The 113,207-nt window shown below is 68.9% G+C and carries 109 protein-coding genes and 1 pseudogene (2 of these 110 only partly in view); 49 read left to right on the top strand and 61 right to left on the bottom strand.

Features of this window, described 5'->3' with window-relative positions:
• Together NY1_RS05790 and NY1_RS05785 are read right to left on the bottom strand one after the other, a co-directional pair.
• Positions 1–206: the 5' portion of a hypothetical protein gene (locus NY1_RS05790; protein WP_067709172.1), read on the bottom strand. Its footprint begins 874 nt before the window's first position; 206 of the gene's 1,080 nt are visible here — the first part of the coding sequence; its start codon is at positions 204–206; its stop codon lies off the left edge, out of view.
• 172 nt (positions 207–378) lie between these two features.
• Entirely contained in the window at positions 379–1,062 is a 684-nt protein-coding gene (locus NY1_RS05785) for a M23 family metallopeptidase (protein WP_067709170.1), read from the bottom strand.
• A gap of 183 nt (positions 1,063–1,245) precedes the next feature.
• On the opposite strand from NY1_RS05785, the gene NY1_RS05780 reads away from it, so the two are divergent.
• A complete protein-coding gene (locus NY1_RS05780; RefSeq protein ID WP_067709168.1) occupies positions 1,246–1,572 on the top strand; it encodes an ArsR/SmtB family transcription factor in 327 nt (108 codons plus the stop codon).
• A 134-nt stretch (positions 1,573–1,706) separates the two neighbouring features.
• Entirely contained in the window at positions 1,707–2,606 is a 900-nt protein-coding gene (locus NY1_RS05775) for an EamA family transporter (protein ID WP_067709167.1), read from the top strand.
• 12 nt (positions 2,607–2,618) lie between these two features.
• Here the strand turns inward: NY1_RS05775 and NY1_RS05770 are convergent, their stop codons facing one another.
• Positions 2,619–3,437: an MBL fold metallo-hydrolase gene (locus NY1_RS05770; RefSeq protein ID WP_067709242.1), complete on the bottom strand. Its 819-nt coding sequence runs from the start codon at positions 3,435–3,437 to the stop codon at positions 2,619–2,621.
• Positions 3,438–3,550: 113 nt separating this feature from the next.
• Between NY1_RS05770 and NY1_RS05765 the strand changes: the two genes are divergently transcribed.
• Positions 3,551–4,153 carry a helix-turn-helix domain-containing protein gene (locus tag NY1_RS05765; RefSeq protein WP_084534690.1) on the top strand — a complete coding sequence of 201 codons (603 nt, stop codon included), beginning with the start codon at positions 3,551–3,553 and terminating at the stop codon, positions 4,151–4,153.
• Positions 4,154–4,177: 24 nt separating this feature from the next.
• Here the strand turns inward: NY1_RS05765 and NY1_RS05760 are convergent, their stop codons facing one another.
• The gene (locus NY1_RS05760) at positions 4,178–5,167 is read right to left on the bottom strand and encodes a glycosyltransferase family 9 protein (protein ID WP_067709165.1); all 990 of its coding nucleotides are present in this window, start codon (positions 5,165–5,167) and stop codon (positions 4,178–4,180) included.
• A 177-nt stretch (positions 5,168–5,344) separates the two neighbouring features.
• Here NY1_RS05760 and NY1_RS05755 point away from each other — a divergent pair, with 177 nt between their 5' ends.
• On the top strand, positions 5,345–5,695 hold the full coding sequence (locus tag NY1_RS05755) for a hypothetical protein (protein WP_067709163.1): 351 nt from the start codon (positions 5,345–5,347) through the stop codon (positions 5,693–5,695).
• Positions 5,696–5,707: 12 nt separating this feature from the next.
• Here NY1_RS05755 and NY1_RS05750 read toward each other — a convergent pair whose 3' ends face one another.
• The 5 genes from NY1_RS05750 to NY1_RS05730 form a co-directional block, all read right to left on the bottom strand.
• Entirely contained in the window at positions 5,708–8,122 is a 2,415-nt protein-coding gene (locus tag NY1_RS05750; protein WP_067709162.1) for a phosphocholine-specific phospholipase C, read from the bottom strand.
• 7 nt (positions 8,123–8,129) lie between these two features.
• On the bottom strand, positions 8,130–8,573 hold the full coding sequence (locus NY1_RS05745; protein ID WP_067709160.1) for a hypothetical protein: 444 nt from the start codon (positions 8,571–8,573) through the stop codon (positions 8,130–8,132).
• A 210-nt stretch (positions 8,574–8,783) separates the two neighbouring features.
• Positions 8,784–9,758 (bottom strand): quinone oxidoreductase family protein, encoded by a 975-nt coding sequence (locus NY1_RS05740; RefSeq protein WP_067709158.1) that lies wholly within the window; start codon positions 9,756–9,758, stop codon positions 8,784–8,786.
• A gap of 260 nt (positions 9,759–10,018) precedes the next feature.
• Positions 10,019–10,774, bottom strand: a complete 756-nt coding sequence (locus NY1_RS05735; RefSeq protein WP_233434217.1) for an SGNH/GDSL hydrolase family protein — start codon at positions 10,772–10,774, stop codon at positions 10,019–10,021.
• Positions 10,771–12,273 (bottom strand): MFS transporter, encoded by a 1,503-nt coding sequence (locus tag NY1_RS05730; RefSeq protein ID WP_233434216.1) that lies wholly within the window; start codon positions 12,271–12,273, stop codon positions 10,771–10,773. Before NY1_RS05730 ends, NY1_RS05735 begins: the two co-directional genes overlap by 4 nt.
• 107 nt (positions 12,274–12,380) lie before the next feature.
• Here NY1_RS05730 and NY1_RS05725 point away from each other — a divergent pair, with 107 nt between their 5' ends.
• On the top strand, positions 12,381–13,010 hold the full coding sequence (locus NY1_RS05725; protein ID WP_067709155.1) for a TetR/AcrR family transcriptional regulator: 630 nt from the start codon (positions 12,381–12,383) through the stop codon (positions 13,008–13,010).
• 96 nt (positions 13,011–13,106) lie between these two features.
• Here NY1_RS05725 and NY1_RS05720 read toward each other — a convergent pair whose 3' ends face one another.
• The 4 genes from NY1_RS05720 to NY1_RS05705 all read right to left on the bottom strand — a co-directional run bounded on the left by NY1_RS05720 (position 13,107) and on the right by NY1_RS05705 (position 16,134).
• Positions 13,107–13,442: a YnfA family protein gene (locus tag NY1_RS05720; protein ID WP_067709153.1), complete on the bottom strand. Its 336-nt coding sequence runs from the start codon at positions 13,440–13,442 to the stop codon at positions 13,107–13,109.
• Positions 13,443–13,545: 103 nt separating this feature from the next.
• The gene (locus NY1_RS05715) at positions 13,546–14,763 is read right to left on the bottom strand and encodes a Dyp-type peroxidase (RefSeq protein WP_084534681.1); all 1,218 of its coding nucleotides are present in this window, start codon (positions 14,761–14,763) and stop codon (positions 13,546–13,548) included.
• Positions 14,756–15,328: a copper chaperone PCu(A)C gene (locus NY1_RS05710; protein WP_233434215.1), complete on the bottom strand. Its 573-nt coding sequence runs from the start codon at positions 15,326–15,328 to the stop codon at positions 14,756–14,758. The genes NY1_RS05715 and NY1_RS05710 overlap by 8 nt, the downstream gene beginning before the upstream one ends.
• 251 nt (positions 15,329–15,579) lie before the next feature.
• Positions 15,580–16,134, bottom strand: a complete 555-nt coding sequence (locus tag NY1_RS05705) for a hypothetical protein (RefSeq protein ID WP_084534680.1) — start codon at positions 16,132–16,134, stop codon at positions 15,580–15,582.
• Positions 16,135–16,253: 119 nt separating this feature from the next.
• On the opposite strand from NY1_RS05705, the gene NY1_RS05700 reads away from it, so the two are divergent.
• From NY1_RS05700 to NY1_RS05685, 3 genes are all read left to right on the top strand, one after another.
• Positions 16,254–16,940: a response regulator gene (locus tag NY1_RS05700; RefSeq protein ID WP_157762050.1), complete on the top strand. Its 687-nt coding sequence runs from the start codon at positions 16,254–16,256 to the stop codon at positions 16,938–16,940.
• Positions 16,941–16,951: 11 nt separating this feature from the next.
• The gene (locus NY1_RS05695; RefSeq protein WP_067709230.1) at positions 16,952–17,983 is read left to right on the top strand and encodes a HAMP domain-containing sensor histidine kinase; all 1,032 of its coding nucleotides are present in this window, start codon (positions 16,952–16,954) and stop codon (positions 17,981–17,983) included.
• 1,313 nt (positions 17,984–19,296) lie between these two features.
• Positions 19,297–20,622: a DUF4153 domain-containing protein gene (locus tag NY1_RS05685; protein ID WP_233434214.1), complete on the top strand. Its 1,326-nt coding sequence runs from the start codon at positions 19,297–19,299 to the stop codon at positions 20,620–20,622.
• A 4-nt stretch (positions 20,623–20,626) separates the two neighbouring features.
• Here NY1_RS05685 and NY1_RS05680 read toward each other — a convergent pair whose 3' ends face one another.
• Positions 20,627–20,971 (bottom strand): iron chaperone, encoded by a 345-nt coding sequence (locus NY1_RS05680; RefSeq protein WP_067709150.1) that lies wholly within the window; start codon positions 20,969–20,971, stop codon positions 20,627–20,629.
• A gap of 96 nt (positions 20,972–21,067) precedes the next feature.
• Positions 21,068–21,964 (bottom strand): TIGR03619 family F420-dependent LLM class oxidoreductase, encoded by an 897-nt coding sequence (locus NY1_RS05675; RefSeq protein ID WP_067709148.1) that lies wholly within the window; start codon positions 21,962–21,964, stop codon positions 21,068–21,070.
• Positions 21,965–22,018: 54 nt separating this feature from the next.
• Here NY1_RS05675 and NY1_RS05670 point away from each other — a divergent pair, with 54 nt between their 5' ends.
• The 3 genes from NY1_RS05670 (at position 22,019) to NY1_RS05660 (ending at position 25,741) form a co-directional block, all read left to right on the top strand.
• The gene (locus NY1_RS05670) at positions 22,019–22,585 is read left to right on the top strand and encodes a sugar O-acetyltransferase (protein ID WP_439955996.1); all 567 of its coding nucleotides are present in this window, start codon (positions 22,019–22,021) and stop codon (positions 22,583–22,585) included.
• A 204-nt stretch (positions 22,586–22,789) separates the two neighbouring features.
• Positions 22,790–24,742: a CocE/NonD family hydrolase gene (locus tag NY1_RS05665; RefSeq protein ID WP_067709144.1), complete on the top strand. Its 1,953-nt coding sequence runs from the start codon at positions 22,790–22,792 to the stop codon at positions 24,740–24,742.
• 132 nt (positions 24,743–24,874) lie between these two features.
• A complete protein-coding gene (locus tag NY1_RS05660) occupies positions 24,875–25,741 on the top strand; it encodes an NAD(P)H-binding protein (RefSeq protein WP_084534679.1) in 867 nt (288 codons plus the stop codon).
• A gap of 63 nt (positions 25,742–25,804) precedes the next feature.
• On the opposite strand, the gene msrA is transcribed toward NY1_RS05660, so the two are convergent.
• Both msrA and msrB read right to left on the bottom strand, forming a co-directional pair.
• Complete coding sequence (gene msrA, locus NY1_RS05655; protein WP_067709141.1) at positions 25,805–26,320, bottom strand: peptide-methionine (S)-S-oxide reductase MsrA; 516 nt, start codon at positions 26,318–26,320, stop codon at positions 25,805–25,807.
• Positions 26,317–26,772, bottom strand: a complete 456-nt coding sequence (msrB, locus tag NY1_RS05650; protein WP_067709139.1) for a peptide-methionine (R)-S-oxide reductase MsrB — start codon at positions 26,770–26,772, stop codon at positions 26,317–26,319. Before msrB ends, msrA begins: the two co-directional genes overlap by 4 nt.
• 144 nt (positions 26,773–26,916) lie before the next feature.
• Here msrB and NY1_RS05645 point away from each other — a divergent pair, with 144 nt between their 5' ends.
• The 3 genes from NY1_RS05645 (at position 26,917) to gloA2 (ending at position 29,194) form a co-directional block, all read left to right on the top strand.
• A complete protein-coding gene (locus NY1_RS05645) occupies positions 26,917–27,708 on the top strand; it encodes a helix-turn-helix domain-containing protein (protein ID WP_067709137.1) in 792 nt (263 codons plus the stop codon).
• A 46-nt stretch (positions 27,709–27,754) separates the two neighbouring features.
• Positions 27,755–28,606, top strand: a complete 852-nt coding sequence (locus tag NY1_RS05640) for a fructosamine kinase family protein (protein WP_067709136.1) — start codon at positions 27,755–27,757, stop codon at positions 28,604–28,606.
• Between the two features lie 201 nt (positions 28,607–28,807).
• Positions 28,808–29,194, top strand: a complete 387-nt coding sequence (gene gloA2, locus NY1_RS05635; RefSeq protein WP_067709134.1) for an SMU1112c/YaeR family gloxylase I-like metalloprotein — start codon at positions 28,808–28,810, stop codon at positions 29,192–29,194.
• 173 nt (positions 29,195–29,367) lie between these two features.
• Here gloA2 and NY1_RS05630 read toward each other — a convergent pair whose 3' ends face one another.
• Positions 29,368–30,636, bottom strand: a complete 1,269-nt coding sequence (locus NY1_RS05630; protein WP_067709133.1) for a cytochrome P450 — start codon at positions 30,634–30,636, stop codon at positions 29,368–29,370.
• A gap of 179 nt (positions 30,637–30,815) precedes the next feature.
• On the opposite strand from NY1_RS05630, the gene NY1_RS05625 reads away from it, so the two are divergent.
• A complete protein-coding gene (locus NY1_RS05625; protein ID WP_067709132.1) occupies positions 30,816–31,307 on the top strand; it encodes a peptidylprolyl isomerase in 492 nt (163 codons plus the stop codon).
• Between the two features lie 69 nt (positions 31,308–31,376).
• On the opposite strand, the gene NY1_RS05620 is transcribed toward NY1_RS05625, so the two are convergent.
• Complete coding sequence (locus NY1_RS05620) at positions 31,377–31,871, bottom strand: phosphoribosyltransferase (protein ID WP_067709131.1); 495 nt, start codon at positions 31,869–31,871, stop codon at positions 31,377–31,379.
• Positions 31,872–31,942: 71 nt separating this feature from the next.
• Positions 31,943–32,653: a metal-dependent hydrolase gene (locus NY1_RS05615; RefSeq protein ID WP_067709129.1), complete on the bottom strand. Its 711-nt coding sequence runs from the start codon at positions 32,651–32,653 to the stop codon at positions 31,943–31,945.
• Positions 32,654–32,942: 289 nt separating this feature from the next.
• Between NY1_RS05615 and NY1_RS05610 the strand changes: the two genes are divergently transcribed.
• Positions 32,943–33,689, top strand: a complete 747-nt coding sequence (locus NY1_RS05610; RefSeq protein WP_067709127.1) for an SCO6745 family protein — start codon at positions 32,943–32,945, stop codon at positions 33,687–33,689.
• Positions 33,690–33,728: 39 nt separating this feature from the next.
• Here NY1_RS05610 and NY1_RS05605 read toward each other — a convergent pair whose 3' ends face one another.
• Entirely contained in the window at positions 33,729–34,580 is an 852-nt protein-coding gene (locus tag NY1_RS05605) for an alpha/beta fold hydrolase (RefSeq protein WP_067709126.1), read from the bottom strand.
• A gap of 140 nt (positions 34,581–34,720) precedes the next feature.
• Between NY1_RS05605 and NY1_RS05600 the strand changes: the two genes are divergently transcribed.
• Positions 34,721–35,602, top strand: a complete 882-nt coding sequence (locus NY1_RS05600) for an endonuclease/exonuclease/phosphatase family protein (RefSeq protein WP_067709124.1) — start codon at positions 34,721–34,723, stop codon at positions 35,600–35,602.
• 54 nt (positions 35,603–35,656) lie between these two features.
• Here NY1_RS05600 and katG read toward each other — a convergent pair whose 3' ends face one another.
• The 3 genes from katG to NY1_RS05585 all read right to left on the bottom strand — a co-directional run bounded on the left by katG (position 35,657) and on the right by NY1_RS05585 (position 39,793).
• Complete coding sequence (gene katG / locus NY1_RS05595; protein WP_067709123.1) at positions 35,657–37,882, bottom strand: catalase/peroxidase HPI; 2,226 nt, start codon at positions 37,880–37,882, stop codon at positions 35,657–35,659.
• Between the two features lie 39 nt (positions 37,883–37,921).
• On the bottom strand, positions 37,922–38,359 hold the full coding sequence (locus NY1_RS05590) for a Fur family transcriptional regulator (RefSeq protein WP_067709121.1): 438 nt from the start codon (positions 38,357–38,359) through the stop codon (positions 37,922–37,924).
• 75 nt (positions 38,360–38,434) lie between these two features.
• A complete protein-coding gene (locus NY1_RS05585; RefSeq protein WP_169815309.1) occupies positions 38,435–39,793 on the bottom strand; it encodes an MFS transporter in 1,359 nt (452 codons plus the stop codon).
• Here NY1_RS05585 and NY1_RS05580 point away from each other — a divergent pair.
• Positions 39,759–40,721: a helix-turn-helix domain-containing protein gene (locus tag NY1_RS05580; RefSeq protein ID WP_233434213.1), complete on the top strand. Its 963-nt coding sequence runs from the start codon at positions 39,759–39,761 to the stop codon at positions 40,719–40,721. The genes NY1_RS05585 and NY1_RS05580 overlap by 35 nt on opposite strands.
• Positions 40,722–40,745: 24 nt before the next feature.
• On the opposite strand, the gene NY1_RS05575 is transcribed toward NY1_RS05580, so the two are convergent.
• The 5 genes from NY1_RS05575 to NY1_RS05555 all read right to left on the bottom strand — a co-directional run bounded on the left by NY1_RS05575 (position 40,746) and on the right by NY1_RS05555 (position 46,625).
• Positions 40,746–41,114 carry an endonuclease VII domain-containing protein gene (locus tag NY1_RS05575; protein WP_067709119.1) on the bottom strand — a complete coding sequence of 123 codons (369 nt, stop codon included), beginning with the start codon at positions 41,112–41,114 and terminating at the stop codon, positions 40,746–40,748.
• 629 nt (positions 41,115–41,743) lie between these two features.
• Positions 41,744–42,736 (bottom strand): TAXI family TRAP transporter solute-binding subunit, encoded by a 993-nt coding sequence (locus NY1_RS05570; RefSeq protein ID WP_439955995.1) that lies wholly within the window; start codon positions 42,734–42,736, stop codon positions 41,744–41,746.
• Positions 42,733–44,373 (bottom strand): ATP-binding protein, encoded by a 1,641-nt coding sequence (locus NY1_RS05565; RefSeq protein WP_067709117.1) that lies wholly within the window; start codon positions 44,371–44,373, stop codon positions 42,733–42,735. The genes NY1_RS05570 and NY1_RS05565 overlap by 4 nt, the downstream gene beginning before the upstream one ends.
• A gap of 3 nt (positions 44,374–44,376) precedes the next feature.
• Positions 44,377–45,039 carry a response regulator transcription factor gene (locus tag NY1_RS05560; protein WP_067709116.1) on the bottom strand — a complete coding sequence of 221 codons (663 nt, stop codon included), beginning with the start codon at positions 45,037–45,039 and terminating at the stop codon, positions 44,377–44,379.
• A 209-nt stretch (positions 45,040–45,248) separates the two neighbouring features.
• Positions 45,249–46,625, bottom strand: coding sequence for an MFS transporter (locus NY1_RS05555; RefSeq protein WP_067709114.1), 1,377 nt, complete (start codon positions 46,623–46,625; stop codon positions 45,249–45,251).
• Between the two features lie 255 nt (positions 46,626–46,880).
• Here NY1_RS05555 and NY1_RS05550 point away from each other — a divergent pair, with 255 nt between their 5' ends.
• The 4 genes from NY1_RS05550 to NY1_RS05535 all read left to right on the top strand — a co-directional run bounded on the left by NY1_RS05550 (position 46,881) and on the right by NY1_RS05535 (position 51,647).
• Positions 46,881–48,221: an SPFH domain-containing protein gene (locus tag NY1_RS05550; protein ID WP_067709220.1), complete on the top strand. Its 1,341-nt coding sequence runs from the start codon at positions 46,881–46,883 to the stop codon at positions 48,219–48,221.
• 98 nt (positions 48,222–48,319) lie between these two features.
• Positions 48,320–50,134, top strand: a complete 1,815-nt coding sequence (gene fadD11, locus NY1_RS05545; RefSeq protein ID WP_067709110.1) for a fatty acid--CoA ligase FadD11 — start codon at positions 48,320–48,322, stop codon at positions 50,132–50,134.
• Between the two features lie 191 nt (positions 50,135–50,325).
• Positions 50,326–50,946, top strand: coding sequence for a TetR family transcriptional regulator (locus tag NY1_RS05540; protein WP_067709108.1), 621 nt, complete (start codon positions 50,326–50,328; stop codon positions 50,944–50,946).
• 44 nt (positions 50,947–50,990) lie between these two features.
• Positions 50,991–51,647, top strand: a complete 657-nt coding sequence (locus NY1_RS05535) for an enoyl-CoA hydratase-related protein (protein WP_067709106.1) — start codon at positions 50,991–50,993, stop codon at positions 51,645–51,647.
• 67 nt (positions 51,648–51,714) lie between these two features.
• Here the strand turns inward: NY1_RS05535 and NY1_RS05530 are convergent, their stop codons facing one another.
• Positions 51,715–52,347: a response regulator gene (locus tag NY1_RS05530; protein ID WP_067709105.1), complete on the bottom strand. Its 633-nt coding sequence runs from the start codon at positions 52,345–52,347 to the stop codon at positions 51,715–51,717.
• Positions 52,344–53,585 (bottom strand): sensor histidine kinase, encoded by a 1,242-nt coding sequence (locus NY1_RS05525; RefSeq protein WP_084534688.1) that lies wholly within the window; start codon positions 53,583–53,585, stop codon positions 52,344–52,346. The genes NY1_RS05530 and NY1_RS05525 overlap by 4 nt, the downstream gene beginning before the upstream one ends.
• A gap of 298 nt (positions 53,586–53,883) precedes the next feature.
• Here NY1_RS05525 and NY1_RS05520 point away from each other — a divergent pair, with 298 nt between their 5' ends.
• The gene (locus tag NY1_RS05520) at positions 53,884–55,398 is read left to right on the top strand and encodes a multicopper oxidase family protein (RefSeq protein ID WP_067709102.1); all 1,515 of its coding nucleotides are present in this window, start codon (positions 53,884–53,886) and stop codon (positions 55,396–55,398) included.
• 49 nt (positions 55,399–55,447) lie between these two features.
• Here the strand turns inward: NY1_RS05520 and NY1_RS05515 are convergent, their stop codons facing one another.
• From NY1_RS05515 to NY1_RS05485, 7 genes are all read right to left on the bottom strand, one after another.
• A complete protein-coding gene (locus NY1_RS05515; protein WP_067709100.1) occupies positions 55,448–56,356 on the bottom strand; it encodes an alpha/beta fold hydrolase in 909 nt (302 codons plus the stop codon).
• 133 nt (positions 56,357–56,489) lie between these two features.
• A complete protein-coding gene (locus NY1_RS05510; protein WP_067709098.1) occupies positions 56,490–59,717 on the bottom strand; it encodes a crotonase/enoyl-CoA hydratase family protein in 3,228 nt (1,075 codons plus the stop codon).
• 268 nt (positions 59,718–59,985) lie between these two features.
• Entirely contained in the window at positions 59,986–61,224 is a 1,239-nt protein-coding gene (gene mshC / locus NY1_RS05505; protein WP_067709096.1) for a cysteine--1-D-myo-inosityl 2-amino-2-deoxy-alpha-D-glucopyranoside ligase, read from the bottom strand.
• Between the two features lie 199 nt (positions 61,225–61,423).
• Positions 61,424–62,200 (bottom strand): SCO1664 family protein, encoded by a 777-nt coding sequence (locus tag NY1_RS05500; protein WP_067709094.1) that lies wholly within the window; start codon positions 62,198–62,200, stop codon positions 61,424–61,426.
• A 3-nt stretch (positions 62,201–62,203) separates the two neighbouring features.
• On the bottom strand, positions 62,204–62,788 hold the full coding sequence (locus NY1_RS05495; RefSeq protein WP_067709093.1) for a DUF3090 domain-containing protein: 585 nt from the start codon (positions 62,786–62,788) through the stop codon (positions 62,204–62,206).
• Between the two features lie 25 nt (positions 62,789–62,813).
• Positions 62,814–63,548, bottom strand: coding sequence for a histidine phosphatase family protein (locus NY1_RS05490; protein ID WP_067709091.1), 735 nt, complete (start codon positions 63,546–63,548; stop codon positions 62,814–62,816).
• A gap of 16 nt (positions 63,549–63,564) precedes the next feature.
• Positions 63,565–64,503 (bottom strand): undecaprenyl-diphosphate phosphatase, encoded by a 939-nt coding sequence (locus NY1_RS05485; protein ID WP_174567159.1) that lies wholly within the window; start codon positions 64,501–64,503, stop codon positions 63,565–63,567.
• Positions 64,504–64,747: 244 nt separating this feature from the next.
• Here NY1_RS05485 and NY1_RS05480 point away from each other — a divergent pair, with 244 nt between their 5' ends.
• The 5 genes from NY1_RS05480 (at position 64,748) to NY1_RS05460 (ending at position 69,736) form a co-directional block, all read left to right on the top strand.
• The gene (locus tag NY1_RS05480; protein WP_067709087.1) at positions 64,748–65,710 is read left to right on the top strand and encodes an aldo/keto reductase; all 963 of its coding nucleotides are present in this window, start codon (positions 64,748–64,750) and stop codon (positions 65,708–65,710) included.
• Between the two features lie 70 nt (positions 65,711–65,780).
• Positions 65,781–66,818, top strand: coding sequence for a heme/hemin ABC transporter substrate-binding protein (locus NY1_RS05475; RefSeq protein WP_067709085.1), 1,038 nt, complete (start codon positions 65,781–65,783; stop codon positions 66,816–66,818).
• 161 nt (positions 66,819–66,979) lie between these two features.
• Positions 66,980–68,038, top strand: coding sequence for a FecCD family ABC transporter permease (locus NY1_RS05470; protein ID WP_067709218.1), 1,059 nt, complete (start codon positions 66,980–66,982; stop codon positions 68,036–68,038).
• The gene (locus NY1_RS05465; protein WP_067709083.1) at positions 68,035–68,883 is read left to right on the top strand and encodes a heme ABC transporter ATP-binding protein; all 849 of its coding nucleotides are present in this window, start codon (positions 68,035–68,037) and stop codon (positions 68,881–68,883) included. Before NY1_RS05470 ends, NY1_RS05465 begins: the two co-directional genes overlap by 4 nt.
• A gap of 343 nt (positions 68,884–69,226) precedes the next feature.
• On the top strand, positions 69,227–69,736 hold the full coding sequence (locus tag NY1_RS05460) for a GNAT family N-acetyltransferase (RefSeq protein ID WP_067709081.1): 510 nt from the start codon (positions 69,227–69,229) through the stop codon (positions 69,734–69,736).
• A gap of 110 nt (positions 69,737–69,846) precedes the next feature.
• On the opposite strand, the gene NY1_RS05455 is transcribed toward NY1_RS05460, so the two are convergent.
• The 4 genes from NY1_RS05455 to NY1_RS05440 all read right to left on the bottom strand — a co-directional run bounded on the left by NY1_RS05455 (position 69,847) and on the right by NY1_RS05440 (position 73,234).
• Complete coding sequence (locus tag NY1_RS05455; RefSeq protein ID WP_067709079.1) at positions 69,847–70,209, bottom strand: DUF2568 domain-containing protein; 363 nt, start codon at positions 70,207–70,209, stop codon at positions 69,847–69,849.
• Positions 70,206–72,308, bottom strand: a complete 2,103-nt coding sequence (locus tag NY1_RS05450; RefSeq protein WP_067709078.1) for an MMPL family transporter — start codon at positions 72,306–72,308, stop codon at positions 70,206–70,208. Before NY1_RS05450 ends, NY1_RS05455 begins: the two co-directional genes overlap by 4 nt.
• Positions 72,308–72,841 (bottom strand): WKL family lipoprotein, encoded by a 534-nt coding sequence (locus tag NY1_RS05445; protein ID WP_067709076.1) that lies wholly within the window; start codon positions 72,839–72,841, stop codon positions 72,308–72,310. The genes NY1_RS05450 and NY1_RS05445 overlap by 1 nt, the downstream gene beginning before the upstream one ends.
• Positions 72,842–72,916: 75 nt before the next feature.
• A complete protein-coding gene (locus tag NY1_RS05440; RefSeq protein ID WP_233039934.1) occupies positions 72,917–73,234 on the bottom strand; it encodes a hypothetical protein in 318 nt (105 codons plus the stop codon).
• 271 nt (positions 73,235–73,505) lie between these two features.
• On the opposite strand from NY1_RS05440, the gene NY1_RS05435 reads away from it, so the two are divergent.
• Genes NY1_RS05435 through NY1_RS05425 form a run of 3 tightly spaced genes read left to right on the top strand, consistent with a single transcriptional unit; the run spans position 73,506 to position 75,873 of the window.
• Positions 73,506–74,513, top strand: a complete 1,008-nt coding sequence (locus NY1_RS05435; RefSeq protein WP_067709074.1) for a YncE family protein — start codon at positions 73,506–73,508, stop codon at positions 74,511–74,513.
• Complete coding sequence (locus tag NY1_RS05430; RefSeq protein WP_067709072.1) at positions 74,513–74,776, top strand: DUF5703 family protein; 264 nt, start codon at positions 74,513–74,515, stop codon at positions 74,774–74,776. The genes NY1_RS05435 and NY1_RS05430 overlap by 1 nt, the downstream gene beginning before the upstream one ends.
• Before the next feature lie 17 nt (positions 74,777–74,793).
• Positions 74,794–75,873, top strand: a complete 1,080-nt coding sequence (locus NY1_RS05425) for a quinone-dependent dihydroorotate dehydrogenase (protein ID WP_067709214.1) — start codon at positions 74,794–74,796, stop codon at positions 75,871–75,873.
• 82 nt (positions 75,874–75,955) lie between these two features.
• On the opposite strand, the gene NY1_RS05420 is transcribed toward NY1_RS05425, so the two are convergent.
• The 3 genes from NY1_RS05420 to NY1_RS05410 all read right to left on the bottom strand — a co-directional run bounded on the left by NY1_RS05420 (position 75,956) and on the right by NY1_RS05410 (position 77,113).
• The gene (locus NY1_RS05420; RefSeq protein WP_067709070.1) at positions 75,956–76,348 is read right to left on the bottom strand and encodes a hypothetical protein; all 393 of its coding nucleotides are present in this window, start codon (positions 76,346–76,348) and stop codon (positions 75,956–75,958) included.
• 169 nt (positions 76,349–76,517) lie between these two features.
• Positions 76,518–76,805, bottom strand: coding sequence for a hypothetical protein (locus tag NY1_RS05415; protein ID WP_067709068.1), 288 nt, complete (start codon positions 76,803–76,805; stop codon positions 76,518–76,520).
• Positions 76,802–77,113, bottom strand: coding sequence for a hypothetical protein (locus tag NY1_RS05410; RefSeq protein WP_067709066.1), 312 nt, complete (start codon positions 77,111–77,113; stop codon positions 76,802–76,804). The genes NY1_RS05415 and NY1_RS05410 overlap by 4 nt, the downstream gene beginning before the upstream one ends.
• 379 nt (positions 77,114–77,492) lie before the next feature.
• Between NY1_RS05410 and NY1_RS05405 the strand changes: the two genes are divergently transcribed.
• From NY1_RS05405 to NY1_RS05390, 4 genes are all read left to right on the top strand, one after another.
• A complete protein-coding gene (locus NY1_RS05405) occupies positions 77,493–79,010 on the top strand; it encodes a carbohydrate kinase family protein (RefSeq protein WP_067709064.1) in 1,518 nt (505 codons plus the stop codon).
• Between the two features lie 133 nt (positions 79,011–79,143).
• Positions 79,144–80,076 (top strand): GTP cyclohydrolase II, encoded by a 933-nt coding sequence (locus NY1_RS05400; RefSeq protein ID WP_233434212.1) that lies wholly within the window; start codon positions 79,144–79,146, stop codon positions 80,074–80,076.
• Between the two features lie 67 nt (positions 80,077–80,143).
• Entirely contained in the window at positions 80,144–80,863 is a 720-nt protein-coding gene (gene ribA / locus NY1_RS05395) for a GTP cyclohydrolase II RibA (protein ID WP_067709060.1), read from the top strand.
• A 167-nt stretch (positions 80,864–81,030) separates the two neighbouring features.
• The gene (locus NY1_RS05390; protein WP_067709058.1) at positions 81,031–82,860 is read left to right on the top strand and encodes an AMP-dependent synthetase/ligase; all 1,830 of its coding nucleotides are present in this window, start codon (positions 81,031–81,033) and stop codon (positions 82,858–82,860) included.
• A 62-nt stretch (positions 82,861–82,922) separates the two neighbouring features.
• On the opposite strand, the gene NY1_RS05385 is transcribed toward NY1_RS05390, so the two are convergent.
• Entirely contained in the window at positions 82,923–84,233 is a 1,311-nt protein-coding gene (locus NY1_RS05385) for a phthiocerol/phthiodiolone dimycocerosyl transferase family protein (RefSeq protein ID WP_067709057.1), read from the bottom strand.
• A 128-nt stretch (positions 84,234–84,361) separates the two neighbouring features.
• Between NY1_RS05385 and NY1_RS05380 the strand changes: the two genes are divergently transcribed.
• Positions 84,362–84,916, top strand: coding sequence for a TetR/AcrR family transcriptional regulator (locus tag NY1_RS05380; protein WP_067709055.1), 555 nt, complete (start codon positions 84,362–84,364; stop codon positions 84,914–84,916).
• A gap of 57 nt (positions 84,917–84,973) precedes the next feature.
• On the opposite strand, the gene NY1_RS05375 is transcribed toward NY1_RS05380, so the two are convergent.
• The 3 genes from NY1_RS05375 to NY1_RS05365 form a co-directional block, all read right to left on the bottom strand.
• A complete protein-coding gene (locus NY1_RS05375) occupies positions 84,974–85,510 on the bottom strand; it encodes a YbhB/YbcL family Raf kinase inhibitor-like protein (RefSeq protein WP_067709053.1) in 537 nt (178 codons plus the stop codon).
• 16 nt (positions 85,511–85,526) lie between these two features.
• Entirely contained in the window at positions 85,527–86,876 is a 1,350-nt protein-coding gene (locus NY1_RS05370; RefSeq protein ID WP_067709051.1) for a M20/M25/M40 family metallo-hydrolase, read from the bottom strand.
• Positions 86,877–87,020: 144 nt separating this feature from the next.
• On the bottom strand, positions 87,021–88,238 hold the full coding sequence (locus NY1_RS05365) for a hypothetical protein (protein WP_067709049.1): 1,218 nt from the start codon (positions 88,236–88,238) through the stop codon (positions 87,021–87,023).
• Between the two features lie 178 nt (positions 88,239–88,416).
• Between NY1_RS05365 and NY1_RS05360 the strand changes: the two genes are divergently transcribed.
• Together NY1_RS05360 and NY1_RS05355 are read left to right on the top strand one after the other, a co-directional pair.
• The gene (locus tag NY1_RS05360) at positions 88,417–89,388 is read left to right on the top strand and encodes an LURP-one-related family protein (RefSeq protein WP_067709047.1); all 972 of its coding nucleotides are present in this window, start codon (positions 88,417–88,419) and stop codon (positions 89,386–89,388) included.
• An 88-nt stretch (positions 89,389–89,476) separates the two neighbouring features.
• Positions 89,477–89,722, top strand: coding sequence for a hypothetical protein (locus tag NY1_RS05355; RefSeq protein ID WP_157762048.1), 246 nt, complete (start codon positions 89,477–89,479; stop codon positions 89,720–89,722).
• A 13-nt stretch (positions 89,723–89,735) separates the two neighbouring features.
• Here the strand turns inward: NY1_RS05355 and NY1_RS05350 are convergent, their stop codons facing one another.
• Entirely contained in the window at positions 89,736–90,560 is an 825-nt protein-coding gene (locus NY1_RS05350; protein ID WP_067709043.1) for an SAM-dependent methyltransferase, read from the bottom strand.
• A 162-nt stretch (positions 90,561–90,722) separates the two neighbouring features.
• Between NY1_RS05350 and NY1_RS05345 the strand changes: the two genes are divergently transcribed.
• On the top strand, positions 90,723–92,243 hold the full coding sequence (locus NY1_RS05345) for an FAD-dependent monooxygenase (RefSeq protein ID WP_157762047.1): 1,521 nt from the start codon (positions 90,723–90,725) through the stop codon (positions 92,241–92,243).
• 9 nt (positions 92,244–92,252) lie between these two features.
• Here the strand turns inward: NY1_RS05345 and NY1_RS05340 are convergent, their stop codons facing one another.
• Positions 92,253–92,624 (bottom strand): winged helix-turn-helix transcriptional regulator, encoded by a 372-nt coding sequence (locus NY1_RS05340; protein WP_067709041.1) that lies wholly within the window; start codon positions 92,622–92,624, stop codon positions 92,253–92,255.
• Between the two features lie 188 nt (positions 92,625–92,812).
• Here NY1_RS05340 and NY1_RS05335 point away from each other — a divergent pair, with 188 nt between their 5' ends.
• Complete coding sequence (locus NY1_RS05335; protein ID WP_067709039.1) at positions 92,813–93,715, top strand: NAD(P)-dependent oxidoreductase; 903 nt, start codon at positions 92,813–92,815, stop codon at positions 93,713–93,715.
• A 58-nt stretch (positions 93,716–93,773) separates the two neighbouring features.
• Here the strand turns inward: NY1_RS05335 and NY1_RS05330 are convergent, their stop codons facing one another.
• From NY1_RS05330 to NY1_RS05305, 6 genes are all read right to left on the bottom strand, one after another.
• Positions 93,774–94,997: a hypothetical protein gene (locus tag NY1_RS05330; protein WP_067709037.1), complete on the bottom strand. Its 1,224-nt coding sequence runs from the start codon at positions 94,995–94,997 to the stop codon at positions 93,774–93,776.
• A 3-nt stretch (positions 94,998–95,000) separates the two neighbouring features.
• Complete coding sequence (locus tag NY1_RS05325; RefSeq protein ID WP_067709035.1) at positions 95,001–95,222, bottom strand: hypothetical protein; 222 nt, start codon at positions 95,220–95,222, stop codon at positions 95,001–95,003.
• A 110-nt stretch (positions 95,223–95,332) separates the two neighbouring features.
• Positions 95,333–97,885, bottom strand: a complete 2,553-nt coding sequence (locus tag NY1_RS05320; protein WP_067709034.1) for a GMC family oxidoreductase N-terminal domain-containing protein — start codon at positions 97,883–97,885, stop codon at positions 95,333–95,335.
• A gap of 16 nt (positions 97,886–97,901) precedes the next feature.
• Positions 97,902–98,915 carry a hypothetical protein gene (locus NY1_RS05315; protein ID WP_067709031.1) on the bottom strand — a complete coding sequence of 338 codons (1,014 nt, stop codon included), beginning with the start codon at positions 98,913–98,915 and terminating at the stop codon, positions 97,902–97,904.
• 227 nt (positions 98,916–99,142) lie between these two features.
• The gene (locus NY1_RS05310; RefSeq protein ID WP_067709029.1) at positions 99,143–100,633 is read right to left on the bottom strand and encodes an aldehyde dehydrogenase family protein; all 1,491 of its coding nucleotides are present in this window, start codon (positions 100,631–100,633) and stop codon (positions 99,143–99,145) included.
• A 409-nt stretch (positions 100,634–101,042) separates the two neighbouring features.
• The gene (locus NY1_RS05305; protein WP_067709027.1) at positions 101,043–101,768 is read right to left on the bottom strand and encodes a FadR/GntR family transcriptional regulator; all 726 of its coding nucleotides are present in this window, start codon (positions 101,766–101,768) and stop codon (positions 101,043–101,045) included.
• 141 nt (positions 101,769–101,909) lie between these two features.
• On the opposite strand from NY1_RS05305, the pseudogene NY1_RS05300 reads away from it, so the two are divergent.
• Positions 101,910–103,039 (top strand): annotated as a pseudogene (locus NY1_RS05300) (glycosyltransferase).
• A 63-nt stretch (positions 103,040–103,102) separates the two neighbouring features.
• Here NY1_RS05300 and NY1_RS05295 read toward each other — a convergent pair.
• On the bottom strand, positions 103,103–104,218 hold the full coding sequence (locus NY1_RS05295; protein WP_067709025.1) for a hypothetical protein: 1,116 nt from the start codon (positions 104,216–104,218) through the stop codon (positions 103,103–103,105).
• A 113-nt stretch (positions 104,219–104,331) separates the two neighbouring features.
• Here NY1_RS05295 and NY1_RS05290 point away from each other — a divergent pair, with 113 nt between their 5' ends.
• The 6 genes from NY1_RS05290 to ald all read left to right on the top strand — a co-directional run bounded on the left by NY1_RS05290 (position 104,332) and on the right by ald (position 108,726).
• A complete protein-coding gene (locus tag NY1_RS05290) occupies positions 104,332–105,270 on the top strand; it encodes an extracellular catalytic domain type 1 short-chain-length polyhydroxyalkanoate depolymerase (protein ID WP_067709023.1) in 939 nt (312 codons plus the stop codon).
• An 81-nt stretch (positions 105,271–105,351) separates the two neighbouring features.
• A complete protein-coding gene (locus NY1_RS05285) occupies positions 105,352–106,539 on the top strand; it encodes an inorganic phosphate transporter (RefSeq protein ID WP_067709020.1) in 1,188 nt (395 codons plus the stop codon).
• Positions 106,540–106,550: 11 nt separating this feature from the next.
• The gene (locus NY1_RS05280) at positions 106,551–106,844 is read left to right on the top strand and encodes a hypothetical protein (protein ID WP_067709019.1); all 294 of its coding nucleotides are present in this window, start codon (positions 106,551–106,553) and stop codon (positions 106,842–106,844) included.
• A gap of 3 nt (positions 106,845–106,847) precedes the next feature.
• Positions 106,848–107,156 (top strand): DUF3349 domain-containing protein, encoded by a 309-nt coding sequence (locus NY1_RS44010; protein ID WP_067709017.1) that lies wholly within the window; start codon positions 106,848–106,850, stop codon positions 107,154–107,156.
• 21 nt (positions 107,157–107,177) lie between these two features.
• Positions 107,178–107,486, top strand: a complete 309-nt coding sequence (locus NY1_RS44005) for a DUF3349 domain-containing protein (protein WP_067709015.1) — start codon at positions 107,178–107,180, stop codon at positions 107,484–107,486.
• Between the two features lie 133 nt (positions 107,487–107,619).
• Positions 107,620–108,726 carry an alanine dehydrogenase gene (gene ald, locus NY1_RS05265; protein ID WP_067709013.1) on the top strand — a complete coding sequence of 369 codons (1,107 nt, stop codon included), beginning with the start codon at positions 107,620–107,622 and terminating at the stop codon, positions 108,724–108,726.
• Between the two features lie 21 nt (positions 108,727–108,747).
• On the opposite strand, the gene NY1_RS05260 is transcribed toward ald, so the two are convergent.
• Positions 108,748–109,326, bottom strand: a complete 579-nt coding sequence (locus NY1_RS05260) for an Lrp/AsnC family transcriptional regulator (RefSeq protein WP_439955997.1) — start codon at positions 109,324–109,326, stop codon at positions 108,748–108,750.
• A gap of 344 nt (positions 109,327–109,670) precedes the next feature.
• On the opposite strand from NY1_RS05260, the gene NY1_RS05255 reads away from it, so the two are divergent.
• Entirely contained in the window at positions 109,671–110,606 is a 936-nt protein-coding gene (locus tag NY1_RS05255) for a DMT family transporter (RefSeq protein WP_218028311.1), read from the top strand.
• Between the two features lie 4 nt (positions 110,607–110,610).
• On the opposite strand, the gene NY1_RS05250 is transcribed toward NY1_RS05255, so the two are convergent.
• Positions 110,611–112,038: a carotenoid oxygenase family protein gene (locus NY1_RS05250; protein ID WP_067709009.1), complete on the bottom strand. Its 1,428-nt coding sequence runs from the start codon at positions 112,036–112,038 to the stop codon at positions 110,611–110,613.
• Positions 112,039–112,106: 68 nt separating this feature from the next.
• Between NY1_RS05250 and NY1_RS05245 the strand changes: the two genes are divergently transcribed.
• Positions 112,107–112,790, top strand: a complete 684-nt coding sequence (locus NY1_RS05245) for a TetR/AcrR family transcriptional regulator (RefSeq protein ID WP_067709007.1) — start codon at positions 112,107–112,109, stop codon at positions 112,788–112,790.
• Here the strand turns inward: NY1_RS05245 and NY1_RS05240 are convergent.
• Positions 112,787–113,207, bottom strand: partial view of an amino acid permease gene (locus tag NY1_RS05240; protein ID WP_067709005.1) — the 3' portion only. It continues 1,013 nt past the right edge of the window; the window shows 421 of its 1,434 coding nt (coding positions 1,014–1,434); its start codon lies beyond the right edge, outside the window — the gene reads right to left on this strand; its stop codon occupies positions 112,787–112,789. The genes NY1_RS05245 and NY1_RS05240 overlap by 4 nt on opposite strands.

Below are 113,207 nucleotides of genomic sequence, written 5' to 3'. Positions count from 1 at the left end.
GCCAGGGTGCCGGTGTAGAGGACGAACGCGACGGCGAACTTGAGCGGTTTCACCCACACCGATTCGCCCAGCAGCATGCGGTCGTCGACGGTCATGGCGAGGAGGCAGAAGACGGCGAGGGCGGCCATGACGGCGGTGCAGAACAACAGCGGGCGATGCGGGTGGCGGGACCGGTCGGTGCCGGGGGTGAGAGGCGCGGTGCTCATGTCGGTGACGTTATGGTCGCCGATCCGCGCGGCGCCTCACCCGGCGGTGCGGTTCGCCCGTAGTACCCGGGTATGAGAACGGCCCCGGCGGGGTGCGCCGGGGCCGTGCTGGAAACGCTTGTGCGGGAGGCGGTTCCGGGAACCCCTCATTCAGTTCCCGGAGGCCGGGGTATCAGTCGACGGGGGCGCCGACGTCCATGCCGCGGCCGGCCAGCCACGGGATCGGGTCGACGGGCGCGCCGGGGGCGGTGTGCACCTCGTAGTGCAGGTGCGGGCCGGTGGAGTAGCCGCGGCTGCCGACGGTGGCGATCTCGTCACCGGCGCGGACCTGCTGGCCGACCTGCACCAGGATGTCCTGCATGTGGCCGTAGACGCCGATGGTGCCGTCGTCCTGCTGCACGCGCACCCACAGGCCGAAGCCCGAGGCCGGGCCGGCTTCGATGACGGTACCGTCGGTGACGGCGCGGATCGGCGCGCCGAAGCCGTCGCCGAAGTCGATGCCGTTGTGCGCGGCGCCCCAGCGCTGGCCGAAGCCGGAGGTGAGCGGACCGGCCACCGGGCGCACGGTCTTGGGGCGGGCCTGCTCGACGTGCAGGTTGTTCAGGAAGTCCAGGACTTCCTGCGGGACGATCTGGGGCATCTGCGCTTCCACCGGGGTGAAGGCGAGGGGAGCGGCAACGGTGGTCGCGGTGTTCGCTACTTGATCGCTGACGGGTTCGCCCGCGGCGCTCGGGTCGGCGGCCGCCAGCACTCCGAGGGAGGAGGCGACGACTGCGGAAACGGCCACTGCACGAGTTGCGGCCGTCCGGTACTTGCCGGCCTTGCGGCTGAGAGATAACGGAACGGTTACGGGCATGCATCGAAGGTATGCCAACTCAGCTGCTGTTCAGAAACCCTGTGACGACCACCACATCGGTACAAAAGCCCAGTTGATATGTCACGACACGATAACGACACGCCGGTGATTCTGGAATGACGTAGGGAAATGCCCGGGCGTGCTGTATTGACCCCGGCGGGGGTCCGCGGGCACTCTGTTTAAGTGCCGACTAACGGAGTGAAAGTGTTGAGCGCGCTCGCCGACCCCACTCGGCGGGCCGTGTTCGAGGCTTTGCCACAGGGAAACAGGTCGGTGGGGGAGCTCGCCGAAGCACTGGGGGTGACCAGTTCGGCTATCTCTCAGCATTTGAAGGTGCTGCGGGATGCGCGCCTGGTGATGGTGCGGCCCTCGGGTAATCGCCGCCTGTACTCACTGGACCCGCGCGGGCTGGCCGATGCCCGCGACTACCTCGAGCAGTTCTGGCCCAGTGCCATCGCCGCCTACTCCGCCGCGCTGTCGACCGCCCGCACCGACGCCCCGGAGCCGTGAGCCCGCCGGGGTCGTTCCGCGCCCGGCGCGGCCCTGGCCGCGATCTCCTGAACGCGGGGCGGTGTGCACTGCCCCGCGAGTTCCTTTGCGCTCGGACCGATTCCGGCGTCGGGGGCGGCCGTTAGGGTGGCGGCATGAGTGCGACCGTCGACACCGCAGTGCCCCGCCGCAGGCAATTGCCCGGGTGGTCGGTGCCGCTGGTGTTCGTGGTCGGCGCGGTGTCGATGTACGCGGGCGCGGCGCTGGGGGTGTTCCTGTTCGATACCGTCGAGCCCGCCACCGTGGCCTGGCTGCGCGCGGCCGCGGCGGGTCTGGCGCTGCTGGCCTGGCGGCGGCCGTGGCGGCAACCGTGGACGCGCCGGGCGGTCGCGGTGGCGGCCGGATTCGGCGTTGTCACGGTCGCCATGAATATCGCCTTCTATGAAGCGATCGCGCGGATCCCGCTCGGCACGGCGGTGGCCATCGAATTCCTGGGGCCGATCGCGGTGGCCACCCTCGGCTCGCGGCGCGCCCGCGACGGGCTGGCTGTACTGCTGGTGGCGATCGGCGTGATCCTGCTGGCCGGGGTCACATTGAGCGCGGACGCGGCCGGCGCCGCCTTCGCCCTCGGCGCGGCGGCCATGTGGGCGGGCTACATCCTGCTGGGCAAGCGGGTGGCCGATGCCGGTGCGGGCATGGATTCCCTGGCCGTCGGCATGACCATCGCCGCCGCCGTGCTCGCCCCGATCCTGCTCACCCGCCAAACCCGCATCGACGCAAGCGTTTTCGCCGACCCACGCATCTGGCTCCTCGGGGCGGGTGTGGGCATTCTCTCCAGTGCCGTCCCCTACGGTCTCGATCAGCTGGTGCTGGAGCGGGTCGGTCGCGCCCGCTTCGCCCTGCTGCTGGCGCTGCTCCCGGCGACCGCGACCGTGGTCGGCGCGATCGCCCTGGGGCAGTGGCCCACGTTCACCGAAGTCTTGGGCATCGCCTTGGTGATGCTCGCGCTCACCGTCAACGCCTGGCCCGCCGACCGGACGCCGACTCCCGGGTAGCGGCCGGGCTGATCAGCCGATCGGTGGGGCGAGGTACTGCAGTGTGTACCCGTCCCCGGCCGGGGTGACGCGGGCGATGCCGGGGGAGTCCAGGTGCGCGCCGGCGACGAAATGGTCCGGGCGGCTGAGCTGTTCGAGCAATCCTGCCCGCGCCGCCCGGGCCTGCGCCTGGTCGCCGTCGTACTCCCACGTCACCCGCGGGCGATCGAACTGCAGGGTGGGAACGTGCACGGTGTCGCCCCACACCAGCAGGCGTCCGGCGCTGCCGCGGATCTCGAAGACGGTGTGCCCGGGAGTGTGGCCGGGTGTCGGGATCGCGGTGGCCCAGTCGTGGATCGGCATCGGTGCCGAGACGGCGACGACCCGCTCGCGCAGTGGTTCGAGCCGGCCGTCGAATACGGAGATGTCGCCCGCGCCCATCCAGATCCGCTCGAGTTTCCCGAATGCCTGCGTACCGTCCGGGGCGATCAGCCCGCTCACGTGATCCTCGTGCCGGTGCGTGATGCCGACATCGGTGATCGTCGCCGGGTCGATGCCCGCTTCCTCGAGCGCGTCGTAGATCAATCCTATGGTGGGGTCGTGCCAGACGTTCGACCCGCCGGTGTCGATCAGCAGTGAGCGCACGCCGTCATCGATATAGAAGGCGTTGACCGCCAGCCGCAGATTGTCCTCGACCAGCGGCACCGCGGCCGGGAGTTGGTAGAACGTGCGCCCGTCCTCGTCGCGCAGTCGGGTCGGCGGCATGTCGATGTACCCGTCCCGCAGCGAAATCACCTGCAGCTCACCGAATTCGAAGCGGGCATGGTGCCGGCCGCTCGAGACGAAACGCATGGGAACCTCCATCGGGTTGAGCACATACCGCATGTCTTCGATAGAAGACGTGATCTACTTTAGGAGAAACATACACTGTGGGCGGCGACGCATCCATCGATCGAGGAGCACGATTGGCCGAGCACGGCGCGGACGAGGCACCGCAGAGTGATGATCTGGCGGGCGCTTTCGGTATCAATGTGCGGCGCCGCCGCGAGGAGGCGGGCTTGACCCTCGAGCAGCTGTCGATCCAGTCATCGGTGAGCCGGGCGATGCTGTCGAAGGTCGAGCGCGGTGAGAAGAGCCCGACCATCGGCGTCGCCTCGCGGATCGCGCACGCACTCGGCGCCTCGCTCTCGGATCTGGTCGGCGGTCCGGCCGGTGCCGCGTCGAATGTGGCCGTGGTGCTGCGCAAGAACGAGCGCCCGGTATTCCGTGATCCGGATACCGGGTTCGAACGGTATATCGTCTCGCCGGTGCCGGGTGCGGGGGCGGGCGAGCTGGTCGTGCACTATCTGCCCGCGCAGGTCTCCACCGGTCTGCTGCCGGCGTATCCGCCGGGCACCGAGAAGCAGCTGGTGGTCCTGTCCGGCACTCTCACGGTCGCGATCGGCGGCATCAGCGAAACCCTGCACGCGGGCGATTCGGTGTATTTCCAGGCCGACGCCGACCACGGCTTCGCCAACCGCACCGACGCGCCGTGCGAATACCTCATGGTCATCTCACGCCGGACCTGACACGCGCCGCATGCCGGTGGGTGCTCAGCCCACCCGCCGATACGCCTGCTGCCCGCGCCGATCCAATCCCGTTCCGGGCCAGGGCCTTTTGCGCAGTTGCTTGTCCACCGCGTTGAGCACCTCGGGCACCCCGATCTTGAGCAGTCCCGCATCCACCTCGTGCCCGTCGGGATCGCCGGTCTGCCCGGCCCACAGCACGGCGTGCCGGCCGAGCAGATGCGGCGGTGGGCCGTTGCGGCTGGGCGGGGTGGGCCCGAACAGCAGCACGGTGCGGGTGCCGAAAGCCGTGGCCAGATGCGCGACCCCGGTGTCCCCGCACACCACGAGCGCCGATTCGGCGACGGTGGCCGCGAGTTCGATGAGGTTCTGCTGCCCGGCCGCCACCCGCGCGGGCGCGAGCCCGGCGCGATGGGCGACTTCGAGGGCGATATCGCGTTCGGAATCGTCGCCGGTGAGGATGACCTCGCGCCCCTGCACCAGCAGATGCCGGATGACGGCGGCGAAGCGGTCGGCCGGCCAGCGCCGGGCGGCGGCGCTCGCCCCGATGTGCACCACCACCGCATCGCGATGGCTGGTGGTGGCGACCGGCGGGACCAGGCCGAGATTGCGGCGGTCGGCGGTGATCCCGTCGGATTCGAGCAGATGGCACCAGCGGTCCACATCGTGCATATCGGGCTGCCAGTCCGGTCCGGCCAACTCCGGGAAGGCCGGATTACGGTAGGTGAGAATGCGTGCGGGCCGGGTGCGCACCAGCTCGACGATCCCCTCGGCCCCGGCGCCGTGCAGGTTCACCGCCAGCGCGGGCGGCGCGCCGTCCCAGCGCATGCCGGTGGCTTCGCCGACGGGCACCATCTCATCGACGGAGGCGATCAGATCGACGATGGGTTTGAGCCGGTGCGGCGCGGCGAGCGCGATGTGATCGTCGGGCCTGGCCCGGCGCAGTGCGCGCAGCGCGGGGACCGCGGTGAGCAGATCACCCAGTCCGCGTGCTCGCAGCACGAGTACAACCGCCACCTGAGTTCTCCTAGCCGACTGACCGCCCACGAACCGTTGACCCTCCAACATCGAAGAGCCCTGGGTGTGGACTACCCGAAGGCTTTCCCGGTGAAACCCGGCGGTCGGCCCGATCAGCTGCCGGTTTCCTTACTACCGGCTGTCGTTGCACCGTGGTGATCAACTACCGTGTGCGGTATGGACTTCGTCTACAACCTGGTGGTAGTCGCTCATCTGCTGGGTATGGCGGCCGTGGTCGGCGGATACGCCGCCGCCCAGCCGCGCGTGTCCGAGCTGATGGTCTGGGGCGCGCGGGCCCAGCTGCTGACCGGCATCATCCTGGTCGGCCTGGCCGAGTCGATCGATTCGCTCGGCAAGGACCCCAATATGACCAAGATCGTTGTGAAGCTGGTGATCTCGGTCGCGGTCGCCGGCCTCGCCGAAGTCGGGCGCGCGGATGCCAAGCGCGGCAAGGCCGTGCCGTGGATGACGCACGCCGCGGGCGGACTGGCGATCGTGAACGTGTTCGTCGCGGCCCTCTGGCACTGACCTCCGTCTGGCTCACAGCACCAGGAAGCGGATCGGTTGTGCCAGCGCGGTATCGGTGTCGCCGAGGTGGTGCAGCAGGTAGCTGCCGGAGGGCGGGAGCTCGACGGCGACCTCGTCGCGGGTGCGCCCCGGCGGCAAAATGACCTGGCGTACGGGTGTCGAGGGGGGAACGGTGTGCGTCGTCGCGCCGGAATCGGGGTAGACGGCCAGGCGATGCCGGTTGATCGGGTGTTTCGTGCTGTAGTGCACGATCAGATCGCGACCGGGTTCGTAGACGGATCGATCCAGCAGCAGCCGATCGAAGGGCGCAGCGTCGGCGGCGGTCAGACCGGGCGTGCCGTTCTCGGCGTAGCCGCGCATCCGGCGCAGGAACGCGGGGTCGGCCGGGGCGGTGACCGTGAAGTCGTACCAGCCCGCTCCGGCCGCTTCGGTGTCGAGGGTGAAGAGTCGATCCACGCACCGGCCGGCGGGAACCTCGACCGGCCACGGGCCGTCGTCGCGATAGGCGTTGGCGTGCAGCACGAATGCCGCTGCGGTCGATCCCTCGTTGCGGAAGGTCACGGTGAGCTGCCGGTCTGCTGTCGCAGCGGTGGTGGCCGTGACTTCCCACGCACCCGAAATCCGGTGCAGGCCACCGGCGAAGCGCCGCTGGAATCCGTCCGCACCGTAGACCGTGTAATCGTAGTAGCCGGAAGGGGCGCGCAATTCCCGGATGACGGTGCCGCCCGGGCCGACGTCGAACAGCTGCGGCGTACTCGAGGCGGTGAACGCGTTCGGATGGATCGCGTAGTGCGTCGCGGCGGTGCCCTCGTTGCCCAGGACGATGGTCACCGTGCCCGCGGCGGGGTGCTGGCGGGCGGTGACGCGCGGCCGATACGGCAGCGGGATGCGGGACCTGCGGCCGGGATCCTGTTCGGGCAGCCGCTGCGGGGTGGGAACCCGCTGTGGCACGCCGTTTTCCGGTTGGGGCGCCGCCGCGCGTGCCGCGGGCAGGGTGGGCGCGGCGGTGCGGCCGAAGTCCAGCAGCGCGGTGAGGTCGCCGCACATGGCGCGCCGCCACGGGCTGATATTGGGTTCGGCGACGCCGGTCACCCGTTCGAGGAAGCGCAGCACCGAGGTGTGGTCGAACAGTTCGGAACAGACCGCCTGTTTGCTCCAGGGGGACACCGCGAGCAGCGGAACACGGCTGCCCAGACCGATAGGCACCGAACCGAAGTACTCCTCGGGCGTGCCCGGCGGCGGCACCGGAGGCGGGATGTGATCGAAGTAGCCGTCGTTCTCGTCGTAGTTCAGCAGAAAGACGGTGCTGTTCCATACCTCTGGGTCGCTGCAGATGCTGTCGAGCAACTCGTGCACGATCGCCTGTCCGTTGCGCGGTCCCATACTCGGGTGTTCGGAGAACCGGTAGGGCAGCACGATCCAGGAGACCTTCGGCAACCGGCCGGCCGCCACATCGGCGCGAAACCGGTCGACGACGGTGCCCTCGGGTTCCCGCAACAGCCCGCGCAGCACCAATTGCCTTTCGTAGTCGGGCAATTCGTCGATTCCACGGCGCAGGGCGGCCTCGAGCTGCGGCCGGCGTTCCGGGCGCTGCCGCAGCACGTCGTAGTAATAGGGGAAGTTCTCGAACGCCACCCCACGTCCGGCATCGGTGTATTGCAGCGCGGCCCGTGCCGCCGCCCGGAACGGGGCGAAGTATTCCAGGGAGTTGTCGCCGTAGTTGTCCCACTCCTGATACACCTGCCAGCTCACGCCCGCGCGTTCGAGCCGTTCGGGGTAGGTGGTCCAGGACAGCCCGAAGATCGCTTCGCGCACATGCGGTGAGTACAGGTCCAGCAGCCGGGGCGGCAACCGGCGCATCCAGCGGATGCGGCGGGCGCTGCCGAACAGTTTCGGCTGCCAGTCGAAGGCGAAGTTCTCCAGCGCCAGTGGATTGCGCACGGTGCCGGTGAACAGATACATGCGATTGGGGTCGGTCGGGCCGTTCACCGAACAGTGGTAGAGGTCGCAGATGGTGAACGCCTCGGCGAGCTGGTGATAGAACTCGAGCGAGTCGCGGTCGTAGCGGACCATCGTGCCCGGGCCTTTGGCGGGAACCCATTGGTCGTAGCGGCCTTGGGCATAGGCGTGGTGCCCGGTGCGCGCCGAATGATCGGTGCCGTCGATATTCTCCAGCGCGGTGGGGTAGGGCAGTACGAAACCGTCGCCATCGGGTTGATGGAAAACCGAACGGCCACTGGATAATTGCAGCGCGTTCAGATCCCCGTAGCCGCGCACTCCGGCGAGCCCGCCGAAATAGTGATCGAACGACCGATTCTCCTGCATGAGGATCACGACGTGTTCCACCGCGCCGAGCCCGCCCGGCGGCGCGGTTTCGGCCCAGGCTCGGCTCAGGCTCTGCGGTAGCAGCGAGTGCGCTTCTGCCATCCGCGCCTCAGTTGTGCAGGGCGTAGGCGAGCTCGGCGAGTTGTCCCAGGGTGCAATCCAATTGGTCGTATCCGACGGCTTCGAGCGCGGTCGAGACGCTCGGGGTGATCAACGGTCCCGAGAACACGATGCTCGCGGTGACGGTGGTACCGGTGTCGCACGGCTGCAGCCAGTAGCTGAAGTCGCACCGGACGCCGTCATGCCCATGGCCGCGCAACGAAATCTGGTTGGGCGCCGCGATTTTGGTCACCGTCCACTCCACCTCCTCGCTCATTCCGTGCAGCAGCACCTCGGAGACGAAGGTCGAACCCTGGACCAGCCGCCGCGGCGGGGTGCCCACGAAATCGCGGTGAATACCGAACCAGTGCTCCCACGTGCCCGGGGAAACAATGGTCTCATACAGGGATCCCAGGGTTCCCGGGACATCTTTGCTCAAGAGAATGGCGCCCATCGCGCTCCTTACGGTGTACCGAACAGTCGAAAAGTGCTGCGCCGATGCAGTATTTCGGCCGCCTCACACCGCTTCCCCCGCGCCGATGCGGTCGATCTTGGCATACGGCAAACGAGAGCACAATACGAGAAAATCACAGGTCAACCGTGCTATTGCAAATGCAATCGCAGCGTGGCCTCCGGGTCCGGGGTGAATCGGCTGCGCAGGGTTTCAGAGCACGAAGACCGAGGTGCCGATGCTGCGACCGGACTCCAGGTCACGGTGGGCCTGGCGCGCTTCCGAGAGCGGGAAGCGCTGATTGATATCGACGCGAATGCGGCCCGCGGCGACATGGGAAAACAGCTCATCTGCGAGTTCGGCTCGTTCGGCGGGGTCGGCGATGTAGTCGGCGAGCGCGGGGCGCGTCACGAACAGCGAACCCCGCACCGCCAGCTGCATGGCGTCGATCGGGGGGACCGGGCCCGACGAGGTGCCGAAGCAGACGAGCAGCCCGCGCCGTGCCAAGCATTCCAGTGAGGACTGATAGGTGGTTTTCCCGATGCTGTCGTAGACCACGGGCACGCCCCGGCCGCCGGTGATCTCGCGGACTCGTTCGGCGAGGTTCTCCCGGGTGTAGACCACGACGTGATCGCAGCCGTTGGCCCGGGCGATCTCGGCCTTGTCCGCACTCGACACCGTCCCGATCACGTTGACGCCCAGCAGTTTCGCCCACTGGGTGAACAGTGAGCCGACGCCGCCGGCGGCCGCGTGCAGCAGCACGGTGTCTCCGGCGCGCAACGGGTGGATGCGCCGCAGCAGGTATGCGGTGGTGAGGCCGCGCATGGTCATCGAGGCGGCGGTGTCGAAGGCGATCTCCCCGGGCAACCGGATCAGGTGCTCGGCAGGCAGGACGCGTTCGGTGCTGTAGGCGCCGAGGGGGCTGCCGGTGTAGGTCACGCGGTCACCCGCCCGGAATTGGCTGCTGCCCGGGCCGACCGCCTCGATCACGCCGGCTGCTTCGACGCCGATACCGGCCGGCAGCGCCGCCGGGTAGAGGCCGCTGCGGAAATAGGTGTCGGCGAAGTTCAAGCCGACCGCTTCGTGCCGAATCCGCACCTCGCCCGGCCCCGGCTCGCCGACTTCGGCGCTCTCCCAGCGCAATACCTCGGGCCCACCGGTCTCGTAGAAGCGGACGGCCTGTGCCACGGTGCATCTCCTTCCGGACGCCACCGCGGCCGGTCGGCGATCGGCGCCATGGGGTCCGGCGGATGCGCTCACCCGACCGCGACGCCCTGCTCTTGCGCTGGTCGAATCGTTGTGTCGCACGAGAGTAGGGCCGGCCCCGGCCCCAGGCCAGCGTCCCGCTCACCGTGATTCGTCCACCGCGCCGCAGTGCGCCGAGGCAACGGTGCGGGCCGAGCGGGAACCGCCGCACCGCGCACCGTCCCAGGAGCAGAGGCGATCGCTCAGTGTGCCGAGTTCGCCCGGTACGCCAGCGATTTGGTGATCTCGGTGGCCACCACCGCGTGCCCGGCCATGGTCAGATGGATCTGGTCGGCGCTGAGCCAGTCCGGGCGTTGCCCGGCCGGGTGCGCCCAGAACTCGGTGAGGATCGCGTCGTGGTCCGCGGCCACGCGCCGCACCAGCTCGGCGAAGCCCTCGAACAGCGGGCGGAACGCGATGAACTTGCCGCGCAGCGCATCGGCGAGGGTGAACATCGACAGCCGCGCCCCGGTGCTCGCCGCGAGGGTGCACAGTTCGTCGAGTTCGCGTTCCACCTGTGCCAGATCCGCGTCGCGCCGGAACAGGTCGTTGCCGCCGCAGCTGATGTGCACCAGATCCGGTGCGAAATCGCGGAGCGCGTCGAGTTGTCCGGCACGGACTTCGGCGATGAGCGCGCCGACCTTGCCGGTATTGAGGTAGGCGCTGCCGGGATGGGCGGTCGCGAGCGCGTTGGCGACCCGATCGGCCCACGGGATGTCGCGGTAGCCGGGCCAGGAGTCCCCGGTGCCCGCGGCGGTGGAATCGCCGATGACCGCGAAGCGCCGCCACGGCACGTACTGCAGGAGAGCGGCGGCGGTGAGGTCGTCGAGCAGCATGGGGTCATCGGCCTCGGTGAGCGCGCCCGCTGCGGCGGGTGCGTCGATGCGGGCGGGGGTCAGCTTCGTGTTCTCGGTTGCCGGCGCGGTGGTGCCGGTGGCGGCGATGGCGGTGTGGCTCACAGGTTCTCCTCGGATCGGGCGGGCAGCGCGGCGAGCACGGCGGCGGCGAGGGCGATGCCGGCGCAGACCGCGAACAGGGTGTGGAACGCGGCCAGGGGGTCGGTGGGCGAGGCGGCGAAGACCGCGGCCAGGACGGCCACGCCGAGTGCGCCACCGGCTTGGCGGGCGGTGAGGTTCATGCCGACCCCGGCGGCGAAGCGTTGCGGGGGCAGCGATCTGGCGGCGATGGTGCCCAGCACGGTGACGATCAGGCCGATGCCGCCGCCGCCGAGAATCCCGGCGGGAATCCAGCCCTTCCACAGTTCGGGGGTGGTGTCGAACATGCCGGTGCTCATATAGAGGGTGGAGGTGGCGAACATGAGCGCGCCCAGCACGCCGAGCCAGCGCTGTGCCGCCTCGGGTGCGCGCCCGGCGGCCACGGCGGTCACCATCGAGGCGAGCGCGCCGACGGTCATGGCCGCCGCCGACTCCAGCACCGAGTAGTGCCAGATCGCGTCCAGCCACAGCGGTCCGGCCAGCAGCCACGCGAACATGGTGGCGCCGAAGACGAATGCGGTGGCATTGACCAGCGCGTAGCGGTGACTGCGCCACAATCCGACCGCGATGGCCGGGCGCGGATGGCGCCGGGAACGCCACAGCGCGAACACGATCAGCGCCAGGCCGCCGAATCCGCAAGCGAGCGTGCGCGGATCGGTCCATCCCCACGGCTGTCCCTGGGTGACGGCCGCGACCACGCCGCCGATGCCGAGCGCGGTGGCGGCGGTGCCCAGCAGATCGGGCAGGCCGTCACCGTGACGAACCTCCCCACGGGTGAGGCTCAGCCCGAATCCGAGGAGCAGGGCCACGATCGGCACATTGATGAGGAAAACCGAACGCCAGCCGAACCAATCGACGAGCGCGCCGCCCGCGGCCGGGCCGACGGTCGCGGCGAACCCGCCCGCCGCCGTCCACGCCGCCATGGCGACGCCGATGCGTTCGGGCGCGGTGGTGCTGAGCACGACCCCGAGCCCGGCCGGAATCAGGAACGCGGCACTCGCGCCTTGCAGGAAGCGGCCCGCGATGAGCCATTCTGCACCGGGTGCAAATGCGCACAGCAGTGACGTGAGCGCGAAAGCGGCCAGGGCGTAGAGGAATACGCGCCCGCGCCCGAGCGCGTCGGCGAGCCGCCCGGCCGGGGTGAGCAGTGCGGCGAACGCGACGGCGTACCCGCTGACCACCCAGGTGAGGCTGGTGGCCGCGGTGCCGGGGAAGTCGCGGCTGATGGCGGGGAAGGCGATGTTCACCACCGACAGGTCGAGGAAAGCGACGAACGCGGCCCCGCAGGCGACGAGCAGAGCCCGGCGTGCCGAGCGGGCGGAAGCGTCCGCACCGGTTGCGCCCGCGCCTGCCCCGTCCGGAGTCGGCGCGGACGGGGCCGGGGCCATCGGAGCCGCGGCGGCGTTTCGGGGCGGGTGGGCGGTGGATGGCGCGGGGGTGTGCCGCGCGGATGTCTCTGTCATGGGGGAACTTTCGAAGCGAAGCCAGAAGTGTACGAACGATCGTGCGTATTGTTGAAAAGTACGACCGATCGTTCGTATTTGCAAGGCCGCGGTGTCATGATGGTGGGGTGGCCGATCCGATCCAGACCTCCGAACAGCAGATTTCCGATCAGAGATTGCTGAAGGGCGCGCGTGCCCGCGCCACCATCGCCCGCCGCGCGGCCGAGGTCGCCTCCGTGGAAGGGCTCAACGGGCTCAGCCTCGGGCGGCTGGCCACGGATCTGGGGGTCAGCAAGAGCGGGGTGGCCACGCTCTTCGGCAGCAAGGAGAACCTGCAACTGGCCGCGGTGGAATCGGCGCGCGAGGTGTTCATCGACGTGGTGTGGCGCCCGGCGGTCTCGCAACCGCGCGGCATCGAGCGGCTACGGGCCTACATGGAGCACTGGTTCGTCTACATCGGTGAGCCGGCCATGCCGGGCGGTTGCTTCCGGGTTGCGGGCATGGCCGAGTTCGACAGCCGTCCCGGCCCGGTGCGCGATGCCCTGGCCGCCGATCACCACGACTGGCTGGCGGTGCTGGAGAAGGAGATTCGCCGCGCCCAGGAGCAGGGACTGCTCACCGGGCAGCAACCGCACGCGCTGGCATTCCAGCTCGATGCCCTGGTTTCGGCGGCCAATACCGCCTCGCAGATGGGTGACGAGTCCGCGATCCCGACCGCACGCGGGATTGTCGACGCGCTACTGGGCGACGGCGCGTAATCGGGCGGCGCACTGCGAGTTTGCATCGACTGCACCACGGCATCGGACCGGACGGTTTGCAGTGGATGCGTGAATGCAGTTCGCCCCCAGTTGGTTTCACGTAGAACGAGGCGCGTACATGATGAGCGCGACACCCGCCAGGCAGACCAGCGCGCCGATCACATCCCAGCGGTCGGGCCGGAAACCGTCGAGGGCCATGCCCCACAGCAGTGAGCCCGCTACGAACACCCCGCCGTAGGCCGCGAGGATCCGCCCGAAGTTGGCATCGGGCTGCAAGGTGGCCACGAACCCGTACAGTCCGAGCGCGAGCACCCCCGCGCCCATCCACGCCCAGCCCCGATGCTCGCGCACGCCCTGCCAGATCAGCCACGCCCCGCCGATCTCGGCGACGGCGGCGAGCGCGAACAGCGGAATCGAGCGCAGCACGGTCATGCGGTCACCCTAACGGCGATCCCCGGGAAACCGGCCGGAGCGCCCGGGCGTCGCAGGGCTACCGGCCGGACCGCCTCCTCATACGCGGTCCGGCCGGCCCCGGTCAGCTCTCGAACAGCTGCTGCCCCAGGTATCCACCGGGCGCGGGCACCCCGGGCGGAATTGCGAAGACCGCCGAACCGACCGGTGTGGTCCACCGGTTGAGTGCGTCGAACTCGGCCAGGCGCGCCTGCACCGGCAGGAACTGGGCATCGATATCGCGCTGACAGGACACGAACAGCAACCCCGAATTCGACACCTGCCCGGGGGCGGGCGCGTCGTCGTAGTTGTAGCCGCGCCGCAGGAACCGCTCACCATCGTGCTGATGGTGCGCCCGCGCGATATGCGAGGACGGCGGGATCACCGAGATGCCGTACTGGTCGACGGCGGTGAAATCCGGGTCGTCGAATTCGCTGCTGCCCCCGAGCGGGGCGCCGTTGGAATCGGTGCGGCCCAGGGTGATCGCCCGCCCGTCGGCATCGAGCTCGTCCCAGCTGTCCAGATCCATGGCGATGCGCCGCAACACCATCGAGGTGCCGCCCGCCAGCCACGGCCGCGCGCTGCCGTCGCACCACACCAGGCGATCGAAATCCGGTGTGCCCGCGGCGATATTGACCGTCCCGTCGACCTGGCCCATGAGATTGCGCATGGTCGCGCCCTTGGGTGCGTTACGGAAGCCGCGCTGCACCCAGCGCACGCCCACCAGCGATTTCACGTGCTTGCACAGCACCCGCACCGCGTGCGAGACCGTGGTCGCCTCATCGGAGCAGATCTGCAACAGCACATCGGCGCCGGTGTAGGCCGGGTCGAGCTTGTCGATCCGGAACGGCGGCAAGGGTTTCAGCCAGGACGGACGCTGCGCCTCGAGCCCCGCCACGGTGAACAGTCCCGGCCCGAACCCGGCGGTCACCGTCAGCCCGGCCGGGCGCGCGGCCAGTTCCGGTTCGGTGTCGGCGAGCGCGGGCCGCCCCTGGGTCAGGCGCGCGGCATCGTCGGTCCAGATCTTCAGCAGCCCGATGACGTCGTCGCGATCGAGGCCCGGCAGCAGATCGAACCCGACGAACGCCACATACCCGGCCGGTTCGGTGTCGATGCCGGCCTGATGCGCCCCGTAGAACGGCACGGTGTGCAGCCCGGTATCCCGATCGTGCTCGCGATGGGTGAGAGTGGCCGCACCCCAGCCGATTCCGGCCGCCCCGGCGACCCCGGCGACGGCCGCGCCGCCGCCGAGCAGCCGCCGCCGCGACACCCGCCCGGGATGCGTATCGACCGGCTCAGCCACCGTGCGCGGCGGTGCCGGTGGTGGGCGCGTAATTCTCCTTACCGCCCGCGAAGTCGCGCACCTGCGCGCTGACGGTCATGGTGGACCCGTCGGAGAAGGTCAGCGTGATCGGCGTTTCCGCACCGGTCCGCAACGGGCCCTTCAGATCCATGAACATCAGATGCTCGGCGCCCGGCTTGAGGGTGGCGGTGCCGTGCGCGGGAATGGTGAGCCCGCCTTCCTTGGGGCGCATGGTCTTGTCGCCGCCGGGCGCATCGGCGACCACCTCGTGGATCTCCACGCGCGCCGACACCGGGCTCGAGGCCGCCACCAGCTGCACCGGCCGGTCGCTCTTGTTGGCGAGCTGCCCGAACGCCGCCGACATACCGCTGTCGGCGGCCTTGATCCACTGATCGCTCATGGTGACTTGATCGGCGGCCTTGGCATCGGTGGTCGAGGCCGAGTCGGTGGACGAGCACGCGACGGGCAGCAGCGCCAGGGTGGACACGGCCGCGGCCATCCCCAGTCGGCGGGCGAAACCGCCGGTGCGCAGGCGGAAGCTGTGGCAGTGCGGGAATTGGGACATGACGGAACTCCGATTCGTCAGAAAGACAGGGGAATCCACCTCGAGGCAGCGGCCGTCCGCGCGAGCGACCACCGTGGCGTCGGCCCCGAGCGAGGGATCGTGACGGCACGGACATGACCGCGCGCTGGACGGGACGAACCGGGGCGGGCCGGTGACGGGACGACGCCGCCGACCGAGCGGTGCCCGAGATCCGGTCAGGGATCGGGCTCGTGCCGGTGCCGTGCGTGCGGTCCCGTTATCGGTTCGTCCGGTCAGGCCGGAACGAGGTGAAGGAACGAAGCGGTCCGCGCGGGCGGTCCCCGGCGCGCGATGGCGGGACTGACGAGCAGATGCCGGATCCGCGCGCGCTCGTCGTGCCGGACGCGACGGGCCCGCTGCACGACCGGGCGCGGGGCCCGGAACAGGATCAGGATGAACCGCCGCACACTGGTCAGCGCACGGCGCAGCCCGGCCTCGGCGGCGCGAATCACGCACGCGCCGAGCGGGATGGCCAGCGCGTGCGCGGTGAGCATGATCGGGGTGAGGCCGTGATGCTGGGCGTGGCCCGGTGCCATCGTCAAGGCGAAGTGCCCGACGGTCTGGCCCCCGGCGAGCATGCCCATCACCGCGAGCAGCGGATGACGGAGCCGGATCGAGGCGACCACGACGCCGATGACCGTGCAGGCCGCGAACAACAGGGTCAGTGCCGGACCGTCCGGGAACGCGGTCCCGCCGCCGAGGGCGTGGGCGAGAATCGCGACCGCTCCGGACGCGGCGCCGACGGCAGCGCCGCGCAGGGGCGCGGTGTGATCCGTCGGTGAGCGCACCCGGACATGTTACGGCGATGCGTTTCGGATCCGCGGTGCAGGTGCCGTGAGCGGCGTCTCCACAGGATCTTCACACGCGATGCCGACCATCTCCACGCCGACCTCCTAGGGTCACCTGCATGGAACACAGTCAGCGCACCGGCCGGCGCATCCTCGTGGTGGAGGACGAGCCGACCATCGCCGAGTCGATCGCGGCTCGATTGCGTGCCGAGGGTTTCACCGTGGATCTGGCCCACGACGGGCCGGCGGGGGTGGCGGCGTTCGAACAGGTCGACCCGGATCTGGTGGTGCTGGATGTGATGCTGCCGGGTTTCGACGGGCTCGAGGTGTGCCGGCGGATCCAATCGCGGCGGCCGGTGCCGGTGCTGATGCTCACCGCGCGCACCGACGAGACCGATGTACTGGTCGGGCTCGGCGTCGGCGCGGACGACTATCTGACCAAACCGTTCTCGCTGCGGGTGCTGACCGCGCGGATTCACGCGCTGCTGCGGCGCGTGGAGCGCACCGCCGTGCCCGCGGCGACCATCGTGGCGGGGGATCTGCGGATCGATCTGGATCAGCGGCGGGTATGGCGGGCCGAGACCGAAACCCAGCTGACGCCGCTGGAATTCGAGCTGCTGGTGCATCTGGCGAAACGGCCGCGCACCGTGCTGGCACGCGAGCGGCTGCTCAGCGAGGTGTGGGGGTGGGCGGATGCGTCGGGGACGCGCGCGGTCGACAGTCATATCAAGGCGCTGCGCCGCAAGCTCGGCGCGGACCTGATCCGGACCGTGCACGGGGTCGGTTACGCCCTGGAGTCGCGATGAGGATCGTCGCGATGGTGCGGGCGGCCGCGGGGGCGATCGCGGACTGGATCCGCGGCTGGCTGCCCAGGCCCCTCGACCGAGTGCGCTCGATCAAGGTCAAGCTCGCCATCCTCATGGTCGGCGCGGGCGCGGTCGCGTTCGGTTTCTTCGCACTGCGCATCGGCTGGCTGCCGCCCAAGACCACCCTGGCCGCCATGCTGCTGGCCCTGGTGACCTCGCAGCTGCTCGCCCACGGCATGACCCGCCCGCTGCGGGAGATGACCGCCGCGGCCAAACACATGGCGCAGGGCGACTATTCGCGCCGGGTGCGCGCCACCTCCCAGGACGAGGTCGGCCAGCTCGCGGAGGCGTTCAATCACATGGCCGCCGACCTGGCCGCCGCCGATCAGCAGCGCCGCGACTTCATCGCCAACGTCTCGCACGAACTGCGCACCCCCATCACGGCTTTGGGCGCGGTCCTCGAGAACCTGGTCGACGGCGTCGCCGAACCCGATCCGGCCACCCTGCGCACCGCCCTCGCCCAGACCGAACGCCTGAGCCTGCTGGTCACCGAACTGCTCGCGCTCTCGAGCATCGAAGCCGGCGCCGTCCATCTCGACCGCGAACCCGTCCCGCTGCAACCGCTGCTGAAAGAGGTTGTCGCCGAAGCCGAAGTGATGGCCGCCGCCGTGGACCGCGCCGTCCGCTTCTCCATCCACCTCGGCGATCCGGGCCTGCTCGTGCACGCCGACCGCGCCCGCCTGCACCAGGTCCTGCTCAATCTCCTGGACAACGCGACTCGCCACGGCCCCGCCCACGGCGAAGTCCGCATCCACGCCCACGCCGCCCGCACCGGCACGGTCATCGAAGTCCAGGACGACGGCCCCGGCATCCCCCCGGCCGAACGCGCCCGCGTCTTCGAACGCTTCACCCGCGGCGGTCACACCAACGGCGGCACCGGCCTGGGCCTGGCCATCGCCCGCTGGATCGTGCACCTGCACGACGGCACCATCGCCGTAGCCGACCCCGGCTCCCGCATCCGCATCACCCTCCCGGCCCCGTAACCCCTTCCCACCCAACCCTTCCCGTCCCGCCGAGTGGCCACGGGCCGCTCCCGCATACCTACCGAAGGATGTCACCCATGCCGGATACTCCGGAACCTGCCGATCCCAGTCCCACACCCGAGTCCGCCGAGCGGATCCCACCGGACCCAGAGATGGGCTCGCCGAGGCCGGACAGCCCGGCCTCCGCGCCAGATACTGCGGCACCAGATACTGCGGCGGCCCGCACACAGAATGGCGATGCCACGGAAGCGCTGCCCGGCCACCCACACGGCGGCGGACGCGCCCCGAATCCCGAACCCCGCGTGGACGACTCCCCGGCGCGATCCAACGGAGCCGGCGATTCCACCCCGACAGGTCTGCCCGCTGACACCGCAGCCGCCCATGCGGTACTCGCGGCCGCTCACGGTCCGGCAGCGGCGGAGCCGAGCGTGGTCGCGACCGTCGCTCCGGGCAGCACCCCGGGCACCGATCACTCGGCGTGGCCGGCGGCCTGGACAGCGGGCACCGGGCAGCCCTCGGTGCCGATCGAGTCGCTGCCGGTCGCCGCGCCGCATTGGCGTATGCCGGTAGCAGCCGGCCCCGCAGCCCAGGGAGCTGGCACGAAAGGCCCCGGCGTCGGGGCGTTGCCGTGGCCCGTCGTCACAGCTCACCAGGTACCGCCGCGTTCGGTACGAGTCCCGATGCCGCGCGGCACCCTGCCCGCGATCGCGCTCACGGGTGTGTCCGCGGCCGTGCTCGTTCCGCTGGATCGCCCGGGGATCGGGTGGCTGCTGGCCGGATCGGTCGCGGCGGGTGCGGTTTTCGCGGTGGATCGTGCGGCCCGGCGGCCAGGTGCGAAGCCGAGCCCGGACGCGAACGAGCCGAAACCCGATGCGCCCGAGAACGATCCAGCTCCGACCGACGCCACGGGACCGGAATCGGCCGGGCCGATTGTCGTCGACGATTCCAGAGCGGACGCGGCGATTCCTGCCGACGCTCCGGAAGTAACTGGTTCGAGCATCGCTGGTGACAGGAGTGTGGCTAGGCCGTCCGTCGCCGATGATCCGGGAACAGCTGGTTCGAGCGTCGCCGATGACTCGAGCGTAGCGAGGCGGTACGGCGCCGATGAGTCGGAAGCAGCTCGATCGAGTGTTGCAGATGACGGGAGCTCAGCCGGGTCGTGCGTGGCTGATGATCCGGGAACAGCTGGATCGAATGCCGCCGAGGACAGGGGTGTAGCGGGTCCTGATGCCGTCGGTGGCGGGGGAGTAGCCGGTGCTGAAGCGGTCGGTAGCGAGGGAGCGGCTAGGCCGGGCGATGCCGATGAGTCGGGAGTGGACGGGGCGAACATCACGGGCGGGTCGAGGGCTGCGGGCGTGATCGGTTCCGGTCCGGAGTCCGGTCATCCGGACGATGCGGTCCTGGTAAGTCCTGCTGCGGTGCGGCGGGAGCGGATCGTGTGGACGGCGCTGGCGTTGATGTTGCTGGCGGTAGGGGTGTTCCGCGATGCGACTTGGCTTTTCGTGGTGTGTGCCGTGGGGGCGGCGGTGGCCGGGTCGCTGGCGGTGCTGGGGCGGCGGTCGGTGTACGGGATCGTGTTCGAGGTGCTCGCGGTGCCGATCTCGGCGCTGCTGGCGTTGCCGTGGGTGGCGCGCGGGGTGGAGCGGGTGCGCTGGCGGCGGCGGGAGGCGGCAGCGGTCGCGTCGGGGCGGATCGTGTGGTCGGTGCTGGGGACCGTGGCGTTGCTGATCGTGGTGGTGCCGCTGCTGGCGGGGGCGGACGCGGTGTTCGCCGAACTGGTCGCGGGTTTGATGCCGCGGTTCGAGGGCGAGGCGGTGGCGCGCTGGGTGATCGTGTTCGTGCTGGGTGCGATGGGTGCGGCGGGCGCGTTGTATCTGCTGGCCGGTCCGCCTCCGGGGCCGCGCGCCGAGGACGGTGGGCGGACGTTCGCGCGGCTGGAATGGGCGATCCCGGTGGGTGCGCTGTGTGTGGTGTTCGCGGTGTTCGTGGCCACGCAGGTGGTGGTGTTGTTCGGCGGGGACGGGTATGTGCAGCGGACGGCGGGGCTGACCTACGCCGAGTACGCGCGCAGCGGGTTCTGGCAGCTGTCGATGGTGACCATCGTGACGCTGCTTTTGATCGCGGCCGTATGGCGTTGGGCGGCACGGGAATCGGCGGCGGACCGGGTCTGGCTGCGCGGGCTGCTCGGTCTGGTCGGCGGGCTGTCGCTGGTGATCGTGGCCTCGGCGGCGCATCGGATGTGGACCTATCAGCAGGCGTACGGGTTCACGGTGCTGCGGCTGCTGGTGATCGGGTTCGAATTCTGGATCGGTGTGGTCTATCTGCTGGTGCTGGCGGGGCTGGTGTCCCTGCGGCGCGGCTGGATGACCCGTGCCGCGGCGGGGACGGCACTGGGTCTGCTGGTCGGGTTGGCGGTGCTGAATCCGGAACGGTTCATCGCCGACCGCAATATCGACCGGCGCGAGGCGGGCAAGTCCATCGATGCGCACTATCTGAGTGAACTGTCGGCCGATGCGCTGCCGGCCATCGATCGGCTGCCCGAGCCGCTGCGCTCGGATCTGGCACGCGCGATCCGCGACCGGCTCTCCCCGGACAGCTGGCAGGGGTTCAACCTCTCGCGCTACTCGGCCCGTAACTGAGGAGTCAGTGGCCGCGCCGCCGTGCCAGGCGCGCGGCCACGTCACCGATCAGCGCGTAGGGAATCGGCTTGTCCAGCGGGAACTTCAGCGTCCCTTTACCCGCGCGATACGGTGCGATGGCCGCCTCGAACGCGGCATCCCCGTCCGGCACCGGATACACGCTGAGGTGCTTCTTCCACCCGGCGAAATACACCACCGAATGCCCGTCGATCTGTACGGCGGGCACGTCGTAGCTGATGGTCTCGGTAGCCCCGGGCACCGCCTGGTGAATGGTGGTGCGCACCTGCTCGAGCAGCGCCCGCACCTCGCCGGGAAACCCTTGCAGGTACTCCTGGACCGTCTCGGCCATGACTGCCACCTTCCGTATCCGGCCGGGCTACAGCGCTTCCGGGGCTCGACGCTACCGCCGCCACGCCGGCACCCGGCCGCAGCCGGGCCGGGCGTGTCAGCGCAGCCGGTCCAGCAGCCCGGTCGCCAGCCCCAGCATCCCGTCCACCGAATCTGTCACGTACATCAGATCGATGAAGAAATCGTCGAATCCGGTCTCGGCGGCGACCTGTTCGATCGTGTCCGCGATCGCCTCCGCGGTGGCCCCCGCCGCCACGTTCACCCGCACGATGGTCCCGATCGCCCCCGGATCCCGCCCGGCCGCCTCCGCCGCCTGATCCACCACGGCGCGCAGTTTCAGCAACTGCTTACCCCACCCCGGCGGCCCCGGCACCGGCGCCACCGGCAACCATCCGTCCGCGCGCCGCCCGACCCGCGCCAAACCGGCGGGCGTGAACGACCCGAGCCAGATCGGCGGCCGCGGCCGCTGCACCGTCGCCAAGGCGCTGCGATGCTCCGGCACCGTCACGAACCGCCCCCGATACCCGGCGGGATCGGTGGTCCAGATCGCTTCCAGCGCATCGAGAGTCTCCTCCAGGCGCGCCCCGCGCCGCGCGAACGGCACCCCCGCCGCCTCGTACTCCTCCGGCGACCACCCGATCCCGAACCCCGGCACCAGCCGCCCACCGCTGACCACGTCCAGGGTGGTCAGCGACCGCGCCAGGAACGCCGCCCGATGCAGCGGCGCGATCAGCACATTCGTGCCCAGGCGCACCCGCTCGGTGACCGCGGCCGCGATCCCGAGCAGCACGAAAGGATCCAGCACGGAATCGAATTCCTCGGGAATGGTGTCCTTGCCCGCGTACCCCACGCTCGGTGCGGTCGCCGCCAGCACCCGTTCCCCGACCCAGAGACTGTCGGCCCCGGCGGCTTCCAGCGCGGCGGCGAATCGTGCCGCCTGCGCCCCCTGCCGGGCCTGCGAACCGTGCTGCGGGAGCGAGAATCCGATCTTCACGCTCTCCGTGATACCAGAGACACGCGGGTGCGACACGCGGCGCGGTCGCGCAGGATGGGTCGGGTGGGTGAACACAAGGACCGCATGCTGCGCGGTGAGCTCTACCGCGATAACGATCCCGAACTCCTGGCCGAGCGCCGCCGCTGCCAGGAGTTGCTGGATGAGTTCAATGCCACGCGCGCAGGGGAGGACGCGCAGCGCCGGACGATCCTGGAGAATCTGCTCGGGGAGATCGGGGAGGGTTCCTGGATCATGCCGCGCTTCCAATGCGACTACGGGCATCTGATCCGCCTGGGCCGCAACAGCTTCCTCAACTACGACGCGATCGTGCTGGACTGCGCCCCGGTGACGATCGGCGACGACGTCTCGATCGGCCCGCGCGCCCAGCTGCTCACGGCCCTGCATCCGATGGACGATCACGAACTGCGCCGGCAACGCTGGGAGACGGCCGCGCCCATCACGATCGGCGACAACGTGTGGCTCGGCGGCGGGGTGATCGTCTGCCCGGGAGTGAGCATCGGCGCGAACACCGTCGTCGGTGCGGGCAGCGTGGTGACGCGCTCGCTACCGGAGAAGGTCTTCGCCGCGGGCAATCCGGCCCGCGTGATCCGGGACCTGTGAATCCCGCCCGGCCCCCGATACCTCGGCGTCGTACCGGATAACGTGAAAGTCTCTGTCCGGCAACGTTTCCGGACCTTGGTCGAATGCACCGTCCGGGCACCGGAGTTCGGCACTTCGCACCGATGACACACACCCCGCGGGCGCGCTACCGTCTGAGACAACGCGCCCGCGAGGTGGCGGGCGGACTCGGCAAAGGAGCCGACCATGACGCAACCGCACCAGCATTCGCCCGCCCTGCCCGCGCGGAACGTCCCGCTCCCGCCGAACGCCCGCTTCCCGATCGGGCCCGCCATCTTCCCGCGCATCCACCTCGACCGCGGCACCGCCATCCGGATGAGCGACGGCACCGTCCTGTCCGCCGACATCACCCGCCCCGCCGACCGCGACGGCCACGCCATCACCACCCCGCTACCGGCCGTCATCACCCTCACCCCCTACAACAAAACCCTCATGACCCGCGCGAACCTGGTCATCAACGCCGTCTCGATCGCCGCACCACTCGTCTACCGCCTCGTCCCACCCTCCCCGCACGGCCGCGCCGGCGGCCGGGAAATGCTGCGCGCCCTCGGCGGCGGCGCCCTCGAATCCGTGCGCGCCAGCCGCACCCTCATCTCCCGCGGCTACGTGCACATCGCCGTCGACGTACGCGGCACCGGCACCTCCACCGGCCGCCTCGAGATCATGTCCGACCGCGAACAACGCGACCACCTCGAAGTCCTCGCCTGGGTCCGCGAACAGCCCTGGTGCAACGGCGATCTCGCCATGACCGGCATCTCCTACCTCGCCCTGACGGCACTCCAGACCGCCGGACACCGCCCCGAAGGCCTCAAAGCGGTCTTCTCCCTCGTCGGGTCCGAAGACCCGACCCGCGACCTCATCCTGACCGGCGGCACCCAATCGATGTTCACCCTCGCCTGGTTCGCCGGCGTTAACGGCCTGAAATGGCTACCCTCTATCCCCGGCCTGGTGAAAACCGGCGCCGCCGCCCGCTACCTGCGCGACCGCGCCGCCAGCCCCTTCACCCGCCTCGGCGACATCACCGGCGCCATCCTCGACGACGGGCACCGCGAGCACTTCTACCACGACGACGCCCGCCTACGCCGCCCCCGGCTCGAGAACTTCACCGCCGCCACCTGGATCCACGCCGGCTGGCACGACGTCTTCTCCCGCTCCGCACCCGCCCTCTACGAACGCCTCGGATTACCGCCCGGCGCGGCACAACTCGTCATCGAGGACGGCTACCACGTCAACCCCGGCAGCGGCTTCGGCGCCGAGGAGAACCCGCAACGCCTCGACGAACTGCAGTGCGCCTTCTTCGACCGCTGGGTGAAAGGCATCGACAACGGCATCGACGCCTACGGGCCCGTCACCGTCCGCCAGATCGGCGGCGGCTGGGTCAGCCGCGACAGCTTCACCCCGCCCGCCGCCCGAACCCATACCTGGTACCTCTCACACGAACCCAGCGGCGCGGCCCCGCACGCCGCGAGCGACGGCTCCCTCACCGCCCACCCCGACCGGCACCCGCGCCGAATCCGCCTGCCCCGCAAGCGCCCCGGCCTCGCCTCCCAGACCACGAGCTGGATCCTCTGCGGCCTCCCCACCTTCCTCGGCCGCGACTGGTCCGTCGACGACCGCGCCTACGAAACCGCCGCCCTCACCTTCACCAGCCCGCCCCTCGACACCGACACCCTCCTCACCGGACCCCTGAACCTGCACCTGCGCGTCGCCGCCGGCGGCACCGAAGCCTTCTGGGCCGCCACCGTCTGCGACGTCGCCCCCGACGGCACCTCCTCCGTCCTCGCCCGCGGCGCCCTCCGCTCGACCCGTCGCGCCATCGACGAGAAGAACAGCCGCTACCACGACGGAGCGCTCCTCGTCCCCGACCATCCACTCACCGCCGAAAGCGTCCTCCCCGTAAAGCCCGGCGTCCCACACGAACTCGACATCGACATCACAGCCACCGAAGCGATCCTCCGCGCCGGGCACCGCCTCCGCGTCACGATCACCCGCGCGAGCTGGCCCCGCTACTTCCTCACCCCCTCCGTGAACCGCCACATCAAAGACCAGAGCCTCCTCCTCGACCCCCGCCACCCCAGCCACCTCACCTTCCTCGCCACCGACCTCCAAGAACCAGCCCCCACCGAACGCCCCGCCTGAGAATCGACCTCGGTACACCACCGTGGCAAAACCGGACAAAACCCACGGTGAGGTACCAAGGTCAACACCCGCCGGGGGAGCGGAGCGGCGGAAGTGGCTGTGGCGCAACGGGGAAGCCCGTACCGTGGGGAGATGGAGCCGGTACTCGTCACCGGTGCCGCCGGGGGACGACAGGGGTCGACCGGGCGGCATCTCACAGCGCAACTACTCGGACGCGGCATACCCGTGCGCGCCCTCGTCCATCGCGACGACGAACGCGCGACCGTCCTCCGCGCCCTCGGCGCGAAAGTCCTCGTCGGCGACCTCCGCGACCTCGCCGACGCCCGAACCGCACTCGAGGGCGTCCGCGCCGCCTACTTCACCTACCCCGTCATCGACGGCCTCCTCGACGCCGCCGGCGCCTTCGCCGTCGCCGCCCGCGAAACCGGCCTCGAACGCGTCGTCGCCGTCTCCCAGCTCGCCGCCGGACCCGACGCCTTCACCCCGCGCATGCGCCAGCACTGGGTCGCCGAACAAATACTCGACTGGGCCGATATCGGCGCGAGCCATCTCCGCGCCGCCGTCTTCCACGAAAACCTCGCACTCATCGCCGACACCGGCGACCCGAACACGCTCACCCTCCCGCTCGGACCCGAGCACACCGAACTACCGCTCGTCGCCGCCGCCGACGTCGCCCGCGTCGCCGCCGCCCTCCTCGCCGACCCCGCACGGAAAACCGAACCGGTCGTCCACCTCACCGGAGACGTCCAGGCCATCGGCACCGCGGCCCGCACCCTCGGACGCACCTACCGCGACATCGACCCCGACACCTGGCACGCCTGGGCCCTCGAGTACTACGGCACCCGCCACGCCGCCGACCACCTCACCAAACTCTGGGAGATCTTCCGCCTCCTGAGCGAAGGCACCGGCCTCTACCAAGTCACCCCCGCCATCCACGAACTCGGCGGCCACCCACCCATCACCCTCGCCGACTACGCCATCCACCGCCCCGGCCACTAGCACCACGAAAACGACAGCGCCGCCGGAAGATTCCGGCGGCGCCGCGACTATTCGACTACCCGATCACTGACCGGCAGCCGCCCGCTTCGGCAACTTCCAATCCGGACGCGGGAAGTGACAGGTGTACCCGTTCGGGTAACGCTCCAGATAATCCTGATGCTCCGGCTCGGCCTCCCAGAAATCAGCCGCCGGCGTCACCTCCGTCACCACCTTGCCCGGCCACAGACCCGACGCCTCCACATCCGCGATCGTGTCGAGTGCCACCGCCTGCTGCTCGGCATCGGTATAGAAGATGGCCGACCGATAGGAAGTACCGACATCATTCCCCTGCCGATCCTTCGTCGTCGGATCATGAATCTGGAAGAAATACTCCAGCAGCGCCCGATAGTCCGTCACCGCCGGGTCGTACTCGATCTCGATCGCCTCGGCATGACCCGGATGATTGCGATAGGTGGGGTGATCGTTCCGGCCACCGGTGTAGCCGACCCGCGTCGCCAGCACACCGGGCTGCTTACGGATCAGATCCTGCATACCCCAGAAGCAGCCACCCGCCAGAATCGCCTTACGCGTGTCGGTCACGCTTCCTCCTTCGTGAAAAGAGCCTTGTACTCGGAATAGCCTTCCGCATCGAATCTATCGAGCGGAACGAAACGCAGCGCGGCCGAATTGATGCAGTAGCGCAGCCCGCCCTCGGCCCGCGGACCATCGGTGAACACATGCCCGAGATGACTGTCACCGTGCGCCGACCGCACCTCGGTACGAATCATCAGATGCGACAGATCCCGCTTCTCGACCACATTCGCCGACTCCACCGGACGCGTGAAACTCGGCCAGCCCGTCCCGCTGTCGAACTTGTCGACCGACGCGAACAACGGCTCACCGGACACCACATCGACATAGATACCCGGCTCGTGATTGTCCCAGTACTCGCCCGTGAACGCCCGCTCCGTACCGTTCTCCTGCGTCACCCGATACTGCTCCGGCGACAGCGCGTCGACCGCGGCGGGGTTCTTGATGTACTCCTTGGCCATTGGACCTCCTCGTGGTGGCACACCGATACAACGCGAGGCCCGCCGCGATCCGTTCCCCGCACCCACCCACGTCAGACTTTCGTCACCATCGCGATTACCCGGCAGGTAATGGATCACCCCGCACCCCGTTCGTAGGATCGGACCATGCGTACACAGACGGCCGGGGATCTACTGCGACACTGGCGCACCACCCGGCGGCTCAGCCAGCTCGAACTGGCCGGCCGAGCCGAAACCTCCACGCGGCACCTCAGTTTCATCGAAACCGGCCGCGCCGTCCCGAGCCGCCAGATGATCCTGCACCTGTCCGACGAACTCGACATCCCCCTCCGCGAACGCAACCGCATGCTCCTCGCCGCCGGCTACGCACCCGTCTACACCGAACCCGACCTGGACACCCCCGCCATGGCACCCGTACGCAGCGCCATCCGCCAAATCCTCACCGGCCACGAACCACACCCCGCCCTCGCCGTCGACGCCGGCTGGAACATGGTCGACGCGAACGCCGGCATCGGGCTCTTCCTCGCCGGCGTCGACCCGCGACTGCTCGCCCAGCCCGTCAACGCCCTGCGCCTGAGCCTGCACCCGGACGGGCTCGCACCCGCCATCATCAATCTCCCCGAATGGCGCGGGCACCTCTTCGAACGACTACAACGGCAGATCGACGTCAGCGGGGCACCCGAACTCATCGCCCTGCTCGAGGAACTCCGCGCCTACCCCGGCGGCGAGGACGCACCCGGACTGCCCGAACCCGACCAGGCCGTCGTCCCGCTGCGACTGCGGCTCGAAGGGCAGGAACTCGCGTTCATCAGCGTCACCACGGTCTTCGGCACCCCCATGAACGTCACCGTCGCCGAACTCGCCATCGAAGCCTTCTTCCCGGCCGACGCCGTCACCGGCGCGTTCCTGCGCGAACGGATCGCCCTCCCGGCCGAATAGCCGAGTCAGCGACGCGACCGGTCGGCATCGGCCAGAATGGGTCGTCATGGACCTCACCGCGCACCTGGGCGGGCTGCTCGGCGACACCATCACCCGGCTCGACACCATCGGGCACAACCACGAATGGACCCTGCACCGCGCCGAAACCGCGCGCGGGACAGACCTCTTCGTCAAAGCCCTCGACCAGGACGGCGACCCCCGCGTCCTCGAAGCCGAAGCCGCCGGACTGCGCTGGCTGGACGCGGGCGACGCCCGGCTCGTCCCGCACGTCCTGGCCGCCGACGATCACGTGCTCGTACTGCCCTGGCTGACAACCGAACCCGCCTCCGCCGATGCCGCCGAAGCCTTCGGCCGCGCCCTGGCCCAGCTCCACGCCGCGAGTCCGCCCGGCTACGGCGCGCCCTGGCCCGGCTATATCGCCGAACTGCCCCTGGACAATTCACCGAGCGCCGGCGAATGGGGGAGCTGGTACGCGGAACGCCGCCTCGCGCCCTACCTGCCCGCCGCCGCACCACATCTCGGCCGTGACGGGGTCCGGCTCGTCGAACAGGTCATGAACCGGATCGCGGACCTGGCCGGGCCACCGGAACCGCCGAGCCGCATTCACGGCGATCTGTGGTCGGGGAATGTGCTCTGGACCGGTGGGGGAGTGCGGCTGATCGATCCGGCCGCCCACGGCGGGCACCGGGAAACCGACCTGGCCATGCTCGCCCTGTTCGGATCGCCCCAGCTCGAGCGCGTCTTCGCCGCGTACGTCGAGGCCGCGCCGCTGAGTTCCGGCTGGCGGCAACGCATTCCATTGCACCAGCTGCATCCGCTGCTGGTGCACGTCGTCCTTTTCGGCGGGATGTATCGCGGGATGTTGCTCGCCGCCGCGGCCGCCGCCCTCGCGATCTAGCCGTACCGGAGCTGCGTCGTGGCAGGTCAATCTCCATCTATTACATACTTTAATGGAAATATGCGCATCTACGCATGTGTGGCTCAGTTAGTCGGGGTGGCGCCAGAAATAGGCGAACTGACCTAAAGAACAGCCTGGGGGAGGGGAGGCCTCCGCCGCGCCGGCTGATTTCTGTCGGAGGGGTGGTCTAGCGTTTGCCGGGTGGAGCTGCAGCGGATCCATCACGTCGCGATCATCGCCTCGGACTACGAGAAGTCGAAGGCGTTCTACACCGAGGTGCTCGGGCTGAAGGTGCTGGCCGAGCATTATCGGGCCGAAAGGCGCTCGTACAAACTCGATCTGGCGCTGCCGGACGGTGGGCAGCTGGAGCTGTTCTCGTTCCCGGAGCCGCCGCCGCGGCTCTCTCGCCCGGAGGCCGCCGGCCTGCGGCATCTGGCGTTTCTGGTGCCGAATGTGGGGGAGGCCCTGGCGGAATTGGCTGGTCATGGCGTGCGGGTGGAGGAGGTGCGGGTGGACGAGTACACCGGCAAGCGCTTCGCGTTCTTCTCGGATCCGGATGATCTGCCGCTCGAGCTGTATGAAGCGTGAGCTGTGGCCGGCCTGGGCTGGACGGATCTCTGATTAGGAGATGACACTATGCGCATCTACGCATGTTTTCCTCCATCTCAAAGACACTCGCCTCACCACTCGATCAACGTTCCGATTCAACCGAATCGACTAAAGAGCTTCTAATAGGAGAGGGCTGACCCTCGCACGGTCGCTTACGCCGTGATCGTGTCGAATTCGATTGGCAGCGAAGCGGGTCCGCGCAGGTTGACGTGCGGCCGGTACACGGGGGGATCGCTGATCAGCCTTGCTCCGCGCACCCGTTGCGCGAATCGTGCGATGGCGATGCGGGTTTCGAGCCGGGCGAGCGGCGCTCCGAGGCAGAAGTGCGTGCCGAGTCCGAAGGACAGGTGCCGATTCTCGCGCTCCAGTTCGAAGTTCGCGGGTTCGGGGAATACGTCGGGGTCGCGATTGGCGGCCGCGAGCAGTGCGATGACGACTTCGCCCGCGGCGATATCGGTTCCGCCGATGCGCATGTCCTCGCCGGCGATGCGCGGCACCAGCTGTACGGGCGGGTCGTACCGCAGGGTCTCCTCGACCACGGCTCCGGCGAGCGCGGGATCGGCGCGCAGCGCGTCCATGAGTTCGGGCCGGCGCAGCAGTGCCAGCACGGTATTGGAGATGAGGTTGACGGTCGTTTCGTGTCCGGCGATGAGCAGTAGCCCGCAGGTGGAGATGAGTTCTTCGTGGGTGAGTTTGTCGCCGGCGTCCTCGGCGGCGATGAGCTGGGAGAGCAGGTCGGGTCCGGGTTCGCCGCGGCGTGCGGCGGCGAGCCGGTCGAAGTAGTCGTCGAGTTCTTCGCGTGCGCTGATCATTTCGGCGAGGTCGTTGCCGAAGCCGGGGTGGTTGGGTGCGGCGGGGTCGAGGAGGCGGGCGAGTTGGGCGGAGAGTCGCCGGAGTTGGGGTTCGTCGTCGAGGGGGATGCCGAGGAGTTCGCAGATGACGGTGATGGGCAGCGGGTAGGCGAGGGTTTCGACGAGGTCGAAGCGGTCGCTGCCGGCGAGCCGGTCGTAGACCTGGTCGGTGAAGGCGGTGATGCGTGGTTCGAGCCGGGCGATGACGCGGGGTGTGAAGGCTTTCTGGACGAGGCGGCGCAGCCGGGTGTGGTCGGGTGGGTCGAGGAAGAGGAAGGACGGGTTGCTGCGTGGGGCGAGCATGCGGGCGGGGGTGCCGCCGGGGTCGGGTGTGTTGCCCGTGGCGGCGAGGAAGCCGAAGCGCAGTTTCGGCATGGACATTTCGACGCGGGAGCGGGGGTCGCGCAGGAGGGTGTGGCAGTCGGTGTGGCGGGCGATGAGGACGATGGGTGCGCCGGGGAGGCGGAGGGGTCCGTGGTCGCGGAGTTGTTCGTAGAGGGGGTAGGGGTCGGGTCTGGTGCCTTGTTCGAAGAGCTGGAGGTAGGCGCCGGTGGGTTCGGTTGTGGTCATGGTTGTCTCCTCGCCCGGACGTACAGACCGGTCGGCCCCCTGCCCGGTGTGTCTCTGGTTTCGGCGAACAAGCCTTGGGGTGCCCAGTGTGGTTGTGCCGCAATCATTTGCGTGGTTCGTATCGTGGTCTTGCGGTGCCGCGCGGTTATCCGTTCCGGGTCTCCCATACGATGGGGCGCATGACCAAAGTGCTCCTGAAGACCTCCGCCGGGGATATCACCCTGGAACTCGATGAGGCCAAGGCGCCCAAGACCGTCGCGAATTTCGTCGACTACGTCAAGGCGGGCCACTACGCGGACACGGTGTTCCATCGCGTGATCCGGGGCTTCATGGTTCAGGGCGGCGGCATGACTGCGGATATGGCGCAGAAGCCGGCTCCGAACAAGGTGACCAACGAGGCGAACAACGGCCTGAAGAACGACAAGTACACGGTGGCGATGGCCCGTACGTCGGATCCGCATTCGGCGAGCGCGCAGTTCTTCATCAACACCAGCAAGAACGATTTCCTGAACTACCCGGGCCAGGACGGCTGGGGTTACGCGGTGTTCGGCAAGGTTGTCGAGGGCACCGATGTGGTGGATCAGATCGAGGGTGTGCGGACCGGCAACAAGGCGGGTCACGGTGACGTGCCGACCGAGCCGATCACGATCCTGTCGGCCGAGCTGGTCTGATCGGTCGTTTCGTAGCGAACGAGTACGCGCCGGGTTCGAATCGAACCCGGCGCGTTGTGTTTTCGTCGTTCAGGCGTCGAGGACGCGGACTTCGTGCTTGGCGACCGGGGGCAGTACGGACCAGGGGAAGTTGATCCAGCGGTCGGTGCGTTTCCAGACGTATTCGCAGTCGACTTCGGAGTGCGGTTTCTGGTAGATGACCGCGCAGCGGACTTCGGCGACGTGGTCGGCGCAGAAGTCGCGTACGAGTTTGAGGGTTTTGCCGGTGTCGGCGACGTCGTCGGCGACCAGGACGGTGGCGCCGGTGAGGTCGACTTTGCTGGGGACCGGCGGCAGCATGACCGGCAGGTCGAGGCGCTGGTTGACGCCGGTGTAGAACTCGACGTTCATGACGTGGAGGTTTTTGACGTCGAGGGCGTAGCCGAGGGATCCGGCGACGAAGAGGCCGCCGCGGGCGATCGAGAGGATGAGGTCGGGTTCGAATCCGTCGTCTGCGATGGTCTGGGCGAGCTCGCGGCTCGCGTCACCGAATAGTTCCCAGCTGAGTTCCTCGCGATCGCTCATTCCGGCGATCTTACGGTGCTCTCGCGGTGCCGTTTCGGGGGTTCGGGGGCATGGCCCCCGTTTCCCGTCGTTCAGGGCTGGTGGGTGATGGTGTACCAGAGCAGGGCGAGGGTGCCGAGGGCGAAGAGCGGTACGACGACAAGGGTTTCCATCTTGTTGCCGGTGCGGTCGATGAGGGGTAGCCGGGTGCGGATCTTGAGGGGCCAGAGCAGCCGGCAGCCGCGGTCGGTGAGGCAGTCGCCGATGAGGTGGGCGAGGGCGCCGAGGCCGACGGAGAAGGGCAGCCAGGCGGGTTTGTCGCTGATCCAGTGGTCGATGGCGAAGGTGCCGCAGGCGGCGAGGATGACGACGGTGCCCCAGGCTTTGATGCTGTCGCCGGTGGGTGCGAGGTTGAGGGCGCGGATGGCGAGGGCGAGCAGGAAGAAGACGAGGGCGAGGGTGAAGTTGCGGCCGATCCAGTGTTCGCCGGCCCAGGTGCCGTAGGTGACGAGGGCGACGAACAGGAAGCTGTGGGTGCCGTGGCGGTGTCCGCCGGAGATCATCGATATGGCTTTGCAGGCGGCGTGCGAGACGGGTCCCAGGACGTGGGAGATGGTGCCGTTGGGGTGGTCGGCGTCGGGGAGCAGGGCGGCGCCGGCGGTGAGGAAGGTGCCCATGACGAGGTCGACGCCGCCGATGGCGCCGGATTGCATTGCGGGGTATGTCAATACGGTGAGCGGGAGCGCCGCGGCTGCTGCCGACCAGGCGAGGGCGCCGCTGGTCGCGTGTGAATGTCCTAGCACCGCGTGAACGTTAGCTGAATTAACGGTTGGGGCCGGGAGGTCCGGGTGTGAGGTGAGGAACGTTCGGCGGCAACGGGGTTCGCGCGTGCGGGGGCGCCGGTGTGTGGTGCTGGTCGGCCGGTCATGGTGCTCACCTCTCGTTGCTTTCGAGGGTACGACATTCGAAAGTGGCTGTGGCGGAGTTCGTTTGGTCCCGAAGGGTCGGTTTCGGCGGCCCCTGTACGCCGTCCGAATTCTGGTGAAATAGTGTCGGAGCCGAATACGCTTTTCCGCTCAGAGAGGAACGGACATGTCGGTAGCGTCCGCCGTGAAGGATCAGATCCAGCAGGTCGGTGGGGGATTCATGTTCTCCCGCGAAGCCAAGGCCTTCGCCGCGGAGGTGGGGGTGCCCGGCTTCCTGCCCGCCTACACCCGCGGCCGCGCGGGCGCGCTGGGTGAGGTGCCCGCCGAGATCGTGGTGGCGGCGTTCGGTTTCTTCCCGGCCGGTCCGGTGCGCGCGGCCTGGGAGGCGACGGCGGCGACTTCGGCGGCCAAGGGCGCGGAGGGCTATCTGCGGGCCTGCCAGGATTTCGGGCGTCGCAAGCTGGCCGGTTTCGCACCGGCCGAGCGGCTGGCCGAGCTCCTGGAGAAGGTGGTGTCGGCGGCGGATCCGGCGGGGGTGCCGTTGTTCGCGGGCTGGCGGGCGCTGCCGCGGGCGCAGGACGCCCCGGCGCGGATTTTGCACCTGATTCAGGCGTTGCGGGAGCTGCGCGGCGGTCTGCATCTGATGGCGGTGCGCGCGAGCGGTCTGACGCCGTTGCAGGCGGTGCTGATCGCGGGTTCGCCGCTGGCGTCGGGTCCGGATCAGGCGCGCAGTTACGGCTGGGCGGAACCGTTCGAGGATATCACCCCCGAGTTGAAGGGCCGCTGGATGCAGGCCGAGGCGCTCACCGACGAGCTGAGCCTGCCGGTGTTCGCGGTGCTGGACGAGGCGGAGGGCCAGGAGCTGGTGGCGCTGCTGACCGCCTGTCACGAGGCCGTGTTCGCCCGCCGCTGAGGCGCTTGCGGGGCGGTGCTGTCACCGCCCCGGATGGTTTCAGCGTTGTAGGAACTCGAGGCTCACCCGTTCGAAGGCCTGCTTGGCTTCGTACATGACCCAGTGCCCGCATTTGGGGAACACGTGCAGTTCCGCGTCGGGGATGACGCGCAGCGGTACCAGGGCCATGTCGAGGGGGCATTGCCGGTCGTCGGCGCCCCAGGCCAGCAGGGTCGGGCATTTGACCTGATGCAGCAGCGCCCAGTAGGGCGGGGTGTGGGAGTTGGTGAGGAATTGCTGTTGGATGGCAAAGGCTTCCGACCCGTACATGGCTTTGAGCGCGGCATGCGATTCGGGATGCTCGGCGGTTTTCCAGCGTTCCTCGATGAGGTCGTCGGTGAGCATCTTCGGGTCGTAGACCATGCATTCGAGCCAGCGCAGCAGCCCGTCTCGGCTGGGGGCGTCGGCGAACTGCTGCAGCAGCCGGGTGCCTTCGCTGGGGGTGGGGCCGAACAGTCCGGTGCCGACCCCGCCGATGGAGATGATCTTCTCCACCCGGTCGGGGTGTTTGACGGCGACATTGACCGCGACGACGCCGCCCATGGAATTGCCGATGAGGGCGGCCGATTGCAGGCCCAGGGCGTCCATGAACCAGATGACGGAGTCGACGGCGGTCAGGACCGGGTGTCCGGGGACGGGGTCGCTGACGCCGAAGCCGGGGAATTCGAGTGCGTAGCAGTGGAAGTGCTCGGCAAGGACGCCGAGGTTGCCGCGGTAGTTGCGCCAGCCGGTGACGCCGATGCCGGAGCCGTGCAGCAGGATGAGCGGGGGTCCGTCGCCGGCTTCGTGGTAGCGCAGGATGCCGTGGTCGGTGCGGATTTCCCGCCGGGTGCTTTCGTATGTGATCTCCACCCGCTCCACACTAGAACAAGTTTCAGTTTCTGTCGGGGAATGTTCGCTCGCCGAGAACCGCACGGCCCATACGCATTTCGCTCGCACACACCCGCCGCGAGCGCCTAGTCTCGAGGGCTGGACCGTAGGAAGGAACCGGTATGGCGCAGGCGGGAGTGCTGCGGATCGCGCAGCTGAACATGGGATCGCTGCTGGAACCGCACTGGGAGCGGCGACGGCAGGAGATCCTGGCCTGGTTCGACCGGCTCGACCCGGACCTGGTGTGCCTGCAGGAAGTATGGGAGGACACCGCCGAACCCGGCAGCAATACCGCCGCCTGGCTGGTCGAGAACGCACCGCAAGTGCACTGGCACTGGTGTTTCGGCGGATACCCGCTGCCGTTCCTGCCCGACCGCCCGACCCTGCGCTTCGGATCGGCGGTGCTGAGCCGCTGGCCCATCGACCGGCACGAAGTGATCGCGCTACCGGTCGATCCGTCCCCGCCGGACCCGCACCCGTCCTGGACCATGCAGGCCGAACTGCTCTACGCCCGCACCGGCGGGGCGGATGTGTTCAGTACCCATCTCGCGCCGCCGCCCGCGCAGGCCTATCAGCGGGTGCGGCAGGTGCTGGCGATCGACGAGGCCATCCGCGCCCGCCACGAACCGGCCAGCACGCCGCTGCCGCCGATCCTGTGCGGGGACTTCAACGCCAAACCCGAATCCGACGAGATGCGGTTCCTGAACGCCAATGCCGTCATCGAGGGTCGCAGTACCCATTACGTGGACGCGTGGTCGACGCTGCGGCCCGGTGAGGCCGGGCGCACCATGGACCCGCTGACCAATCCGCAGGCGCGGTTCCTGAACGTGCCGCCGCAACGCATCGACTATGTGCTGGTGGGGGATCCGTTCCTGCGGCCCGAGGGCGCGGGCCGGCTGCTCGAGGTCGATCTGGCCTTCCACGAACCGCTCACCGGCATCCTCGCCAGCGATCACTACGGTCTGGTCGCCGATGTGCGGTGGCCGCAGAAACCGGCCCGATAAACGCCGTGCGCCCCGCGAACCAGGTGTTGGTTCGCGGGGCGCACGGGGGAGCGGTCAGGCCAGATCGAAGCGATCCAGGGTCATCACCTTGTCCCACGCCTTGACGAAGTCGGCCACGAACTTCGGCTTGGCGTCATCGGTGGCATACACCTCGGCGATGGCGCGCAGCTGCGAGTTCGACCCGAACAGCAGATCGACACGGCTGCCGGTCCACAGGGTCTTGCCGGTGGCCCGGTCCACGCCCTCGTAGCTGCCGTCATCGGCGGCCGACGGCTTCCACTCGGTCGCCATATCGAGAAGGTTCACGAAGAAGTCGTTGGTGAGCACACCCGGGGTCGAGGTGAGCACACCCTGCTGCGAACCACCGTGATTGGCGCCGAGTGCCCGCAGGCCACCGACGAGCACGGTCATCTCCGGCGCGGACAGCGTCAGCAGGTTCGCCCGATCCACCAGCTGATATTCCGCCGGCAGCCGGTGACCCTTGCCCAGGTAGTTGCGGAACCCGTCGGAAGTCGGCTCGAGCGCCGCGAAGGACTCCACATCGGTGTTCTCCTGCGTGGCGTCGGTGCGCCCGGGCGCGAACGGCACCTCGATCTCGACACCGCCGGCCTTGGCCGCCTGCTCCACGGCCGCGACACCGCCCAGCACCACCAGATCCGCGAACGAGACCCGCACATTGCCGGTCTGCTCGGAATTGAACTGTTCGGCAATGCCTTCCAGCGTGCGCACGACCTGCGCGAGCTCGTCGGGGGAGTTGACCTCCCAGCCCGACTGCGGGGCCAGACGCACCCGGCCGCCGTTGGCGCCACCGCGCTTGTCACTGCCGCGGAACGAGGCCGCCGCCGACCACGCGGTCGAAACCAGCTGCGCCACGGTCAAACCGGAGGCCAGGAGGCGGGACTTGAGGTCGGCGATCTCGGCCGCGCCGATCAGCTCGTGATCGACGGCCGGGATCGGGTCCTGCCACAGCAGCGTCTCCGAAGGCACCAGCGGGCCCAGGTAGCGCACCACCGGGCCCATATCGCGGTGGGTGAGCTTGTACCAGGCCTTGGCGAACTCCTGCGCCAGCTCTTCGGGATGCTCGAGCCAGCGGCGGGTGATCTGCTCGTAGATGGGATCGAACCGCATCGACAGGTCGGTGGTGAGCATGCCGGGCGCGATGGTCTTGCCCGCGACATGCGCGTCCGGGACGGTGCCCGCGCCGCCGCCGTCCTTCGGCGTCCACTGGTTGGCGCCGGCGGGGGACTTGGTCAGCTCCCACTCGTAGCCGTAGAGGGTCTCGAGGAACGAGTTGTCCCAAGTGATCGGGGTCGGGGTCCAGGTGACCTCGAGCCCGGAGGTGATGGCGTCCTTGCCGACACCGGTGCCGAAGCTGGAGCGCCAGCCCAGGCCCTGCTCCTCGAACGGGGCGGCTTCGGGCTCGGGGCCGACGTGATCGGCCGGGCCGGCGCCGTGGGTCTTGCCGAAGGTGTGCCCGCCCACGATCAGCGCCGCGGTCTCCACATCGTTCATCGCCATCCGCGCGAACGTCTCACGGATATCGACCGCGGCCGCGAGGGGATCCGGATTGCCGTTGGGGCCTTCGGGATTGACGTAGATCAGGCCCATCTGCACCGCGGCCAGGGGGTTTTCCAGGTCGCGGGTGCCGCTGTAGCGCTCATCGCCGAGCCAGGTGTGCTCGGGACCCCAGTACACGTCCTCCTCGGGCTCCCACTGGTCGACGCGGCCGCCACCGAACCCGAAGGTTTCGAAGCCCATCGATTCCAGGGCGACGTTACCGGCGTACACGATCAGGTCGGCCCAGGAGATCTTCTGCCCGTACTTCTGCTTCACCGGCCACAGCAGCCGGCGCGCCTTGTCCAGGCTGGCATTGTCGGGCCAGGAATTCAGGGGAGCGAAGCGCTGCATGCCCGCGCCCGCGCCGCCGCGCCCGTCCTGGATGCGGTAGGTGCCGGCGGCGTGCCAGGCCATGCGGATGAAGAACGGCCCGTAGTGCCCGAAGTCGGCGGGCCACCAGTCCTGCGAGGTGGTCATGACCGCTTCGATATCGGCCTTCACCGCCGCCAGATCCAGGCTGTTGAACGCGGCAGCGTAATCGAAGTCGGCGCCCAGGGGGTTGATGACGTCCGGGTTCTTCTGCAGGATCTTCAGATTGACCTGGTCGGGCCACCAGTCCCGGTTGCTGCCACCCTCGGTCGGCGGCTTGAGGCGGGACGTCACGGGGCAACCCGCGGCGGGTTCCGTGCTGGCCTCTCCGATGGGCGGGTGTTCAACAGACACGGCGGTTCCTTTCGGGGGAGTAGTGCGATCGGGCTGCGATCACGACTGCGGCACTTGCGTTTTCGAGCATTCGGGGCACAGGCCCCAATAGATGACCTCGGCTTCGTCCAGGACGAACCCGTTGTCGTTCGAAGCGGTCAGACAGGGGGCCTCGCCGACGGCGCAATCGACATCGGTGATGGTCCCGCAGGAACGGCACACCAGATGGTGATGGTTGTCCCCGACCCGGGTCTCGTACCGGGCCACCGAACCCATGGGCTGAATCCGGCGCAACAATCCCGCCGCCGTCAGCACCCGCAACACGTCGTACACGGCCTGATGCGACACCGTGCCCAGCACGCCGCGCACCTGGGTGAGGATCGAGTCGGTGTCGGCATGCGGGTTCGCGTGCACGGTGCTCAGTACGGCGACGCGCGGCGCTGTCACCCGCAACGACGCCGCACGCAGCATCCGCTCGAAGTCCGAACTACTGGACATATCCCGAAGTATGACTCATTCAAGTCTTGAGTGGAGCCGTTTCAACCAACCATGCTCGAGTCGTTCGGCCACCGTTCATTTGGAGGAAGCGACGAAGCTTCGCCCGGCGCTTGTAGTGTCCGAGCGCGCCCTGCGGCGAGCCAGCGCCAGCGTCGCGAGGGAGACGACGACGATGCCGGCGCCGAAGAGCTGGATCGTCGGCGCGGCGCCCAGATGACGGGCGGTGTACCCCGCGGCGATCGCGGGCAAGGAAATGGCCGCATAGGCCACGAGGTAGAACGCCGCGATCACCTGCGCGCGATGATCCGGCGGGGCGGCCGCACCCAGCAGGCGCAGCGCACCGAACATCCCACTGCCCATACCGAATCCGATCACCACCCCCGAGCACAGGAACGCCGCCGCCGAACCACTACCGGTCACCGACACCGCCAAGAGAAGAATGCCCGCCGACATGATCGCCATACCCCACCCGATCTGGGACGCCGGCGTGCGCTGACGGGTCGAGATCGCCGCCGCCGTGCCCGCGCCGCCCATCACCAGAATCGCCACACCCGCCGGGAGATAACTGCCGGTGTGCAGCAGGCTCGGGACGATCGCCCCGACCAGACCCAGAAACAGCCCGATGATCGACCACGCGCACGCGATCGCCAAACCCGCCACCGTGAACGGGGCCAGCACCGCCCGCGGCACCCCCGGCGCGGTGATCCGGAAACCACTGCGCGACACCACCGTCTCCGGCATCAGCACACTGCCCGCCAGCAACAGCGCCGCGAGCACGGCCAGCAGCACGAACGGCGTCACCATCGGAGACGGGCCGTACTGCACCAGCAGCGCGCCGACCAGCCCACCGGAACCGACGCCGAGCGAACTGGCCACCACGTTGTACAAGCCCGCCCGCGCCGGATCCGCACCGTCATACAGCTCCAGCAGCGCCGCACCCGCGGCACTGATCACAATGCCCGTCGACAAACCCTGCACCGCTCGCGCCAGGAACAGCCACCCGACACCGGAAGCGCAGGCGAACAACACCATCGAAGCCGTCAACCCCGCCAGTCCCGCCGCGATCACCGGACGCCGGCCCACCGCATCGGAGACACGGCCCAGCATCAGCAGGGACGCCAGCACACCGAAACAATAGGTGGCATAGATCCATGTCACCGTCGAGGTGTCCAGCCGCCAGGTCGTCGCATACAGCTTGTAGATCGGCGACGGTACCGCCGAGGCCGCCAAACAGAACCCGATCACCGTCGCGGCCAAGCCGAAAGCCACCGGGCGGGGGAGCCGCGCGCGGCCCGAAACTTCAGTCCTAATCACAAGATTCAGCCTGATCGCGCAGCCGCACACCCACGAGTGGCAAAAATGACCACCTTGATGAAAATTCTGCCAGTACTCTGGTGGAGTGAGCACCCCCGGAATCGTCGCGGTCGCCGTCACCGACGGCATGCCCATGCTGGAGATGTCCATCGCCGCACAGGTATTCGGCATCCAGCGCCTCGACATCGCCGACCCGTGGTACGAGCTGCGCATGTGCGCCGCCGACCCGGGGGAGACCCGGATCACCCACGGCTTCGTCCTGGACACCCCCTACGACCTGCACGCCCTGCACGACGCCGACATCGTGATCGTGCCCGGCCTCAACCCCGACAACATCGCCGCCGACATCGTCGACCCCCGGCTCAACGACGCACTCCTGACCGCACACGCCCGCGGAGCGCGAATCGTGTCACTGTGCACCGGCGCGTTCGCCCTGTCCGCCGCGGGCCTGCTCGACGGGCGCCCCGCCACCACACACTGGCGCTACGCCGACCTCATGCGCACCCGATACCCGCAGGTCCGCCTCGACCCGTCCGTGCTCTACGTCGACGACGGCGACGTCCTGACCAGCGCGGGCGTTACCGCCGGCATCGACCTGTGCCTGCACCTGGTCCGCACCGACCTCGGCGCCGACGTCGCCAACCAGGTCGCGCGCCGCATGGTCGTGCAAACCCACCGCGCCGGGGGACAGGCCCAATTCATCGAACAGCCCATGCCACGCTCCGGCAGCGACGGCTTCGGACACGTCCTGCAATGGGCCACCGAAAACCTCGACCAGCAACTCACCGTCACCCAACTCGCCCGCACCGCCGGCCTCAGCACCCGCACCCTGGCCCGCCGCTTCACCGAATCCACCGGCACCACACCACTACGCTGGCTGCACTCGGCCCGCCTGTCCCGCGCCCGCCAACTCCTCGAATCCACCGACCTCCCCATCGAGCGCATCAGCCAACTCTGCGGCATGGGCACCGCCGGCAACCTCCGCCACCATTTCATCCGCGAGGTAGGCGTAACCCCCATGACCTACCGCCGATCCTTCCAACGCTGACTATCGGATGCAGCCGAACACCATTCACGAGGAACCGCCGAACCGATTCAGGTAGGCGATCGCCGACGCGAGCCGAGCCGTATCGTCGCCGAACTTCCCCAGACCCAGATTGCATGACGGGCACAGCAGCCCACGCACAGCGCCATCGGCATGATCGTGATCGACCGATAGGGGAGACTTGATAATGGGTACGCCGTCCTGCCGCGGTCTGCCGCCGACCCCCGACACCTCGATCTCGTCCTCATGGATGCCGCAGATCGCGCAGCGGTAACACTGAGCCAGGCGCATGGAATCGTATTGCTCAGGAGTGATTCGGTATTTGGCCCACAGGTTGGCGCGGCGTGCTTCCGTCGGCCCTTGCCGCGAGCGGCGTGCGCGCTGATAGCACTTCATACACAGTGGGTTTCGCTTGGCCCGAGCCATCGCAGAACGTGCCGTCAGTTACGGGAGGTCAACTTGACATAGTGTTGATTATCGGCATATTTACGGCGGGGGCTGGAGCGGGGAAAACTGTTGTATTGCAGATGGATTCGGTGACTGTTCGGTGAGTTCTGCTGCCAGGCCGTGACTTCTGTATTGGTTGGTGTGTGTGCTGCTGTTGGAGGCTGCAGGATGGTGTAAATCGGTGCGGGAGTTTATTTTTCGTTCCAGCGGCCCTTTGGTGGAAATATTCCTGTTCTGGGTGGTTGGCTGGATTGGGGCTGATTGGAGGTTCGGCTGCCGCTCCCCTGTGGCCCGGATCTTCACCCTTGATACGTCACTGTGACGGAATATTCGACGGTCTGGCAAGGGATGTGGTGACCGCGTACCTGTCCATCGCCACGGTGTATATGCATTTGGACGCGTATCAGACCGACGGCACGGTATGTGTTGCCGTTCTGTCGTTCGGTGGGTGCTGCATGATCGGGGCTGAGCTAGCGTGGGGTGGGGCGTTCATCGCAATGGGTGGGGCCTCTCCCCTGCGATTCCTGTACTCCCCCAACATTATTCGTCACAGTGACGGAATAAGGGCTGGTGTCCGGTCATCCGTGATTGCGGCGATATACGCCCATCGCGCCCGGATGCAGGGGTGCGACACCGGTGCCGATGAGTGAGCGGGCCTCGAGGAACTGGGTGCCTGCTGCTTCGGCCGGTACCAGGGAATCGGGGTGGGTGAGGAGCAGTTCGGTGAGGGCGGCGGCGGTGGTGTCGGGCAGGCTGGGGCTGGCGATGAGCAGGTTCGCGACGCCGATGGTGTGTACGGGTGGGGAGTTCGGGTAGGTGCCGGCGGGGATGAGGACCGGGTCGTAGAGGTAGCCGAAGCGGTCGCGCATCGGGTCGGCCAGGCCGGTGAGATCCAGTAGGCGGATTGCGGGGTCGGCCAGGGCGGGGGTGGGGACGCCGCCGGCCCACAGGAGGGCGTCGAGGCGGTCGGTGGTGAGGGCGGTGACAGCGTCTCGTAGCGGTAAGTGGCTGATGGTGACGTCGGTGCGGGTGAGACCGGCGGCCAGGAGCAGTTTTTCGCCGGTGTGGGTGGCGCCGGATCCGGATGCGCCCAGGTTGACGCGTGTGCCGCGCAGGTCGGCGAGGGTGGTGAGGGGGCCGGTGGCGGCGACGGCGAGTTGGAGGTAGTTCTCGTAGACGCGGCCGATGGCCGGTGGCGGGTCGGGGTTGTCGTCGAGGGAATCGGCCAGGATCAAGGCTGTGTCGGCTTCGCCGCGTGACAGGAGGGCCAGATTGTCGACCGAGCCCGCGGTGGCGATGACATCGATACGCAGCCCCGTCGATGCGGCGATACGTGAAAGTTGTTGCGCGAACGCGTGATAGAAGCCGCCCACCTCCCCCGCCGCCAGCCGCACCGGCGACTGGGCGGAATCATCGGAACAGGCGGTGAGCCCCAGCGGGCCCGCCAACCCGGCCAGCGCGGCGAAAGCTGTTCCGGAGCGCAGGAATCCGCGCCGTGACAGCAGGCGGGTACCGGAACCGGTGGGAATGCCGGAAGCTGCGGACATGGCAGCCGATTGGTCGCCGCTCATGAGCTCTCCCCCACCGGCAGACCGATGATCACTGCCAGCCCGTGCGGTGTCACCGGCTCGACTGCCAGGCGGCCGTGTACGGATTTCACCAGGGCCGCCGCGATTGGCAGCCCGAGACCGGAACCGCCGATCCCGTGGGCGGTGCTGCCCCGGAAGAAGCGGGTCGTGAGGTCGGCGAGCTCGCTGTCGGGTACGCCGGGACCGTCGTCGGCCACGATGATCGTGACCTCGCCCGGTGCCGGGGTGACCGTGATGCGGGTGTGCGCGCCGGGGCCGGCGTAGCGGGACGAATTGCTCAGTGCCACATCCAGGATTTGTGCCAGCACATCGGCGGGGACACTGGACACGGCCTCACTGCTGGAGCCAGGGAGACCTTGGCCCTCGTCGGCTCGTTCGACAGAACCGTGCCCGGCGCCTGTCCTTCCAGCGAGACCGTGCCGCTCGCCTGCTCGGCCGGCGAGCCCCTGTCCGTTGCCTGCGTGGTCGGCGGGACCGTGTCCGTTGCCTGTGCGGTCAGCGAGTCTGTGCCTGTCGGCCTCCTGCCCGGCAAGTTCGTACCTGCTGTCTGTCTGCCCGTCGCGGCGATCGGCAGCCGGGACTGTGCCTTCGAGTGACAGCGTCATACCGGCTTGGTCGAAAGCCGTGTGCCAGGCGTCGATCCGGTCCGCGGCGACCGCGCGCACATCGCAGGGTTCGACCCGGCGGGCCGGTGTGACCGCATTGCCTTCCGCGACCGCGAGGGTCAGCAGGTCGTCGAGCAGCGCGGTGAGTCGCTCCACTTCGCGGGTCGCTCCGTGGAAGGTGGCGGCCGCGGTCGCGGGAATCGCGGGCTCGAGGGAATCGAGGCGGATGGTCAACGCGGCGAGCGGATTCCGCATCGCGTGCGCGGTGTCATCGACCAGGCGGCGTTGCGCGGCCGCGGAATCCCGGACGGCCAGGGCCATGGTGTCGACCGATTCGGCGACGGCACGCAGTTCGGGCGGGCCACCGTGCCGGCGTGTCATGGCGGCGGTGGTGCGAGGTTTGGGTAGCGACGCGGTCAATCCCGCCACCGCCGCCGACAGCCCGGCCAGGGGGCGAAGCACCCAGCGCGACAGGATCAGCGCGAGTGCGGTGAACACGGCCATGGCGGCGAGTGCGCCCAATGCCACGATCGCCCACACCCGCGCGATGTCGGTGCGTGCGCGAGCGGTCGACACGGTGATCAGGACCGCGCCGTCGACATGCACGTCACTGCCGACCGGCCGGGCGATCAGCAATGTCGAAGGCCCCCACGGCAAGAGCCGCGCCGGGGTGGCGGGGCGTTGATTGCGGCGGGCGGCCGCCACCGCGGCGGCGATCGCCGGATCGGCGGCATCGACTCCCGCGTTCACGATCGGCAGCCCGCGCGCATCCACCACCAGCACCGGTTCCCCGTACAGGTCGTGGTACCGGTTCACCTCCGCCGCCAAGCCCCGATTGTCGCCGAGCGCGCCCGCCGTGACCGCCAGGGCCGCGAACCGGTCCGCGTCACCGATGCGGTCGCCGGCCAATTGCTGGGTGCGGCTGGTCGCGGCGGTCAGGCACAGCGGTACTGCGAACGCCAGCACCGCGAGGGTGGCGAACACGGTCAAGGCGGTCAGCAGCCGGCGACGCACCGCTCATTCGCCCCAGCGGTAGCCGTAGCCGCGGATGGTGGTGATCAGTCCCGGCCGGTCGAGCTTGGCGCGCAGCCCGGTCATGTGCACGTCCAGGGTGCGTGAGACCGCCACGAACGCATCGCCCCAGATGCGATCCATCAACTGCTGCCGTGAGACCGCCGCTCCCGGGCGTTCCACCAGCGCTTCGACGAGTTCGAATTCCTTGGCGGTCAATGTCACCGGGATTCCCGCGATCTCGACCCGGCGCGCTTCGAGGTCGACTCGCACATCCCCGGTCTGCACGATGCGCTGGCTCGCCGGCGCCGAGACGGCGAGATGGCGGCGCGTCACGTTCTCGATGCGTGCCAGCAGTTCGGCGATCCGGGGCGGTTTCACCACGTAATCGTCGGCGCCGCCGCGCAATCCGCGCACGATGGAGCGTTCGTCGCTGCGCGCGGTCAGGATGACCACCGGGACCGTGCTCACTTCTCGCAGCTGCCGCAGCACCGTCAACCCGTCCGCGTCGGGCAAGCCGAGATCGAGTACCACCGCGTCGTAGCCGCGATGCGCGGTCAGCAGATCCGTCCCGCGCCGCATCCGATCGGTGTGATGGCCGCGCGCGGTGAACGCTTCGACGAGCGCGTCCCCGACCCCGTCATCGTCTTCGACCACCGCCAAACGCATGGGCTGATTCTCTCCTGCAATCGAAACCGACTGGTCACCGGGCTCGGGGGTATGGACGGTCGCCCGGCGTCGGCACGCCGGGCGACGATATCGGCGGAGGCCGTCCCGCCGTTCGGGTCTTCCTCGAACAGCGGGACGGCCTGTCGTTCCAGGACGGCCCGGACGAATCCTGACGCCGGGGTGCCGTCAAGCCCACCCCGGCCCGCCGCTCAGCGTGCCGCGACCTTCTCGACCGTCACCGCCGCGACCTCGTCACCGGCCCGCGCCGCCTGCGCTTCGGCGTCGATCGCCGAATCCGCGGAGGTTTCCCGCATGAAGAAGTAGGTGAGCAGCGAGATCAGGATGCAGCCCGACACGTACCAGAAGTACAGCGATTCGTGCCCGGCCTTCTTCAACGCGAGCGCGATCATCTCCGCCGTGCCGCCGAAGATCGCCACCGTCAGCGCGTACGGCAACCCGACCCCGAGGGCGCGGATGCGGGTGGGGAACAGTTCGGCTTTCACGATCGCGTTGATCGAGGTGTAGCCGGTGATGATGACCAGCGCGGTCAGCATGAGCAGGAATGCCGGGATCGCGGAGGTGGTGTGCCCGAGGATGGTCATGATCGGCACCGTGCACACCGTGCCCGCCACTCCGAACGCGATGAGCAGTTTGCGCCGCCCGATCCGGTCCGAGAGCGCACCGGCGAGGGGTTGCAGCACCACGAACACCAGCAGTGCCACGAAGTTGATCCACGCCACCGTCGATTTGGCGATGCCGGAGGTGTTGACCATGTATTTCTGCATGTAGGTGGTGTAGGTGTAGAACGCGACCGTGCCGCCGAGGGTCAAACCGACCACGAGCAGGCATTCGCGCGGATACCGCAGCAGCACCTTCAGCGACCCCTGCCCCGACTTGCCTTGCGCGGCATCGCTTCCGGTGCGCGCGGATTCGCTGCGGAAGGATTCCGATTCGTCCATGCCGCGTCGCAGCCACATCACCACGATGGCCGCGCCCGCGCCGATCACGAACGGGATCCGCCAGCCCCAGGCGTACATTTGCGCGCTGGTCAGGAACTGCAGCAGCACGATCTGCACACCGAGCGCGATCAGCTGTCCGGCGACCAGGGTCACGTACTGGAAGCTGGAATAGAACCCGCGCCGTCCCGCCGAGGCCACTTCCGACAGGTAGGTGGCGCTGGTCGCGTACTCCCCGCCCACCGACAATCCTTGCAGCAGCCGCGCCAGCAGCAGGATCACCGGCGCCGCCAATCCGATGGTGGCGAAGCTCGGTGTCACCGCGATCAGCAGCGATCCGGCCGCCATCACCGTCACCGACAGCGTCAGCGCCGAGCGCCGCCCGAACCGGTCGGCGTAGCGGCCCAATGCCCAGCCGCCGATGGGCCGCATCAGGAATCCGACCGCGAACACCGCCGCGGTGGACAGCAACTGTGCCGTTGCATCCCCTTCGGGGAAGAACGCTTTGGCGAAATACACGCTGAACGCCGCATAGACGTACCAGTCGTACCATTCGACGAGATTGCCGATCGAGCCGCGCAACACGTTCGCGACGACCCGGCGTTCCCCGCCCGGCGCTGTTGCTGTCACTGGGTTCTCCTTCACTAGCGTGATGCCTCATCGCATCCGCACCCACTGTGGCGGGCGACACACGCCGGTTGAAGAGGTCTCGGGGTTTCCTAACAGTCCCTTAGGACGGAAGCCGGCGGGCGACAGCGTTCGGATACCGCTTCCGGGGATCGCGACGGTTGCCGGGCGATCGCTCGAACAGTGTTGCGGCGGAACGGATTCCGGAGGATCGAAAAGGTGTGGGCGGGGCCGGTGGGGAGCGGTAGCGTGCCGGGCATGGCGACCAAGAGCAATTCGTATCTCGATCAGGTGGTGGCGCAGCAGGCGGTGCTGGAGGAGGAGTTGGCGGGGTCGGGGCCGGCGGGGAGCGGGCGCGGGGTGATGGCCAAGCGCGCCAACCGGGTCGGGCCCGCGCGGGAGACACCGGTGCAGGGGCCGGTGGATGTGCGGGTGAGCGGGTTCTGGCGGTGGCGCACGGTGCTGGTGCCGCCCAACGCGTTCGTCGTGCACACCCGGCGCGGACGCAGCGAACCCCTGCACATCGGGCTGGGGGTGTCGTTCCGGTTCAACCCGGCCACCGACTCGTACCTGGTGGTGCCGGGCGCGATCCAGACGATCCTGATCAACGCCTACTGCATTTGCTCGGAATTGCAGGGCGTGCTGGTGCAGGGGTACGTGCAGTGGATCATCGACGATTTCGCCACCGCCTACCGCAAACTCGATTTCTCCGACGCGCAGGATCCGGTGCGGTTGGTGAACGTGCAATTGCGGGAGCAGGCCGAGGCCGCCATCAAGGACAAGGTGTCCACCCTCGGGGTGCGTGATGTGCTCAGCGACAAACAACCCATCATCGAGGAATTGACCGCCCGGCTGCGCACCGTCGCCGAAGGGGACGGGGACGGGCGCGCCGATCGCGGACTGGGTTTGCGGATCGTGACCGTGCAGATCAAAGAAGCGGTCGTCAGCTCGAACACGTTGTGGGAGAACCTGCAAAAGCCCTACCGCAGCGAACAGAACCGGGTGGCGCGCCTGGCCGAACTCGACGCCCAGCAAGCCGTCACCGCCCGCGAGATGGCGGCCGCGCGCACCAGCGAACAGCAGCGCATCGAGAACGAACGCGAACTGGCCGACCTGCGGGCCCGGCACGAAGCCGCCCGCTTCGATCGCGAATCGGCCGAACAATTGCGGCGCACCACCCGCGAACACGACGACGCGGCCACCGTCGCCGAACTCGCGCAACAGGCGGCATTGACGGCATTGCGGCTCGAACGCGAACAGCACGGCGAACGCGCCGAGAACGCCCGCCTGGCACAGGAATTGCGGCGGCTGCAGGTCGACGCCGAACTCGCCCTCACCCACGCCCGCGCCCGGGCCGCACACGAGGAGGCACTGCTGGGGATCGAACGCGAACGCCTCGGCATCGACAACGCCAATCAGCGCAGCGCGAGCACCGTGCAAGCGCAACTGGTGGAAGCACTGCCCAAGATCGTGCACGCGTTGCCGGCGCCGGCGGAGCTGAAATCGGTGCAGATCGGCGGGGACACCCTCGGATTGGCGGGCCTGATCACCCAATTGAGCGAAATCCTGGCCCTCGTCCGCCCGAACGGGCAACCGTGACCGGCGGTTGCGGCAATCTCCGGATTCGGCGGGTACGGGGGCGGGCGCGGCTCTACCGTCGGTGCTGAACCTGGTGGTGGAGTGGAACGAGAACTGCGATGAGTGAACCGATGACCTCCTGTGCGGCCTTTCAGCGCGTGGCCGCGATCGACCCGGACGCGATCGCGGTACGCGCGATCGGCGGCGAGGTGGAATTGAGCTGGGGTGAATACGCCGCGCAGGTGAAAGCCGTCGCGGCCGGACTGGCGGCGCTCGGGGTCGGGCGCGGGGACACCGTGGCGTTGATGATGGCCAACCGGGTCGAGTTCTATCCCCTGGAAGTCGGCGCCCAGCACACCGGCGCCACCTCCTTCTCGGTGTACAACACGCTCTCGGCCGAACAGTTGCAATACGTGTTCACCAATGCGGGCAACCGGATCGTCATCTGCGAAGCCCACTACGTCGAGCGGGTGCGCGCCAGCGGGGTGCCCATCGAAACCATCGTGTGCGTCGACCGCGCCGTACCCGGCACGCTCAGCGTCGCGCAATTGATCGCGTTGGGGCGCAAGGACTTCGACTTCGACGCCGCCTGGCAGGCGGTCACGGGCGAGGATATCGTCACCCTCTGCTACACCTCCGGCACCACCGGCAACCCCAAAGGCGTGGAGATCGCCCACGCCAACCTCGCCTTCGAATGCCACGCCTACGCCTCGGTCATGCCCGTGGAATTCGGTGACCGCATCACCTCCTTCCTGCCGACCGCGCACATGGCCGACCGGGTCACCGCGCTCTACCTGCACCAGTACTACGGCACCCAGATCACCGTCGTACCCGACCGCACCCAACTGCCCGCCGCCCTGGCCGACGTGCACCCCACCATCTGGGGTGCGGTGCCGCGGGTGTGGGAGAAACTCAAAGCGGCCGTGGAATTCTCCGTCGCCAGCGAAACCGACCCCACCCGCAAAGCCGGACTCCAATGGGCCCTTGACGTGGCCGGACGCAAAGCCGTCGCGCAACTGGCCGGGGCGGCCCTCGATGAGGTGCAAGCCGCCGAATGGGCGAAAGCCGACGCGGCGGTGCTGTCCAAGCTGCGCGCCAAACTCGGCCTGGATCAAGTGAAATGGGCGCTGTCGGGGGCCGCGCCGATCCCGCCGGAAACACTCGGGTTCTTCTACGGGCTCGGCATCCCCATCTCCGAAGTGTGGGGGATGTCGGAGCTGACCTGCATCGCCAGCGTCAGCCCGCCACAGACCGCACGACTGGGCACGGTCGGCAAACTGCTGCCGGGGCTGGAATCACGCATCGCCGAAGACGGGGAATTCCTGGTGCGCGGACCACTGGTCATGCGCGCCTACCGCGACGAACCCGGCAAAACCCGCGACGCGCTCGACGCCGACGGCTGGCTGCACACCGGCGACATCATCACCGAAGACACCGACGGCTACCTGCGCGTGGTCGACCGCAAGAAAGAACTCATCATCAACGCCGGCGGCAAGAACATGTCCCCGGCCAATATCGAGAACAGCATCAAAGCCGCCACCCCGCTGATCGGAGCCATCGCCACCATCGGGGACGCACGCCCCTACAACACCGCGCTCATCGTCATCGACGCCGAAACCGCACAACCCTATGCGGCACAACACCATCTCAGCGACGGGTCCGCGGCGGCGCTGGCGGTGGACAAGGAAGTGGTCGCCGAGATCGCGCGCGGCGTCGCGGCCGGGAACGCGAAACTCTCCCGCGTCGAACAGATCAAACGATTCACCATCCTGCCGGCGTTCTGGGAACCCGGAGGCGACGAGATCACCCTCACCATGAAACTGCGCCGCAAACCCATCGCCGCCAAATACGCCACCGAGATCGAACGCATGTACTCCCCCACGCTCGCCGACGGAGTACACGAACCCGGCAGCGGGGAAGCGGTGACCGGCTGACATCCGGCACCTCGATCGTGCCCGCCGCCGGTACATCGGCGGCGGGCACGCGCGCATCAGCTGTGCGGCATGAGCCACGCAGGTGCGCCCGGACGCACCCGGGAGCCTCCGTCGGGTGCGGGGTGCGCGCGGGCGATCGGCGTCGATACCAGCCCTGGATAACAGAGCATCTGCTCTGTTATGGTTCGGGTATGCCCCGCCCCCGCACCCACGATCCGGACGCGGTCCTCGATGCCGCCGAAGACCTCGCCGTACGCTCCGGCGCCGCCGCGGTCACCATCCGCGCGGTCGCCGCCGCGACCGGAGCATCCAACGGGGCGATCTACCACACCTTCACCTCACGCGCGGAACTGCTGGGCCGCACCTGGATTCGCGCCGCCGGACGCTTCCTGGACGTGCAAGCCGAACTGGTCGACGCACAAGCCACCCACACTGACCCGGCCGATGCCGTGGTCGCTGCCGCCGACGCACCGGTGGTGTTCACCGAACGGTATCCGGCCTCCTCGGCGCTGCTGTTCAGCGTGCGGCGCGGGGACTTCCTCGGCGCGGAACTGCCCGAACAGGTGCGCGGTGAACTCGACCGGCTCGACCGGGCGCTCATCGATCTGCTCAAACAACTGGCCACCACCCTGTGGGGGCGCGCGGACCGGCAGGCCGTGGACACCCTCACCATCTGCGTCGTCGACCTGCCCACCGCGGTACTGCTCGACCGCCGCCGCCTCACCGACCCGGTCGCCCGCACCCAGCTGCGGGCCGCCGTACGCGCCGTCCTCGAGATCGGACCCGCCCCGCGATCACCTCGAAACCCCTGACCCGCACCGGCACTCGCCCCACCCGAACACCGAAGGAAATTCCGATGACCGTCACCCTGAGCTACCGCGACAAGATCGCCGTCCTCGACCTCGGCGACGAGGAGAACCGTTTCTCACCTGACTTCCTCACCGAGGTCAACACGCACCTCGACAGCGTGCTCGCCGACGGCGCACACGCCCTGATCACCACCGGCAGCGGCAAGTTCTACTCCAACGGCCTGGACCTGGACTGGCTCTCGGCCCACGGCGACCGCGCCGAATGGTATGTGGCGCAAGTACACGCGCTGTTCGCGCGCCTGCTCACCTTCCCCACACCGACCGTCGCCGCGCTGCCGGGACACGCGTTCGGGGCGGGCGCCATGCTGGCCATCGCGCACGACTTCCGGGTCATGCGCGAAGACCGCGGGTTCTTCTGCTTCCCCGAAGCCGACATCCGGATTCCGTTCACCGCCGGCATGGCCGCGCTCATCCAAGCCAAACTCGCACCCAAGGCGGCGGTGGCGTCGATGACCACCGGACGGCGCTTCGGCGGACTCGACGCGCTCGCCTACGACATCGTGGACGCCATCGGGCCGCTCGAAGAGCTCACCGATACCGCGGTCGCGCTCGTCGCGCCGCTGGGAGTCAAGGATCCGGGCACCATCACCGCCATCAAGAACGTCATGTTCGCGCCCGCGGTCACCGCGCTCACCCTGCCCTGAACCAATTCGGCCTGCCCTGAACCGAACCCGGCCTGCCGCAAGCAGTTTCGCCGATACTCGTGCGGGGTCAGCGCAGGTGGTCGACGGCGTAGACGGCCAAGCGGACGCGATTGTCGCAACCGGTCTTGTCCATCAACTGCGCGATATGTTTCTTGACCGTGGTCACGCCCAGATGCAGGCGGTCGGCGATCTCCTGATTGCCGAAACCCTCACCCACCAGCAGCAATACCTCGCGTTCGCGCGGGGTCAACTCGGCAGCGGGCGCCCGCTGATGCGCCGGTGCGGCCACCGCGCGATCCACCAGCCGCCGCAGCAGCGACGGTGAGAACAACAACTCACCGTCGCGCACCCGCCGGATCGCGGCCAGCAGATCCGCCGGCTCGGTGTCCTTGACCAGATACCCCGCCGCACCCGCCGCCAACGCCGGAAACAAATGCTCGTCATCGTCGAACGTGGTCAGCACCAGCACCTTCGACTCCGGACGCGCCGCCACGATCTGCCGCGTCGCCGCCACCCCGTCCAAACCCGGCATCCGCAAATCCATCAACACCAGATCCGGACGCAACTCCGCCGCCGCCCGCACCGCCGCCACCCCATCGGCCGCCTCACCCGCCACCTCGAGATCCGGCGCCGCCTCCACCAACATCCGCAAACCCGCCCGCACCAGCCGCTGATCATCCACCAGCAGAATCCGCGTCATCGCACACCACCCGCCGGGGACGTCGGCGCACCGCCGGAAGAAAGCGGCCAACCCGCACCCGAACTCGCGGCGGAATCGACTGTGGTTGTGGACTTCGAACCCGCGGCGGGACCGACTGCGGCAGTGACGTCGCCGTTAGCCGATGCTGGAGCGGCAGTGGGTAAGTCGGCCAGGACCTGCCATTCGTGGCCGACCGCGCCGACGGTCAATGTGCCGCAGGCGAGTTCGGCGCGCTCGCGCATCCCGACCATGCCGTGCCCGAGCGGCGGGTGTCCGGTGCGGGACAACGTCGGTGGTGAGGTGTTGGCGGGCAGATCGCGATCGGGGATGCCGCTGCGTACCTCGAGGCGGATGCCGGATTCGCTGGGAGTCAGGGTGATTCGCACCGGGCGGCGGCGGTCGGCGTGCTTCATGACATTCGTCAGGGACTCCTGTGCCAGCCGCAGCAATGTCAGCCGCGCGATCGCATCCAATCCCTCGACCGGGGCGGACAGGTCCGATTCCACCGTGAATCCCGCCGCGCGCACCCGCTCCACCGCCGCCGCCAGTTCCCCGCGCACCGCGGCCGCATCCACCAAGGTCACCTCGCTCAATGCCGGATCCCGCAAGGCCGCCAGCAATCGCCGGATATCGGCCAGTGCGCCGGTCGCCGTCTCGGCCACATCGTCGAGCACCTGCGCGACCGGCGGATCAGCGACGATCACCTGCCGGGCCACCTTCACCCGCAACACGATCGACGCTATGTGATGCGCCACCAGATCATGCAATTCCCGTGCCAGCGCGATGCGCTCCTCGGCCCGCGCCCGCGTCTCACCCTCGGCCGCGCGCGCCCGCAACGACGCCGTCAACGCTCGCTGCCCCCGCAGATACAACCCCAGCAGCACCGGCAACGCCACGAACGTGCCCGCCTCCACCACCGCGCTCACCAACCCGAACGACGGTGAATGCCCACCCCACCTGCCCACCACGACCGCAACCGTCCAGCACACCGCCGCCAGTGCCGTCGCGCCCGACCCGCACCGCACCACCACCTCCACCAGCGCCACCGCTCCCAGAAACGGCACCAGCCCCGACAAACCCCACGCCGGAATCAAGAACAACGGCACCGCCAGGCCCGACAACACCAGCGAGACCGGCAACGGCCACCGCCCACCTACCGCGAACACTATCGCCGCCGACATCGCCAGCAGCCAATAACTCAACGGCACCCGATACTCGCCCGGAAACGTGCTCGCCATCAGCAACACTGGAGTAACCACCAATGGCAGTACACGCCCGGCTTGCCACACGTCACGGAAACCACGGGGAAAGCGCACCCATCCACCCTAGAGAACCCAACAAACCACCCACCCTGCGACGCGTACACCCACCGCCTCGCGAGCACCGACCAGCGGCAACGTGAGCTTTTAGCAGAGGGTGCAAGGGTGCGCAAGGTGCTTGGGGGCCGGAAAACGGGTTGGGATGCGGCCTCTCGGAGGGAGTCGGGGGCGGGGGTGGGCGGCGAGGGTGGAGGGATCACCGACCCGAGGAGAATTCGTGCTCTCGAGACGACGACTGCTCGTCGCCGCCACCGCCCTGCCCGTCGCGTTCGCTGCCGGCGGATGTGCACGGGGTGCCGGATCCACTGTTGCGGACGGTTCCGGGGGTACCCGGCCGTTGCCGATTCCGCCGGTGGAGCACGGGAGCGTGGATGCGGCGGGGGTGCGGCGGTTCGCGTTGACCGTGCAGGCGGGGAATTCGGAGATCGTGGCCGGGAAGTCCACGCCCACCTGGGGATACAACGGGGCGATGCTGGGGCCGACGTTGCGGGCGCGGCGCGGGGAGACCGTCGCGGTGGCGGTGCGCAACACTCTCGGTGAGGCGACCAGTGTGCATTGGCACGGGATGCATGTACCGGCGTCCTGCGACGGCGGACCGCATCAGATGATCGCGCCCGGCGGGCAGTGGAATCCCAGCTGGCGCATCGAACAGCCCGCGGCGACGCTGTGGTATCACCCGCATCCGCACGGCAATACCGAAAAGCATGTGTACCGGGGGCTTTCGGGCTTGTTCCTGATCGATGACGAGGACAGCGAGGGCTTGCCGCTGCCGCGCGAGTACGGGGTGGACGATATTCCGGTCGTCCTGCAGGACAAGACGCTCACCGCGGACGGGACGCTGGATGAGCGGCGCGGCAACAGTTTCGGGTTGCTCGGGACCACCATGGTGGTGAACGGGATCAGTGGCGCGCATCTGGAGGTGCGGACCGAACGGGTGCGGTTGCGGCTGCTCAACGGATCCTCGAGCCGGGTGTTCCAGCTCGGATTCTCCGACGACCGGCGATTCGATCTCGTCGCGACCGACGGCGGACTATTGACCGAACCGGTCGCGCTGCAACGGATCACGCTCAGTCCCGGCGAGCGCGCCGAGATCGTGGTCGCGGCGCGCGGGAGCGACTCGGTGGTGCTGCGCGCGCTCCCGGTCACCATGCGGGCCGGGATCGACCGGCCCGAACGGTTCGGGTTCGACGACACCTTCGACGTGCTCACCCTGCGCGCGGGCACCCGGTTGCACAGTTCCCCCGCGCTGCCCGCAGCGCTCACCGCCGCACCGGCCGCCCTCACCGCCGCCGCGGTCGACCGCACCTTCGACCTGAAATGGTTCATGATCAACGGTTTGAAAATGGACATGAACCGTATCGACATGACCATCACCACCGGCGCCACCGAAGTGTGGGCGGTGCGCAATCTCGAGGACTGGCCGCACAATTTCCACGTCCACGACACCCGGTTCCGCATCCGCGCCATCGACGGCGCCCCGCCGCCACCGGAACTGGCCGGGTTCAAGGACACCGTCTACACCGAACCCGGCCGCACCTACGAACTCGTCATGCATTTCCCCGGCCCCGCCGACCCCACCTACCCGTACATGTTCCACTGCCACCTGCTGCACCACGAGGACGCGGGCATGATGGGCCAATTCCTGCTCCTGGACCCCGGCCAGCAGGCGACACCGATGACCATGCCGGCCGATCACGCGGGCATGGAAAACGGTGGGCACGGCGGACATTGACCGCCGCGGCCGCGACGATCAGCAGGCAGCCGTCCCGCCGGAGCAGCCCTCAGCGGACCGGTACCGATGCCGCGCGCAGGTGGGGCAGCAGATGCGCGGCCACCTCGCCGGGGCGTTCGGCATGCAGGAAATGCCCGGCTCCGGCGATCGAGGCATGGGTCGCCCCGGCCCGCTCGGCCAGCACGCGTTGCAGGTCCGGCGACAGGCAGCCGTCACGGGCACCGGCCAAGGCCAGGGTGGGCAGCGCGGGCCACGGCGCCACCAGCAGGCGCTGGAATTCGCGGGTCGCGGCACGGTGCACGGTGAACAGGGAACGGTAGTAGCGGGTCGCCGACCACGCCATCAGCGGATCGGTGAACACCGCCGCGGTGGGCGCGAAGTCGGTGTCGGTGAACGCCCAGCCCGGTGACCAGCGCCGCCACAACGCCCGCACGAACGCCGCGTGATCACGGGTGAGCAGCCGCGGGGACGCACCCGACTGCATCACCGGAATATAGGAGGAGAGCAGGGTTTGCCGGGGCAGATACCGCAGCGCGGCCGCGGGCATGCCGTCGCCGAACGGCGGGATCGCCAGCAGGGTCAGGGAAAGCCACTGCGGCGGGGACTGCTTGGCCAGGATCGTGGCCGCGAACGCACCCCAATCGTGGCCGACCAGATGCGCGGGCGGGGACCCCAGCTCGCGATGCCAGGCAGCGATATCGGCGCTGACCGCCATCAGGTCGTAGCGGGCACGCCGATCGGCCGATTCGCGGGTGTAGCCGCGCAACCACGGCGCCAGCACCTGATATCCGGCCTCGAGCAACGCCGGGATCACCGCGTCGAAACTGTGCGGGGTATCGGGGAAACCGTGCAGCAGCAGCACCAGTGGCGCGTCGGCGGGCCCGAAATGGCGGGCCGAGAGCGTCAGTCCGTCACGTCGCAGGGTGCGTACGCGCGCCTGGGAATTCGCAGCCGTCATCTCATCAGTCCTCACATCGGTCAGCGCGCCACTCATCGAGGGGCCTCGCTGGTGTGCCGGAGTATGCGTGCGCGCCCCGGCCGTCATCAACAGTGGGTGCCGCCAGGTGGGACACGCTGTGCTGCAACCGGATTCACCGGCCCTTCCACACCGGCGGCCGCTTCTCCACGAAGGCGCGCATACCCTCGCCCGCGTCCTCGGACGACACCGCCGCCGCGGCCACCTGACCTTGGCGGGCGAAGGCTTCGCTGGTCGACCAGTCCGGGGCCTGCTCGATGATCTGCTTGCTGGCATCCACGCTCAGCGGCGCGTTCACCGCGATCCGTTCCGCCAGCGCCAACGCGGCATCCAATGCCTGACCGGGTGCGGCGACCTCGTTGATCAACCCGATCTGCGCGGCACGCTCGGCCGTGATCGGGTCACCGGTCAATGCCAGCTCCATCGCCACCGCGCGCGGCAGTCGCTGCGACAACCGCAGCACCCCGCCGCCGATCGCGACCAGACCACGCTTGACCTCCGGAATGCCGAAGATGGAATCGCTGGCGGCCACGATCAGATCCGCCGCCAGCGCCAGCTCACAGCCACCGGCCAGCGCCGGACCCTCCACCGCGGCGATGAGCGGTTTGCGGGGCGGGACGGAGATGATGCCGAGGATGCCGCGCTTCTCGGTGACCGGCACCTCCCCGCGCGCGGCGGCCTTGAGATCCATTCCGGCACTGAAATATCCGCCCGCACCGGTGAGGATCGCGATGCGTGCGTCCGGGTCGGCGTCGAAGGCGTCTATGGCGCGCTCGAGGCCCAGCGCGGTCGCCAGATCGACGGCATTGCGGGCCTGCGGCCGATTGATCGTGATGATCATGATGTGGCCGCGGCGCTCCACCAGCACCGGCGCCGGCGGCGGCGCGGGCAACGGCACCGGCTGCTGCCCGGTGACCGTCACCTGATCCCCGTCGACGGTCACCGGCAAACCCAGCAGGTCCTGATCGGTCGCGGCCGCGAGGAGCCCGGAATCGGTGCCGCGCACCAGTACTCGCGCCCCCTGCGGGGTCAGCAGGCTCAAGATCACCGCTTCCGGGACGCCGTCGCGGTCATAGGGCAGCGTGTACGCCTCCACCACCGCCGGACCCGCGTACCCGGTGCGGGCCGGGCGCGCCGGCGGATGCTCGATCACCGGCCGCAGATGCGCGAACCCGGTGCGCGGCGGCACCGTCGAATACACGCCGATCGCATGCTTGGTCAGATACCAGCCCAGCGAGGTGGCCAGCCCGAACGATCCGGGCTCGGCCCGCAACCGCCCCACCAGGCTCGCCACCGCGTGCCCACCGTAATTGTTGCCCGGACCGCCCCCGAAAGTCAGCCCGCCCGTCACCGTCAGCGACCGCTTGGGATCCTCGGCCGCCAATCCCAGCTCCCGCGCCGCGATCTGCACCGCCACCGGGAAACACGCGTACAGATCCACATGCGCGACCTCCTCGATCGTCACCCCCGCATGCCCCAGCACCGCCGCACCCAGCGCCGCGATCGCCGGGGAAGCCGCCAATTCGGCGCGCTCGCTGACGAACCACTCATCGGTGCCCGACGCGCCCGCGTGAATGAACACCCACTTGTCCTGCGCGATCCCCGCCGCCTCGGCCGCCGCCACACTGCACAGAATCAACCCCGACGCCATGTCCACCGTCAGGTTCGCGCACTCGAGCTTCGGATACGGGGCCGCGATCATCCGATTCTCCGGCCCCACCGTGCCGATCTGCTCGGCGGTCAACTCCTGCGGCTGCCACGCGAACCGATTGCCCGCCGCCACCGCCGAGAACCGCGCCCACAACTGCGCCACCGCCCGCGCATGCTCACTCACCGTGCGCCCGAGCCGATGCCGGTTCGCCGACTCGAGCAGCGCGTACATCGTCGTCGGCGCCAGCAACCCCGCCGCCGTCTCCGCCGCATTGTTGGCCGGTTTGTCGATCCCCACCGTCCGTGTCGGCGCCACCGCCGAATCCTGTGCCGGCCACGCCAATTCGATCCCCGCACGCTGCGCCGCCGCCTGCGTGGCCCCCGCCTCGGCGCCCGTCACCAGCGCGATCTCGAACTCCCCGCCCGCGATCGCCGCCGCGGCCTCGTTGATCACCAACTGCCCGCCGTCACCCCCGAACGGACTCGACTGCACCGTCACCACCTCACCCGCACCCACCGCGGCCGCGACGATCGCCCCCAGATCCCGGTACTGCCACGACGTCGGCGCCACCGAGAACACCGCCTGCGCGCCCGCCAGCAGCCGCCGCGCAGGCTCGGGCAGCACACCCGTCTCGGCCGGGCCGGCATCGGAATCCGCGCCCGGCGAACCGGATTCGACATGCGCGTCGTCGCCCGGACCGGTGGTGGCGGCCGCGTGATCCGGAGACGCCCCTGCGCCCGACCCGGCCGAGCGGGATGCCGTCGCGGCAGAACGATCGCCAGGCGTGGTGCCGACAGCCGACGGTGAGGAACCCGCGGCGACGGGGGACGTGGCATCCAGGGCCGCGCGGCGCAGGGCACGCACCGCCAGCTCCGAAGGATCCACGAAAGCGGGATCCTGGACACGGTTGACGACCTGCCCGACACCCACCAGGACCGGGGTGTTCGGTGCCAGCATGCGGCCCGAGGCGTGATGCAGCACCGGCGTGCGCGCCACGACAGGACCGGTGAGCTGAGGTGCCGCGGCCGCGACCGCGGCGGGCAGCGTTGCCAGAGATTCGCGCAATGCGTCACCCAGACCGCGGGTGACCGTCGCGCCCAGCGGGCCGTCGATCGGCGGACCGGCCAGGCCCGCATCCAGATACACGACCGAACCGGCGGCCGCGGGGACCACCGTGATCCACAACCCCAGGCGCAGACCCTGCGGGCCGGTGCCGTGCAATTCCAGACCCGCCGGTGTCACCGCGGCGACCGTCCAGGCGATATCGGCGGGGATACCCATGAACTTGGCCACCTGCGTGAACTGCGCGCCCCCGACCGCCTGACCCGGCGGATCGCCACGCCAGCCCGCATGGAATGTCACCCACTGCGGGATCCGGTCCAGGCCCGCCAGATACGCGGACACCAGATCCGCGGCCGAGTCCAGGTCCTGGCGGGCGTGCGCGGCACGCGTGTAGTCGGCGAGTCCGGCAGGCGGCACATGCGCCTCGGCGGCCCCGCCCGCCGCGCTCGCCGATGCCGTGGGCGCCGGTTCGGATGCGCGGCCGGTCAATCCGGCCACCACGTCCCGCACGATGCGCGGATCACGCCGCATCGCCCCCAGCAGTTGCCCGCCGGCCCGCACCTGTTTGCGCACCGCCCGCCCCTGCTCGAACACCGCACGCAATCGCTCGAATCCCGGCACCGCGTCCACCGTCTACCTCCTCGTCGAGGGTCAGAGCCTCACCGTAACGCGGCCACCGGCCACCGAGATCGATGAATTCGGCCGCGTAGCAATCGCTTACGGCTATAAATCCGCCGGATCAGCGGTGGCCGACGGTGCCGCGCCGGCGGCGACAGCGCGAGCCAGCTCCGCGCGGGTGGCGATGCCGAGGACGGAACGGACCGACGCGGACGGCCCGTACGAAAACGCTGGGCCCCGGACGGATCCGGGGCCCAGCAGGGAGTTCGAGGGTCGTCGATCAGAGGCGGATGCCCAGGAGGGCGTCGACCGCGTCGCGGACCAGCCCCGGCGCCTCGGCATCCGGGCCACCGTAGTTCAGTGCCTGCTGCGCCCAGGCGTCCACGGCGGCAAGGGCTTTCGGAGTGTCGAGATCATCGGCCAGATGCTGACGCAGGCGGGCGATCGTGTCCCCGGCGGCCGGGCCCGAGGCCAGGGCGGCGGCCGAGCGCCAGCGGTCCAGGCGTGAAAGGGCTTCGGCGAGCACGGCATCGGACCATTCGCGGTCGGTGCGGTAATGCCCGGCGAACAAACCCAGGCGGATGGCGGCCGGATCGGTGCCGGCGCGGCGCAGCTTGGACACGAACACCAGATTGCCGCGCGACTTGGACATCTTCTCCCCGTCCAAGCCGATCAAGCCCGCGTGCACGTAATGGCGGGCGAACCGGCGGCCCTTGACCAAGGCTTCGGCGTGCGCGGCGGAGTATTCGTGATGCGGGTAGATCAGGTCGCTGCCGCCGCCCTGCACATCGAACTCGGTGCCGACCCGGTTGAGCGCGATCGCCGCACACTCGATATGCCAGCCGGGACGGCCCGACCCGAACGGCGCCGGCCACGACGGCTCACCCGGACGCTCGGCCCGCCACAACAGCGCATCGATCGGATCCCGCTTGCCCGGCCGATCCGGATCGCCGCCGCGTTCGGCGAACAGCACCTCCATGGTGGCCCGGTCGAATCCGGACTCGTACCCGAACTGCTCGGTCGCATCGTGGCGGAAGTAGATATCGGGGAACTGCGCGTCCTCGACCACGTACGCCGCACCGCAAGCCAGCAGCTTGTCGACCAGTTCGACGACTTCCTGCACCGATTCGATGGCCCCGATGTAGTCGCGCGGCGGGATCACCCGCAGTTCGCTCATGTCCTCCCGGAACAGGTTGATCTCGCGCGTGCCCAGCTCCCGCCAATCGATGCCGTCGCGCTGGGCGCGCTCGAACAGCGGATCGTCGACATCGGTGGTGTTCTGCACGTAATGCACCTCGTGCCCGGCATCGCGCCAGACCCGGTTCACCAGATCGAAGGTCAGATAGGTGGCCGCGTGCCCGAGATGGGTGGCGTCGTAGGGGGTGATGCCGCACACGTACATGGTGGCGGTCGCGCCGGGAGTGACCGGACGCACCTGCTTGTCGGCGGTGTCGAACAGACGCAACGCTGGTCCGGATCCGGGGACGGTCGGGACAGCGGTATCGGACCAGGACTGCATGGATCGAGGTTAACCCCGCAGGCGCGCCGCACCCCGCCCGCCCCCAGCCAGACGAATCGGGCACCACCGCGCAGTGGCGGGTTCGACCTGCACTTTAGTGAAACGACGAATACCGTCAAGGGTTGAAATCATGATGCTGGCAACGTTTTCGGACTGTTCGCTCACAGCGATAACCATCCGATTGCCCCGCGGCAGGGGGTCAGAACGCGGGCCAGGGGATCGGCCGCTGTGACCCCGGCAACGGCATCACCGGATCATCCAGCAACGCCCGCCCGCGCGCCTCCAGGGCCTCGATCTCGGCGTCGGTGATGTGCTCACCCAGGCGCCCGCCCAGCTCCCCGGGCAGCGCCTTCACCAAAACCGTGATGTCGGTGAGCAATTCGGGCGGCACCGGCGCACCGGCCCAGCCCCACAACACCGTCCGCAGTTTCGGTTCGGCGTTCAGGCAGATCCCGTGATCGACCCCGTACACGCCGCCGTCCGCGCCCAGCAGCGCGTGCCCGCCCTTGCGGTCGGCATTGTTGATCAGCACATCCAGCACCGCCATGCGCAGCAACCGCGGATCATCGGCATGCACCAGCGACACCGGATGCCCCGCCGGATCCAACGCCCGCAACACTTCCCGATACCCGTCGGGGATCTCACCGGCCGGGCACAGATCCACCAGATCCGGCACCGCCGGATCCTCTTCGATATCGATCCACCGCTGCACCATGCCCGGACCCAGCGGGCCCTCGCGCAGCACGGTTTCGGGAATCACGCCCCAGCCCAGCGCATCCGACACCAGATACGAGGCCACCTCCCGCCCGGCCAGGGTGCCGTCCGGGAAATCCCACAGCGGCCGCTCCCCGCGCACCGGCTTGTACACCGCCCGCACCTCGCTGCCGGCGACATCGCACACCAGCGTCACATTCGAGGCCGTGGTGACCTGCCCGATCACCGTCAGCTCGCCGGTGCGTAGCGGGTCGCTGCTCATCACTCAGTCCTCGATGCCGGTGGCGCCGAAGATGTCGCCGCGCTTGTAGCCGTTGGTGCGCACACACATGTGCCCCTGCGCCGAGAGCGGTTCCCCGCACAACGGGCACGGCGGCCGCCCGGCCGCGATCACCCGCGTCGAACGCAACGCGAACTCGCGCGCCTGGATCGGGGTCAGGAACACCCGCACCGCGTCCGGGCCCTCCTCGGTGTCATCGAGCACCACCGATTCGTCGACCTCGGTCTCGGTCAACGCCAGCAACTCCACCACGACCGCGTTCGCGTCCGCGTCCCAGCCCAAACCCATGGTGCCGACCCGGAATTCGGCGTCGATCGGGGTCACCAGCGGGGCGTTGTCGGCGACCTCGGCCGCTTTGGGTGGCACCTCGGTGCCGAAGCGCCGCGCCACCTCGTCCAGCAACAACCCCATCCGATCGGCCAGCACCTTGACCTGCTGCTTCTCCAGCAGCACGCTCACCACGCGCGGTTCCTGCACGGCTTGCAGGTAGAAGGCGCGGTCACCCGGCTCGCCGACGGTGCCGGCGACGAAACGATCGGGGGTGCGGAAAATATGGATTGCTCGGCCCATTGCACCTCCTGACAGCTCACTCACACTATGAATCGGGGCGTTCCGCTACCCCATTATCCGTACTCCCGGTGGTACCCGTTTCACCTCCGGGCACCGGCCCCGAGCGCGATTCGCTACCGGTTCGCGGCGAAATCGCTGCCAGCGTGGACAGGTCCCCGCCGGTGTCGTTGACCCGCCACACGTAGGGGGCCATCGGGGTGTAGCGGACGACACTGATCGACGCCGGTTCCACCACGATCCGCTGAAAGCCGTCGAGGTGGATACCGAAGGCGTCGGCCAGCACCGACTTGATCACATCACCGTGGGTGCACGCCACCCACAGCACGTCACCGCCGTGTTTCTCGGCGAACACCCGATCCAGCTCCCGGATGGCCGCCACGGCGCGAAACTGTACCTGCGCCAAGCCTTCTCCACCCGGGAACACCGCCGCCGAGGCCTGCCGCTGCACGATCTTCCACAGCGGTTCGCTCACCAGTTCCGACAGCGCGCGCCCGGTCCACTCGCCGTAATCGACCTCGAGCAGGCGTTCGTCGGGTTCGGCCTCGATCCCGAGCTTGTCGGCCAGGGGTGCGACTGTTCGCTGACAGCGCAACAGCGGCGAGCACACGATGTGGTCGATCGGCAGCGAACCCAGCCGCTGCACCAAGGCTTGGGCTTGTTCACGACCACGGTCGGTCAGATCGACGCCCGCGCTGCGACCGGCCAGGGTGTGGGCCGTATTGGACGTGGACACGCCGTGCCGCAAGAGGATCACCGTCACCGTGACAGCCTAGTCGTCAGGTCGCCGAAACGACGCCGGTCGCCAGCAAGCCCATCACCGTGAAGCCCAGGACGATGCGGTAGCCGACGAACCAGTCCAGGGAGTGGCGGGCCACGAACTTCAGCAGCCACGCCACCGACGCGTACCCGACCACGAACGAGATGACGGTGGCCACCAGGATCTGCGCGCCCGAGGCATTGAGGCCCTCACCGGCGGGCTCGAAGGCATCCGGCAGCGAGAACAGGCCCGAGGCCACCACCGCCGGAATCGCCAGCAGGAACGAGAACCGCACGGCCGCCTCACGAGTCAGCCCGCAGAACAGACCGGCCGCCGACGTCGCACCCGAACGCGACACGCCCGGAATCAGCGCGAGGCATTGCGCGAAGCCCATGATCAGCCCGTCCCGGGTGGTGAGCTGATCGATCGGGCGCTTCTTGCTCGAGTAGTACTCCGCGGCCGCGATCACCAGCGCGAACACGATCAACATGGTCGAGATCAGCCACAGATTCCTTGCGCCGGTACGGATCTGGTCCTTGAACAGGAACCCCAGCACGCCGATCGGGATGGTGGCGATGATCACATACCAGCCGATGCGATAGTCCAGGCGGCGCTGGGCATCGGGATCCAGCGGCGGCTCCTCACCGGTGTAGGCGGGCAGCACCACCGTCGGCGCGTCCTGCCAGGCCACCGGCACTGGTTCGCGCTTGGTCGCCTTCCAGTACAGAGTCGTGAACCAGGCCACCAGAATCCGCCAGATGTCCTTGGCGAAATACACCAGCACCGCCGCCTCGGTGCCCAGCTGGGTGACCGCGGTGAACGACGCGCCCGCGTCGTCACCGAAGAACACGCCCGACACGATGCGCATATGCGCCGACGAGGAAACCGGCAGAAACTCCGTCAAGCCCTGCACCAGACCCAAAGTCAGGGCCTGCACCCACGTCATCGCCTCGCCCACAAACCCTCCAGAATCGGTCAATCGTCGGCTGCCGGTGGACAATTCGCCCACCCACGGCGGTGTGCCGCGGCTCTCTCGGCCGCGTGCGCCGTGAACACCGCAGCGACCCTACCGTCTGGGCGGCGAACCCCGACACCGGAACGGGTGAACACTCCAACCCGCCCATGCCGGATGACGGTCATAACCGGGGAACCGTGACAGGTGCGCTTAGGCTGACGCGTGTGACGAAAGTGCAAGCGCGGTGATGGAACAGCGGACGGTGGGCCGCAGCGGACTGCGAGTTTCCCGGCTGGGCCTGGCCACCCACACCTGGGGCAGGGAAACCGACGCCGAGGACGCCGCGGCGCAACTCGAGGCGTTCGCCGAAGCCGGCGGCACCCTCGTCGACACCTCCCCCGCCTACGGGGACGGCGCCGCGCAACACATGCTCGGGACGCTGGTGCGTGAAATCGGGCGTGAGGAACTGGTTTTGAGCGTGCACTCCGGACGCGTGCCGCTGCGCTCGGATCCGGCCGCCGGGCCCGCGCCCACCCCGCTGCGCTGGAGTGTGGACGCCTCGCGGCGCACCATGATGCGCCAGCTCGACAACAGCCTCAGAACCCTCGGCACCGATCACCTGGATCTGTGGAACGTGGCCGCCTGGGATCCGCACACGCCCCTGGAAGAGATCGCCGGCACCCTCGAATACGCGGTCCGCACCGGGCGCGTGCGCTACGCGGGCGCCAGCGGATACGACGGCTGGCAGCTGGCCACCCTCGCCGCGGCCGCCCCCGTCACCGCCGGATACACCCCGTACTCGCTGCTGGCGCGCGGACCCGAACACGAATTCGTGCCCGCCGCACAGCATCACGGCATCGGCGTGATCGCCACCGCGCCGCTGTTCGGCGGCATCCTCACCGGCAAATACCGCGACGGGGTGCCCGCCGATTCCCGGGGCGCCGACGAAGCCACCGCCGCCGAGATCACCGCCGGGCTCGACGATCGCGCGGTGCGGGTGGTCGATGCGGTCGTCACCGCCGCCGACGGGCTGGGCACCTCACCGCTGGCCGTGGCCATGGCGTGGGTGCGCGATCAGCCCGGCATCGCCAGCCTGCTGGTCGGGGCCCGCGATATCGGGCAGCTCACCGGGGTGCTCAATGCCGAAACCCTCGAGCTGCCGCGCGCCATCGCCGCCGCCCTCGGCGATGTGAGCGCGCGCACCGAATGACAGCCCGGGACCTCCCCGACCGGGGAGACGCGCGTGCACGCCCGGAAACGGCCAGGCTAGCCTTGCCTGCATGAGGTGTCGTGTGAAAGCCCGCTCCAGCCTGCTGCGCAATGTCGTGATCGCACTGCTCGGTGCCGGTCTGGTCGCGGGCAGCGTGGCGTGCACCTCCAGCAGCGGCGGCAGCGGGCCGCACGGGCCGGTCACCGCGACCGTCGGGGACCTCGATCCGGTGGCCATCGGGCCCGAACCGGCGGCCGTGCTGCCGGCGACGGTGACATCGTTCGACGGCAGCCAGGTCACCGTCACCGACACCAGCCGCATCATCGCCGCCGACCGCTACGGCACGCTCGCGCAGACCGTGGTCGCGCTCGGGCTGGGCTCGAAACTGGTGGGGCGCTCCAACTCCGCCGCGTTCCCGGCCGTGGAGAAACTGCCCACCGTGTCGAGCGGGTCGGGGACGCTGAGCGTGGAAGCCGTTGCGGCACTGCGGCCCACGGTGTTCCTCACCGACACCACCGCCGTCACCCCGGCATTGCGGGACCAGCTCAAAGCGCTGGGCATCACGGTCGTGTACTTCGATTCCAAGCGCACCATCGACGGGGTCGTGCCGCAGATCGAAGCGGTCGCCGCCGCGCTCGGTGTGCGCGAGGCCGGGACCAAGCTGGCGCAGCGCACCAGCGACGAGATCAAAGCCGCGACCGCCTCGGTGCCCCAGCAGGATTCGAAACCCAAGATCGCGTTCCTGTACCTGCGCAGCTCCGCCATCACCATGATGTTCGGTCCCGGCTCCGGCTCGGATTCGCTCATCGCGGCCATCGGCGGCATCGACGCGGCCACCGCCTCGGGTGTCGAGCAGGAATTCGTGCCCATCACCTCCGAAGCCATGATCGCCGCCGCCCCCGACATCATCCTCACCATGACCGACGGCCTCGCCTCGGTCGGCGGCGTGGACGGGCTCGCCAAGATCCCCGGCATCGCCCAGACCCCCGCCGGACGCGATCACCGCGTCATCGACATGGCCGACACGGTCCTGCTGTCCTTCGGCCCCAACACCGGCCGCGTGGTCGCCGCACTCGTCAAGGCCGTCTACGGCCAGACCAACGCATGAGCGACCCCGCCCCGCGCACCACCGACCGACCCGACCCCACCGCCGCATCCGGTAGCGCGGATACCGCCGCGGCGGGCCACTCCGATACGGCCGCAGGCGAATCGGACGCCGCCGCCGGCGTGGTGGCGGCGACCGAACCGCATACGGCGCAGGCCGGTGCGATGCCGGGGCGGCGGCGCGAGCGCGGGTGGTCGCGGGTCGCAGTGATTTTCGCGGCGGTGCTGGCCGGGCTGGTGGTGCTGGCGTTGATCTCCGCGACCATCGGGCAGGTGCCGACCAGCGCGGCCGAGGTGGCGGGCAGCGTATTTCATCGGATGGGATTGGACTGGGGGCCGATGCCGGCGCATCCGGCCGGGTATGTGACGTTGTGGGAAGTGCGATTCCCGCGTGTCGTGCTGGCTGTTCTCGTCGGTGCCGCGCTCGCTACAGCGGGTGCATTGTTGCAGGGCGTGTTCGCCAATCCCCTTGCCGAACCCGGTGTTATCGGTGTGTCGGCGGGTGCGGCGGTCGGCGCGGGCACCGTCATCGTGGTCGGCGGCGCGTTCGCGGCCGCCTGGTCGGTGGCCGCCGGTGCGTTCGTCGCCGGGCTCGGCACCACGGTGGTGGTGTATCTGCTGTCGCGATCGAACGGGCGCACCGAAGTGGTGACGCTGGTGCTGACCGGTGTCGCCGTCAACGCCTTTGCCGGCGGGCTCATTTCGTTCCTGCTCTTCAGCGCCTCGCCCGCCGCGCGTGATCAGCTGGTGTTCTGGCAGATGGGCAGCCTCAACGGCGCCACCTGGCAATCGGTCGCGGTCGTCGCGCCGCTGACGCTGCTCGGCGTGCTCGCCGCCCTGGCCATGGCCGCCAAACTGGACCTGCTGGCCCTCGGCGAATCGGCCGCCCGCCACCTCGGCGTCGACGTGGAACGCCTGCGCCGCAACGTCATCGTCGTGGTCGCGATCCTGGCCACCGCCGGGGTCGCCTTCACCGGCATCATCCTGTTCGTCGGGCTCATCGTCCCGCACCTGGTGCGCATGCTCGTCGGCCCCGCCCACCGCGTCCTCATCCCGCTCTCGGCCCTCCTCGGCGCCCTGGTCCTGGTCGCCGCCGACATCGGCGCGCGCTCCCTGGTCCACAGCGCCGACCTGCCTTTGGGCATGATCACCTCACTGGTCGGCGCACCCTTCTTCTTCTGGCTGCTGCGCCGCACCCGCGCTCGTTCCGGAGGCTGGGCATGAGCGGTGTGAAACGCAGCCTCGGAACGGTTTTCGCGCGCGCGCAGGCGCTGCCCGAACGGCCCGCCCCGGGATCGGTCACCCTGCGGGCACGCGGGGTCAGCGCCGAACGCGGCACCGGCCGCAAAGTCCTCGACGGCGTCGACTTCGCGGTCGCGGCCGGGGAGATCGTGGCCCTGGTCGGACCCAACGGGGCCGGAAAGTCCACGCTGCTGGCCGCTTTGGCGGGCGAGCTGGACCTCACCGGAGGCACCGTCGAACTCGACGGGCAGTCGCTGGCGCACTGGTCGCACCTGGACATGGCCCGCCGCCGCGCCGTGCTGCCCCAATCCCACACCGTCGGTTTCCCGTTCACCGCCCGCGAGATCATCACCATGGGCCGCGCCCCCTGGGCCCGCACCGCTCGCCAAGCCGACGACGAGCAAGCCATCGCCGCCGCCATGGCCGCCACCGATGTCGAACACCTGGCCGCCCGCCCCTTCCCGGCCCTGTCCGGCGGTGAACGCGCCCGCGTCGCCCTGGCCCGCGTCCTGGCCCAGGACGCTCCGACCATCCTGCTCGACGAACCCACCGCCGCCCTCGACCTCGGCCACCAGGAACAAATCCTCAAACTCGCCCGCGACCGCGCCACCGCCGGCGCCGCCGTCGTAGTCGTCGTCCACGACCTCGGCGTCGCCGCCGCCTACGCCGACCGCGTCGCCGTCCTGGACTCCGGCCGCATCGTCGCCGACGGCCCGCCCCGCGAGGTCCTCACCACTGCCTTGCTCACCCGCGTCTATCGCCACCCGGTCGACGTGTTCGACCACCCCGAAACCGGGGCGCAGCTGGTCCTTCCGGTCCGTGGCTGACATCCGGTTCGTGCGCGCCGCGGGGACCGAGGTCGGAACCGGCGGACACGGCTCCCACCGCAGCCACGGGAGCCGGGATCTGCGGCATCCGATGGCGCAAGCCGGGTAGGTGCGGCACCGACCACAATTGCTGGGCAATTGCCCAACTGTTGCGTTAGGCTGGATGGCGTTCGTGTTCGTACCGATCGAGGAATGGAGGTGGGGTTGATGACCGCGCGCACTGCCGTTGCCGCACACCGGAACTCCCCGGCCTCCCCGGCGACGGCCTGACGGTCCTTTCCACCGGCCCCGCGAAACCTCTTCGCGCGACGGCCGATTCCCCGAACACGAAAGCACTCACCCCATGACGACACGTCACTGGTCCACGCGCACCGAAACCCCCACCGACATCCCCGCCGTCCGCGAAATCGTCCTCGCCGCCTTCGACACCCCCGAAGAAGCCGACCTGGTCGATGCCCTCCGCACCGACTCCGCCTGGCTCCCCGGCCTTTCCATGGTCGCCACCGACCCGAGCGACACCCCCATCGCCCACGCCCTGCTCACCCGCTGCCACATCGGCGACACCCCGGCCCTGTGCCTGGCCCCCGTCGCCGTCCTCCCACAGCACCAGAGCACCGGCGCCGGCCACGCGGTAACCACCGCCTTGCTGCACGCCGCCGCCGAACAGGGAGAACAGTTCGTGGTGGTGCTCGGCCACCCCCACTACTACCCACGCTTCGGTTTCCGGAACGCCCTGGCCAACGGCATCCGCCTGAGCATCGACATCCCCGCCGACGCCCTCATGGCCCTGTCCCTCACCAGCGCACCCCTGCCCACCGGAACCGTCCGCTACGCACCACCATTCGGCATCTGAACCGGTAGCCCGGCACAAGCGAAGGGGGCGGGCCTATCGGCTCGCTTACGTCGGCCGGCCGGATCATCTCGATCCGGCCGGCCGTTCAGCACATCACCCGGCGATCGCACTCATCGGCCAGGCTGCGTGTGCACCTGGCCCCAAGCGATCCGCAAGAGTCCGTTCACGATCCAGATCGCGACGAACAGTGCGCCGGCGAGGGGTGTCCAGGCGAAGGCGAGCAGGAGCGCGGCTGCGCCGAACCAGATGAGTTCCAGGAGGGCGCGCCGCCAGCCGGTTTGCGGGTAGCGGGCGTCCTTGGCGGCGCCGAAGAGGGCCCAGATCGTGATGAACAGGGCCGGGGCGGCCAGGGCGGTGAGGATGCGGATCGGGAGGGGGGCGTCGAGGGTGGCGCCCCACCAGGCGGCGGCGGCCAGGACGGCGAGTTCGAGCAGGAACATCAGGAGCAGGTTCGCGCCCCTGAGTACGGTCATCGCCACACCAGTTTCAGTACCGCCGGGGTGAGGAGCATGCGAATCACCGTGGCGTCCAACAACAATGCCGCGATCATGCCGTAGGCGATGTACTTCATCAACACCAGGTCCGAGAAACCGAAAGCGCCGGTGACGACGATGAGAATGGCGGCGGCGGAGGTGATGACGCCACCGGTGTGGGCGATGCCGTAGCGGATGGCCTCGGCGGGCGCGGCGCCGTCGGCGCGGGCCTCGGCCATCCGCGATTGTAGGAACACCTCGTAGTCGGTGGACAGGCCGAACAGCACGGTCACGATCAGCACCAGGACCGCGAACATCAAGGGGCCGGGGGTGAAATCGAACAGGGACGCGCCGTGGCCTTCGACGAAGATCCAGGTCAGGATGCCCAGCGTGGCGCCGAGGCTCAGCGCGCTCATGACCACGGCTTTGACCGCCAGCACGAGCGAGCGGAAGGCCGCGTACATCAGCGCCAGGGCGGCGGCGACGAGAATGACCGCCAGCAGCGGCAGGCCCTTGATCAGGCCCAGGATGCTGTCGCGTTCGAGCGCGGGCACACCGGCGACCATCACCTGCACACCGCCCGGTTCGGGAATGGCGCGCAGGGCCGCCATGACGGTGTCGGCGTCGCGTTTGTCGCCCAGCCCGCTGGCCAGCACCGTCACCCCGTCCTTGGTCGGCGCGGCGGGATCGAACGGACCGGTCATGTACTGCTTGGTGACCTGATTGGCCTCGTAGCGGATATCGGAGAGCTGCTGCGGATTCGCGTCCACCACAACCAGTTTCAGCGGTTCGGTGCGGAAGGACGGGAACAGCCGGTCGAAGTCCTGCTGCGCCACGCGCGCCGAATTGCCCGCAGCCAGATAGCGTTCGCTGAGCCCGCCGAACTCGATATTGCGGAACGGGATGATCAGCACCAGCAGCCCCAGCACGATCGGCACGATCACCAGCACCGGTTTGCGCATGGCGAACAACGCCAGCCGCGAGAAGAATCCGTTGTCGATCTGCTCGGCGGTGCGGATCGAGGCCAGCCGATGCCAGCCCCACAGATCGATGCGCCGCCCCACGATGCTCAGCACCGCCGGCAACGCCGTCACCGACAGCACCGCCGCCAGCAGCACCGAGGAGATCCCGCCCAGCGGCACCGACCGCAGCACCCCGTTCGGGTAGATGAACAGCGCCCCCAGCGACACCGCGATGATCGCCGCCGAGAACAGCACCGTGCGCCCGGCCGTCGCCACCGTGCGCGCGGTTGCCGCTTCGACGCTGCGCCCGGCCGCCAGCTCCTCCCGGAACCGGGTCACCGCGAACAGCCCGTAGTCGATGGCCAGCCCCAAACTCACCAGGGTGACCACCGCCGAGGCGAACACATTGACCTGAATGTGGTCGGTGAGCATCCGCATGATGCCCTGGGTGCCCAGAATCGTCATGCCGCCGATCAGCACCGGCAGCAGCGCCCCCACCACGCCGCCGAACACGAAATACAGCAGGATCGCCACGATCGGCAGCGCGATCAGCTCCGCGCGCTCGATATCGCGCTGCATCCCGGTATTGATGCCCTCCACCACCGGCTGCATGCCCGCCAGCTGCACCGTCGTCCCACCTGGCCCGGAACCTGCTGCGCCGGAGCCGAATTGGTCCTTGATCGCCATATAGTTCTCGACCGTGTCAGTACCGCCGTCGCCGCGCAAGCCGATACTGGCGAAGGCATGGGTGCGGTCGGCGTCGGCGAACTGGCCCATCATCGGGCCGTCGAAATACGAGTCGATCTTCAGGATGCGGGCCGATTCGGTGGTGCGCAGCCGCTCGAGGTCCGCGGTCACCGCCGAACGCACTTCGGGGCTGTCCACGGTCCGCCCCGCCGGCGCGGTGTAGAGCACGATCAGATCGCTGTCGGTATCGCGCCCGAACGTCGCATCGGCCAGCTTCGAGGCGGCCACCGATTCACTGGATTCGTCGAACCAGCCCTCCTGGGTCAGATGATCGCCCAGGTCCCGGCCGTAGAACCCGGAGGCCAGCACCGCCAGGGCGAACACTCCGAACACCAGGTACCGGTTGCGGTGGATCAGGCGCCCCCACCGCAGGGATCCGGCCTCGAGCATTACCCGCAGGCCGCCGTGGTGTAGTCCGCCGAGCGCAGGATCCCGCACAGGTCGGTGCGCGAGATCTTCCAGCGCCCGTCCTTGTTCACGAAATGCACTACCGTGGTGCGCACATTGCTGCCGGTGCCGTCCTTGTCCAGGCTCAGCGTCGCGGTCAGGGTGCCGTCGTGGTTGTCGAACACCGGATCACGCACCCCGTACACGGCCTTCGGATTGTCCTGCAGCGCTTTGTACATGTCCGGGATGGCGTCCTTGAACGCCTCCCCGTCCTCGATCAGCGCGGTCCGGTCGCTGTCGGGCAGCGCCGGATTCAACGCCGCCTTGATCTGCGCGTCCAGTTCCGCGGCGGTGGGCAGCGGCGGGCGCTGGGCCGAGGAGACGGCGGCCGCGGCCGAGGACGAACTCAGCGCCGCGTACGCCGAGGAGCGCGCGGCGGCGACCGATTCCTCGTCGGAGGAGCCGCCGCAGGCGGTCACGGCCGCGACCAGCACGGCGATCATCGATGCGGCGGCGGCCGGTCGTCGGAATGCCATCAACTTCCTCGGATGCTCGAACTGCGGTTGTGTGCCGTTAGTTTGTCATGCGAGCGAAGAGATGTGATCTTCGTGTCACATGCCGTCGATGACCGCGCCCAGGCGGCCCAAGAGCGCGCGCACCGTGGTGGCCTCGCGCGGCTGGGCCGCCGGCACCGGTACCGCCAGGGGTACCAGGTCGCGCACCAGCGCCACCACCGACCGTTCGTCGTCCAGATCGACGTCGGTGACCTGGGCGGTCGCGACCGCGACCACATCCTCGGCGGCGGGTACCGCGGTCTCCAGATCCTCCCGGTAGATCTCCAGCGTCAAGGTCGCGCGCACCGTCCGGAACGCGAAGGACCGTCCGTCCCCCACCGCGCCGAACCCGTGCGCCCAACGACCCACGGTCACGTCTTCGACGATGAAGCCCGAAGTGTGGTCGCCTACCAACACAAACTCCCTGTCACAGCCCGCTGTTGCCTTCCACCGTAACCGCTGTCACCGACACCGGCCCGAAACCCCATGTCACGTCATGCAATACGGCATCGCGTGCGGGAATCCCGGTCGCGGCGCGCCGCCGCGCATACCCCCGCCGACCGGGCCGGGTCAGGGATCATGGTCAGATTAGAGAGCACGCATGATTACGTCGGTAGGTAAGTCGGTTAGGTAAGGAGCTCGCTGCATGCGCCGTCGCGGCTGGATGACCTCTGCCCTCGCGGGCGCGGCGACAGTGGCCCTGCTGGCCGGCTGCTCCTCCGGCGACGGCGTCGAGGACAAGGCACAGCGCGATCCCGCGACCCCGGCCAGTGCGCCCGCGGCCGCCGCGCCCGCCGGGACCGTGAGCGCCGATTCCGCCATCACCGAACTGCTCGCCGTGCCCGGAACCGGGACCCTGGCCCTGGTCGGCGGGGATCGGACCCAGCTGCGACTGCGGGCGGCCGACGGGTCGGTACGCACCCTCGCGCTGCCCGGACCCGCCAACGAGCTCGCCGCCGGCGCATCGCACGAGGTGCTGGTCGCCGTGCCCGGCAAGGTGCTGCGGGTGAACGCCGACACCGCCGCCATCGGTGAGATCGCCGTGGACGGGGACGTGCGCTCGGTCGCGCTGCGCTCCGACGGCAGCCTCGCGGTCGGGCTCGGCACCGGCAAGGTGGTGCTGCTGGACGCGGACGGCACTGTGCGCCACACCATTTCGGGATTGGTCTCCGCCGACGTGATCGACGCGCGCGAGGACGCGGTCGTGGTGCTCGATCGCCGCCAGACCACCGTCACCGCGCTGAACCTGTCCGACAACCGGCTCGGGCTGACCCTGCGCGCCGGCGAAGGCGCCACCAACATGATCGGCGATCACTACGGCCGGCGCATCGTCATCGACACCGCGGGCGGCGAACTGCTGGTCTACACCGCCGATCCCTTGGTCCTGCACCAGCGTTTCCCGGTAGGCTCTTCGCCCTACGCACTCGCCTACGACGATCGCTCCGAGACCGTGTGGGTGACGCTGACAGGCACCAACGAAGTCGTCGGCTACGACCTGTCGACGGGTATACCGGTAGAGGTAGGGCGTTTCCCGACAGTGCGCCAACCCGACACCGTGACCATCGACAATGCCACCGGCGACCTGTTCGTGGGATCCGCGACCGGTGACGGTCTGCAACGGATCGGCGCGGACCAGCGGAAGAGAGGGCAGTGATGGCTCGGGCCTCACATTCTGCGCGACATTCGCGCACCTTACCGGCGGGCTGGGAGGAATCCAGCGACGAATGGGAATACGTCCCCCTGCGACTACCCCCGGAAGTCAACCGCGTGACGACCGCCATGCGCCTGGCCATCCAGGCCGAATACGGCGGCTGGGAACTGTCGCGGGTCCGCGCCTATACCGACGGCAGCCGGCGGGTACTCCTACGCCGACGAAAAAGCTCCCTGCTAGCCCCGACCCCTGAGGCGGTGATGTAACCCGCATGTCCGAGCGTCTGTACGCCCTGTTGCTGAAGGTGATGTTCCTGTTCCCGCCGGAACGCATCCACCATCTGGCTTTCGCGGCCATGAAACTCGCCACCCGGTTCGCCCCGGGCCGCGCGGTGACCGCGAGACTTCTCGTCGCCGACGACCCCATACTGCGCACACGCCTGTTCGGCGTGGATTTCCCCGCGCCCTTGGGCCTGGCCGCCGGCTTCGACAAGAACGCCGAAGGCGCAGACGCCTGGGGCCCCCTCGGTTTCGGCTACGCCGAGATCGGCACCGTGACGGCACAGGCGCAACCGGGCAATCCGGCCCCGCGCCTGTTCCGCCTGCCCGCCGATCGCGCGCTGATCAACCGCATGGGGTTCAACAACTTCGGTGCGGCCGCCGCGGCCGAGCATCTGGCCCGTCGGCTGCCCGGCGGGGTTCCGCTGGGCGCCAACATCGGCAAGACCAAGGTCACCGCACCCGAGGATGCGGCCGCCGATTACGCCATCAGCGCCGAACTGCTCGGCCCCCTGGCCGATTTCATGGTCGTCAACGTCTCCTCCCCCAACACGCCGGGTCTGCGTGACCTGCAAGCGGTGGAGTCGCTGCGCCCGATCCTGCAGGCCGTGCTGGACTCGGTATCGATCCCCGTCCTGGTGAAGATCGCACCCGACCTGTCGGACGAGGACATCGACGCCGTCGCCGACCTGGCCGTCGAGCTGGGCCTGGCCGGCATCGTGGCCACCAACACCACCATCCGCCGCGATGGCCTGGCCACTCCCGCCGCCGAGGTCGAATCCCTCGGCGCCGGCGGTCTTTCCGGCGCCCCGGTCGCCGACCGCTCGCTCGAGGTCCTGCGCCGCCTCTACGCCCGCGTCGGCGACAAACTGGTCCTGATCTCCGTCGGCGGCATCGAAACCGCCGACCAGGCTTGGGAGCGCATCCTCGCCGGGGCCTCACTGCTGCAGGGCTATACCGGTTTCATCTACGGTGGCCCGTTCTGGCCCCGCCGCATCCACCGCGGCCTGGCCGAGAAACTCCGCGCGCACGGCTACTCCAGCCTGTCCGAGGCGGTCGGTGCAGGGCATCACACCCGCGCCTGACCCGAATCACCACTCGATGCACCCCGTGCGAATTCGCATGGGGTGCATGTGTTTTCCAGGCGATCCCCCGCGCTGACCGGGCTCACGGATGCCGCGATCGCGCCGCCAGTGCCGCCGCCGACCGCCCGCCCCCGGAGGCCCCGGGCAATTCGGCGTCGAGCGGAACCACCACCCCGGTGTCCTGGTGCATGCGCTCGGCCATGCGCCGAGCCAGCACGAGCACCGCATGCTCCACCCCGATGCCGAGCCGGGCCGCGCGATCGGCCGCGGTGGCATGCGCGCCGTGATCGTCGACGATGTCCGGGTCGGAGAGAATCTCGTCGAGCTCCATCCCCGCCCACGCCTGCTCCCAGGTCAGCCGGTGCTCGGGCAGCCAGCTCAACCGCCACACCTCCCCGGTGAAACCGTGTGCGCGGAAAGCGAATTCGGGAGTCAGATCGCTGACCATGGCGCGGCTGCTGATATCGATTGTCACGGGGGTCCTCCTCGGGCCGTCCACGCGAGCGCGGCGCTCACCGCATCTCGCGTCGTGCTGCTCCCGTCGCCGACGATTGCCCGCGGCGGAGTTGTGTCATCCCTCATCGAATTCCGGGCGGTTGGTATTTCTAGAATTCCAGCATCCACCCGAATTGCCGGAATTACGATCATCGATTCCGCCGTCTCCCCTCCAGCACCGCCATGGCCTCCTCCACGGCGATCCCCAACTCCCCCGCACTGGCGATGGCGCGGGCGGCGAGAATCACATCTCGCTGGTAGTGGTTCCCCGAAAAGATCTCCGCAAGCTCCATTCCCGCCAACGCCTGCGCCCGCGTCAGCAGCCGCTGCGGCAACCAGCTCACCCTCCAGTCGTACTCCCACCCGTCCGCGACCCGATGCGCGGACTCGAAGGTCAGCTCGCTGGTCATCTGCCAGTCGGAGTGGAAGATGGTCACGACGCGTCCCCCCGCTCGAGTCTTCGCTTCTGCAATACCGCCATCACGTGCCGCACGGTGGTGCCCAACCGCGCCGCCAGCGCATCGGCGTGTTCGCCCGGTTCCTCGAGCCCGCTGCACAGTTCGGTGAGTTCCATTGCGGCCCGGGCCTGCTCGCGGTTCAGTCGCGGTTCGGGTTGCCAGCTCAGCTCCCAAGCGGGCTCGTGGCCGTCGGCGCTGCGGCGCGCCCACTCCGGTGTCAGGCTGCTGGTCATCGATCGGCTGCTCTCGTAGATCATGACGGTCTCCTCGGGTTCGGGAGTCGTCACTGTCCTGTTGGCAGTTTTTCCGGAATGACCGAATCGGCCGCTCCCGCTACAGGATTCGGCCGAGGCTTGGTGCGAGCCAGAGGACGGCTGCGACGACTGGTCGATAGGTCGGATTTCTCAGGTGCTCACGGCCGTGTGCGGAATCCGCCGGTGTTGATCTCCGACTCCGGATCCGTCTTGGCACGAAAGGCCTTCCGGCACCGGAGGAAACGTCGCGAGGGGAGAATCGCTCCGAACATCAGGACCTCCCTGACTTGCTGATCGGGCTGCCGCCCTACCCAAGGATGGCATTTGCCTTCCCATTTCGGCAATTGCCGCCGCAAGATGGAAATTGCCGATTAGCCTCCGTGATAAACCACGAATCGTCAGGAGTGGGTGAATGACGACGAACCGCGATACCCACGGCGATCCGCCGCTGCCGTCGGTATCCGATTCCGGCGTTCAGGCCGCGTACGCGATCTTGTTGAAGCTGCGCAAACGCACTGGCCTGCGGTCGAATCGACTGCGCAACACCGAGATCGACGTTTCGGAACTGCTGCGGCTGCCGGTCGTGCGCCGCCAGGCGTATCTATCGGAGACCTCCGCGATACGGGTGCTGCCGGCCATCGTCGGGCAGGTCGCCTGTCAACTCCCGGTGACGCAACGCTTGATCGTCGACAGTGAACTGTGCCTCGGCCTGTTCGCCGACGCGCCCCCCGAGCATCTCGACGTCGAGCGTCTTTACGCGGCAGATCTCGGACCTCGTCGCCAATATCTGACCGAACAGTGGGACAGACTGCATGAAGCGCTGGGCGCCGATGAGATTCCACCCGCGCCGACCGAACGCGCGCTGCGTGACGGCCGGATCGAGTTGGAGGCCTTCAACGCGCTGGCTGCCGCGCTCATCGACGGGGACGTGCCCTCGATGCGTGAGAAGGACACCGTCACGGTTATCGGCGATGCGGTCATGGATCACAACATCATGGTCGAGGAGATGCCTCGCGACGGGATGGTGCTGCCGGGAAACCTGCTCGAACACTCCGGCGGCAAGGGATTGAACCGGGCAGTCGCACTTGCGCAACTGGGCTTGGACGCCCGATTGCTCACCGTTCTGGGTAATGACCACTACGGCACCGAGATCCTCGGTTATCTGTCGAAGCGGCGGGTGGACGTCAGTCTGGTCGACGTCAAGCTGGGCCGGACTCCCGTCACTACCGTGATCCGGACATTGACGGGCCAGCAGGCAGCGATTCCCTTCAAACAGAGCCGAGTACGACTCGTCGAATCCGTTTTCGACCTGACCTACAACCGGCAGGCGATCACCGACTCGAAGGCTGTGATAATCACCTTCGAAACCCCCATGGACGTGGTGGAGCGCGCCCTGCGCGTAGTCGATTCGGTGCCCCGGACGGATCGGCCGGTGCTGCTGATCAATACCTCGCCACCCAGTGTGCTGCCGGTCGCGGCCCGTCAGTTCGTGAAAGGGGTCGCGCATGTGGTTGGCGCGCCCAAGGACCTTGCCACCATGTGGCCGGTCGGTAGTTCCTACCTAGACACCGTCACGGAATTGCTGAAGCGGGTGTCCGGTGCCGTGTGCGTGATCGAGGGTTCGGTGTACACAGTCCATCGGCCTGGTCGCAGTACCTTCGTCATGCACCTGCCCAACGTCCCGCCGGAGCAGTTGCCATACTCCTCGGCGGCCTTTACCGCGGCTCTGGCCTATCGATTGCTTGGCAAGGATGTGCCAGCTGAGATCGACGACTTCCGTTGGGCTGCAGCAGCTGTCGCGGCCACCGAGGCCATGGCGAAGGAAGCCTCCGCCGAGGATGTTCCGAATGTCCCGGACTGTATGCCGACCCGCGATCGGATCACCGCGGCGGTGTCTCGCATCGAGGTGCGAGTGCCGGAAACCACCTGAAGTTCCATCTCGACGGCGCGCCGGTCGGGCGCTTCGCGTGTCCGATGCGATCGAGCACCGTCGGCTATATGATCGCCGGGGCCACGGCCCCAGGGATCTGTCGGGTTGCAACGGACCGTAATCGGAGGATGGGTTGGGGCGCACCAGCATGCGGCGTGCGGCATTCGACAGTCGCGGTTCGATGGGCGGCCCAGCATTCGTCGACGGCATTACGACATCAGCCGCCTGGCAGGAAACTGCTGATACCGCGCACTGGTTCACGCGGATCGGACAGCCACGAATCCGTATGCGAGTGGCCGAGGTGCATGGTGACACGACCGGCCACGCACTGATCTTCGGGGAGGGGCCCGCGCTCGAGGGGTGCCTCGTCCGCATCCATTCGAGGTGCTTGTTCGGTGACGCCCTGGGGTCCGATGACTGCGATTGTGGTCCGGAGCTGGCCTTGGCGATGGACATGATCCACGCGCACGGTAGTGGCATCCTCTTCTATCTCGAGCAGGAGGGCCGGGGCGCGGGTTTGCGGACGAAGGCGCGCGGCTATCAGCTGAGCCAGGATAGGGAACTCAATACTTTCGAGAGTTTCGTGCGTCTGGGATATCCGCCTGATTGTCGCAACTATCACGACGCTGCCGAGTTCTTGCAAAAGCTGGGACTGACAAGGATTCGTTTGCTGACGAACAATCCGGAGAAGGTCGCTCAGCTGACCGGAGCCGGGCTTTCCGTTCAGCAAGTTCCCCTGCGGACATCGCCACGCAGCAAGCGCGCGCGACAGTACCTGGAGGACAAGCGCGTGCACCGGGGCCACCGGCTGCCCCGCACCTGGTGGATGTGGCGGATCGTCGACGGGCTGTTCGAGCTGGCGATCATCACGACAGTCAGCGTCAGCTGTGTTGCCGCGGCCCAGTTGATCACCCGCACCGACCCACTCCCGATGGTCGATGTCGCCTCGGTGGCGTTCGGAATCGTGGCAGGTGGTTGGGTTCGATCGCGAACGCGCCTGTTGCAGGCCAGGTTTCGTCTGCTTTGTCTCCGTTTTTACGGGCTTCGTGCCTCGAATGTGGACTGACGACCGACAATGAGTTTGGCGCCGGCTCGCCATCGATGACCGCGCTATCTGCATGGTTGGAGTTGCCTTGAAGGACTTCGAGTCGACCGCTCACCTGATGTCACGGCGTGGGCAGGACCTCTCGGTGTGGGTCCGGGATCTGTACGAGGACAGGCAGGACGGCAGTCGCATGGTCACCGGTCATGTTCTGGTTTTCGGTGGTGAGGCAAAGGACGGCTGTCTGGTTCGCATCCACTCACGCTGCCTCTACGGTGACGCCTTGCAAAGTGATGACTGTGATTGCGGGCCGGAACTGAAGCTCGCGATGGATCGAATCCAGGCCGATGGCGGTCGTGGTGTGCTGATATATCTCGAGCAGGAGGGCCGTGGAGCCGGCTTGGAAGTGAAGGCCCAGGCGTTGGCGCACGGCGAGCGAACGGGTGCCGATTCCTACACCAGTTACGCCGCGCTTCGGCATCCCGTCGACTCGCGTTCCTACGCGCAAGCCGCGACTGCACTCAAAGAGTTGAAGCTGCGCTCCGTTCGTTTGATGACGAACAATCCCGAGAAACTGTCGGCGGTACGCAAGGCAGGGATCGAGGTCGTTCATGTTCCGCTGCTGACGGTGCCGCGCAGCGAGCGGGCGCGCAAATACATGGAATCCAAGCGGCGGATGGCCGGGCACGACCTGCCCGAGGCCGAACTGCCCGACCCGTCCTGGGAACAGCGCGCGCAGGCGGTGATGTGGTGGTTCGTGCGCCCGGTCTGGGATCGGATCACCGGGGTGTCCGCCGATCGGCCGATGTAGCCCGAGACACAACTGTCAATGTATGGCTACGATGAGTGAGCCGCGCCACACCGGCGCGCCACAATGAGCGTGGGTCGGGTTGGTCGTTCTCTCGGACGTCAGGGGTTCGCGCAGGTTGGATGGGTGCGCGTGGCGGGTGAAGCGAGAGGCACATCGGGAAAAGGGATATGACGACAGACATCGGCTATACGCACAAATCGGGCAAAACGGTCTTCACGATTCCGGAGGCGTTTCAGGAGACGGTGACGCTGCGGCCTGAGCAGGTGGCGATACGGACGGTGGGGGGAACCACCACGATCACGTGGCGGGAGTACGGGGAGCGGGTCAAGGTCATCGCGGCCGGGTTGGCGGGGCTGGGGGTGGGACACGGGGACACCGTCGGGATCATGTTGACCAACCGGCCGGAGTTCAACCTGGTCGATACCGCGGCGCTGCATCTGGGGGCGACGCCGTTCTCGATCTACAACACCAGCTCCCCCGAGCAGATCAAGCACCTGTTCACCAATGCCGAGAACAAGGTCGTCATCACCGAACCGGTGTTCCTGGACGCGGTGCGCGGGGCCGGAGTCGAGCTGGAACACATTGTGCTGGTGGAGGGTTCGGCCGACGGCACGATCACCCTGGCCGAGGTGGAGGCCGCACCGGCCGAGGGTTTCGATTTCGACGCGGCCTGGCGGGCGGTCAAGCCCGAGGACGTCGCGACGCTGATCTACACCTCCGGCACCACGGGCCCGTCCAAGGGTGTGGAGCTCACCCATGAGAACGTGGTCGCGCAGATCGTGGGATTGGTCGCCGGGCCGCTCACGGTCGGGTTGGACGACCGGTCGGTGTCGTACCTGCCGGCCGCCCATGTCGCGGACCGCATTTCGGGGCACTGCGCCAACCTGTTCACCGGCGTGCAGATGACCACCGTGCCCGACCCGCGCGAGATCGCCGCCGCACTGCCCGACGCCCGCCCGACCGCCTTCTTCGGCGTGCCGCGCGTGTGGCAGAAGATCAAGGCCGGGATCGACGCCAAACTGGCCACCGAACCCAGCCCGGTGAAGAAATCCCTGGCCAACTGGGCGATCGGCGTCGGCGTCAATGCCGCGCGCGCCGATCTGGCCGGCACCGGCCGCGGCCTGCTGCTGGACGTGCAGCACAAACTGGCCGAGGCGCTGGTGCTGTCCAAGCTGCGCCACGCGCTCGGCTTCGACGAGCTCAAGGTCGCCGCCTCGGGCGCGGCGGCGATCCCGCCCGAAACCCTGGAATACATGCTGGGCCTGGGCTTCACGGTCACCGAGGTGTGGGGCATGTCGGAGACCTCCGGCGTCGGCACCTACACCCCGCTGGACAAGCCCAAGCCGGGCACGGTCGGAATTCCCATGCAGGGCGTGGAGATCCGGCTCGGCGAGGACGGCGAGCTGCTGCTGCGCGGCGCGCTCGTCACCCGCGGCTACCGCAAGATGCCCGACAAGACCGCCGAGGCGATCGACGGGGACGGCTGGCTGCACACCGGTGATGTGGCGACCATCGACGGCGACGGCTACGTCTCCATCGTGGACCGCAAGAAGGAACTCATCATCAACGAGTCGGGGAAGAACCTGTCCCCCACCAATATCGAGAACACCGTCAAGGCCGCGTCCTCGCTGGTCGGGCAGGTGGTGGCGATCGGTGACGCCAAGCCGTTCATCGCCGCGCTCATCGTGCTCGATCCCGATACCGCCGTGGTGCGGGCCAAGGCGCTGGGCACCCCCGACGCCGACCTCGAAGCGCTCTCCACGCACCCGGAGATCATCGAGGAGATCAAGGCGGCGGTGCAGACCGCCAATGCCAAACTCGCCCGGGTGGAACAGATCAAGCGGTTCGTGATCCTGGATACCGGCTGGGAGCCCGGCGGTGACGAACTCACCCCGACGCTCAAGCTCAAGCGCAACCCGATCACCACCAAGTACGCCGCGGAGATCGCCGCGCTGTACACCACTCCGGCCCCGGAGAACGTGATCGACCTGGGCTGATCGCCCGGCGATCGAAAACCCCGGTGGGCCCGGACTTCTCGAAGTCCGGGCCCACTGCGGCGTCAGGCACGGACCCCCGACGCGATGCGCCGCAGCTGCGCCGACATGACTTCGGCGACCCGTCCCAGCTGCGCGTGGCTGTGCTCGGCCGTGTCGTACTCCACCTGAATGTGCAACCGCCCGCCCACGGTGAAGATCGTCATCTTCGGCGGCATCCCACCCGCCATGGCCGAAATCTCGTCACGCACGAACTCCACCCCGGCGGGCATCGAATGCGCCGCCAGCGCACCCATGTTCGACAGTGCGATGGACGGCTGCGCCGCGAACACCGCCGCGGTCACCGCGTCCAGCTCGCGCTGCGCGGCCCGCATGAACAGCGCCGGGAACCCCATGGCCTGCGCCTCGGCCATGCGCGCGTGCACCTGCACCCCGGCCGTCACGGGATCGGCGTCGGCATCCACCAGCGCCGGAGTGCCCGCTCCCGCCGCGCAATTGAGCATTGTCGAGGCCGCCACCGGGTGGGGCAGCACCGGGCGCAGATCCACCGCGTGCCCGCACAGCAACGCCATCGCCCCGGCCGTCGGATCGAACTGCGCGCGCACCGCCACCAGCGCCGCGCCGCCCAGCAGACTGTTGACCGAGATCCCGTGCCCGCGCGCCACCTCGACCAGCGCACCCGTCGCCCGCTCGTCCAACTCGATGCGCCGCACCGCGAACCGCCCCGCCGGATCCCCGATCCCGTCACCGTCCACGGGCAGGGTGCGCGGCGCCGCGCCCGCGTCGGATCCGGCCGCAGCCGCCCGGAACTGCGCCAGCAGCGCATCGACCGCCGCCTCGTCGACCACCGCCGCCAGCTGCTCGTCCACCCCGGGGATCAACGCCACATCCGAATCGGTGTGCGGCAGTGCCGAACCCGCGATCAGTGCGGTGTAGCGGCGCCACATCTCATCCAGCAGCGCGAACGCCGAGCGGCCGTCGCTGATGCCGTGATGCACGATCAGCACGATCCGCGTCGCCTCCGCCCCGCGCAGCACCACCGCCTCGAACAACCCGTCACGCCACTGCGGACGGGTGTTCAGCAGCTGCCGATACCGCTGTTCGATCTCCCCGGCGTACTCGCGGACCGGCGGCCGATACCCGTCCACGACCTCGAAGTACTGTCCGCCGTCCCGGCCCGCGACCACGCGACTGCGCAACAGCACATGCTCGCCCGCCAGTTCCGCGAGCACGCGCGCGAGCACCCCGATGTCGATCCGCCCGCGCACCAGCGAGCCGATGAACAGCGGCATCCCGCCGATGGGCACGCTGCCGAGGCGGGTGCCGGTACTGAAATAGCTGATCTCGAACGGGGAAAGCGCGCGCCGCCTGGTCATTTCGGTGTTCCTTCGAGCGGATGGATCGTGTCCAGCCCGACCATACACACGTTTCAAACACCTGTCACAAACAATTGTTTGAAACGATCGTCACAAACATCCGTTCGGTCGCTGTTACCCTGGTCGACGTGGGAACCCGAGAAGATCTGCTGGCCGCGACCAAGCAATGCCTGGCCGAACGCGGCTACGCCCGCACCACCGTGCGCGATATCGTCGCCGCCTCCGGCGCCAACCTGGCCGCCATCAACTACCACTTCGGCACCCGCGACAAACTGCTGAACCAGGCCATGCTGGAATCCACCGCCGCCGCGGTCACGCACCTGCTCGACACCCTGCCCGCCGAAGACGCCGACACCGACTACGCCGAACGCCTGAACACCTTCTGGCACAAGCTGATCGGCTCCTTCGCCGACGATCGCGCGGTCTGGGCCGCCAATGCCGAAAGCCTCGCCCAAGCGCTGCACTCCCCCGAACTGGCCGCCGAAACCGGTGCGGCACAGGAGCAGGCGCGGGAAGGTCTGGCGCACGCACTCGGCGACGGTGATCGCGCCATGGGCGCGGTCCTGCAAACCCTGATCGGCGGCATGCTCGTGCAATACCTCATCGACCCCGAGCACGCCCCGACCGCCGAAGACCTCACCGCCGGCATCCGCGGCCTGGCCCAGCGCCTGAGCCCGCACTGACCCCCGGACACCGCGACGGCCCCGAACCGAAAGGTCCGGGGCCGCAACGAAACCACCTCAGAGCTGCTCGTGCGTGCCGATCAGCGTCGCGCGCCCGATGGCGTTCATGAACAGATTGAACCCCAGGTACGCCGGCGAGGCGTTCTCGTCCACCTCGAGCCGCTCCACACCCACCGCGTGCACCACCACGAAATACCGGTGCGCCCCGTGCCCGGCGGGCGGGAACGCCCCCGTGTACTGGTGCAGCCCCGCGTCGTTGCGCAGATGAATCGCCCCGTCCGGCAGCGATCCGCCCGCACTGCCCTGCCCGTTCTCCAGGCTGGTGGTGGTCACCGGAATATTGGCCACCACCCAGTGCCAGAACCCCGAAGCCGTCGGCGCGTCCGGGTCGTACATGGTGACCGCGAAACTCTTGGTCTCGGACGGGAATCCGCTCCAGCTCAGCTGCGGCGACACATCGCGGCCGCCCGCCCCGCCCAGCGCGCTGACCTGATCCAGATGCAGCGGCTTGCCATCGCTGATATCGGCGGAGGTGACGGTGAACTCGGGCAGCTGCGGCAGCGGCGCGTACGGGTTGTACGAATAGTCGGGCACGAGTGGTCCTTTCGTCTCAGCTGTTCAGCAGGAAGTGTTCCAGTACCCGGGTGCCGAATTCGAGCGACTCCACCGGAACCCGCTCGTCGACCCCGTGGAACAGGGCGGTGAAGTCCAGTTCCGGCGGCAATTGCAGCGGCGCGAACCCGAAGCAGCGGATGCCCAGGCGCGCGAAGGCTTTCGCGTCGGTGCCGCCGGAGAGCATGTAGGGCACGGTGCGGCCCTGCGGATCGTGGGCCAGGATGGCCTCGTTCATGGCGTCGACCAGATGGCCGTCGAAAGTGGTTTCGTAGGAATCGAGTTTGGTGATCCACTCGCGTTCCACGTCCGGGCCGATCAGGGCATCGACCTCACGCTCGAACTCGGCCTGCCGGCCCGGCACCACCCGGCAGTCCACCACGGCCTCGGCGGTCTGCGGGATCACATTGGCCTTGTAGCCGGCACGCAGCATGGTCGGATTGGCGGTATCGCGCAGGGTCGCGCCGATGATGCGGGAAATGGTGCCCAGCTTCGCCAGCTGGCCTTCGATATCCGGGCTCGCCGGATCGAACGTCAGCCCCGATTCCTCGGCGACCGCGGCCAGGAACTCGGCCACCGAATCGGAGACCACCAGCGGGAAGGTGTGCGTGCCCAGCCGCGCGACCGCCTGCGCCAGAATCGTGACCGCGTTGTCCTCGTGCAGGAACGAGCCGTGCCCGGCGCGGGCCTTGGCGCGCAAGCGCATCCAGCCCAGCCCCTTCTCGGCGGTCTCCACCAGATACAGGCGGCGCTCGGTGCCGTCCGGACGCGGCACCGTCAGCGAGAATCCGCCGACCTCGCCGACCGCCTCGGTGATCCCCTCGAACAGATCCGGGCGATTGTCCACCAGCCACTGCGAACCCCAGCGGCCGCCGTTCTCCTCATCGGCCAGGAACGCCCACACGATATCGCGCGGCGGCACCGTGCCCTCGAGCTTGAACTGCCGGGCCACGGCCAGCATCATGCCGACCATATCCTTCATATCGACCGCGCCGCGCCCCCACACGTAACCGTCGCGCACCGCACCGGAGAACGGGTGCACGCTCCAGTCGGCGGCCTCGGCGGGCACCACGTCCAGATGCCCGTGCATCATGAGCGCCCCGCGCGAGGAGTCCGCGCCCTTCAGCCGCGCGAACACATTGCCGCGCCCCGGCGCCCCGGATTCGACGTATTCGGTGGTGTACCCGGCCTGATGCAACTGATCGGCCACCCACTGCGCGCATTCACGCTCGCCCTTGGTGGTTTCCAGTTCGCCGGTATTGGAGGTGTCGAACCGGATCAGCTGACTGACCAGGTCGACCACTTCCGAGACGGCGCGGGAGGTGCTGGGTTCGGCGGTTTCGGACACGACCAATGTCTACCACTCGGGCGCGATGCGGTGGCCGGGCGGCATCGGCTCCGCCGGGCACGCGCGCAGGTCGGCCGCGCCGGCGGCGATTGAAATCAGGCTTCGCGCAAGGGTTTACCGCCCGGTCGTTCCCCAGGCTCCGGCTCAGCGCAGCACCCGCAATGTCGTGGTCAGCGTCGCCAGCAGCGAATCCAGCCGCTGATCGGCGATGCGGCGTTCGAGCAGATCCGGATCGAGGCGGGTGGTGGTGGCCCACAGTTCGCCGACATGCGCCTGCACGTCCACGTCGGTGGCGGCCAGCACCCACAGCAGCGGCGCCCACAATCGCCCGGCTTGCGCGATCGCGGGCAGCATCACCAGCGTGCTCGCATCCAGGTTCGCCAGCTCGTTTCCGGCCAGCCGCCGCACCTGGGCGGGCGTGCGGGCCAGGGGCTTGAGCACCCCGCGCCACAGGGCGAGATCGCTGCTGCCGTCCACGGTCACGATCAGCTGCCCGGCGATCTCGGCCAGCACCGGGTTCATGCCGAGCTTCAACAGCGCCGCCGGACTCAGCTGCCCGGCGAAGCGCAGCATTTCCGCGGTGGCGTCCGCGCCCAGGAACGTCACGATCAGATCGGCGACCGCCGAGGGCGGCGTCACCTCGAACAGGATGTCCCCGACCGCGCTCACCACATCCGGTGCGCACCGCGCGAACACCGACAGTGCCGCCAGCCGTAGTTCTTTGGACCCGTCGACCACCGTGCGCAGCAATTGCGGGACGCGCTGGCCGGGCCCGGTCAGCAGCTGGCGCACCACCGCCGACACCGCTTCCCCGGAATAGGCGTAGGACGCCGACCGGATCAGCCCTTCGTCATCGGGCACCCCCGCCTCGGCCGCGCGCACCAATTCCGGTGTGGCATAGGCCAGGAACGGTCCGGCGGTCACATAGTCACGGCGTTTGAGCAGCTCGTTCACGATCGCCACCACCGGTGCCGGCGGTGCGTCGTCCGCCAGCTGCCCGACCGTGCGCGGATCCAGGTACGGGGCGCAATCGGCCGCGTAGCTCACATCCAGCCGCAGCAGCGCGTCCACCGCCTTGCGCGGATGGCGCACCCCGACCGCGCCCGCCGCGCGCCCGGTCATCGCCGGCGGTACGAGGCGTTGCACGATGGGCAGCGAGATCGACAGCGGAATGATCGGCACCAGCGCGGAGATCCGGTCGAAAACCGGTGTGTGCTGGTCGAACAGCCGCCCGGAGATCCGCTCCTGCAATTCGTGCAGCCGTGCCGCGCCGAGCCGTTCGAGATGCGCCACCCGTTCCACGGGTACGTGCAATGTCCGCGCCAGCAGCAGCAATTGCGCCCGGGTGACCAGATCCGTCATAAGACCGTCCGGGTCGAGCTACCGCCTGGATACGCGAATTCGATTGCGCCGGACATGATTTCCCCGCTTCCCGACCGCCGCGACCGTTCGCCCCGGCGTCAGCCGCCCATCATAGGGCCGCGAATGCGACGAAAAAGGCGAACCGTGCAGGTTCACAAGAGATGGTTAGGATGCCGCCATGAGTCATCCCCCGGGCTGGTATCCCGAAGGTCAAGGTTCCACCGTCCTGCGGTGGTGGGACGGCACGCAGTGGACCAATCACACTCAGCCGCAACAGCAACCGGCCCAGCCCCCGCAGCAGCCCGCGCAGCAAACCCAGCATCCGCACGCTCAGCAACAGCATCAGGGACAGCAGCAGTACGCGCAGCAACCGCAGCAGCAGTACGCCCACCAAGGCCGGCAGTACGCGCAGCAGGGCCAGCCGGAGTACGGGCAGCATCGCGGTGACGCCACCCCGTGGGAACTCGAGATCGGATCGGCGAACAATCCCGCCGATATCCAGCGCCAGGTGCAGCAGCAGGTGGGCATCGCGCCCACCCAGGGCGGTGGCGGCACGCTGTTCAGCGAACCGGTGCTGGTGGTGAACCAGAAGGTCAAGCTCATCGAGATGGCCAACGAGTACGGCGTTTTCGACCAGCACGGCCGTCAGCTCGGCGCCGTGGTCGAGGTCGGGCAGTCGGCGCTGAAGAAGGCCGTGCGCTTCCTGTCCAGCTACGACCAGTTCATGACCCACAAGCTCGAGATCCGCGACGCGCACGGGCAGACCCAGTTGCGGGTGACCCGCCCGGCGAAGGTCTTCAAGTCGAAGTTCCTGCTGGAGGCTGGCAACGGCCAGCCGATCGGGGAGATCATCCAGGAGAACATGATCGGCAAGATCAACTTCGCTTTCATGGTGAACGGTCAGCAGATCGGCGGCATCAAGGCCGAGAACTGGCGGGCCTGGAACTTCATGATCCACGACCACACCGGTCAGGAGATCGCCCGCATCACCAAGACGTGGGAGGGCCTGATGAAGACCATGTTCACCACCGCTGACAACTATGTGGTGCAGATCCACCGCCAGCTGCCGCAGCCGCTGCTGAGCATGGTGGTGGCCTCGGGCCTGGCCATCGACACTGCGCTGAAACAGGATTCACGCGGCTGGGGCTGAGCCCCGGCGAGAAGCCTTGCGGCGGTGGAAGACCGGCATGCCGCCGAACTTCCACCGCGCGTGCGCCACAATGTCCATTGTGGGAGATGTGACGCCGAGCGGTCCGTACGGGCCGATTCAGCCGTCGGACGCGACCGACGGCTGGAAACTCGAAGGCGACGAGACGGGTTGGTGGCTGTCGAAGGAGTTCGGCGACACCCGCGCCCACATCAAAGCCACCAGCGCGACCACCTGCGCGTGGCGGGCCGGCTGGCGGGAAGCGTCGGCGCGCAGCGTCGAAGACGCCAAACAGGCGGCCGATCACTGGATGGAGAAGCACTGGCCGCCGCAGTGACGGCCGGGCGCGGCTAGGGTTTGCGGGCGAGCACGCAGGCGATCAGGTGCTCCCACACGGTCAGTTCCCGTTCGGCGACCCCGATGGTCTCCACGTCCGGGGCGGCCGGCGCGGGACGCCAGCGCGAGCAGTAGGTCAGGCCCGGCGGCAGGATCTCGAGATCGTCGCCGAAGAGCGCCAGGATCTCCGCGTCGCTGCGCCAGCGGCCGCGGCCGAAGGTCTCCTGGAGTTTCTCCTCGGCGGCGCTGGTCTCCTCGTTGTGGCCGGTGCGGAAGTGCGATATGTAGAACTCGCTGCCCGCGGGCACCCGGTCCACCCACCAGCGCACCAGCTCGCGCGGGTCCTCCGAGTCGTTGAGGTGGTGCAGGATCGCACTGAAGATGACACCGACCGGTTTGTCGAAATCGATCAGCCGTCGCACGTCGGCATGCTGTGCGATGGCCTCCGGCTCGCGCAGATCGGCCTGGATCACCGTGGTGCGGTCATCGGTCTGCAACAGCGCCCGCCCGTGCGCCAGCACGATCGGATCATTGTCGACATAGACCACTTTGGCGCCGGGCCGATGCCGCTGCGCCACCTGATGCACATTGTCGACGGTCGGCAGCCCGCTGCCGATATCGATGAACTGATCGATCCCGTCCGCGGCGATGGCCGCCACCGCCCGCGTCAGCGCCTGCCGGTTGGCGTGCGCGATGGCCACCGAACCGGGCAGATCGTTGATGAAGAAATCGCCCACCCGGCGGTCGGCCTCGTAATTGTCGTGACCGCCCAGCAGATAGTCGTACACCCGAGCGATGCTCGGAATCGAAACGTCCACCGCCGCTGTCTCGCCGGTCATCCGACTCTCCCCTTCCGTCCCGCTGTCGACGAGGCCATGGTAGAAGATCCGGCCCGGTCGAGGGCGGCTTCTCCGGCACGCGGGGGTCGGTCCGGGGCGGGCGCAAGCGGCGCGCAAGACGGTGCAAGCGCCGGGCAATCGCGCACCGGCACAGTCGTTCCCATGAACGAGACACACGAAGTGGTGGTAGTGGGAGCCGGACCGGTGGGGCTCATGCTGGCCTGTGAGCTGCGGCTGGCGGGGGTCGACGTGCTGGTGCTGGAACGGCTCACCGAGATGGACCCGACCGTGAAAGCGGGCGCGATCAATGTGCCCACCGCGCGAGCCCTCGCCCGGCGCGGCCTGCTGCCCGCCCTGCGCGAGCGGCACGAGGCCATGATCGAACGGTTCGCGGGATTCCGCGACAGCTCCGGCCGGACGCCGGTGCTGGACGGAAAGCGGCTCGTCGGCGGGCATTTCGCGGGCCTGCAATTCTTCGGCGACGTCATCGACCTCGACGATCCCGCCTTCGCCGACCAGGGCCCGGCGGTCGAGGCCTGGTTCGTGGCCCAGCAGCACATCGAGGCGATGCTGGGCGAGCGCGCCGCCGAACTAGGGGTGCCGGTGCGGCGCGGGGCCACCGTCACCGGGATCGAGGAGGACACGGCCGGGGTGATCGTGGACTGCGGCGACTACCGGATTCGCACCGAATGGCTGGTCGGCTGCGACGGCGGACGCAGCACCGTGCGCAAACTCGCCGGATTCGACTTCCCCGGCCTGGAACCCGAGATCACCGGACGGCAGGCCGTGGTGGAGATGACCGGTGCGGAGCACGTGCCCCAGGGCTGGCACAGCGGGCCCGGCGGCATCTACGTGAACGGGCCGATGCCCGGACGGTTCCTCACCGTCGAACTCGACGGTCCGCCCGCCGACCGCGACGCGCCGATCACGATCGCCGAACTCGAAGGCAGCTACGAGCGAGTCACCGGCACGAAAGTGACCATCTCCAAGGTGCTTTCGGCCACGCGGTTCACCGACAACACCCGCCAGGCCGCCACCTACCGCCAGGGCCGCGTCCTGCTCGCCGGGGATGCCGCCCACGTGCACTCGCCCTTCGGCGGCCAGGGGCTCAATCTCGGCGTCGGCGACGCGGTCAACCTGGGCTGGAAACTGGCTGCCGCCGTGCGCGGCTGGGCGCCCGCGGATCTGCTCGACACCTACACCGCCGAACGCCACCCGATCGGCGCCTGGGTGCTGGACTGGACCCGCGCGCAGGTCGCCCTCATGCGCACCGACCCCCGCTCCCGCGCCCTGCGCGAAGTGATGGCCGAACTGCTGCGCACCACCGACGGCGCGACTACCGTCTTCAAGAAGATCTCCGGCGTGCTGCACCGCTACGACCTCGGCGACGACAACCCCTTGATCGGCAGGCTCTACCCCGACCTCGAGCTGGCCGACGGCACCTGGGTCGGCGAGCACTTCGCTGACGGGCGCGCCCTGCTGCTCGACCTCGGCGACTCCCCCGCCCTGGCCACCGCCGTCGCCCCGTGGGCCGACCGCGTCCAGCTGCTCACCGCGAAAACCGTTGAACCACGGGACTTCCCGGCCCTGCTCATCCGCCCCGACGGCATCGTCGCCTGGGCGGGCGAGACCACCGACGGGCTCGAGACCGCCCTCACCCGCTGGTTCGGCGCACCCGCCTGAGCGTGGGCTTCACGCGGTTCGTTCGGGTGCCGCGGCGGCCGGCTCGAATGTCGTGGCACCCGAGGAGGTTCCGGCGTCCGGCACATACACCCGTGCCGCGCCGATCCGCTCGGCGCGGCGACGGCCCCAAACCCCGAGCGGCGCCAGCGCCGCGTTCAGTTCCGCGCCTTCGGGGGTGAGCGAGTACTCCACGCGCGGAGGGATCTCGGCGAAGATCTCGCGATGCACGATGCCGTCCTCGGCGAGTTCGCGCAGCTGCTGGTTGAGCATCTTCTCCGAGACGCCGGGTAGGTTGCGGCGCAGTTCGCCGAAGCGGCGGGTGCCGTGCTCGTGCAACTCCCACAGGATCAGCGATTTCCATTTGCCGCCCACCACATCCATCGCGGCGTCGATACCGCAGAAATATGGCCCGTATCTCTTCTCGCCCACCGGCCGTCCTCGTCATCTGGAGACTCACCAAACGGTAAGTGCCTGTGCAAATAGTGCGTACTTGTGGCACAACACCACCCACGGCAACCTCGATTCCAGCGCGCGACCGACAGCAACGGATTCGAAGGAGATCTCGGGTAATGACGAACACTCAGCACACCACCGTGACCGTACTGGGCCTGGGCGATATGGGGCGCGCGCTGGTGCGGACCTTCCTCGCGGGCGGGGTGTCGGCCACCGTCTGGAATCGCACGCCGGGGCGGGCGACGGAGCTGGTGGCGTCCGGAGCGGTAGAGGCGGAATCGGTGGCCGCGGCGGTGCGCGGCGGCGACGTGCTCATCACCGTGCTGCTCGATCACGCCTCGGTGCACCAGACCCTGGACCCGATCGCGGGCGAGCTGGCGGGTAAGCAGTGGATCAATCTGACCAGCACCGCGCCGGAGGAATCACGGGAACTGGCGCGATGGGCGAGCGCGCACGGCATCGAATTCCTCGACGGCGGCATCATGGCGGTGCCGTCCATGATCGGCACGCCCGCATCGTCGATCCTCTACAGCGGTTCGGAGCAGGTCTTCCACGCGCGGCGGGAGGTGCTCGAACTGCTCGGCGCGGCCGAGTATTTCGGCGCCGACGCCGGATTGGCGGCGCTGTGGGACTTCGCGCTGCTGTCGGCCATGTACGCCATGTTCGGCGGGTTCTTCCACGGGGCGGCCATGCTGCGCTCGGCCGGGGTGGGCGCGGCCGAGTTCGCGGCCCGGGCCACGCCGTGGGTGACCGCGATGGCGCAGGGCCTGCCCGCCTACGGCGCCACCATCGACTCCGGCGACTACACCGCCGAGGTGCAGCACCTGGCGTTCCAGAAAGCCGCACTCGATGCCATCGTGCGCGCCGGACAGGACGCCGGGACGGCCACCGATCTGCTCGAACCGCTGGCGCGGCTGGTGAATCGCCAGGTCGAGGCCGGGCACGGGGCGGCGGCGTTCGCGCGGGTCTTCGAGGAATTGCGTGGCGTGCAAACTCTTTCGGCCACGCCGGTCCGGTAGTCACTGCCGCCGAGATTCTTCGGGCCCCGCCACCTGTCGATGGCGGGGCCCGACGGCGTCAGTGCGTCAGCTGCAAGGTGGCAGTCAATGCCGTCAACTGCTCGCTCAAACCCAGATCGGCGATCCGCTGCTCGAGCTCGTGGCGTTCCAATGCCGGGAGCGCCGACCACAATTCACCGGCCCGCGACTGCGCGTCCGGTTCGGCGACCGCGAGCACCTTCAGCAGCGGCGGCCACAGATGCCCGCCCGCCAGCACCGTCGGCAGCTGCGCCAGCGTGCCGGTGTCCAAATGCGACAGGCGTCCCCCGATGCGGCGCGCGGTCACGGTTTCGGTGCGCTCGGCCAGTTCCAGCAGTCCTCGCCAGCGGGCGATATCGGTGCTGCCGTCCACCGCGGCGGCCATCGCCTCGATGTAGTCGGCTTCTCCCACCACGGGATTGGCGGCCAGCAGATCCAGCGCCGAGGGGCTGAGCTGCCCGATGAACCGCAGCGCCTCGGGCATCGCCCCGGCGGTGACGAAGGTCCGGGCCAGATCCGCGATCTCCTCCGCCGAGCCGACATCGAACAGGATGTCCCCGATCCCGGCGATCACATCGGTATCGCAGCGCGCGAAGACCGACAGCCCCGCCAGCCGCAGTTCCTCGGACCCGGTCAGGATGGTGCGCACCAGTTTCGGGATGCGCTGCCCAGAACCTTCCAGCAGATGCCGCACGATGATGCTGAGGTTCTCGGCCGAATAGGAGAACGACGCGGAGCGGATCAGCGCCTCGTCGTCGTGCACATCGGTTTCCACGGCCCGGATGAGTTCCGGTGTGGCATAGGCCAGGAACGGCCCGGCGGTGATGTAGTCACCGCGCCCCAGCAGCTCGTTGATGATCTTCATGACCGGTTTCACCGGCGCGATATCGGCCAGCTGCCCGACCGCGTGCGGATCCATGTACGGTGCGGCCGCCGCCGCGTACGCCGGATTCAGCATGGTGACCGCCTCGGCGGCCTTCTTGGGATGATCGACCCCGATCGCGCCCGCGGCGCGCCCGGCCATCACCGGCGGCACCATGCGCTGCACCAGCGGCATGGAGATGGACAGCGGAACGATCGGCACCAGCATGCTCAGCCGCGAGAACGTCGCATTGTGCTGGGCGAAGATCTTTTTCGAGAGCGCTTCGTTGAGTTCGTACAGGTGGTCCGCGCCGAGCTTCTCGAGATGCTCGAGCCGGGCGACGGGCACGTGCAACGTCCGGGACAGCAGCTCCAGCTGGGCCCGGGTGACCAGATCGCTCATCGCCTATCCCAGCTTGTTCCCGAACATGATCTTCTTGGCCGCGGTGCTCAACGGCCAGGGCAGCGCGCCCACGGTCTTGTCCACCGCCTCCACCATGGCGGCGGCCTCGGTGCGCTGCGCCTGCTTGAAGATATCGAGCAGATCGGCCGTCTCGGCCTCGGTCAACAGGTCCAGGGCGGCCAGCGGACCACCCAGTTCCTGCTCCAATTCGGCTCTGGATCCCACTATGGCTCCCCGTTCCCCGGAGTAATCCGGATCACCCCTTGTGCTCCTCTAGGTGTACCAAGATCATTGGCACTGCGCCAGCCCGAGGTTGTGGTGGGATCGATTGCCGGTCACCGCAATTCGGCGGCAATCGCATCGGCGGCGCGCAGGGCGAAGGCCATGATGGTGACCTGGGGATTGACGCCCAGCGAGGTGGGGACGACCGAACCGTCGGCGATATACAACCCGCTCGTGCCGAACACGCGATGCTCGAAATCCACCACCGCGGTGCGGGCATCGGTGCCCATGCGGGCGGTGCCGAGCGGGTGCGGGCCCATCATGCGCAATTGCCGGGGGTGCAGGGACATCCCGGCGAGCGCGCGCACCTGGGTGAGATCGCGGACGGCGGGCAGACCGGCGATGGGCAGGGCCACCGCGTCCGCGCCGCCGCGCAGGAACAGTTCGGCCAATCCCGCGCAGGCGTGCTGTAGTGCGGCTCGCACGCGCGGGGTGAGGCGGTACCGCACCAGCGGCGCGCCGCCGGGGCCGGGCCCGACGCTGCCGGTGCCGGTGTCGCGGACCATCGCGCCGAACTGCTCGGTATAGGTCCAGCGGTTCATCCATTCGGCCAGTTCGGGGCCGTGGAACGGGAGCATGGCGGCCGCGAACTGCGGTGGGACGGTGACGCCTTCGAAGGTGACCAGGGGGTCGCCCATGCCGTCCACGTGATAGCCCTGCGGGATGCCGGTCCACGGATCGCCCGGGGTGGGCATGGCGGCGATCGCGCCGAGCGAGGGGTGCACCGAGAGGTTGCGTCCGAGCTGGGGCAGGTTGATGCCGTTGCGGCGCAGCAACAACGGCGTCATGAGCGTGCCGGTGGCCACGACCACCGCCCGCGACCGGATCTCCAGCGTGCGCGGCGCACCGTGGGCATCCTGCCCCTCGGCCAGCACGCCGATCGCGCGCTGGCCGTTCATCAGCACCCGGGTGACGCCCATCCCGGTGAACAATTGCGCCCCGCCCTTCAGTGCGCGCGGCACCCAGCTGACATTGGCGCTGCGCTTGGCATCGGTCGGACAGCCGTACACGCACTGTCCCTGCCCGTCGCAGCCGACGGCATTGCGCGGCAATGGACCGTGCGCCGCGCCCACCGCATCCGCACCCGCCCCGATGATGTCGGCGACCCGCCCCAGATACCGGCGCTCGGCCGGGGCGATGCCCAGCTCCGCCGACACCGCGTCGAGGTATCCGCCGAACGTCTCCGGCGCGAAATCCGACGGGAATCCCAGCCCGCGCCACTCTTCCAGGACCGCCTCCGGCGTCCGGAACGCCGTCCCGGAATTGATCGCCGTGGTACCGCCGACCACCCGCCCGGTGCTGATCCCCAGCACCGTATTGCCCACCGCGAGGTTGTATCCCCCGTCCCGCCAATACTTCCGCGTCCGATCCAGCAGCTCCCCCGCGAACTCCGCCCGCCCCGCGTATTCCCCTTCCTCCACGATCACCACGCCCAGCCCCCGCTCGGTCAGCCGTGCCGCCACCGCCGCCCCGCCCGCACCGGAACCGACCACCACGACATCGCAGTCGACCAGTTCTCGCCGTGAAAGTTGCCCGGGCGTGGAGACATTGGCCATCCAGCCGGGTTGCACGGCGGTGCCGTTGCCGTGCACAGCTGTCCCCGTGTGCCCGATGGCGCGCGACACTCCCGGTCCGGGTTGCATGCCGGGTGAGCCGGTTTCGCGTGGCGCACCCGGGTCGGGTCGCACGCCGGGAACGCCGAGGGCGAGCGGTCCGGCCGGATCGATTCCGATCGCATCCTCGCCGGGGCCGGGCGTGAACGCGACGGCGCCCGCATACCGGGGCGCGCCGATCGCATCGAGATAGCGGCGATCGCTGAAATGGGCGATGCGCAGCGGTGACTCGACGGCATCGAGGGCATGCCGCAGGGCCCGGCTGCGGCGGAGGTCCGCGACGAGGGCGTGGCGCACCTCGGGAGACAGCGCGGCCCAGCCCTTTCCGTGCCGGGTGCGGGCGGCGGCCTCGAGCGAGCGCAGCGCCACGCGGATGCCCGAGCGCATGAGCGGGGGCATGTCGGCGATCAGGGCGTCGGCGCGTTCGACGGTGCTCACGTCGGCCGCGTGGACCGCGCCGTCGGGTGCGAAGAGTGTTTCGGCGAGTGCGAGCACGGTGGCGCGTTGCCGGTCGGTGAACGCCGGGCCCGATTTCGCGCCGTCGGGCAGGTCGGCGCGCAGCGACACCCACGGCTGGAACGAGCGCAGGAAGCTCGGATAGTCGTTGGCGAAGAACTGCATTCGCCCGTGCGCCATCTCGCGGCCCTCGCACCACAGGGTGGTGTCGAGGTTGGTGAGGCTGGCGTGGGTGCCGCGGCCCCAGCGCACGTCCTTGCGGCCGGTCAATCGCCAGGCGCGGTCGTCGCCGTCGCGGAAGTCCAGTTCGTAGCTCATGAGCCGTTGGGTGACCGGCAGCGCGATCAAAGTGCCGATCACCGCCGCGCCGTCCACCCACGGTGCCGCGCGCAGGGTGCCGGTGATGCGGGCCCGGCCATTGGTGACGAAACCCAGGGCGCGACCGGATTCGCAGCGCAGCTCCATGGCGACGTGATGCGGTCGCCCGTCCGCGTCGTACAGCTCGCCGCTCATGGTTTCGAAGAAGGTCAAAGGCATAGCGGAGGGACTCCGTTCACACGATCGGCCGCACGGCGGGATGCGGTTGCGGGGTGAGGAATTCCAGCGCGCCCGCATGCTCGCTGCGCAGCTGGAAGGCATTGCCGTTGATCGGTTCGACGTGCACCGAGACGGCGGCGGTCTTGGAATTGAGGCAATAGCTGGTGGGGGCGGCGGGATTGCGGTAGGCCAGGCAGACCATGCGTTCGGGCGCACCGTGCATGCGCAGGGTCGCGGTGCCGTCGCGGCCGCGCATACGCAAGGTCCAGTCCGGGAAGTCCAGGCGCGGCCGCTGGCGCCACAGGTCGAGGATGCGGTCGAAGCGGTATTCCTCTTCGCCGCGCCGGATCACCAGCATGGACAGCAGCGGTGTGACGCGACTGCCCAGCCGGGTGCGCCCGGACGCGCCTTCCAGTACCGCGAACGGTGCACCGCCATTGGTGTCGGTGAAAACACAATGCCCCCAGGCATATTCGGGACTGTGCGCGGTGCCCCAGTTGTGTCCCTGCATGCCGTGCCAGCCGTCGAGGTTCCAGCGTTCGCCCGCCCAGTCCAGGTAGCCGCTCACCGCCGCGACGGGAAACGGGGTGACGAGCTTGTTGCCCGGGAACTTGGCGTCGAGCAACCGGTCGGTCGGCAACATGGACAGCGGTTCCCCGACGATCGGCGTCTTGGCGAACTCGAATCCCCACTCCACGCGCGCGGACGCGTCGGCCAGGGCGCCGCGCGAACAGCCGCCATCGGCATTGAGCTGCAATCGCAAGGGCCCGACCGTCAGATCCTGCCCCTTCTCGCCCGCATCGAACACCGCGTCCGCCAGCGGGATATCGGCACACCACGCCTTGACCCGATCCCCGTCGAACACACTGCACCACGCCTGGGCGATAGCGGTTCCATCGCGGGAGGTGAGCACGGTCGCCTTGATCCAGAGCGCGCGCGGCGAATGCGGATCGTTGGCGCGCACGAACCAGGATTCGACATGGTCACCGCCCGGGGTCAGGCGTGGATTGTTCTGTAGGAGAGCAGACATCGGGTTACAGACCTCGGATTCGGAGGGCGGCGGGGGTACTGCCGCCGCGGCGTGAGTCGATCGGCGGGCGGACGTGCTCGGCTTCGGGAGCGGTCGGTCGGTCTCGAACATTTCGCGCGCGCGGGTGCCGGGGCGGGCGAGGTGAAGCCGCGACCGGGCATGTGCGGTGAGCGGCCATCGAGAGCGGGCAGCGGTACGGTGGGCGGCCGGCGGCCATCGATCGGCGCTCATAACTTCGGCTGCCGGCTGAGCATGGACAGCAGCCGGCGGCTTGCCCGCTGTGCGCCGCCCGCCAATCCGGCCGGGCCGGGCGCGGCCAAACCGGTGGCGAGGGCGCGGAACGCGTCCTCGAGTTCGGGGCCGTAGGGATACCACCAGGGGCGTTTCGGACCGAAGGCCGGACCGCGCGGCGCGTCGACCACCTGCACCCAGCAGGCATCGAGCAGCGCGTCGACTCCGTGCGAGCGCCCGAAACCGGATCGCCCGACCCCGCCCCAGGGCAGCTCCGGCGTCGAATACAGGGTCGCGGCAACATCATTGATCGCCACCGATCCGGCGAGCAGCCGCCCGGCCAAGGCGCGGGCGCGGTCCACATCGGCGGAGAACACGCTCGCGGTCAGCCCGTAGTCGGTGGCATTGTGCAGCTGCACGGCCTCCTCGTCACTGTCGAATGGGGCCACCGCGACCACGGGGCCGAACGTCTCCTCGGTCCACACCTCCGCGGCGGTCACCCCGTCGCCGCTGATCACCGCGGGTGTGAGGTGACGACCCGGCAGCGGCTCCCCGCCGCGCACGTCCAATCCCGCCGCGCGCGCCGCGTCCACGTGCCGCTGCCAGATCCGTTGCTGCCGTTCGTCGATGGCCGGCGCGAGATCGTTCCTGACATCGATCCGCCGCACCTTGTCCTCGAGCCGTGCCAGGAACGCATCGTGCAGATCCCGGTGCACCAGCACCCGCTCGATCGAGCAACAAGTTTGTCCCCCATTGAAATTCGCGCCCCATGCGATCGCCGACGTCGTGAACTCCAGATCCGCGTCCCCCAGCACGACGGCCGCGTCGACCCCGCCGAGTTCGAGGCCCACCGGTATCGGGAACCGCGACGCCGCCGCCATCACCTTCCGCCCGGTCGCCACCGAACCGGTGAACAGCACCTTGTCCGGCCGCGCCGCAACAAGTTCCGCCCCCACCGCCCCGTCCCCGACCGCGAGCTGCAACACCCCCTCCGGCACCCCGGCCTCGGTCAGCACCTCCACCAGCACCGCACCCACCCGCGGCGTCAGCTCGGAAGGCTTGAACACCACCGCATTCCCGCCCAGCAGCGCCGGCAACACCTGACTGAACGGAATCAAGAACGGCAGATTCCACGGCGCGATCGCCACCACCACCCCGTAAGGCCGATGCAGCCGAACCGTTTTCCGATGCGGCGCGGTCAGCGCCGTGATCCGCCCGGCCCCCAACGTCGCCACCGCCGCCCCTAGATGCTGCCGAGCCAACGCGATCCCCGGCACCACCTCGTGCGCCAGCGCCTCCGCCCGCGGCTTTCCGTTCTCCGCCACGATCACATCCGCGATCCGATCCAAATTCCCCGCCAGCACCCGCGGCAATCGCCCCAGCACCCGCACCCGCTCCTCGACGCCCAGCGCACCCCACCCCGCCTGCGCCGCTCGCGCCCGCTCGACCAGTACCGACCCGGATCGCACCTCTTGCAGCGCCGTCATGCCCAACCGCCTTGTCGAAACGTCCTCGTTGGCCAGGTGGCCAAGTGGTCAGACCAATATAGTCAGAAACCGCCGACCCGCAACAGAGCACCGCCACACCGCCGGATAAACGTCCCGCTCAGGACTCTCAGCGCCGTGACCTTGGAGTGGCAGGTTCGGGCGCGTGCTTGGAGTAGGCGTGCGGCTTCGCGGATGTTGCCGCGCTGCTGGTATTCGCGGGCGCGGGCCAGGAGGTGCGTACGCTGGGTGATCGCGTCGACTGCTCACGTGCCGCGGCCGTCATATGGCCGAGTCGGATACTCCTGGCGGCAGGCCTATCAGTCGCGAGCCACGAGTCCTACCGGGGCACGTCCCGTACGGGGCAGGTCCCGTAGCCGAGGGCGACCGCAGCGCTACCCCCCGTCACGCGTCAGCTCTCGACAGCGCCCATTCGCTGCGTGAAGGCCTCGAACTCCGCGGAAGCCAGTCCCAGCAATTGCCCGGCCGACTCCCGCGCCGCCGCCCCATCCCCCGCCGTCACGGCCGCCGCCACCGTCCGATACGCCTCGATCCGGCTCACCTCCGGCGCCATCAACCCCGCCAGCGCCGCCACCGCCGGCTCGTACACCGCCCGCAGATCGTTGTAGAGCAACCGGAACACGATCGAATCCGCCCCGTCCACGAGCAGATCCCAGAACGCCACCGCCGCCAACTGCTGCCCCACCGGATCCTGTTGCCCCGCAAGCGCATCCAACGCGCCTTCCAGCGACTCACCCAACCCCGCCCCCGCCCGCTCCGCCGCCAGCCCCGCGACCTCACGCCCCAGCACCTGCCGAGTCTCCAGAATCGACCCGATCACCGCAGGATCGATCTCCCCCTTCCGTACCAGCAACCGCGGCAACACATCCATCCCCGCATGCCGCCGAAAATCCCGCACCGTCGTAGACCCACCCTGCCGCACCTCCACCAACCCCGAATGCGCCAACCGCTGCAACGCCTCCCGCACAGTAGGCCGCGACACCCCCAACGCCTCCGCCAACTGCCGCTCCGCCGGCAACGCCACCCCCGGCGCCAGCTCCCCGTCGAGCACCTCCCCCATCAACTGCTCGAACACCGTGTCCGGCACCGTCCGCCGATCGATCCGCTTGAACGCCATCCACCGAAACTACCGCGCGAACAGGTCAAGCGGCCAGACCAGTGCCGGTGAGCCTGGTTCCCAGGTTCTTCGTTCGGTGTTCACGTCGTGTTGGGGTGACGGGACCCGTCGGTAACCTGCTGTGCTGCAACGATCGGCGGCGTGCGCATAGTTCAGTTGGCGAACTTCTATGGTCCGCGCTCCGGGGGTTGCGCACCGCACTGCATCATCTCGGGGACGGGTATGCGGCGGCGGGGCATGAAGTGGTGTTGATCGTGCCGGGGGCGCGGCGGAGTGAGGAGGTGCTGGCGTCGGGGGTGGTCAGGATTACGGTGCCGGCGCCGGCTCTTCCGTGGACCGGGGGGTATCGGGCGGCGCATCCGCGGCGGGTGGCCGATATTTTGGCGGGGTTGCGGCCGGATGCGCTCGAGGTGTCGGATCGGTTGACGTTGCGGGGGTTCGGGCGGTGGGCGCGGCGGCGGGACGTGGCGAGTGTGATGATCTCGCATGAGCGGCTGGATCGGCTGCTGGGGCAGGTGTTGCCGGGGCCGGCGGCGCGGCGGGCGGCGGATGTGGCGAATCGGCGGACGGCGCAGAATTACGACATCGTGGTGTGCACAACGCAATTCGCTCGTGAGGAGTTCGAGCGGATCGATGTGCCCAATGTGGAGTTGGTGCCGTTGGGGGTGGATCTGGATATGTTCAGTCCGCTGCGGCACGATCGCGCGTTGCGGGATGATCTGGCCGCGGCCGAGTTTCCGCTGCTGGTGCATTGCGGTCGATTGTCGGTGGAGAAACGGGTGGACCGCAGTATCGAAGCGGTGGGTGAGCTGCGGCGCTCCGGGGTGGGAGCGCGGCTGGTGGTGGCAGGTGACGGGCCGCGGCGGGAAGCCCTGGAACGCCGGGCTCGCATGATTCCGCCGCTGGGCGACGGACAGCCCGCGGTGCATTTCACCGGATTCATCGACGACCGCACCCGATTGGCGACGCTGCTGGCCACCGCCGACATCTCGCTGGCTCCGGGCCCGCACGAAACGTTCGGCCTGGCAGCGTTGGAGGCGCTCGCGGCGGGCACCCCGGTGGTCGCCAGCCGCTCCTCCGCACTCGCCGATATCGTCACCGCCGACTGCGGCGCGGTGGCGGACGACGACCCCGGCGCGTTCGCCGAGGCGGTCACCGACGTGCTGGCCAAACCTCCGGTCCAGCGCCGCCGGGCCGCCCGGCACCGCGCCGAGCAGTTCACCTGGCCCGCTGCGGTATCGGGCATGCTGGAACTACTCGGCTCGGTCTGAGCGCCGCCGCTATGGGATCAGTCGCGTCCGCCCCGCCGGCGGGCCCACCTGGGTCGCGTTCGCTCAGTCGCGCGAGGCATCCGGTTGCCACGGAACATAGACGCGGCCTTCGGATTCCGCTGCGGTCCGGGCCGAGTTCAGCTGATACGGCGTGATGCCGCCCGCCTGCCACGGCCCGACCGAGCCCGCCGACACCGCCACCGCATCCTTGGGAACCAGGCCGATCTCGTTGCGCACCACCGTGATCGGCCGATCGGCGAGCGCGAACCAATCCAGGTCCAGGAAGTCGTGACTGCCCTTGGTGAGCGCCCCGCGCCGCATGGCGTCACCCAGCCGGCACGCCATCCCGCCGGTGCTCAAATGCCCTTCGTTGGCTTCGAACAACCCGGCCCCCGCCTTCAGATACCCGGTCTCGAACAGCGAGATCACCATCGCCAGCAGCGAGAACGCCCGCGGATCGTCATTGGCGCGCGCCATGAACGCGAACACCTCGATCTCGTTCTCCAGGGTGGTCCCGTACCCGGCCAGCACATGCACCCAATCGTGTTGCGCCAGCAACGGCGGCGCCGACCCCGGCTTGCCCGGCGTCACGAACCCGCGATCGCGATAGAAGTCCGCGACCCCGCGCCCCAGCGTCCCGACCGGCAGCTCCCACAACTCGGCCCACCGCCCCGCCAGCGCCGGATCATCGACCACCGCACTCCACGAACTGTCCAGCGCGCCGGTGTGCAGTGCGTCCAGCCGCTGCGCGTGCACCCCGCCCAGATACCCGTTGCGCGAGAAGTCCACCGCCGCCAGATCCACCGCGCCCTCGGCGTACTTCTGCGCCACCGCGATCATGTCGTCGTCGACTTGCAGCGCATCGGCGAACTCACGCAACCGATTCGCCACCGACTCCGGCAACGGCCGCACCACCAGCGCCGCCAGCAGCATGGTCTGCACGATCCGCTCCCGGAAGATCCGATTGCGCCGCGCCAGCCCGTTCGCGAACTCCCCCGCGCCCACCGGCTCCAACTCGGCCAACTCCACCGGATGCCCCGTCATCGACAGGAACATCGCCGGAATCAGCAACTCCTGCAAGGGCGTCAGCCCCTGCTCCCCGCGCGCCGCCGACACCACACCGCGCGCCAGTAACCGCACCTCCGCCGCATCCGGCGGGGTGAGCAGTACGTTCTCCATCAAAACCCTCCACGATCCGATCCGGACACCGCCATTCTCGGCCCGTCGCATCAGCGGCACCCCTGGCGTTCACCGACGGCGTATCCGGCGGGTACGAGGCTATCCTCGCGAAGGTGGGTTGGCCCAAATATGTTTCAGCGGCCGCGATTTCACTGCTGCTGTGTACCGGGTGCGCGTTCGCGCGCTCCGAGACCGACACCCGCGCCGGCTTCCGCTCCGGCGGCATCGACCGCGAATATCTGATCCACCGGCCCACCGCAGCGGCAGCCGGACTCAAGCCCGCCGTACTGATCTTCCACGGTGGCGGCGGCACCGCCGCAAACATGGCCCGCGCCACCACTTTCGACCGCCTCGCCGACCGGGACGGTTTCGTCGCGGTCTATCCCGAAGGCTACGAGCGCTCCTGGAACGACGGCCGCGGCGCGGACACCAAGGCGGGCGCCGCCGGCATCGATGATGTCGCGTTCGTGGCCGCCCTCATCGACCGGCTCGTCGCCGACGAACACGTCGATCCCGCCCGCGTGTACGCCACCGGCCTGTCCAACGGCGCGATGTTCACCGAATTGCTGGGCTGTCGCCTGGCCGATCGGCTGGCCGCCATCGCCCCGGTCTCCGGCCCCCTGCCCGCCGCCGACGAATCCACCTGCGCGCCCGCACATTCCCTGCCGGTCCTGGAAATCCACGGCACCGCCGACCCGATCGTCCCCTACGACGGCGGCACCGTACGCGTCACCTCCGGCAATCTCGGCGGCAGCGGCCACAGCCCGGTCCTGTCGGTGCCCGCCACCCAGCAGCTGTGGCGGACGAAGAACGCCTGCGGCCCCGCCGTTTCCACCGCCCTGCCCGCCACCACCGACGACGGCACGTCCGTCACGGTCGAATCCGCCGACTGCGCCGACGGCGCGAAAGTCCAGCTCTATACCGTCACCGGCGGCGGTCACAGCTGGCCCGATGGGCCGCAATACCTTCCGCGCGCCCTGGTCGGCCCCGCCACCCACCAGTTCGACGGTGCGGAACTGATCTGGAACTTCTTCCGCAGCGTCGGCCGGTGACACGCGGCTATCGCCTGAACATCAGGTGAACAGCTTCCCGCGCCGGTTTCGCGAGCAGCATCCGGGCCGACACTGAATTGCGTGAGCGCCGAGTTCGTTGTTCTGCTGATTGTCGTAATCACCGCGCTGGCTTTCGATTTCACCAACGGCTTCCACGACACCGCGAACGCGATGGCCACCTCCATCGCCACCGGTGCGCTGCGCCCCCGCGCGGCCGTGGCCCTGTCGGCCGTGCTGAATCTGCTGGGTGCGTTCCTGTCGGTCGAAGTCGCCAAGACCGTCGCGGGCGGGCTGCTGAACATCGGCGGCGTGCACCATATGGCGTTGCTGCACATAGTGTTCGCGGGCCTGGTGGGCGGCATCCTGTGGAATCTGTTCACCTGGCTCTTCGGTATTCCGTCCAGCTCTTCGCACGCCCTGTTCGGCGGGCTGATCGGGGCGGCGCTGGCGGCCTTGGGCGCCAGCGGGGTGATCTGGACCGGGGACGCCAAGACCGGCGTGATCAACAAGATCATCGTGCCGGCGGTGCTGGCCCCGTTCGTGGCCGCGCTGGTCGCCGCACTGGGCACCTATCTGGTCTACCGGCTGACCCGCGGCTCCGAACCGGGGCGGGTGCGCACCGGATTCCGCTGGGGCCAGATCGGTTCGGCGTCGCTGGTGTCGCTCGCGCACGGCACCAACGACGCGCAGAAGACCATGGGCGTGATCTTCATGGCGCTGGTCGCGCACGGCACCTTCGACTCCGGTGCGGACATCCCGCTGTGGGTGAAGGTGGCCTGCGCGGTCGCCATCGCGGCGGGCACGTATCTGGGCGGCTGGCGCATCATCCGCACCCTGGGCAAGGGCCTGGTGGAGATCGACTCCCCGCAGGGCTTCGCCGCCGAAACCTCTTCGGCCGCCATCATTCTCACCTCCGCGCAATTCGGCCTGCCGCTCTCGACCACCCAGACCGCCACCGGATCGATCCTCGGCACCGGCCTGGGCAAGCCCGGCGCGGAAGTGCGCTGGGGCGTGATGGGCCGGATGGCCGTGGCCTGGCTGCTGACCCTGCCGCTGGCCGGGCTGGTGGGCGCGCTGTGCTGGTGGGTCGCCGATCTGGTGGGCGGTCTGGGCGGGGTGCTCATCGACCTGAGCGTGCTGATCCTGGCGGCCGTCTACATGTATCTGCGTTCGCGCCGCAACCGCGTGGACACCAGCAATGTGAACGAGGACTGGGCCGACGGCCTGGTCCCGCCGTCGGCCCGCGAACGCGCCGGCGCGGCGCACTGAGGAGCACGATCGTGCACACCTTCACCACCATCGCGAAATCCCTCGGTGAGGTGACCGCCATCGCCCTCGTGCTCGGCGCGGGCGTACCCCTGCTCTTCGCGGTCGGCGTCCGGCTCTGGGCACTGGAACCGGCCACCGCCACCGGCCCGGCGACCGTCCGCGATACGCTCGCGCGCACCATCGCCTACCTGTGCTTCGCCGTCACCGTCGCGGTGGTGGTCGCCGGAATCCTGTTCATCGCAAGAGATTTCATCAGCCACACCTTCGACATCCAGCTGTTCGGCGCCAAACCCCGGAAGAAGTGAGCCATGACCACCGACCGGTCGATACTCGGCGCCGTGCTGGCCTGGCTGCGCGCGGGCTATCCGCACGGGGTCCCGCGCGAGGACTATGTGGCGCTGTTCGCGGTGCTGCATCGCAAGCTCACCGAGACCGAGGTGGACGAGGTGATCGCGGAACTGGTGTCCGCCGATACCGACGGCGTGGTGGAACGCGCCGAGATCGAGTCCGCCATCGCGAGATTGGCGCACGAGAAACCGGGTGAAGAGGACGTGGCCCGCGTCGCGGCCCGGCTGGCGGCGGGCGGGTGGCCGCTGGCCCGGCCCGGCGACCTCTGAAACCGGCCGCGCGGCAACGCAATGGGGCTCTCGGACCTGGTCGCCAAGATCGTGGAATGGTTGCGTGCCGGATACCCGCAGGGCGTGCCGGACGCGGATTACGTACCGCTGGTGGCGTTGCTCGCGCGGCGGCTGTCGGAGGCGGAGATCCGGGAGGTGGCCGAGGCGCTGGTGCGGCAGGGGGCGTGGCCCGCCGGGAAGGTGGACGTCGGCGTGCTCATCACCCGGCTCACCGACGAGATGCCGCGCGAGACCGATCTGGCGCGGGTGCGCGAACATTTGCGCAGCGGTGGCTGGCCCGTCGACGACGGCTGGAATCCGCCGGTGTAGCGGACCGAAGATGCTTCGGCTGACGCACTGTGGCGGCGGTCTCATTCGAATATCTGTAGCGAGGAATTGCCGATTCGAGAATCATCTTCAGCGGTCTAGCGTTGATCTCGCAGAATATTCATACTTTCGGTTCATGAGGATCGGAATCCCCCGCGAGGTCAAGAACCACGAATACCGGGTGGCGTGCACGCCCGCCGGTGTCCACGAACTGGTCTCCCGCGGCCACGAGGTGTACATCGAAACCGGTGCGGGCGCGGGCTCGGCGTTCGACGACGACTCCTACCGCTGCGCGGGCGCCCAGGTGCTCGACACCGCCGATGAGGTGTGGGCCGTCGCCGGACTGGTGCTGAAGGTGAAAGAGCCGGTGGCCGAGGAATATTCGCGCCTGCGCGCCGGGCAGTTGCTGTTCACCTACCTGCACCTGGCCGCGTCCAAGGAATGCACCGACGCCCTGCTCGGCTCCGGCATCACCTCGATCGCCTACGAAACCGTCACCGCCCGGGACGGATCGCTGCCGCTGCTGGCCCCCATGAGCGAGGTCGCGGGCCGGCTCGCACCCCAGGCCGGCGCCTACAACCTGATGCGGCACGGCGGCGGCCGCGGCGTCCTGATGGGCGGCGTGCCCGGTGTGCGCCCGGCCCAGGTGACCGTGCTCGGCGCGGGCGTCGCGGGCCGCAATGCCATCGCCGTCGCACAGGGCATGCACGCCGATGTCACCGTGCTGGATGTGAACATCGCCCGCCTGCGCGAGATCGACGACCTGTACCACGGCCAGGTCCGCACCATCATGTCGAACCGGCTCGAGGTCGAAAACCTGGTCCGCTCCGCCGATCTGGTGATCGGCGCGGTCCTGGTCCCCGGCGCGAAGGCCCCCACCCTGGTCCCCAACGACCTGGTCGCCCAGATGAAGCCCGGCTCGGTGCTGGTCGATATCGCCATCGACCAGGGCGGCTGCTTCGAGGATTCGCGTCCCACCACCCACGCCGACCCGACCTACCGGGTGCACGACTCGATCTTCTACTGCGTGGCGAATATGCCGGGCGCGGTGCCCAACACCTCCACCATCGCCCTCACCAACGCCACCCTCCCGTACGTCACCGCCCTGGCCGACCGCGGCTGGCGCGCCGCCACCGCCGCCGACCCCGGGCTGGCCGCGGGCCTGAGCACCCACGACGGGTTGCTGCTCACCGAATCCGTCGCCGCCGCACACGGATACACCACGCACACCCTGGCCGCCTGAGAACGCCACCCGGCGGGCGGTTCAGGACAGATCCGGACGCCCGCCGGGCCGGACATGCTCGAAGATCAGGATCGTCTCCGTCGAGGCGACCGCCGGATGCGCGCTCAGATTGTCGAGCACGAATCCCCGCAACTCCCCGGAACTCCCGGTCGCGACGTGAATCAGGTAATCGTCCGCGCCCGCGATGAAATACACGTTCTCCACTTCCGGCAATTCCGCGACCTGCGCCCCGAATGCCGCCAGCGCCCCGCGCGCCTCGGCATGCAGTCGCACCGCGATCATCGCCTCGAGATCGCGCCCGAGCGCGGCCGGATCGATATCGGCGTGGAATCCGCGAATCACGCCCCGTTCCACCAGCGATCGCACTCGTCCGAGGCAGGTCGACGGTGCGATCCCGGCGGCCTCGGCCAGTGCGTGATTGGTCATGCGGCCGTCGCGGGACAGCTGGTCGAGCAGGATCCGGTCGATCTCGTCGAGCTGCGCCGGTCGCACGGGACCGGACGCCGAGGCCGGGGGTTGCACCCGGGAACGGGCTCGAACGGGGGCGGGTCCCGGCGGATCCTGCCGGGGCGAGGGCGCGGCGGCGACGCCGGTGGGAATCGCGCGTGTGCTGGTGGCAGCCGAAGGAACCTTCTTCACGTCGTAACGGTACCGAAGGATGTTCGCCATTCCAGCCGAATCGACGAGGAAAGTTCATCGGTTCGCTGAGCACGTCCCGACCCGGCGAATTCACTCCGCAACACCTTCACGCCGCACCCCGCGCTACGGGTACGCTCGCCGCATGGGTACCTTCTGGCACACCGTCACCCCGCCGCCCGTCGCCTGATCGGGCGCACCGGCCGGCTCTTACTTCCCGCTCCCGCTGATCCCTGCTTTCAGCGCGGATATCGTCGTGCGCTCGTTTCGACTCCTCCCCAATGGAATTCGACACGGAGTACACGACTGTGCCAACCAGCACCCCAACCCTCGTCTCATCCCCTGCGCGCGTCCATTTCTGGAGCGGCCCCGCCCCGATCCTGGTGGCCTCCGTCCTGTGGGGCAGCACCGGAACCGCCGCTTCGTTCGCCCCGGCCGGAACATCCGCTGCCGCAATAGGTTCGGCCGGACTGGCCCTGGGCGGCCTGCTGCTGTACCTCACCACCCGCCGGCGGCCGGGACGCCGCCGCTCGACGGCCGGCACCAGCGCCGGTGACCGCTGGCTGCTCGTCCTCGGCGCGATCGCTGTTGCCGGATATCCCGTCACCTTCTATCCGGCGGTGGCCCGTACCGGCGTCGCCATGGCCACGGTCATCGCGCTGGGCAGCGCACCGGTGTTCGCGGGCCTGCTCGCCTGGCTCACCGGCCAGGGCCGTCCGTCCGCCCGCTGGACGGCGGCCACCCTGCTGGCGGTAAGCGGTTGCGCCGTCATGGTGCTGGGCCCAACTCTGGGCGAGAACCGGCACCAGATCGATCCGCTCGGTGTCGTCCTGGCGGCCTGTGGCGGCCTCACCTACGCGATCTACTCGATGGTCGGCGGCCGCCTGATCGCTCGCGGTCACGATTCCGGCGCGGTCATGGGCGCGCTGTTCGGCGGCGCGGCGCTACTGGTGCTCCCGGTCGTGCTCGGCACCGGCATCCACTGGCTGACCACCCCGCGCGGCGCGGCCGTGGCCCTGCACCTGGCGGTATTCACGACCTTCCTGGCCTACCTTTTGTTCGGCTTCGGCCTGCGCCACACCACGGTCACCACCGCCACCACCCTGACCCTGGCCGAACCGGCGGTGGCGGCCCTGCTCGGCGTCACCGTCGTGGGCGAGCGCCTGCCGCTGCTGTCCTGGTGCGGGATGGGTGTGCTCGCGCTGAGCCTGGTGCTGCTCACCCGTCCCGCACGCACCGAATGACGGTCTAGGTCGCCGGAATCCAGTTGCCGTGGAACCCCGCCGGCACCCGGTGCGGCAACTGGATCGAGGCGATCGAATCCAAGGTCTCGGCATCGAGAATGGCGAGTTCGCTGCGATCGGTGGCCGCGTCGTAGACGAAGCCCATGAGCACGCCCTCGTCCTCGGCGGCATCGGGACCGGCGGGCTCGAACACGAACTCGCCCAAGCCTTTACCCGTTCCGAACGAGCGGGTGAAGGTCTTGCCGTTGGCCAGATCATGCTTGAACAAGGTCGATTCACCACTGAGCCCCGTGCCGACCGCGGGCGCATACCCGAAGCGATGCCGCTTCCCGACGAGGCGTTCGTCGATGCGCGGGAACTCCTGCGCCCGATCGTCGAACCGGCTCTGCCGCACCCGCCCCGCGGCCAGATCCACCTCCCAGCGGTCCAGGCTGGGCGCCCCGTCGTCGGGTCCGGTCCGGTTGGTGTCGAACATCTTCGGGTACCGCACCACGTCCAGCACCACGGTGTCGCCGTCGTCGTAGGCGTTCATCGGATGGAACACATAGCAGGGCTCGATCTCGAACCAGCGCACCGATTCCGACCCCTCGCGCGGCATGACGCCGATCCGCGCCGGATACCGCCGATTCCAGCTGTAGGGCAGGCGCTGATACCCGGGTGCGGTCTTGGGCCGCGGCGGGCTCGGGATAGGCACCCGGCCGATCATGGCGGACAACAGCAATCGGGCCGGCAGCCGCAGCCAGCGCGGGGCGATCATCTCCGCGACCATGCCGGTGTCGAAGGTGACGGGCAGATCGTAGAAGACGACATACTTCTCGGTGAGCGAGAAGTCGTGCATCATCGGCGATCCGGTGACCGGGATGTCGACGGTGCGCCGGGCCTTCCCGTCGACGCCGATCACCGAGTACTGCACCGTGCCCGGCCGCAGGAAGGTGTACGACACCGCGTGCAGCTCACCGGTATCCGGATCCCGTTTGGGGTGCGCGGTGTACCCGCCGCCGAGGGTGCCGTCGAAATCGCAGATGCCGACCGTATCGAGGTCGCCGTCGATCTCGAAGTTGGCCGCCCCCGCCTCCATCAGCGCGAGGAACCGCCCGGCATGCCCGATGACATTGGTGTTGGAACCCATGCCCGCCAAGGGATTCGACTCGAACCGCGCCGGTTCGCCGAGCCGCCGCAACGTACTGGGCCCGCGTACATAGCGATTGCGATACCACTCCGCGCGCCCGTCCCGCAGCCGGATGCCGTGCACCATCCCGTCACCCATGAACCAGTGGTACAGCTCGGGATCGACCTCCCCGATGGGATTGGGCCCGTTGCGCAGGTACCGCCCGTCCAGATGTTCGGGAATCTCGCCGGTGACGGGAAGTTCGGTGAGGGTGTACTCGTGGTCGATCGGGGCGAAGCCGCCGTTCAGATAGCGATTGCCCATTGGAGACCTCCAAAGGAATAACAGCGTTATGTGTCCTAGAATAACGCTGTTATGGAGGTGATTCAACGATGAGTTCCGGCTCCCGCCCACCCGCTCGGCGCGGCAACCCGGCCCTGCGCACCGAACTGGTCGAAGCCGCCATCCAGCTACTGGAAACCGATGGCGCCGAAGCCCTGCAGACCCGCCGGGTCGCGGCCGCCGCGGGCGTGTCGACCATGGCGGTCTACACCCATTTCGGCAGCATGACCGACCTGCTGGTAGCCGTCATCACCGAGGCGTTCTCCCGTTTCGGCGCCACCCTGGCCGCCGTCCCCGCCACCGACGACCCCATCGCCGACTTCTTCGCCCTCGGCGCCGCCTACCGCGCCTACGCCCTGGCCAACCCCCAGCGCTACCGCCTGATGTTCGGCCTCACCGGGCCCTCGGTCGGCGGCAGCCAATACGTCTGCGACTTCACCGAATCCGCTCCCCCCGACGCCATCGGCGCGGAAACCTTCGAACACGCCGTCACCGCCGCCGAACGCATGATCGCCACCGGCCACCTGCGCCCCGACCCGCCCCGCCGGGTGGCGGCCCGGCTCTGGGCCCTGCTGCACGGCACCGTCCTGCTGGAAATCGCCGGCAACCTGGGCGTCGAAGGCCGCAGCGTCGCAACGGTGCTCGGTCCGGCGACCGTCGACATCCTGGTCGGCATGGGCGCGAACCGGGAACAGGCGGAACGCTCGGCCCGCCTGTCCCGGCAATCCGTCTAACTCTCCTCGAGCGCCACCGCGCCGCCGCGCTCGAGCCGGGAATGCCTGCGCGAGTAGCCGAAATAGATGACCAGGCCGATCACCAGCCAGCCGGCGAAGCGCACCCAGGTCTCCCACGGCAGCGACCAGATCAAGTACACCGAGAACCCGATGCCGATGATCGGCACCACCGGCATCAGCGGCAGCCGGAATTCGCGCGGTTCGTCCGGGCGGGTGTAGCGCAGCACGATCACCGACACGCTGACCACGATGAACGCCATCAGAATGCCGATATTGGTCAGTTCGGCAACGGTATTGATCGGCAGCACACCGGCCAGGATCGCGGCGCCGATACCGACGATCCAGGTCACCCGGGTCGGCACCTTGCGGGTCGGATGGGTCTTGGCGAACCATTCCGGCAGCAGCCCGTCGCGGCTC

The sequence above is a fragment of the Nocardia yamanashiensis NBRC 100130 genome, assembly GCF_001613325.1.
Lineage (GTDB): Bacteria > Actinomycetota > Actinomycetes > Mycobacteriales > Mycobacteriaceae > Nocardia > Nocardia yamanashiensis.
This window is presented reverse-complemented; position numbering and strand designations above follow the sequence as displayed.

Bases quoted from the DNA above. Each gene is read 5' to 3' on its own strand.
- NY1_RS05785 (WP_067709170.1), bottom strand. From the start codon at position 1,062: ATGCCCGTAACCGTTCCGTTATCTCTCAGCCGCAAGGCCGGCAAGTAC.
- NY1_RS05775 (WP_067709167.1), top strand. From the start codon at position 1,707: ATGAGTGCGACCGTCGACACCGCAGTGCCCCGCCGCAGGCAATTGCCC.
- NY1_RS05770 (WP_067709242.1), bottom strand. From the start codon at position 3,437: ATGCGTTTCGTCTCGAGCGGCCGGCACCATGCCCGCTTCGAATTCGGT.
- NY1_RS05755 (WP_067709163.1), top strand. From the start codon at position 5,345: ATGGACTTCGTCTACAACCTGGTGGTAGTCGCTCATCTGCTGGGTATG.
- NY1_RS05750 (WP_067709162.1), bottom strand. From the start codon at position 8,122: ATGGCAGAAGCGCACTCGCTGCTACCGCAGAGCCTGAGCCGAGCCTGG.
- NY1_RS05745 (WP_067709160.1), bottom strand. From the start codon at position 8,573: ATGGGCGCCATTCTCTTGAGCAAAGATGTCCCGGGAACCCTGGGATCC.
- NY1_RS05730 (WP_233434216.1), bottom strand. From the start codon at position 12,273: ATGACAGAGACATCCGCGCGGCACACCCCCGCGCCATCCACCGCCCAC.
- NY1_RS05720 (WP_067709153.1), bottom strand. From the start codon at position 13,442: ATGACCGTGCTGCGCTCGATTCCGCTGTTCGCGCTCGCCGCCGTCGCC.
- NY1_RS05710 (WP_233434215.1), bottom strand. From the start codon at position 15,328: ATGTCCCAATTCCCGCACTGCCACAGCTTCCGCCTGCGCACCGGCGGT.
- NY1_RS05700 (WP_157762050.1), top strand. From the start codon at position 16,254: ATGGAACACAGTCAGCGCACCGGCCGGCGCATCCTCGTGGTGGAGGAC.
- NY1_RS05695 (WP_067709230.1), top strand. From the start codon at position 16,952: ATGGTGCGGGCGGCCGCGGGGGCGATCGCGGACTGGATCCGCGGCTGG.
- NY1_RS05680 (WP_067709150.1), bottom strand. From the start codon at position 20,971: ATGGCCGAGACGGTCCAGGAGTACCTGCAAGGGTTTCCCGGCGAGGTG.
- NY1_RS05670 (WP_439955996.1), top strand. From the start codon at position 22,019: ATGGGTCGGGTGGGTGAACACAAGGACCGCATGCTGCGCGGTGAGCTC.
- NY1_RS05665 (WP_067709144.1), top strand. From the start codon at position 22,790: ATGACGCAACCGCACCAGCATTCGCCCGCCCTGCCCGCGCGGAACGTC.
- NY1_RS05660 (WP_084534679.1), top strand. From the start codon at position 24,875: ATGGAGCCGGTACTCGTCACCGGTGCCGCCGGGGGACGACAGGGGTCG.
- msrB (WP_067709139.1), bottom strand. From the start codon at position 26,772: ATGGCCAAGGAGTACATCAAGAACCCCGCCGCGGTCGACGCGCTGTCG.
- NY1_RS05645 (WP_067709137.1), top strand. From the start codon at position 26,917: ATGCGTACACAGACGGCCGGGGATCTACTGCGACACTGGCGCACCACC.
- NY1_RS05640 (WP_067709136.1), top strand. From the start codon at position 27,755: ATGGACCTCACCGCGCACCTGGGCGGGCTGCTCGGCGACACCATCACC.
- NY1_RS05630 (WP_067709133.1), bottom strand. From the start codon at position 30,636: ATGACCACAACCGAACCCACCGGCGCCTACCTCCAGCTCTTCGAACAA.
- NY1_RS05625 (WP_067709132.1), top strand. From the start codon at position 30,816: ATGACCAAAGTGCTCCTGAAGACCTCCGCCGGGGATATCACCCTGGAA.
- NY1_RS05620 (WP_067709131.1), bottom strand. From the start codon at position 31,871: ATGAGCGATCGCGAGGAACTCAGCTGGGAACTATTCGGTGACGCGAGC.
- NY1_RS05610 (WP_067709127.1), top strand. From the start codon at position 32,943: ATGTCGGTAGCGTCCGCCGTGAAGGATCAGATCCAGCAGGTCGGTGGG.
- NY1_RS05600 (WP_067709124.1), top strand. From the start codon at position 34,721: ATGGCGCAGGCGGGAGTGCTGCGGATCGCGCAGCTGAACATGGGATCG.
- NY1_RS05590 (WP_067709121.1), bottom strand. From the start codon at position 38,359: ATGTCCAGTAGTTCGGACTTCGAGCGGATGCTGCGTGCGGCGTCGTTG.
- NY1_RS05575 (WP_067709119.1), bottom strand. From the start codon at position 41,114: ATGAAGTGCTATCAGCGCGCACGCCGCTCGCGGCAAGGGCCGACGGAA.
- NY1_RS05570 (WP_439955995.1), bottom strand. From the start codon at position 42,736: ATGAGCGGCGACCAATCGGCTGCCATGTCCGCAGCTTCCGGCATTCCC.
- NY1_RS05560 (WP_067709116.1), bottom strand. From the start codon at position 45,039: ATGCGTTTGGCGGTGGTCGAAGACGATGACGGGGTCGGGGACGCGCTC.
- NY1_RS05550 (WP_067709220.1), top strand. From the start codon at position 46,881: ATGGCGACCAAGAGCAATTCGTATCTCGATCAGGTGGTGGCGCAGCAG.
- fadD11 (WP_067709110.1), top strand. From the start codon at position 48,320: ATGAGTGAACCGATGACCTCCTGTGCGGCCTTTCAGCGCGTGGCCGCG.
- NY1_RS05540 (WP_067709108.1), top strand. From the start codon at position 50,326: ATGCCCCGCCCCCGCACCCACGATCCGGACGCGGTCCTCGATGCCGCC.
- NY1_RS05535 (WP_067709106.1), top strand. From the start codon at position 50,991: ATGACCGTCACCCTGAGCTACCGCGACAAGATCGCCGTCCTCGACCTC.
- NY1_RS05530 (WP_067709105.1), bottom strand. From the start codon at position 52,347: ATGACGCGGATTCTGCTGGTGGATGATCAGCGGCTGGTGCGGGCGGGT.
- NY1_RS05525 (WP_084534688.1), bottom strand. From the start codon at position 53,585: ATGGCGAGCACGTTTCCGGGCGAGTATCGGGTGCCGTTGAGTTATTGG.
- NY1_RS05515 (WP_067709100.1), bottom strand. From the start codon at position 56,356: ATGACGGCTGCGAATTCCCAGGCGCGCGTACGCACCCTGCGACGTGAC.
- mshC (WP_067709096.1), bottom strand. From the start codon at position 61,224: ATGCAGTCCTGGTCCGATACCGCTGTCCCGACCGTCCCCGGATCCGGA.
- NY1_RS05500 (WP_067709094.1), bottom strand. From the start codon at position 62,200: ATGAGCAGCGACCCGCTACGCACCGGCGAGCTGACGGTGATCGGGCAG.
- NY1_RS05495 (WP_067709093.1), bottom strand. From the start codon at position 62,788: ATGGGCCGAGCAATCCATATTTTCCGCACCCCCGATCGTTTCGTCGCC.
- NY1_RS05480 (WP_067709087.1), top strand. From the start codon at position 64,748: ATGGAACAGCGGACGGTGGGCCGCAGCGGACTGCGAGTTTCCCGGCTG.
- NY1_RS05475 (WP_067709085.1), top strand. From the start codon at position 65,781: ATGAGGTGTCGTGTGAAAGCCCGCTCCAGCCTGCTGCGCAATGTCGTG.
- NY1_RS05470 (WP_067709218.1), top strand. From the start codon at position 66,980: ATGCCGGGGCGGCGGCGCGAGCGCGGGTGGTCGCGGGTCGCAGTGATT.
- NY1_RS05465 (WP_067709083.1), top strand. From the start codon at position 68,035: ATGAGCGGTGTGAAACGCAGCCTCGGAACGGTTTTCGCGCGCGCGCAG.
- NY1_RS05460 (WP_067709081.1), top strand. From the start codon at position 69,227: ATGACGACACGTCACTGGTCCACGCGCACCGAAACCCCCACCGACATC.
- NY1_RS05455 (WP_067709079.1), bottom strand. From the start codon at position 70,209: ATGACCGTACTCAGGGGCGCGAACCTGCTCCTGATGTTCCTGCTCGAA.
- NY1_RS05450 (WP_067709078.1), bottom strand. From the start codon at position 72,308: ATGCTCGAGGCCGGATCCCTGCGGTGGGGGCGCCTGATCCACCGCAAC.
- NY1_RS05445 (WP_067709076.1), bottom strand. From the start codon at position 72,841: ATGGCATTCCGACGACCGGCCGCCGCCGCATCGATGATCGCCGTGCTG.
- NY1_RS05435 (WP_067709074.1), top strand. From the start codon at position 73,506: ATGCGCCGTCGCGGCTGGATGACCTCTGCCCTCGCGGGCGCGGCGACA.
- NY1_RS05430 (WP_067709072.1), top strand. From the start codon at position 74,513: ATGGCTCGGGCCTCACATTCTGCGCGACATTCGCGCACCTTACCGGCG.
- NY1_RS05405 (WP_067709064.1), top strand. From the start codon at position 77,493: ATGACGACGAACCGCGATACCCACGGCGATCCGCCGCTGCCGTCGGTA.
- NY1_RS05390 (WP_067709058.1), top strand. From the start codon at position 81,031: ATGACGACAGACATCGGCTATACGCACAAATCGGGCAAAACGGTCTTC.
- NY1_RS05385 (WP_067709057.1), bottom strand. From the start codon at position 84,233: ATGACCAGGCGGCGCGCGCTTTCCCCGTTCGAGATCAGCTATTTCAGT.
- NY1_RS05365 (WP_067709049.1), bottom strand. From the start codon at position 88,238: ATGACGGATCTGGTCACCCGGGCGCAATTGCTGCTGCTGGCGCGGACA.
- NY1_RS05360 (WP_067709047.1), top strand. From the start codon at position 88,417: ATGAGTCATCCCCCGGGCTGGTATCCCGAAGGTCAAGGTTCCACCGTC.
- NY1_RS05350 (WP_067709043.1), bottom strand. From the start codon at position 90,560: ATGACCGGCGAGACAGCGGCGGTGGACGTTTCGATTCCGAGCATCGCT.
- NY1_RS05345 (WP_157762047.1), top strand. From the start codon at position 90,723: ATGAACGAGACACACGAAGTGGTGGTAGTGGGAGCCGGACCGGTGGGG.
- NY1_RS05340 (WP_067709041.1), bottom strand. From the start codon at position 92,624: ATGGATGTGGTGGGCGGCAAATGGAAATCGCTGATCCTGTGGGAGTTG.
- NY1_RS05335 (WP_067709039.1), top strand. From the start codon at position 92,813: ATGACGAACACTCAGCACACCACCGTGACCGTACTGGGCCTGGGCGAT.
- NY1_RS05330 (WP_067709037.1), bottom strand. From the start codon at position 94,997: ATGAGCGATCTGGTCACCCGGGCCCAGCTGGAGCTGCTGTCCCGGACG.
- NY1_RS05320 (WP_067709034.1), bottom strand. From the start codon at position 97,885: ATGCCTTTGACCTTCTTCGAAACCATGAGCGGCGAGCTGTACGACGCG.
- NY1_RS05315 (WP_067709031.1), bottom strand. From the start codon at position 98,915: ATGTCTGCTCTCCTACAGAACAATCCACGCCTGACCCCGGGCGGTGAC.
- NY1_RS05310 (WP_067709029.1), bottom strand. From the start codon at position 100,633: ATGACGGCGCTGCAAGAGGTGCGATCCGGGTCGGTACTGGTCGAGCGG.
- NY1_RS05305 (WP_067709027.1), bottom strand. From the start codon at position 101,768: ATGGCGTTCAAGCGGATCGATCGGCGGACGGTGCCGGACACGGTGTTC.
- NY1_RS05295 (WP_067709025.1), bottom strand. From the start codon at position 104,218: ATGGAGAACGTACTGCTCACCCCGCCGGATGCGGCGGAGGTGCGGTTA.
- NY1_RS44010 (WP_067709017.1), top strand. From the start codon at position 106,848: ATGACCACCGACCGGTCGATACTCGGCGCCGTGCTGGCCTGGCTGCGC.
- NY1_RS44005 (WP_067709015.1), top strand. From the start codon at position 107,178: ATGGGGCTCTCGGACCTGGTCGCCAAGATCGTGGAATGGTTGCGTGCC.
- ald (WP_067709013.1), top strand. From the start codon at position 107,620: ATGAGGATCGGAATCCCCCGCGAGGTCAAGAACCACGAATACCGGGTG.
- NY1_RS05250 (WP_067709009.1), bottom strand. From the start codon at position 112,038: ATGGGCAATCGCTATCTGAACGGCGGCTTCGCCCCGATCGACCACGAG.
- NY1_RS05245 (WP_067709007.1), top strand. From the start codon at position 112,107: ATGAGTTCCGGCTCCCGCCCACCCGCTCGGCGCGGCAACCCGGCCCTG.